Origin of the sequence: Shewanella holmiensis (genome assembly GCF_025370255.1) — a bacterium.
GTDB lineage: Bacteria > Pseudomonadota > Gammaproteobacteria > Enterobacterales > Shewanellaceae > Shewanella > Shewanella holmiensis.
This window is the reverse complement of record NZ_JAMTCD010000014.1, coordinates 1-108,290: the sequence shown is the minus strand read 5'-3', so window position 1 is coordinate 108,290 and position 108,290 is coordinate 1. Positions and strand designations below refer to the sequence as shown.

Annotated in this window: 106 protein-coding genes and 1 tRNA gene; 57 read left to right on the top strand and 50 right to left on the bottom strand. The window is 41.1% G+C overall.

Annotated elements, in window-relative coordinates; all coding sequences use genetic code 11:
- The 6 genes from NE535_RS11990 to metJ all read right to left on the bottom strand — a co-directional run.
- The coding region (locus NE535_RS11990) for a hypothetical protein (RefSeq protein WP_261298876.1) at positions 1-677 on the bottom strand (677 nt) is incomplete at its 3' end.
- Between the two features lie 11 nt (positions 678-688).
- Entirely contained in the window at positions 689-2,014 is a 1,326-nt protein-coding gene (locus NE535_RS11985) for an HlyD family type I secretion periplasmic adaptor subunit (RefSeq protein WP_261298875.1), read from the bottom strand.
- The gene (locus NE535_RS11980) at positions 2,014-4,086 is read right to left on the bottom strand and encodes a peptidase domain-containing ABC transporter (protein ID WP_261298874.1); all 2,073 of its coding nucleotides are present in this window, start codon (positions 4,084-4,086) and stop codon (positions 2,014-2,016) included. Before NE535_RS11980 ends, NE535_RS11985 begins: the two co-directional genes overlap by 1 nt.
- The gene (locus NE535_RS11975; protein WP_261298873.1) at positions 4,086-5,738 is read right to left on the bottom strand and encodes an ABC transporter transmembrane domain-containing protein; all 1,653 of its coding nucleotides are present in this window, start codon (positions 5,736-5,738) and stop codon (positions 4,086-4,088) included. Before NE535_RS11975 ends, NE535_RS11980 begins: the two co-directional genes overlap by 1 nt.
- Before the next feature lie 353 nt (positions 5,739-6,091).
- Positions 6,092-6,823 carry a sulfite exporter TauE/SafE family protein gene (locus NE535_RS11970; RefSeq protein ID WP_261298872.1) on the bottom strand — a complete coding sequence of 244 codons (732 nt, stop codon included), beginning with the start codon at positions 6,821-6,823 and terminating at the stop codon, positions 6,092-6,094.
- A 172-nt stretch (positions 6,824-6,995) separates the two neighbouring features.
- A complete protein-coding gene (gene metJ, locus NE535_RS11965) occupies positions 6,996-7,310 on the bottom strand; it encodes a met regulon transcriptional regulator MetJ (protein WP_188840950.1) in 315 nt (104 codons plus the stop codon).
- Positions 7,311-7,517: 207 nt separating this feature from the next.
- On the opposite strand from metJ, the gene metB reads away from it, so the two are divergent.
- The 9 genes from metB (at position 7,518) to NE535_RS11920 (ending at position 17,103) form a co-directional block, all read left to right on the top strand.
- The gene (gene metB, locus NE535_RS11960; RefSeq protein WP_261298871.1) at positions 7,518-8,690 is read left to right on the top strand and encodes a cystathionine gamma-synthase; all 1,173 of its coding nucleotides are present in this window, start codon (positions 7,518-7,520) and stop codon (positions 8,688-8,690) included.
- A 21-nt stretch (positions 8,691-8,711) separates the two neighbouring features.
- On the top strand, positions 8,712-11,105 hold the full coding sequence (locus NE535_RS11955; protein ID WP_261298870.1) for a bifunctional aspartate kinase/homoserine dehydrogenase II: 2,394 nt from the start codon (positions 8,712-8,714) through the stop codon (positions 11,103-11,105).
- Positions 11,106-11,352: 247 nt separating this feature from the next.
- Complete coding sequence (gene metF, locus NE535_RS11950) at positions 11,353-12,237, top strand: methylenetetrahydrofolate reductase (RefSeq protein ID WP_261298869.1); 885 nt, start codon at positions 11,353-11,355, stop codon at positions 12,235-12,237.
- A gap of 164 nt (positions 12,238-12,401) precedes the next feature.
- Positions 12,402-13,043, top strand: coding sequence for a c-type cytochrome (locus tag NE535_RS11945; RefSeq protein WP_425347459.1), 642 nt, complete (start codon positions 12,402-12,404; stop codon positions 13,041-13,043).
- Positions 13,044-13,052: 9 nt separating this feature from the next.
- Entirely contained in the window at positions 13,053-14,108 is a 1,056-nt protein-coding gene (locus NE535_RS11940; protein ID WP_425347458.1) for a c-type cytochrome, read from the top strand.
- A 97-nt stretch (positions 14,109-14,205) separates the two neighbouring features.
- Positions 14,206-14,454, top strand: coding sequence for a cysteine-rich CWC family protein (locus NE535_RS11935; protein ID WP_261298867.1), 249 nt, complete (start codon positions 14,206-14,208; stop codon positions 14,452-14,454).
- Between the two features lie 91 nt (positions 14,455-14,545).
- Positions 14,546-15,085 carry an SRPBCC family protein gene (locus NE535_RS11930; RefSeq protein ID WP_261298866.1) on the top strand — a complete coding sequence of 180 codons (540 nt, stop codon included), beginning with the start codon at positions 14,546-14,548 and terminating at the stop codon, positions 15,083-15,085.
- Positions 15,086-15,282: 197 nt separating this feature from the next.
- Entirely contained in the window at positions 15,283-16,647 is a 1,365-nt protein-coding gene (locus tag NE535_RS11925; protein WP_261298865.1) for an alanine/glycine:cation symporter family protein, read from the top strand.
- Between the two features lie 66 nt (positions 16,648-16,713).
- Positions 16,714-17,103, top strand: coding sequence for a hypothetical protein (locus NE535_RS11920; RefSeq protein ID WP_261298864.1), 390 nt, complete (start codon positions 16,714-16,716; stop codon positions 17,101-17,103).
- Between the two features lie 183 nt (positions 17,104-17,286).
- Here the strand turns inward: NE535_RS11920 and NE535_RS11915 are convergent, their stop codons facing one another.
- Complete coding sequence (locus NE535_RS11915; protein WP_261298863.1) at positions 17,287-18,642, bottom strand: flavohemoglobin expression-modulating QEGLA motif protein; 1,356 nt, start codon at positions 18,640-18,642, stop codon at positions 17,287-17,289.
- Between the two features lie 226 nt (positions 18,643-18,868).
- On the opposite strand from NE535_RS11915, the gene NE535_RS11910 reads away from it, so the two are divergent.
- Positions 18,869-19,834 (top strand): PDC sensor domain-containing protein, encoded by a 966-nt coding sequence (locus tag NE535_RS11910; protein ID WP_261298862.1) that lies wholly within the window; start codon positions 18,869-18,871, stop codon positions 19,832-19,834.
- A gap of 97 nt (positions 19,835-19,931) precedes the next feature.
- Here NE535_RS11910 and NE535_RS11905 read toward each other — a convergent pair whose 3' ends face one another.
- The 5 genes from NE535_RS11905 to NE535_RS11885 all read right to left on the bottom strand — a co-directional run bounded on the left by NE535_RS11905 (position 19,932) and on the right by NE535_RS11885 (position 23,194).
- Positions 19,932-20,108 carry a PA3496 family putative envelope integrity protein gene (locus tag NE535_RS11905; protein WP_261298861.1) on the bottom strand — a complete coding sequence of 59 codons (177 nt, stop codon included), beginning with the start codon at positions 20,106-20,108 and terminating at the stop codon, positions 19,932-19,934.
- 411 nt (positions 20,109-20,519) lie between these two features.
- Complete coding sequence (locus tag NE535_RS11900; RefSeq protein WP_261298860.1) at positions 20,520-21,206, bottom strand: TorF family putative porin; 687 nt, start codon at positions 21,204-21,206, stop codon at positions 20,520-20,522.
- Positions 21,207-21,514: 308 nt separating this feature from the next.
- Positions 21,515-21,787 (bottom strand): HU family DNA-binding protein, encoded by a 273-nt coding sequence (locus tag NE535_RS11895; protein WP_188840938.1) that lies wholly within the window; start codon positions 21,785-21,787, stop codon positions 21,515-21,517.
- Between the two features lie 124 nt (positions 21,788-21,911).
- Entirely contained in the window at positions 21,912-22,709 is a 798-nt protein-coding gene (locus NE535_RS11890) for a response regulator (RefSeq protein WP_261298859.1), read from the bottom strand.
- 77 nt (positions 22,710-22,786) lie between these two features.
- Complete coding sequence (locus NE535_RS11885; protein ID WP_261298858.1) at positions 22,787-23,194, bottom strand: hypothetical protein; 408 nt, start codon at positions 23,192-23,194, stop codon at positions 22,787-22,789.
- 65 nt (positions 23,195-23,259) lie between these two features.
- Between NE535_RS11885 and NE535_RS11880 the strand changes: the two genes are divergently transcribed.
- Entirely contained in the window at positions 23,260-23,769 is a 510-nt protein-coding gene (locus tag NE535_RS11880; protein ID WP_261298857.1) for a DUF4240 domain-containing protein, read from the top strand.
- A 45-nt stretch (positions 23,770-23,814) separates the two neighbouring features.
- Here NE535_RS11880 and NE535_RS11875 read toward each other — a convergent pair whose 3' ends face one another.
- A complete protein-coding gene (locus NE535_RS11875; RefSeq protein WP_261298856.1) occupies positions 23,815-24,111 on the bottom strand; it encodes a hypothetical protein in 297 nt (98 codons plus the stop codon).
- A gap of 294 nt (positions 24,112-24,405) precedes the next feature.
- Between NE535_RS11875 and NE535_RS11870 the strand changes: the two genes are divergently transcribed.
- Positions 24,406-24,948 carry a DUF3016 domain-containing protein gene (locus NE535_RS11870; protein ID WP_261298855.1) on the top strand — a complete coding sequence of 181 codons (543 nt, stop codon included), beginning with the start codon at positions 24,406-24,408 and terminating at the stop codon, positions 24,946-24,948.
- On the opposite strand, the gene NE535_RS11865 is transcribed toward NE535_RS11870, so the two are convergent.
- A complete protein-coding gene (locus NE535_RS11865) occupies positions 24,945-26,693 on the bottom strand; it encodes a GGDEF domain-containing protein (RefSeq protein WP_261298854.1) in 1,749 nt (582 codons plus the stop codon). The genes NE535_RS11870 and NE535_RS11865 overlap by 4 nt on opposite strands.
- 424 nt (positions 26,694-27,117) lie before the next feature.
- Here NE535_RS11865 and NE535_RS11860 point away from each other — a divergent pair, with 424 nt between their 5' ends.
- Positions 27,118-28,296, top strand: coding sequence for an outer membrane protein assembly factor (locus NE535_RS11860; protein WP_261298853.1), 1,179 nt, complete (start codon positions 27,118-27,120; stop codon positions 28,294-28,296).
- A 225-nt stretch (positions 28,297-28,521) separates the two neighbouring features.
- On the opposite strand, the gene NE535_RS11855 is transcribed toward NE535_RS11860, so the two are convergent.
- Positions 28,522-28,833: a prephenate dehydrogenase gene (locus NE535_RS11855; protein ID WP_261298852.1), complete on the bottom strand. Its 312-nt coding sequence runs from the start codon at positions 28,831-28,833 to the stop codon at positions 28,522-28,524.
- A gap of 86 nt (positions 28,834-28,919) precedes the next feature.
- Between NE535_RS11855 and NE535_RS11850 the strand changes: the two genes are divergently transcribed.
- Entirely contained in the window at positions 28,920-29,831 is a 912-nt protein-coding gene (locus NE535_RS11850; protein WP_261298851.1) for a TraB/GumN family protein, read from the top strand.
- 30 nt (positions 29,832-29,861) lie between these two features.
- Positions 29,862-30,485, top strand: coding sequence for a chemoreceptor glutamine deamidase CheD (locus tag NE535_RS11845; RefSeq protein ID WP_261298850.1), 624 nt, complete (start codon positions 29,862-29,864; stop codon positions 30,483-30,485).
- A gap of 10 nt (positions 30,486-30,495) precedes the next feature.
- Here NE535_RS11845 and NE535_RS11840 read toward each other — a convergent pair whose 3' ends face one another.
- Positions 30,496-31,263 carry a methyltransferase domain-containing protein gene (locus NE535_RS11840; protein ID WP_261298849.1) on the bottom strand — a complete coding sequence of 256 codons (768 nt, stop codon included), beginning with the start codon at positions 31,261-31,263 and terminating at the stop codon, positions 30,496-30,498.
- 250 nt (positions 31,264-31,513) lie between these two features.
- Between NE535_RS11840 and NE535_RS11835 the strand changes: the two genes are divergently transcribed.
- Complete coding sequence (locus NE535_RS11835) at positions 31,514-32,350, top strand: MaoC family dehydratase (protein WP_261298848.1); 837 nt, start codon at positions 31,514-31,516, stop codon at positions 32,348-32,350.
- 67 nt (positions 32,351-32,417) lie between these two features.
- Here NE535_RS11835 and NE535_RS11830 read toward each other — a convergent pair whose 3' ends face one another.
- Together NE535_RS11830 and NE535_RS11825 are read right to left on the bottom strand one after the other, a co-directional pair.
- Positions 32,418-33,308 (bottom strand): aldo/keto reductase, encoded by an 891-nt coding sequence (locus NE535_RS11830; RefSeq protein ID WP_261298847.1) that lies wholly within the window; start codon positions 33,306-33,308, stop codon positions 32,418-32,420.
- 124 nt (positions 33,309-33,432) lie between these two features.
- Positions 33,433-35,088 carry a mechanosensitive ion channel family protein gene (locus NE535_RS11825; protein WP_261298846.1) on the bottom strand — a complete coding sequence of 552 codons (1,656 nt, stop codon included), beginning with the start codon at positions 35,086-35,088 and terminating at the stop codon, positions 33,433-33,435.
- A gap of 227 nt (positions 35,089-35,315) precedes the next feature.
- Between NE535_RS11825 and NE535_RS11820 the strand changes: the two genes are divergently transcribed.
- The gene (locus NE535_RS11820; RefSeq protein ID WP_261298845.1) at positions 35,316-35,636 is read left to right on the top strand and encodes a hypothetical protein; all 321 of its coding nucleotides are present in this window, start codon (positions 35,316-35,318) and stop codon (positions 35,634-35,636) included.
- Positions 35,637-35,641: 5 nt separating this feature from the next.
- Here NE535_RS11820 and NE535_RS11815 read toward each other — a convergent pair whose 3' ends face one another.
- Entirely contained in the window at positions 35,642-35,767 is a 126-nt protein-coding gene (locus NE535_RS11815) for a hypothetical protein (RefSeq protein WP_261298844.1), read from the bottom strand.
- Between the two features lie 219 nt (positions 35,768-35,986).
- Between NE535_RS11815 and NE535_RS11810 the strand changes: the two genes are divergently transcribed.
- From NE535_RS11810 to rraB, 6 genes are all read left to right on the top strand, one after another.
- The gene (locus NE535_RS11810) at positions 35,987-36,274 is read left to right on the top strand and encodes an ABC-type zinc uptake system zinc chaperone (protein WP_280925432.1); all 288 of its coding nucleotides are present in this window, start codon (positions 35,987-35,989) and stop codon (positions 36,272-36,274) included.
- Positions 36,275-36,393: 119 nt separating this feature from the next.
- A complete protein-coding gene (locus NE535_RS11805) occupies positions 36,394-37,641 on the top strand; it encodes a hypothetical protein (protein ID WP_261298842.1) in 1,248 nt (415 codons plus the stop codon).
- Complete coding sequence (locus NE535_RS11800; RefSeq protein WP_261298841.1) at positions 37,625-38,533, top strand: metal ABC transporter solute-binding protein, Zn/Mn family; 909 nt, start codon at positions 37,625-37,627, stop codon at positions 38,531-38,533. The genes NE535_RS11805 and NE535_RS11800 overlap by 17 nt, the downstream gene beginning before the upstream one ends.
- Positions 38,534-38,536: 3 nt before the next feature.
- A complete protein-coding gene (locus tag NE535_RS11795; protein ID WP_261298840.1) occupies positions 38,537-39,319 on the top strand; it encodes a metal ABC transporter permease in 783 nt (260 codons plus the stop codon).
- Between the two features lie 142 nt (positions 39,320-39,461).
- On the top strand, positions 39,462-40,196 hold the full coding sequence (locus tag NE535_RS11790; protein ID WP_261298839.1) for a 1-acylglycerol-3-phosphate O-acyltransferase: 735 nt from the start codon (positions 39,462-39,464) through the stop codon (positions 40,194-40,196).
- Positions 40,197-40,251: 55 nt separating this feature from the next.
- Positions 40,252-40,680: a ribonuclease E inhibitor RraB gene (rraB, locus tag NE535_RS11785; protein ID WP_261298838.1), complete on the top strand. Its 429-nt coding sequence runs from the start codon at positions 40,252-40,254 to the stop codon at positions 40,678-40,680.
- 83 nt (positions 40,681-40,763) lie between these two features.
- Here rraB and NE535_RS11780 read toward each other — a convergent pair whose 3' ends face one another.
- Positions 40,764-41,729 (bottom strand): sensor domain-containing diguanylate cyclase, encoded by a 966-nt coding sequence (locus NE535_RS11780; RefSeq protein WP_261298837.1) that lies wholly within the window; start codon positions 41,727-41,729, stop codon positions 40,764-40,766.
- Positions 41,730-41,747: 18 nt separating this feature from the next.
- On the bottom strand, positions 41,748-42,743 hold the full coding sequence (locus tag NE535_RS11775) for a response regulator (RefSeq protein ID WP_261298836.1): 996 nt from the start codon (positions 42,741-42,743) through the stop codon (positions 41,748-41,750).
- Between the two features lie 381 nt (positions 42,744-43,124).
- On the opposite strand from NE535_RS11775, the gene NE535_RS11770 reads away from it, so the two are divergent.
- On the top strand, positions 43,125-43,931 hold the full coding sequence (locus tag NE535_RS11770) for a crotonase/enoyl-CoA hydratase family protein (protein WP_261298835.1): 807 nt from the start codon (positions 43,125-43,127) through the stop codon (positions 43,929-43,931).
- 78 nt (positions 43,932-44,009) lie between these two features.
- Here NE535_RS11770 and NE535_RS11765 read toward each other — a convergent pair whose 3' ends face one another.
- Both NE535_RS11765 and rapA read right to left on the bottom strand, forming a co-directional pair.
- Positions 44,010-44,876 carry an alpha/beta hydrolase family protein gene (locus NE535_RS11765; RefSeq protein ID WP_261298834.1) on the bottom strand — a complete coding sequence of 289 codons (867 nt, stop codon included), beginning with the start codon at positions 44,874-44,876 and terminating at the stop codon, positions 44,010-44,012.
- 158 nt (positions 44,877-45,034) lie between these two features.
- The gene (gene rapA, locus NE535_RS11760; protein ID WP_261298833.1) at positions 45,035-47,938 is read right to left on the bottom strand and encodes an RNA polymerase-associated protein RapA; all 2,904 of its coding nucleotides are present in this window, start codon (positions 47,936-47,938) and stop codon (positions 45,035-45,037) included.
- A gap of 302 nt (positions 47,939-48,240) precedes the next feature.
- Here rapA and NE535_RS11755 point away from each other — a divergent pair, with 302 nt between their 5' ends.
- The 3 genes from NE535_RS11755 (at position 48,241) to NE535_RS11745 (ending at position 56,091) form a co-directional block, all read left to right on the top strand.
- Positions 48,241-49,635 (top strand): PhoH family protein, encoded by a 1,395-nt coding sequence (locus NE535_RS11755; protein WP_261298832.1) that lies wholly within the window; start codon positions 48,241-48,243, stop codon positions 49,633-49,635.
- Positions 49,636-49,912: 277 nt separating this feature from the next.
- Positions 49,913-53,620 carry a response regulator gene (locus tag NE535_RS11750; RefSeq protein WP_261298831.1) on the top strand — a complete coding sequence of 1,236 codons (3,708 nt, stop codon included), beginning with the start codon at positions 49,913-49,915 and terminating at the stop codon, positions 53,618-53,620.
- Between the two features lie 68 nt (positions 53,621-53,688).
- Positions 53,689-56,091: a zinc-dependent metalloprotease gene (locus NE535_RS11745; RefSeq protein ID WP_261298830.1), complete on the top strand. Its 2,403-nt coding sequence runs from the start codon at positions 53,689-53,691 to the stop codon at positions 56,089-56,091.
- Positions 56,092-56,162: 71 nt separating this feature from the next.
- Here NE535_RS11745 and NE535_RS11740 read toward each other — a convergent pair whose 3' ends face one another.
- Positions 56,163-57,971 carry a protein kinase domain-containing protein gene (locus NE535_RS11740; RefSeq protein ID WP_261298829.1) on the bottom strand — a complete coding sequence of 603 codons (1,809 nt, stop codon included), beginning with the start codon at positions 57,969-57,971 and terminating at the stop codon, positions 56,163-56,165.
- Positions 57,972-58,143: 172 nt separating this feature from the next.
- Between NE535_RS11740 and NE535_RS11735 the strand changes: the two genes are divergently transcribed.
- Positions 58,144-58,488 carry a hypothetical protein gene (locus tag NE535_RS11735; protein WP_261298828.1) on the top strand — a complete coding sequence of 115 codons (345 nt, stop codon included), beginning with the start codon at positions 58,144-58,146 and terminating at the stop codon, positions 58,486-58,488.
- A gap of 87 nt (positions 58,489-58,575) precedes the next feature.
- Positions 58,576-59,235, top strand: coding sequence for a thiopurine S-methyltransferase (locus tag NE535_RS11730; protein WP_261298827.1), 660 nt, complete (start codon positions 58,576-58,578; stop codon positions 59,233-59,235).
- A gap of 104 nt (positions 59,236-59,339) precedes the next feature.
- Here NE535_RS11730 and NE535_RS11725 read toward each other — a convergent pair whose 3' ends face one another.
- Both NE535_RS11725 and NE535_RS11720 read right to left on the bottom strand, forming a co-directional pair.
- Positions 59,340-60,371, bottom strand: a complete 1,032-nt coding sequence (locus NE535_RS11725; protein ID WP_261298826.1) for a porin — start codon at positions 60,369-60,371, stop codon at positions 59,340-59,342.
- A 416-nt stretch (positions 60,372-60,787) separates the two neighbouring features.
- Positions 60,788-61,840, bottom strand: a complete 1,053-nt coding sequence (locus NE535_RS11720) for a porin (RefSeq protein ID WP_261298825.1) — start codon at positions 61,838-61,840, stop codon at positions 60,788-60,790.
- A gap of 397 nt (positions 61,841-62,237) precedes the next feature.
- Here NE535_RS11720 and tcdA point away from each other — a divergent pair, with 397 nt between their 5' ends.
- On the top strand, positions 62,238-63,038 hold the full coding sequence (gene tcdA, locus NE535_RS11715; RefSeq protein ID WP_261298824.1) for a tRNA cyclic N6-threonylcarbamoyladenosine(37) synthase TcdA: 801 nt from the start codon (positions 62,238-62,240) through the stop codon (positions 63,036-63,038).
- A gap of 275 nt (positions 63,039-63,313) precedes the next feature.
- On the opposite strand, the gene NE535_RS11710 is transcribed toward tcdA, so the two are convergent.
- Positions 63,314-64,948 (bottom strand): sensor histidine kinase, encoded by a 1,635-nt coding sequence (locus NE535_RS11710; RefSeq protein WP_261298823.1) that lies wholly within the window; start codon positions 64,946-64,948, stop codon positions 63,314-63,316.
- Positions 64,949-65,124: 176 nt separating this feature from the next.
- Between NE535_RS11710 and NE535_RS11705 the strand changes: the two genes are divergently transcribed.
- Positions 65,125-65,736, top strand: coding sequence for a superinfection exclusion B family protein (locus NE535_RS11705; protein WP_261298822.1), 612 nt, complete (start codon positions 65,125-65,127; stop codon positions 65,734-65,736).
- Positions 65,737-65,877: 141 nt separating this feature from the next.
- Here NE535_RS11705 and NE535_RS11700 read toward each other — a convergent pair whose 3' ends face one another.
- A complete protein-coding gene (locus NE535_RS11700; RefSeq protein WP_188840902.1) occupies positions 65,878-66,015 on the bottom strand; it encodes a DUF3149 domain-containing protein in 138 nt (45 codons plus the stop codon).
- 316 nt (positions 66,016-66,331) lie between these two features.
- Here NE535_RS11700 and NE535_RS11695 point away from each other — a divergent pair.
- Positions 66,332-66,418, top strand: a tRNA-Leu gene (locus NE535_RS11695).
- Between the two features lie 121 nt (positions 66,419-66,539).
- On the opposite strand, the gene NE535_RS11690 is transcribed toward NE535_RS11695, so the two are convergent.
- The 8 genes from NE535_RS11690 to NE535_RS11660 form a co-directional block, all read right to left on the bottom strand.
- Positions 66,540-67,919 carry an FUSC family protein gene (locus NE535_RS11690; protein ID WP_261298821.1) on the bottom strand — a complete coding sequence of 460 codons (1,380 nt, stop codon included), beginning with the start codon at positions 67,917-67,919 and terminating at the stop codon, positions 66,540-66,542.
- 16 nt (positions 67,920-67,935) lie between these two features.
- On the bottom strand, positions 67,936-68,805 hold the full coding sequence (locus tag NE535_RS11685; RefSeq protein ID WP_261298820.1) for an efflux RND transporter periplasmic adaptor subunit: 870 nt from the start codon (positions 68,803-68,805) through the stop codon (positions 67,936-67,938).
- Between the two features lie 72 nt (positions 68,806-68,877).
- Positions 68,878-69,081: a DUF1656 domain-containing protein gene (locus NE535_RS18755; RefSeq protein WP_371931181.1), complete on the bottom strand. Its 204-nt coding sequence runs from the start codon at positions 69,079-69,081 to the stop codon at positions 68,878-68,880.
- Positions 69,082-69,623: 542 nt separating this feature from the next.
- The gene (locus NE535_RS11680) at positions 69,624-73,250 is read right to left on the bottom strand and encodes a S8 family serine peptidase (protein ID WP_261298819.1); all 3,627 of its coding nucleotides are present in this window, start codon (positions 73,248-73,250) and stop codon (positions 69,624-69,626) included.
- A gap of 236 nt (positions 73,251-73,486) precedes the next feature.
- The gene (gene asnC, locus NE535_RS11675) at positions 73,487-73,948 is read right to left on the bottom strand and encodes a transcriptional regulator AsnC (protein WP_188840899.1); all 462 of its coding nucleotides are present in this window, start codon (positions 73,946-73,948) and stop codon (positions 73,487-73,489) included.
- 69 nt (positions 73,949-74,017) lie between these two features.
- On the bottom strand, positions 74,018-74,695 hold the full coding sequence (rluA, locus tag NE535_RS11670; protein ID WP_261298818.1) for a bifunctional tRNA pseudouridine(32) synthase/23S rRNA pseudouridine(746) synthase RluA: 678 nt from the start codon (positions 74,693-74,695) through the stop codon (positions 74,018-74,020).
- A 76-nt stretch (positions 74,696-74,771) separates the two neighbouring features.
- Positions 74,772-75,062, bottom strand: coding sequence for a hypothetical protein (locus NE535_RS11665; protein ID WP_261298817.1), 291 nt, complete (start codon positions 75,060-75,062; stop codon positions 74,772-74,774).
- A gap of 23 nt (positions 75,063-75,085) precedes the next feature.
- Positions 75,086-75,511: a hypothetical protein gene (locus NE535_RS11660; RefSeq protein ID WP_261298816.1), complete on the bottom strand. Its 426-nt coding sequence runs from the start codon at positions 75,509-75,511 to the stop codon at positions 75,086-75,088.
- Positions 75,512-75,752: 241 nt separating this feature from the next.
- On the opposite strand from NE535_RS11660, the gene NE535_RS11655 reads away from it, so the two are divergent.
- From NE535_RS11655 to NE535_RS11645, 3 genes are all read left to right on the top strand, one after another.
- A complete protein-coding gene (locus NE535_RS11655; protein WP_261298815.1) occupies positions 75,753-77,534 on the top strand; it encodes a flavocytochrome c in 1,782 nt (593 codons plus the stop codon).
- Positions 77,535-77,779: 245 nt separating this feature from the next.
- A complete protein-coding gene (locus NE535_RS11650; RefSeq protein ID WP_261298814.1) occupies positions 77,780-78,769 on the top strand; it encodes a 2-hydroxyacid dehydrogenase in 990 nt (329 codons plus the stop codon).
- Between the two features lie 59 nt (positions 78,770-78,828).
- Complete coding sequence (locus tag NE535_RS11645; protein WP_261298813.1) at positions 78,829-79,566, top strand: dienelactone hydrolase family protein; 738 nt, start codon at positions 78,829-78,831, stop codon at positions 79,564-79,566.
- Positions 79,567-79,759: 193 nt separating this feature from the next.
- On the opposite strand, the gene NE535_RS11640 is transcribed toward NE535_RS11645, so the two are convergent.
- The gene (locus tag NE535_RS11640; RefSeq protein ID WP_261298812.1) at positions 79,760-80,302 is read right to left on the bottom strand and encodes a mechanosensitive ion channel domain-containing protein; all 543 of its coding nucleotides are present in this window, start codon (positions 80,300-80,302) and stop codon (positions 79,760-79,762) included.
- A gap of 365 nt (positions 80,303-80,667) precedes the next feature.
- Between NE535_RS11640 and NE535_RS11635 the strand changes: the two genes are divergently transcribed.
- The 5 genes from NE535_RS11635 (at position 80,668) to NE535_RS11615 (ending at position 87,076) form a co-directional block, all read left to right on the top strand.
- Complete coding sequence (locus NE535_RS11635; protein WP_261298811.1) at positions 80,668-81,411, top strand: spermidine synthase; 744 nt, start codon at positions 80,668-80,670, stop codon at positions 81,409-81,411.
- 239 nt (positions 81,412-81,650) lie between these two features.
- The gene (gene ahpC / locus NE535_RS11630) at positions 81,651-82,220 is read left to right on the top strand and encodes an alkyl hydroperoxide reductase subunit C (protein WP_261298810.1); all 570 of its coding nucleotides are present in this window, start codon (positions 81,651-81,653) and stop codon (positions 82,218-82,220) included.
- Between the two features lie 133 nt (positions 82,221-82,353).
- Complete coding sequence (gene ahpF / locus NE535_RS11625; RefSeq protein WP_261298809.1) at positions 82,354-83,919, top strand: alkyl hydroperoxide reductase subunit F; 1,566 nt, start codon at positions 82,354-82,356, stop codon at positions 83,917-83,919.
- 153 nt (positions 83,920-84,072) lie between these two features.
- Positions 84,073-85,164, top strand: a complete 1,092-nt coding sequence (locus NE535_RS11620; RefSeq protein WP_261298808.1) for a GGDEF domain-containing protein — start codon at positions 84,073-84,075, stop codon at positions 85,162-85,164.
- 292 nt (positions 85,165-85,456) lie between these two features.
- Positions 85,457-87,076: a methyl-accepting chemotaxis protein gene (locus NE535_RS11615; protein ID WP_261298807.1), complete on the top strand. Its 1,620-nt coding sequence runs from the start codon at positions 85,457-85,459 to the stop codon at positions 87,074-87,076.
- A gap of 96 nt (positions 87,077-87,172) precedes the next feature.
- On the opposite strand, the gene NE535_RS11610 is transcribed toward NE535_RS11615, so the two are convergent.
- A complete protein-coding gene (locus NE535_RS11610) occupies positions 87,173-89,374 on the bottom strand; it encodes a S46 family peptidase (RefSeq protein WP_261298806.1) in 2,202 nt (733 codons plus the stop codon).
- A 127-nt stretch (positions 89,375-89,501) separates the two neighbouring features.
- Between NE535_RS11610 and dnaB the strand changes: the two genes are divergently transcribed.
- The 3 genes from dnaB (at position 89,502) to NE535_RS11595 (ending at position 93,373) form a co-directional block, all read left to right on the top strand.
- Positions 89,502-90,911 carry a replicative DNA helicase gene (gene dnaB, locus NE535_RS11605; protein WP_261298805.1) on the top strand — a complete coding sequence of 470 codons (1,410 nt, stop codon included), beginning with the start codon at positions 89,502-89,504 and terminating at the stop codon, positions 90,909-90,911.
- A gap of 85 nt (positions 90,912-90,996) precedes the next feature.
- Positions 90,997-92,088, top strand: coding sequence for an alanine racemase (gene alr / locus NE535_RS11600; RefSeq protein WP_261298804.1), 1,092 nt, complete (start codon positions 90,997-90,999; stop codon positions 92,086-92,088).
- 19 nt (positions 92,089-92,107) lie between these two features.
- Positions 92,108-93,373: a BamA/TamA family outer membrane protein gene (locus NE535_RS11595; RefSeq protein ID WP_261298803.1), complete on the top strand. Its 1,266-nt coding sequence runs from the start codon at positions 92,108-92,110 to the stop codon at positions 93,371-93,373.
- Between the two features lie 26 nt (positions 93,374-93,399).
- On the opposite strand, the gene NE535_RS11590 is transcribed toward NE535_RS11595, so the two are convergent.
- Positions 93,400-93,867 carry a chemotaxis protein CheX gene (locus NE535_RS11590; RefSeq protein ID WP_261298802.1) on the bottom strand — a complete coding sequence of 156 codons (468 nt, stop codon included), beginning with the start codon at positions 93,865-93,867 and terminating at the stop codon, positions 93,400-93,402.
- A 549-nt stretch (positions 93,868-94,416) separates the two neighbouring features.
- On the opposite strand from NE535_RS11590, the gene NE535_RS11585 reads away from it, so the two are divergent.
- From NE535_RS11585 to NE535_RS11560, 6 genes are all read left to right on the top strand, one after another.
- Positions 94,417-95,211: a hypothetical protein gene (locus tag NE535_RS11585; protein WP_261298801.1), complete on the top strand. Its 795-nt coding sequence runs from the start codon at positions 94,417-94,419 to the stop codon at positions 95,209-95,211.
- Between the two features lies 1 nt (position 95,212).
- Positions 95,213-95,602, top strand: coding sequence for a HEPN domain-containing protein (locus NE535_RS11580; protein WP_261298800.1), 390 nt, complete (start codon positions 95,213-95,215; stop codon positions 95,600-95,602).
- Positions 95,603-95,834: 232 nt separating this feature from the next.
- The gene (locus NE535_RS11575) at positions 95,835-96,848 is read left to right on the top strand and encodes a hypothetical protein (protein ID WP_261298799.1); all 1,014 of its coding nucleotides are present in this window, start codon (positions 95,835-95,837) and stop codon (positions 96,846-96,848) included.
- A gap of 429 nt (positions 96,849-97,277) precedes the next feature.
- On the top strand, positions 97,278-97,754 hold the full coding sequence (locus NE535_RS11570) for a hypothetical protein (RefSeq protein ID WP_261298798.1): 477 nt from the start codon (positions 97,278-97,280) through the stop codon (positions 97,752-97,754).
- 219 nt (positions 97,755-97,973) lie between these two features.
- Complete coding sequence (locus NE535_RS11565) at positions 97,974-98,381, top strand: hypothetical protein (protein ID WP_261298797.1); 408 nt, start codon at positions 97,974-97,976, stop codon at positions 98,379-98,381.
- 557 nt (positions 98,382-98,938) lie between these two features.
- Positions 98,939-99,232, top strand: a complete 294-nt coding sequence (locus NE535_RS11560; protein ID WP_261298796.1) for a hypothetical protein — start codon at positions 98,939-98,941, stop codon at positions 99,230-99,232.
- 19 nt (positions 99,233-99,251) lie between these two features.
- Here the strand turns inward: NE535_RS11560 and NE535_RS11555 are convergent, their stop codons facing one another.
- From NE535_RS11555 to NE535_RS11505, 11 genes are all read right to left on the bottom strand, one after another.
- Entirely contained in the window at positions 99,252-99,557 is a 306-nt protein-coding gene (locus NE535_RS11555) for a hypothetical protein (RefSeq protein ID WP_261298795.1), read from the bottom strand.
- A complete protein-coding gene (locus tag NE535_RS11550) occupies positions 99,557-99,682 on the bottom strand; it encodes a hypothetical protein (protein ID WP_261298794.1) in 126 nt (41 codons plus the stop codon). Before NE535_RS11550 ends, NE535_RS11555 begins: the two co-directional genes overlap by 1 nt.
- On the bottom strand, positions 99,679-99,921 hold the full coding sequence (locus NE535_RS11545; protein ID WP_261298793.1) for a hypothetical protein: 243 nt from the start codon (positions 99,919-99,921) through the stop codon (positions 99,679-99,681). The genes NE535_RS11550 and NE535_RS11545 overlap by 4 nt, the downstream gene beginning before the upstream one ends.
- A complete protein-coding gene (locus NE535_RS11540; protein ID WP_261298792.1) occupies positions 99,918-100,220 on the bottom strand; it encodes a hypothetical protein in 303 nt (100 codons plus the stop codon). The genes NE535_RS11545 and NE535_RS11540 overlap by 4 nt, the downstream gene beginning before the upstream one ends.
- Positions 100,221-100,484 (bottom strand): PapB/FocB family fimbrial expression transcriptional regulator, encoded by a 264-nt coding sequence (locus NE535_RS11535; RefSeq protein WP_261298791.1) that lies wholly within the window; start codon positions 100,482-100,484, stop codon positions 100,221-100,223. It lies immediately after the preceding gene.
- Positions 100,485-100,495: 11 nt separating this feature from the next.
- Positions 100,496-100,831: a hypothetical protein gene (locus NE535_RS11530; RefSeq protein ID WP_261298790.1), complete on the bottom strand. Its 336-nt coding sequence runs from the start codon at positions 100,829-100,831 to the stop codon at positions 100,496-100,498.
- A gap of 27 nt (positions 100,832-100,858) precedes the next feature.
- Positions 100,859-101,119: a pyocin activator PrtN family protein gene (locus NE535_RS11525; RefSeq protein WP_261298789.1), complete on the bottom strand. Its 261-nt coding sequence runs from the start codon at positions 101,117-101,119 to the stop codon at positions 100,859-100,861.
- Complete coding sequence (locus NE535_RS11520) at positions 101,116-101,283, bottom strand: hypothetical protein (RefSeq protein ID WP_261298788.1); 168 nt, start codon at positions 101,281-101,283, stop codon at positions 101,116-101,118. Before NE535_RS11520 ends, NE535_RS11525 begins: the two co-directional genes overlap by 4 nt.
- The gene (locus tag NE535_RS11515; RefSeq protein WP_261298787.1) at positions 101,280-101,603 is read right to left on the bottom strand and encodes a hypothetical protein; all 324 of its coding nucleotides are present in this window, start codon (positions 101,601-101,603) and stop codon (positions 101,280-101,282) included. Before NE535_RS11515 ends, NE535_RS11520 begins: the two co-directional genes overlap by 4 nt.
- Positions 101,604-102,047: 444 nt before the next feature.
- Positions 102,048-102,671 (bottom strand): hypothetical protein, encoded by a 624-nt coding sequence (locus tag NE535_RS11510; RefSeq protein WP_261298786.1) that lies wholly within the window; start codon positions 102,669-102,671, stop codon positions 102,048-102,050.
- 272 nt (positions 102,672-102,943) lie between these two features.
- Positions 102,944-103,636 (bottom strand): XRE family transcriptional regulator, encoded by a 693-nt coding sequence (locus NE535_RS11505; RefSeq protein WP_261298785.1) that lies wholly within the window; start codon positions 103,634-103,636, stop codon positions 102,944-102,946.
- Positions 103,637-103,753: 117 nt separating this feature from the next.
- Here NE535_RS11505 and NE535_RS11500 point away from each other — a divergent pair, with 117 nt between their 5' ends.
- The 8 genes from NE535_RS11500 (at position 103,754) to NE535_RS11465 (ending at position 108,231) form a co-directional block, all read left to right on the top strand.
- Entirely contained in the window at positions 103,754-103,951 is a 198-nt protein-coding gene (locus NE535_RS11500) for a Cro/CI family transcriptional regulator (protein WP_261298784.1), read from the top strand.
- A gap of 30 nt (positions 103,952-103,981) precedes the next feature.
- Positions 103,982-104,575 (top strand): hypothetical protein, encoded by a 594-nt coding sequence (locus tag NE535_RS11495; RefSeq protein WP_261298783.1) that lies wholly within the window; start codon positions 103,982-103,984, stop codon positions 104,573-104,575.
- A gap of 2 nt (positions 104,576-104,577) precedes the next feature.
- On the top strand, positions 104,578-104,781 hold the full coding sequence (locus NE535_RS11490) for a hypothetical protein (protein WP_261298782.1): 204 nt from the start codon (positions 104,578-104,580) through the stop codon (positions 104,779-104,781).
- Position 104,782: 1 nt separating this feature from the next.
- Entirely contained in the window at positions 104,783-105,001 is a 219-nt protein-coding gene (locus NE535_RS11485) for a hypothetical protein (RefSeq protein ID WP_261298781.1), read from the top strand.
- Between the two features lie 315 nt (positions 105,002-105,316).
- The gene (locus tag NE535_RS11480) at positions 105,317-106,096 is read left to right on the top strand and encodes a helix-turn-helix domain-containing protein (RefSeq protein WP_261298780.1); all 780 of its coding nucleotides are present in this window, start codon (positions 105,317-105,319) and stop codon (positions 106,094-106,096) included.
- Positions 106,093-106,755: a replication protein P gene (locus tag NE535_RS11475; protein ID WP_261298779.1), complete on the top strand. Its 663-nt coding sequence runs from the start codon at positions 106,093-106,095 to the stop codon at positions 106,753-106,755. The genes NE535_RS11480 and NE535_RS11475 overlap by 4 nt, the downstream gene beginning before the upstream one ends.
- Positions 106,748-106,981: a hypothetical protein gene (locus tag NE535_RS11470; protein WP_261298778.1), complete on the top strand. Its 234-nt coding sequence runs from the start codon at positions 106,748-106,750 to the stop codon at positions 106,979-106,981. The genes NE535_RS11475 and NE535_RS11470 overlap by 8 nt, the downstream gene beginning before the upstream one ends.
- Entirely contained in the window at positions 106,981-108,231 is a 1,251-nt protein-coding gene (locus NE535_RS11465) for a tyrosine-type recombinase/integrase (RefSeq protein ID WP_261298777.1), read from the top strand. Before NE535_RS11470 ends, NE535_RS11465 begins: the two co-directional genes overlap by 1 nt.
- The last annotated feature ends 59 nt before the right edge of the window (positions 108,232-108,290 follow it).

Here is a 108,290-nt window from a genome sequence, read left to right as displayed (position 1 = left end):
AGTGTTGGTGATGGCTGGTTAGTGCCAGTGCCAGTGCCAGTCAGTGTTGGTGATGGCTGGTTAGTGCCAGTGCCAGTTTGTAATGTGTTAGGTTGTGGCGCTCCAACATAAGGCTCTGGGGGCGTTATTAACTGGTGCGATATGACAAAAGCTGGAGGTTGAATAATGTTGCTGGTAATGTTTAAGGCTTGAGCTAGTGTGGGCAGTGTTGGTGATGGCTGGTTAGTGGCAGTATGCAGATAGTTATGTTCAATGCCCGTTGTTTCGGTGGAGCCTGTTTCCACAACCATTTTTGATTGTTGTGGTGCTTCTATAGGCTGGATTGCGATATCTCCTGCAGAAGGAGCGGGTGTCTTTAGCTGTACTTGTGTGTCGTTAGATGAATTTACCAGAAAATCAGCCGTTTCCGTTTTGACATTATTACTTCTTTCCGCTGTGCTTTCCCTTTCATCTTGAGAAAGAACATCTGAAGCGGCGATATTTTGTCCCCATGATTTATCCGCTACTAAATCTTGATTGGTTCCTTGTATTATCGCCGCATCCCTTCGTTCTTTCGCTTTTAATCTCTCAACATCCTTGTCGATTTTCTTAGCCGTGGTTATTGATTGTTGTTTTAGTTTTTGTTCTAACTCGCTCGCTGAGGTCGTTGGTGGCGTAGATGGTTTTTTTTTAGTCATGACTTCACTCCTTAACGCTCACCAAATGCATCTGTAATATTAGTAAATACGGGTTTCCACATATATTGGAATACCGTTTTATCACCAGTAACAATATTGGCTTCGCCTGTCATACCGGGTAGTAAATCAAGTTTTCCAGGAGTATTACCAAAGTAGGGTTTTTCAATGGCAATTTGTACTTTGTAGAACACGCCACCTTTCTCATCAGCATCTGTACTGGGTGAGATGCGTTTTACAATGCCATCAATTGCACCATATCGGCTGTAGTCAAAGGCGTCGATTTTAATTCGGGCTTTTTGTCCAACAGTAACAAACCCTATATCCCGAGGAGACAGTTTTGCTTCAAGTAATGCAGTCGGCGTGGTGGGAACAATCACTGCAACAGTGCCACCAGGCTGGATCACGCTACCAGATGAGGTATTAGGTATTGATTGAATGATGCCATCGACAGGCGAGGTGACGGTTGTTTGCTGCACTTGCGAGTCCGTTGATTTAAGGCGAGCTATGACGCCGAGTAATTCAGCTTGTGTATCAGTACGTTTTTCACCGACTTCTTTTAGTAAGGTTGCTTGTTTTTGATTTAACTGACTTTGTAAATTTTCCACATTTCGAGCCAGAACTTGTTCTTTACCTTCCATGCTTTTCAGCTCGCGCAAATACGAATCAAGCTTTTGTTGTGACTCTAGCATGGTGAGTTTTGACACCGCTTGCTCCTCTTTTACTGAACGCATCATATTGAGGGTTTTTTCTGCGGATAGAATTTGATCTTTTAATGGCGGCATTTCTTGCTTTAGCCCCTCTAATTCAGCTTCTGATTTAGCAATTTCAGACAAGGATAATGAGATAATAGCCTGTTTTTCATCATTCATTCTTTGTAATGTTTTAACGTGTTGTTGAGCTAATTCGGGATGAGTTTGGCTATATTGATCAAAGTTAGGCTCTCTTTCATCCATAAATGCATTATAACGCTCAATTCTGAGCTCAAGGTTTGCCTGTTTACTGACAAGCTCTTCGGCAGCGGCTTGGCTATCAATTGCGATAAAGTTGGCTATCACATCGCCTTTTTTTACCACATCACCCTCAGCCACTATAATACTGGCTAACGTGCCGCCGCTTTGACTTTGTATAACCTGCCTATGCCCTAGCGGGACAACTTGTCCTTTGGCTTTGGCAATTTCTTCAATATTGGTAAAAATTGACCAAATTAACATGACAAAAATGGCACCCGTGATAAAAAAGGTGATCCGCTTAATGATGCGTTTTTCAGCAGGGGCTTCAACGGCTTCAGTAAACTCGTGTTCAGGCCAAGAACGATGAGTAAGTTGGCGATCATTCATTATTGTGTCTCCAATGTTGAAGCTGAATCTTTACTGATTTCTGGGTTATTACTTGGAATGGGACCAGCATAAACCACACTTCCTTTATCTAAAATGACCACTTTATCTGCATATTGGATCAATTCCTGATCATGGGTTGTGAACAAAATGGTGGTGCTCCCTTTCAATTTGGTCAGCGTGTTGATGAAGGCTGTTTTAGCGTGAGGGTTACGGTTGGCGATAGGTTCGTCCATTACTAATAGCGGCGACTGTTTAAGTAGTGCACGCGCAAGACTGATATAACCCCCCTCTACCGCCGAGAACATACTGGTGCCGCGGCTAAATAAATTGGCATTTAGATCATTATCTAACGCTGATAATAAGGCTTCTCCACCCGCATCAATTAATGCCTGTTTAAGTTGTTCATCGCTAGCATCAGGTTTGGCTAGGCGTAAATTGTACGCCAATGAACCGGGTAAAAACTCACTGTTTGTGGGACTAAATGCTGCCCATTGACGGAATATTTCAGGGTCAAATTGCTTGAGGTTTTTATTATTAATAGTCACGTAGCCCGCTTGAGCATCAATAACGCCAATAGCGGATAATAATAAGGTGGTTTTTCCACATCCGTTGGGGCCAATAATGGCAACCGTTTCGCCCGCTTCTATATCAAATGTAATCCCTGAAAGTGCCGGCTCAGTCTCTGCACTATAGCGTAAGGTGAGATGTTTGAGTGACAATGACGGTGCTTTTTCTAAATTTGGCGAATCTAATCTGAGTTCATTAAATTCGGTGGTGACCTCCATAAAACGGTCAAATTGTTGTACCGTGCTTTTTATCATGTCCAGTTTTTGTTTGGATGCAAAAGCTAATTGCGCAGGACCCGTAATACGCCAAATTAACATGGTGCAGGCTATAAGCGCACCGGAAGAAATACTTTGATTAAGCACTAAGAAGATACCGGTGAACACGGTAATCAAAGCAGTGAAAAGCCCCATCGCATGGGCTACTGCTGCATTTAGTCCATTGCGTTTGGCATACAAAAAGTTTTGTCGACAGTTTTCTTTTGCCCTTCGTAAAAACTGGGTATGCCAGCCATCGGTTTCGCCTGAAGCTTTAAGTTGTAACAAGTTTTTGGCAAGTTCATTTAGACTATTCTGGTATTCATTGCTGATGGTCGGTGTCGCTGCCTGAGTAAATTTATTCATCGCTTTCATGATTAAATAAAACAAAATCAGCATTCCAATAGGGACTAGCACTAACCAGCCCGCCAAGAGAAGAATCGCAACAAAAGCAATTATTGTAAAAGGAAGATCAATTAATCCAGCACCGCCTGGTCCTGCAATTACACTGCGGACCTTCTCTGCGTTACGTATTCTGGCTATATGACTGGATAGTCCAACTCGAGAAAGCACCATTAACGGCATACTCAATAATCGATTAAACGTCATGCCTGACAAGTCACGAGCAAATCGGTTACTGCTAGTCGCGACAATATTGGCCCTTATAAGCCGGCTAGATACTAGAATAATCAAAGCCATCAAGGCTCCTAGGGCTATAGTGGGTAAAATCTCGGGGGTCTGCCCACCAATAACTCTGTCATAAACGGCCATCGTAAATAGTGGAACTGCCAAACCTGTTAAGCTAGAGAGTAAGCTTAACCAAAAGACAGGCTGATACCATTTGGTCTGTTTTTTAAAGTGTGCTGCAAAAGCACTGACTTTTTTACTCATAGATGGCAAGCTTTCAATGATAAAAACACGGCCATCATGAGGCAAAGCAGGCAGCATTTGCCATTGATTCTGAACATCTAAATATTGAAATTGATGATTGCTACGCCTAGCAATCAACGGCTCACCTTGCTCAGGAAGCAGTAAAAATGGATGGATTGTATTAATCAGCTGATGTTTATCTATGGCTTGTACCATTAAACCTACATGGTGCTTTTTAAGTAATATATAAGTTTCTAAATAGGTAATCTGATTTTTTATATCACTTTTTTCGATGTTTTTTGCTTGTCCATTCAATCCTAATTGATTAAATAGTCTGATTAACAGTGATTTGGGACACAAGGTTTGTTCTGGTGTTGTCATTAGTTTGCCCCCGGTTTGTTCACTAGGGTTGCGTGCCCATGTTGAGATATATCAATACAAAAATCACTCAACTGTGCAATTTCATCAAAATAAGAAGCGATAATAATTGTCATTTCACCTCGGTATTCTTGTAAAAGTGCTAGCAAACGCTGCTGGGAGTCAGTATCCAGTGACACCATAGGTTGATCAAGCAATAAAATAGAAGGTGATTGGGAAAACGCTCTGACTAAGGAGATCAGTTTGATGGCTCCTTTGTTGAGCATTTGGCTGTTATTGTTGGCAACTAATGTTTGGTACCCGGCCGGTAGCTGGGCGATGGTTGCTGACAAACCTAACTTATCGGCTAATTCCATCGCATAGGCTTCTCGTTCATGGCGAAATAGGGTCATGTTTTCCAAAATAGAACCCGATAATAATGTTGCCCAGGGGGGAACATAACTAATGGATTGTCGAAACTCAAAACCAACATGATCGTTTAGCGCAATACCAGCTATGGTAATTTGGCCCTGATTAACTTGATGAAACGCGCCAATACTACTGAGCATTAAGCTGGCATGAGTCAGTGGGTTTGAGGTCACGTTAACTATACTGCCGGAAGGGATTTCAATATTGATATCGCTGAGTTTTGCTCCAGTCTGTTTTGCGCTGACATGCTCAAAGCGAATTGGGCCTATAGGCAGTTTTTGCTGGTACATCTGGCTTGCATTAAATGACTCTTGAGGTGCGTCAATCAATGCATTGACCTCTAACATTGCATGTTGAGCATTAATTATTTTAGCCCTTAAACTCCCAATCGCGCTAAGTGGTGCAACGGCGCGACCTGCTAAAATTGAGCAAGCGGCAAGTCCACCTGTGGTGAGATTACCATTAAGCACTTCTAAACATCCTATAAGGACTAGCGCCAAAGTGGTGAGCTGCGCAGCTCCTTGAATCACCTCTTGAAGTTTAGAAGATAGCCAATCAATCTCGTTTTGTTGAGCTAAACGTTGATGGTTAACTTTTTTATAGGCATAAGTTACACGTGACTCTAGCGCCATCGATTTTGCGGTTGTTAAGCCAGACAGCACCAACATAAGTAACTGAGTACGCTCATTCTCACTGATATTTAATTTACTAGTTGTATTTGAGAGCTTTTGGCCAATTTGCCACACTCTTACCCCAGCAATTAACCATACTAAAATGGGGATAAAAACCAAAGGGCCGCCAATGTAAGCCACTAAACCTAAAAATATCATCACAAATGGCAAGTCCATCATAGCAACAGCCGCTTGACCCGAATACACCTCGCGCATTTCTCCGACGCCTTTTAATCCTTGCGCTATTGCGCCAGAGCCCAAAGATTCCATATGGTGATAATCGGCTTTCATTAGGCTGTCGACCAGCTTAGAAATCGTGGTTAATTCGTAATTGGCGGCAGAGCTTGCCAATAACCAACTACGAGCATAACGCAGCAGCAGTTCAAGTAAAATTGCTATACCAACACCGACCACTAAAACTACCGCAGTACCATAGGCTTCATTGGGCAATATGCGGTCATAAATTTGCAACATGGTAAAGGGAAGTGCTAGAGAAAGGATATTGATAAATACCGAAGATAAAAGCAGCTCAGATGATAATTTGTTTTGTGTCAATAAACTGAAGTTTTGAAACATTGTTTAACCACCTTCACATCCGATTTTAGATGAAATTCTAGATTTATTTTTATAGTTAAGAATCAAACTATCATTGTTAACATTAAAAATACAATGCAATTTATATTGCTAATTTATCTTCATAAAATGTTAAATGTTGATAAATTTTAGCAATGAATAATCAAACTTGCACATTTTGACTATGTTTATTGGTGGGTAAAGTCGTCATCAGCTCTATGGTCACATACGCCCAAATGACGATTTAAGTGCAATTTAATTTTCAATGCCAGCACATTATTTTAAGGGGGAGTATATAAAGCAGGATTTTTGGCTGCTGACACCCGATGGGATCAGCTAAGTCAGTATGGTGGGGGTTATATTTGATTCAAAGACTTTACCGTTAATAGTAGCGCACTCAGGGTGCACAATATTAGGGTGGCTTTACGGGTTTTGTCCTTATCTACTTTACCGACAATGCGTCCGGCAATCATATATCCTGCTAATACTGATGGTAGTAGCATTAAAGAAAGCCAAATGTGCTTCACTTCAACCAAACCGACGATGGCTAAAATTGCTAAAGCAATCATAGAGCTAAAGATAAAAAAGGCTGATAGTGCAGCCCTAAATTGGCTAGCGTCTTTTCCAGCTAATAAAATGGCCATTGGCGGCCCACCTATAGCGGCGATATTGCCAAAAATACCTGAAACAATACCCGCAATAAATAAGGTTATCCGATTCACTGGTGCGGATAATTTAAAAATACTCAGTAACACTGCGGTAAATACAATGCCAGCAATAGCAAGACCTAATATGGGTTGAGGGGCAAGCAATAATAAGCTTGCGCCTAAAAAACCGCCCGGAACTCTGCCAAGTAACGCATATTGCAGCCCATTAAATTCTAGGTGGCTACGTTCTCTGAATAAGGTCATCAGTGAAATCGCAAACCCCATTACAATCACTGGCACTGGCACTAGTTGTGGGTCGACAATATACAGTAAAGGACTGGCGACTACGGCTAAACCAAAACCGATTAAGCTTTGGGTTAACGCGCCGCAAAAGATAATCAGTGAGGCAAGTATTAAGGTGGTGGGGTCGATAAATGGCATTGCTATGGCTCTTATTTTACGCGCATTTTTAACACAAACATTTTCTGTTGATGGTTATCAAGAATTTGATAGTGTCTAAAACAAAATTCCACCAAGATAACTACCCTGACAAAGCAGGATATTCATCTTGATGGAATGAATAGCGGGTGTGAAATGACTTAAAAGTGATTAATTACTCTAAGTCTTCCCATTCAATACCCATTTGGTCCATCAATGCTTTCGCTTCACGTGGGATACTGTCTGGCTCATCTTTTGATAAGTCATGATCATCAGGCAAAGGTTGGCCCGTATAAGCATGTAAAAAAGCTTCACACAGTAATTCACTATTTGTCGCGTGACGTAAATTATTTACCTGACGGCGAGTACGCTCATCTGTCAGTACTTTCAAAACTTTTAACGGAATTGAAACTGTGATTTTTTTTACTTGTTCATTCTTCTTGCCGTGCTCGGCATATGGGCTAATATAGTCGCCATTCCACTCAGTCATTAACTCACCCTTTACTTTAAATTCGGTGCAGATTTTAAACCCTTAAAGTTTCTAGTCAAATTATTGCTGTGTTTTAGTGCACATTGCAAATAGATTTCTTTATGTTTAGACGTCTAAACGTCTATTTCTGTTGACCTGAGCGCTTCAGTTAGGTAAATTTAGCCATCTAGACATCTCTTTGTGTGTTCGTAATGTTAGGAATCAATCATGACCAAGTCTTGTAAACAACATAGCAATGCCACTGTTGCAGTTCGTCAGGGTATTGAAAGTGACACACAATATGGCGCAGTTGTCCCTCCAATTTATTTATCGACCAATTATTCTTTTGATGGCCATAAAAATCCGCGTGAGTTTGATTACAGTCGTTCAGGCAATCCAACACGTTGCATTCTAGGTGAAGCCTTAGCCAAGTTAGAGCAAGGGGCTACCGGCGTGATAACTTGTACCGGCATGGCTGCAATTACCCTAGTGACCAATTTACTCGGGCCAGATGATTTATTGGTTGTGCCACATGATTGCTACGGTGGTAGTTACCGATTATTTACTAATTTGGCCAAGAAAGGGCAGTTTAAATTGGCTGTTGTTGATCAAACTAACGCTGCAGCGTTAGCAGAAGCCATTGCCAAAAAACCTAAAATGGTCTGGTTAGAAACCCCATCTAATCCATTATTGCGTGTGGTCGATATTGCAGCCATTGCCACAGCAGCAAAAGAAGTTGGCGCCTTGGTTACCGTGGATAACACCTTTTTATCCCCGATTTTACAGCAGCCTTTAAATTTAGGGGCTGATATCGTTATCCATTCTACGACCAAATATATTAATGGTCACAGTGATGTGGTGGGCGGTGCCGTTGTTGCTAAAGACCCAGAAATTGGCGAGTTACTGCATTGGTGGTCAAATACCTTGGGGTTAACAGGGTCGGCATTTGACAGTTACTTAACGTTACGCGGCATTCGTACTTTAGCGGTGCGTATTCGTGAGCATCAAGCCAATGCCAAGCGCATTGTTGATGTGCTAACGCAAAGCAATGTGGTTGATAAAGTGTATTATCCGGGATTAAAAGATCATCCAGGTCACGACATTGCAGCCAAGCAACAGCAAGGTTTTGGTGCCATGTTAAGTTTTGAGCTTAAAGGTGGAGAAGCCGCAGTAGTGGCATTTCTCGATGCCCTAACGCTATTCAGTGTTGCTGAAAGTTTAGGCGGAGTGGAAAGTTTAGTCGCCGTTCCTGCCACAATGACCCATAGAGCAATGGATGCACAGGCTCGCTTTGAGGCTGGCGTTAAAGATACATTATTGAGACTATCTGTTGGTATTGAAGATGGTGAAGATTTAGCGGCTGACATTGAAGCCGCATTAGCTGCAGTAGCAGCGCTGTAGTTGGCGTTTAAGGAGTAATACATGGCGCGTGGTCATTTACATAAATTTGGTGGTTCAAGTCTTGCAGATGCAGATTGTTATCGTCGAGTAGCCCACATTTTACTTACCCATGGTCATAGCGATGATTTAATTGTTGTTTCAGCCGCAGGCAAAAGTACCAACTTTTTGTATAAGCTGTTGAATTTGCGAGATACCGGCCAGTTATGGCAAGAAGAATTGCAAGTGCTTATTAGCTACCAGCAAACCTTGATTGAGCAGTTACTGTCGAATGAACAGGCTCGCGATTTACGTGAGCGTTTGTCGACAGATAAATCACAATTAATTAGCTTATTATCATTAGAAGAGCGCAACGAATATCAAATCAGTCATGTGGTGAGTTTTGGTGAGCGTTGGTCAGCACGATTAATGGCGGCATTATTGCGTGAATCTGGAGTGGCATCATCGCATGTTGATGCCTGCTCTATTCTTGTCGCCGATGAAGGCGCAGTGCCGATTATTCGAGTTGATGAATCTCGCGCCAAAGTACAGGCTTTGCTTGCGGCGCATCCCAATGAACGGCTAGTGATCACCGGATTTATTTGCGCAAATAGCCAAGGTGAAACGTTATTATTAGGGCGTAATGGTTCAGATTTCAGCGCGAGCTTGATAGCCAGCTTGGCAGATATTGGCCGGGTCACTATTTGGACTGACGTTGAAGGGGTTTTTAACGCAGATCCGAACAAAATTAACGATGCCAAGTTATTAAAAAGCATGTCATTGGCAGAAGCAGATCGGCTTGCTAAGTTAGGTTCGCCAGTATTGCACTCGCGGACATTACAGCCTTTATTTAATACCGAAGTGAGTTTAGCGGTACGCTCTAGTTATGCCTCGCACACTGATTTTACTTTAATTGCGCCGCAAAGTTCTTCGGCCAGCGCGCCTGTGGTGACCAGTTTGAATGAGGTGGTGCTATTTAGCTTTAAAGCGACAGCAGATGTGGAACCCTTGTTGGCGTTGTTAGGACAAGCTGGCTTATCGCCGTTAGCTTATTGGTCTCTGGCGCAGCATAAATATGAATTGGCGTTTACCCTTGAAAGTCAAAAGCAAGTTCAGGCGTTGTTATCAAGACAAACCTTAGAATTAGGTATTGAAGAGTTACAAGTGCAAACTGATTTGGGTTTAGTTGCTTTAGTCAGTGCCGATGCCGAGCTGTACCGCAAAAGTTTTGCCCGTTTATTAAGTCGTGATGCAAAGCCTGTTTATCAAGATGGCCTAAGTTTAGTGACTCTGGTACCTCAAGGTCAGGTAAGTTTACTGACACAAAAGGTACATCGCCGTTGTGCCGGCCCAAGAATGCGCATTGGCGTATTATTGCTAGGTGTCGGCAATATTGGTGAAGCCTGGATAGATTTATTCAAACGTGCCCGTCTTGGTTTGAATCAAGATTTAGAAGCTACAGTGGAGTTGGTCGGCTTAGTCAGTTCGCAAAAAGCATTCATTGCTGATCAGAGTGTCGATTTAGATAACTGGAAACAACAGTATGAACAGCATGCTAGTGAGTGGACATATGATTCACTATTTGCCGAGTTAGAGCAGCTGTCTTGTGATGAAGTGGTGGCTTTAGATATCAGCGCCAGTGCCAGTTTAACCTTGCAATATCCTGAGTTATTCGCCCGTGGTATTCATGTGGTTAGCGCTAACAAATTAGCGGGCTCTGGGCCATTACCTTTTTATCGCGAGCTAAAGCAGCAGCTGTGTAATCGACGTTTATTTTGGCGTTACAATGCCAGTTGTGGCGCAGGCTTACCTATCCAACATGCGTTGAACGACCTACGAAATAGTGGGGATACCATTGAAGCGGTTGGTGGTATTTTCTCTGGAACCTTATGTTGGTTGTTTGAAAATTATGACGGTAAAAAGTCATTTTCTGAATTGGTGTTGGAAGCAAAAGGCTTAGGGATTACTGAACCCGATCCTCGCGATGATTTATCCGGACGAGATATGCAACGAAAACTGCTTATTTTGGCTCGTGAAATAGGACTTGCCATCGAGTTAGAGGATATTGCCTTGAACTCATTAGTGCCTGATGCCTTAGCTGAGCTGACTTTAGCAGACTTTTTAGCACGAATTGATGAGCTGGATGCAGAGCTATTACAGCAATATGTGGCAGCAGCAGAGCAGAACAAAGTGCTGCGTTATGTTGCATCGTTAGATAAAGTTGGCGGCAAGCTCAAAGCCGAGGTGGGTATACAATGGGTGGATAGAAACCACCCTTATGCCAACTTAACCCCAGGGGATAACGTGTTTGTTATTCGCAGTGCATTTTATCAGGGCAATCCATTAATTATTCGTGGTCCAGGCGCTGGGCGTGAAGTGACTGCTGCAGCGGTTCAATCTGATTTAGTGCATATTTGCCGTGATTTATTGCAGGAGTAATTGCGCTGTTATCTAGGTAATCGCTGTCACGAAAGACAGATAAAGCAAGGCTTTTACGAGTCTTGCTTTTTTTCATCTTCACATTGATCAATTTTCATCATACAACAAGTCAATCTCTGCACATTTATTCTTGACATCATGGTCAGTTAAATTACTATGTGGACATATAGACGTCTAAACGTCCATTAAATTCATTAAGCATTAAATCCATCGATATTGGTATCGAAGCAGTTGAAGGAAATAAAAAATGGCTTTTCATCACGCCCAGCATTCACAGTCGTTAAATCAGAGCTTATCTGAGCTAAGTGATATCAATGTGTCATTTGAGTTTTTTCCACCTTCAACGCCTGAAATGGAAAAGATTTTATGGAACTCTATTCGTCGCTTAGAGCCATTAAACCCTAAGTTTGTTTCAGTCACTTATGGTGCTAACTCAGGTGTTCGTGATCGCACCCATGGTGTGATTGAACGTATTCAAAAAGAAACAGACTTAGTTGCTGCGCCGCACCTAACGTTAGTGGATGCCAGTGATGAAGAGTTAGTCGAGCTAGCAAAGCATTATTGGAACTCAGGCATTAAAGATATTGTGGCTTTACGCGGTGATTTGCCTGATGGCAGCCCAAAACCAACCCGCTTTGCTAATGATTTAGTGCGTTTATTACGCTCAGTTGCCGACTTTGATATTTCAGTCGCGGCCTATCCAGAAGTGCATCCCGATGCGCGTAATGCTCAGGCTGATTTAATTCATTTAAAGAAAAAAATTGATGCGGGTGCTAATCGTGCCATTACCCAGTTTTTTTATGATGTTGAATCTTACTTACGTTTCCGCGATCGTTGTGTCACTGCCGGTATCGATGTTGAAATCGTACCGGGTATTTTACCCGTCACCAATTTCAAGCAAACTAAGCGTTTTGCAGGCATGACCAACGTGGCCATTCCCGCATGGTTACATCGTCAATTTGAAGGATTAGATGATGATCCTGGTACCCGCCAATTGGTGGGGGCTAACGTGGCAATTGACATGGTGAAGGTATTGGCACGTGAAGGCGTGAAAGATTTCCACTTTTATACCTTAAACCGTGCAGAATTAACCTATGCAATTTGCCATACATTAGGCGTTCGCCCTAAATAAGTGAGCAAGCAAAATAGCTTCGCTCTTTAAGCCTCTGTCGATTGACGACAGGGGCTTTTCTTTTTGTGTTAAACCTTAAAACAGCATTAAAATACTGTGTATTCATAGTCTAAATAATCATCTATAGTGGGTACAATCAATTTGGATATGGACTTCTTAGAGGCATGACAATGAATAAAACCATAATCGCTGCAACCTTTGTTAGCAGTGTGCTTAGCATCCAAGTGAGTGCATCTGTTCCCGATGTATCGCCAAAAGAGCTGCAACAAACCGTACCTGCTGCTGCGCAGATATGCGTGAGTTGTCATGGTGCTCAAGGGCAGGGGCTAGAGGGCGCAGGGCCAAAACTAGCGGGGTTATCTTCCGCTTATATGGCAGCACAAGTTAAGTTGTTCCAGTCAGGAAACCGCCAAAACCCTTTGATGCAGCCGATGGCGATGATGCTTCAAGGTGACAATATAAAAATAGCAGCTGACTATTTTGCTTCTCAACCTGTTGTAGAGGTTGGCTTGCATTATCGTGGCGATAAAGTTGTGATAGAAAACCCTGCTGAGAAACTCGCTTACCAAGGAGATTGGTCGCGCGATCTGCCTGCGTGTTTTTCATGTCATGGACCATCAGCCGTTGGTGCCGAACTATTTCCTCGTTTAGCGGGACAGCAAGCGAGTTACCTTAAAATCCAGCTTGAAGCGTGGCAGAAAGGAACGCGTAAAGGTGATGCCGATAATATGATGGCTAATGTTGCCAACAAATTAACCGCAGTAGAAATAGATCAACTTGCGCAGTATTTCGCCTCACTTAAGTAAGGATACACTATGAATTTTCAAGTAAAAAATATCTTAGGTGCAATGGTACTAATCGGTTTAAATACCAATGCTTTAGCAGATGAGTTGCCAGACCGTCAACAAGCTTTACCTTCAGTGCAAAAGCAAGCCGAGCACCTATATTTACAGTCTGCGGCCTTAGCTGATATTCCCGCTGGTGAATTTGGCGATAAGGTACGTTTGGGTTATCAATTATTCGTTAACACTCAACAGTTGCGCGATAAACATGTGGGTAATGAGCTAAATTGTGTTAATTGCCACTTAAATGCTGGTAACAAGGCTAATGCATCACCTTTGTGGGGGGCATATTTTGCTTATCCAGCCTATCGCAAAAAAAATGACAAAGTGAATAGCTTTGAAGAGCGCTTACAAGGCTGTTTTACTTATTCTATGAATGGCAAAGCACCAGAATCGGGCAGTAAAGAGTTAGTGGCATTGTCTGCTTATTCATATTGGCTGGGAATGTCTGGTTTAATGCTGCAACACAATGTGGCAGGTCCTGTACCTGAGTTAAGCGACAGTGAATTAGTTAAAGGGGCAAAGCGTGATGACTTTATTTTACCTGAGGCCATCTCAAGTAAAATGGATCAAAATGCTTTAGCGCAATTACCCGGTCGTGGTTACCCAGCAGTGCCTAAAGCTGAACAAGCTTATTCACCAGAGCGCGGCGCAAAGGTTTATCAGGCGCATTGCCAATCTTGTCATGGTGACGATGGCCAAGGGCAAATGATTGCTGGCATTGCCGCTTTACCACCGTTATGGGGACCGCAAAGTTACAACTGGGGGGCGGGTATGCATCGCGTAGGTACCGCCGCAGATTTTATCTATGAAAATATGCCGTTAGGTAAAAGTGTACAGCTTACTCCTCAACAAGCCTGGGATGTTTCGTCATATATTAACTCGCAAGAGCGCCCACAAGATCCGCGCTTTAAAGGTCAGGTTACTGATACTCAAAAGCAATATCATCAGCACGATGGCTATTATGGTAAAACGATATCTGGTCAGGTTTTAGGTAGCGACTCATCAGCTAACTTCCCTAAAAAATAACGAACGGGAACTAAATCAGATCTTCAACACGCTCTAGAATGATGAGTTTTATTTCTAGGGCGTTTACGTTTTTGCTCGCCGTTATGGAGTGTTTGTATTGTCTGAAAATTGTTGTCCCATCTGCCAGCAAAATAATCAATGCTCCATGGCTAATGGTCAAAGTATTGCAACCTGTTGGTGCATGAATACGGGGTTTTCTGCCGTCGATTTAATTAAACAATATTTGCATCAACACCCTCAAGTATCACTTAACAAACAACAATGCGTGTGTCGTGACTGTTTAGAAAAAATGGCCGCGTCCCAGTTAACAGCTCAAACGAGTGTGCAAATTTATATTCCTGAGTAATTCCCTCACATACATAATAGTTATTTGTTGTTAGCGATATGTTGCTGAGTATACTCATACCGTGATTTGCCATATCAAAGCGAGCATGAGCATGTTGAAAAAATTTATCTTTGTATTGGCCATTATTGTGGCTATTCCGTTTGTTACCGCGTTATTTATCAAAAAAGATTATCAAGTCGAAAGAGTGGTCGTTATAAATCAGCCAGTTACTGAGGTTTTCGATTATGTAAAATACCTTAAAAATCAAGATAACTTTAGTAAGTGGGCGTCGATGGATCCCGATATGCAAAAAACCTATCGAGGTACTGACGCAACGGTCGGCTTTGTGAGTGCTTGGGCGAGTGATAATCCAGATGTGGGTGTTGGCGAGCAGGAGATTAAGGCGATTACAGCGGGGCAACGTATTGATTTTGAATTGCGTTTTTTATCACCATTTCAAGCAACCGAACCTGCCTATATGACCACGATTGCCGTGGGTGATAATCAGACAGAAGTTCGATGGGGTTTTAGTGGTCACATGGATTACCCGATGAATTTGATGTTCTTATTTATGGATTTTGAAGCCATGATAGGTGCTGATTTACAGCAAGGCTTAGACACATTAAAAGTGATATTAGAAAAGTTACCCTGACCTTAATAAGTTAATAAATTAGCGGTAAACGGTTTAGTTAATGCAATTTTGAATGGCGGATTGTTGCAAAAAATACGTTAATCAGGGTACTCTAAAAAATTGCTGCAAATACGGCCTTAGATTCGATTTGTTAACAGCATAGATAAAGCATAAATAACTATAAAGATAATAACTTAGCTAATCATGAGGTTTTTTGAATGGAAGCGGTCACCAGTTTTGTAAGTACAATTAATGGCATTGTGTGGGGAATCCCCATGCTGGTAATGATTTTAGGGGTAGGCTTGTTCCTGTCGATTGGTTTGAAGCTCATGCCAATTTTGAAATTGGGGACAGGATTTAAATTGTTGTGGTCGGGCCGAACTGTCACTGATGAGAGCGAAAAAGGTGATGTGAGTCCTTTTAACGCCCTAATGACCTCGCTTTCAGCGACCATAGGAACAGGTAATATTGCTGGCGTGGCAACCGCAATTGTTATCGGTGGACCGGGCGCATTATTTTGGATGTGGTGTACTGCATTAGTTGGTATGGCGACTAAATTTGCCGAAGCCGTATTGGCTGTGAAATTCCGTGAAACAGATTCCAACGGTGATCATGTCGGCGGACCAATGTACTACATCAAAAATGGTTTAGGACAAAAGTGGGCCTGGCTAGGAACGGCTTTTGCTTTTTTTGGTATGTTTGCTGGATTTGGTATTGGTAATACCGTGCAATCTAACTCTGTTGCCGATGCATTAAGCAGTAATTTTAATGTGCCTAGTTGGGTTACAGGCTTAGTTCTTATGGTTCTCGTGGGTGCCGTATTAATGGGCGGGATTAAACGAATTGCGGAAGTTGCGGGTAAATTAGTGCCGCTAATGACTGTATTTTATATTACTGCGGGTTTAGCGGTTTTAGTGGTGTATATTGATCAGATCCCTGCGGCATTTGAATTAATTATTCACAGTGCATTTAATCCAGTGGCCGCTCAAGGTGGTTTTGCTGGAGCCGCTGTTTGGGCGGCAATTCGCTTTGGTGTGGCCCGCGGTGTGTTTTCAAATGAAGCGGGTTTAGGTAGTGCGCCTATTGCCCACGCTGCAGCGAAAACCAACAACCCGGTAAAGCAAGGGCTAGTGGCTATGTTAGGTACGTTTATTGATACCATCATAGTGTGTTCGATTACCGGTTTAGCCATTATTGTCTCTGGCGCTTGGACATCCGGTGAAAATGGTGCGGCGTTAACTTCTTATGCTTTTTCCCATGCTTTACCTTTGGGTAATTATATTGTGGCAATAGCCTTAGCTATTTTTGCCTTTACCACGATTTTAGGCTGGAGTTTTTACAGCGAAAAATGTGTTCAATATCTATTCGGCGATAAAGCCGTAAAACCATTTCGTTTAATCTTCACCTTAGTGGTGCCTATTGGTGCGATTAGCTCATTAGAGTTTATTTGGTTATTAGCTGATACCTTAAATGCCATGATGGCGTTACCAAACCTTGTCGCGCTTATGCTATTAAGCCCTGTGGTCTTTGGCTTAACCCGCGAGTATTTTGTTAAACAAAAAGCGTTAAAAAAAGCTGTATAAAGGAATGATGCATATTTAATTGGGTTCAGTTAAATATGCAACGATAGTTATAAGGATATAGGAATAATGCTCAGATTAAATAGTGTATTGATACTACTAATGTTATCGGTTGTTGTTTTGGGCTGCTCTTCGCTTCGATTTAATACCAACGTTTTAGAAATTGGCGAACGAAAGGTGAGAGCAAGTAAAGTGGAGGTGTATAGTCAGCAGTTTGTATTTAATCGTGAATATACAAATGTTGGTAATGTATCAGCCACTTATTGTCATGATGCGCCTTTAAGCCAGCAAGATATCAAACCGATCCCGAGTGATGACGTGCTGATAAAGTCTTTGAAAGCTCAGGTACAAAGTCGAGGGGGGAATGCATTGGTGTTTCATCAATGTAGGCGTTCAAATAGCGGCCAATGTTCAGTATTTATCGATTGCACTGGTACTGGTTATTCAATCGATGTTTAAGTGTTAATAGAACTGAAAATGGGAATAACAGTTGTTATTCCCATTTTTTATGGCGTAATGAACTTGCAGGGTAGGTTAATGCTCTGCCTAGATGTTAATTCATCATGTTCATAAATGATGAATTCTCTTCCTAGTTAACTTGTTATGAGTCTGATTTTTTAGCTATTTTATATAGATTTAATCTTAATCAGAGTTATTGTCAAACTCCGCATCTTCAAACAACTCAGCTTCTTGAGTATTAATGGACACTTTACTGAATGAGCGAGCAAAGTGGCGCTGCACCCCTTTCAAATCAATATTGCCAATACCCGATGCAAACCCAAACCAAGCATATAATCCACTAATATCGGCAAACATTGGCGGCAGATATTTAGGTCCGGCTATAATACCTTCTTGATATGCTTGATATAAAACGGGGATATCTTCGATAGCTAACTTACCTAAAAATAGCATAGGGATCAGTTCTGGTAAGCCTGTGCTGATGGCGCTGCGGATAAAGTTAATGTTTTCAACATAACCGCGTACATATGAGATATCTTTGGTAAAAAAGCTGCCGCCTTGCACCATTCCCCCGCGAAAAACCCGCTGAGTAACGCGGTAGCTGTCTTTTGAGCTTAAGTGCAGATTTCTGAAATAGCGATAAACCTCGATAAAATCGGCACCCTGTTCAGCCATGTCTACCGCAGATACGCGGTCACTAATGCGTCTTGCTCGTCCAGGATTGGAACTTAGGGTAAGCATTTCCATTAACACCGCTAAACCCTCCTGTGAGGCCGTAACGCGAGGAGAACCTACACTTAGCCATGTTGCATGGGGTTGTGCCCGTCCATTGAGTGTGGTGCCCACATGCACCCAGCCTTCGTGTACCTCATAAACATTCATGTCAGATTCACTGAACATTGCACGGGTGTTTATTTTTACCGTATCACCACCAACAGCGGCATCAGACACAATACCGTCGCTGAGTTTTACGTGGATTTCATCATCATGGAAGTAATTCACTAAACGTTGGCTGAGATGATCAACTGCCTGTGGGGCTGTAATAATTTTTGGGTGTTGTTTACTCATGTGCCTCGCGGCGGGCAATGAAAAAATGTGACTTAATCTATCGCCTAATTGGCGAAGGGTATTGCGATCGCCATGTAACTTATGACTAGCGCTGCCGTATAGCTCTTGGCTCAATTGACCAAAGGTTGGTTTACCACGATTGTTAAGCATATCAATAACAATGCGATATTGATCGACGTTCGCAATCAAAATTTTACCCAATTGATCTTTTTTTCCCAAACGCTTCTCAATCGCGGAGCGAAGATCTTTTAGCTCTTGTTGGGTTTTGTCGGTATTAAATGACAACGGAATTGAATCGTAAAAATTGGCACTGATCTCGGGGAGTACTTTGGTTTGTTTTGCCAAAAATTTATCTTCAATTTCACGGGGCCATTTAATCGTATCGAGGATTTTAATCGGCGTTTGTACACGAATTAATTCATCTGAAAAACGACGAATATCTTGTTGATAGCGAGATGCAGCATCAGACATGGCATTACCTATGGAGTGATAAATCGTAGCGAATTTAATGAATATTCGCATTTATTGCGTGGATTAACCAATTGAAAATTTCTACATAGATGGCGTTATTTCGGTGCAAGTGCACTAGTTTCGCCTGCGTCAATGGAGTGCGCTAAATTTAACTTATTGATTTATTTTATTTAATTACTTGGCACATTCACTGCTTTAGCTATTCATCATGTTAAAGGAGTAATGTATGGCTGCAATGAGTTTTTTAAGTGTTATTGAGCGTTATCATGAACATGAGAGTGTTATTCACGAATTACTTGACTCTATTTTACTGGGATTAAGTGATGCAACACTGTTTCAAAATGGCTTATCAGATAAGGTTTTTAGCGAATTAGCTAAGAGCTACCCTTTTGTGCAACTACTGTATTTGCTAGACCAAGATGGCGTGCAAATTAGTGATAATATTCTGGTGTTAAACCAAAAAGTTAACCGAGAAAAATACGGTCTTAATACTGATCGTAGTCATCGTCCCTATTTTACTGGCTTAATTCATCAACAGGATAAACGTTACATCACCAGCCCGTACCTGTCTAATACCGGTGCAGGTTTATGTATTAGTGCCTCGAGGCGGCTAATCAACTCCGTGGGAGATACGGAGATTGTCGTCATTGATATTAACTTAACCCAACTCATTGAGTTCATGATGGGAGACAGTGCTAGACGCAAAATGATGCCTATTTTTAAGGGGGTTTATAGCGTGATAGTGTTGGGGTTATTCGTGTTAGTCAGTGTATTGATGTGGACTGTGATAAAAGATATTTATGTCCTATTTTCTCAACCTGCTAAAAACGACCCCTTGCTGCCTTTTGGGATCATTATCTTTCTTACGCTTGCATTGGCTATTTTCGATTTAGGAAAAACCATTTTGGAGGAAGAAGTGCTAATGCATAAAGATATTTTTCGACACAGTTCCACTAGGCGCACCATTACACGGTTTATTTCGACCATTTTGATCGCAATTTCCATTGAGGCATTGTTAACCATGTTCAAAGCATCTTTGGGAGAAAAGCAATATTTACAGCCAGCGATAATGATGATGCTTGCCGTAGTTGGATTATTAGTTGGATTAGGGATTTATGTGTATTTAGGAGCAAAGGCTGAACAGTTATTAACGCAAAATCAGCAGCATAGATATAACAAAACGTCAGGTTAAGCTTGTTATCTATTTAAACATCATCACACTACTCAGGGGATTGAGTAGTGTGAACTATTCAAACTAAAGCGTGATGTTTGCTGTAAAGCACTTTAGGTTAGAAAAAGTCGTCATCACCAATCGCTTTTCGCAATTGTGCTTGTTCAAGATAATCTTCTAGTCTGCGTTTCACTTGACGTTTGTGTTGTAAATTCTCACCGCTTTTACTGTTTCTAGGTGAAGTCATAGCTTCAATTTCAGTATCGTCAGGAACTCTTTCAGTAATATTAGCCATAATAAAACCCTCAAAACCAATGGTAAACCACAGAATTAAACCAATGAGCACTTTCTAACTAAAAAACAACGATTAGAAAAGCAAAATATATTGTCCGCAATGGGCAAATGTTTTGACCTTACCTGTTTGAGCTTAGCAGTTATTTTTAAGGGTGCTAAAAAATACGCCTCAAAGCGAAATGGCTTAGATGATGTTTAAACCCATTTATGTATATCAACATGGATGCATAACGATGACATAAAAGAGTTGAGTGAAGAGGATTCGTTCGTCAAAACCACAAAGCCTCATTTTTTAAATCATAATTGAAGCGGTTAAGTCTCAGTATTTGACTGTAAATAACAAACGCCACCCGAAGGTGGCGTTTAAGGTCAGATTGTCAGTGTGACCAGAGAATGCGAATATTGTTTCAGGTTAAAGATCGAAGCTGTATGAGTAACCTAATACCACTTTTACATCATCTTCATCTAAATCAGTATCAGAAGCCATAAAGGACACCGTACCTAGGTCGGTATCGGCACTTAATGACACATTATAATCAGAGTAGCTGTCGCCAAATAAGTCTTCTATAACATCGCCTTGTGAATAACCATAATGGATACCCAGACTTAACTTTTCAGTTAATGGAAAGCTGGCATTGGCCTGTAGATAGCCCCAATCCGTTTCGCTATCGGCACCCGATACGTCAGAATCTGCGTTGACAACATGTGAGTAACCCAGTTCTAACCACTTCCAACCGAGTAATAAAGTGACTTCACCAAAGTTGTAGTCACTATCTGAATCGGGGTAAGCATAATAAAGATAGCTGATATCGTAAGTGAAATCTTGAGCGAACTCACCACCATAACCTGCATAGAAATCCGCTTCGTAAGTTGCGGCATCACCAAAATCAACATTTGATGCCCATGTGCCTGCATAAAAACCAGACTCGTGTGCGTAATCAAGACCACCTTGAACCGCTACCGCATCGTCTGTTTGAGTGACACCGCGCCATAAGTAATTTGATGTGGCACCAATATTTGCTGAAACTTCAGCAAACGCTGTACTCGTTAATAATAACGTACTTGATAATGCGACGGCTTGAATTAGTGATTTGTTCATCTTTATCCCTCAAGGTTTTATTGTGCATTTTATGTCTTGTATGTCAGGGCAATACATAAAATGTTTGTTTGTCTGAGGTATGCAAAGCGAAGCTTGTGCCAGTTTTAAAAGTTAATATATATCAGACGCTTAATGTATAATCGGTTGGGTGACAATAGGTTTGTTGCTTTGTAATAGTGCGTCATTGCACTTTATGTGTGCAATTATTGATGGTGGTGTTCACTCAGGTCATGGGCTGATATGAACAATATCAAGGCATAAAAAAACCTCCATCAGGAGGCTTTTGAAAAAATGCGTTTTACAGAATATTAGTTAACGCTATCTTTTAATGTTTTGCCAGCTTTGAACTTAGGTACAGTTGCAGCAGCAATTTGAATTTCTTTACCCGTTTGTGGGTTACGGCCTGTACGTGCAGCGCGTTGTGAGGTTTCAAATGAGCCAAAACCAACGATAGAAATTTTTTCGCCATTTTTCATTGCTTCAGTTACCGCGGCTTCAAATGATTTTAATGCACGGCCAGCTTCAGCTTTAGTTAAATCTGCGTTTTCAGCAATTTTTGCAATCAGTTCACTTTTGTTCATATTGGTATTCTCTGCTTTCCATAGAAATGTTTATTAAAAACGTGGTTAACATGCCATAAGCGGTGGCGGTTTAAAAGTATTTTGTCCGATATAAACCAAAAAAGAATACTAAATGCGCGCTAAACTACTCTTCCAACAGCTTATATAATATTTGTTTAACTAAATTGGGCTCAAATGGCTTGTCACAAAGGGCGTTGACCCCAGCGCTGGATACATTACTTAAATGGGTATCATTTGCTTCGGATGAGACCATTAAAATAGGAATATGCGACTGCTGGCTTTCGTTACGGATATATTGCGTTAAGGCTAATCCATCAACACTTGGCATGTTGTAATCGGTGATCACTAGGTCGTACATATTGTGTTGCATCAATGCAATTGCCTGAGCACCATCTTCGGCTTCAGTGATAATTTGAATACCTAAGTTGCCAATAGTGCGTTTAATCACGTTACGAGCCATACGGCTATCATCAACCACTAGCACACGTAGGTTGTGCACATCAAAATGACTCAGATCAAGTTCATCATGGCTAATAAGATCGATGGTTGAGTTTAACGCGCGGGCTAAATGATCAGCATTAAAAGGCTTAGGTAAAATCGCCACTACCCCAGATTGTCTAAAAATCTCAAGTTGTTCACGACGACATTCGCTGGATACCAACATAAATTGGATATCTTGAAATTCAGGCTTTTGTTTAATATACATCAATAAATCAGTCGCTTCGCCATCAGTAAAGTGCAATGCACTGGCGATTAAGTCTGGTTTGTGGCGAGTAATAATTGCCTTTGCTTCAGCCAAAGTGGTGGCCGTTTGAATGCTAATGACGCCTTCTTGTTGTAAACGAGACATAATAATTTTTCTTTGTGTCTCAGAAGGTTCTAGCAATAATATGGATAATTCACTTGGTGATAAATTGTGCATTTTGTACTCTTATTATTTTTTTAGCTTAAATAAACTATAGCATACGTATGTTAGCTTCTTGCCATGAAAAGGTGTCATCACGCTGTTGTCGAAATACCTTGAGTATTAAGGTATGCGCGGGTTTTAAGATGCAATGCTGCCCACCATTGTATGGCCAGCAAACCTATCGCACAGCCGACGGCAAGTGCTATGGGAATATTGTGCCCGGCAAATTCCAGTTTCACATCTTCAGGGGTAATTTGGTGCGCAATAACGGCTGTTGTACTTAGTGCTACAAACACTAAGGTTTGTAAGCCTAAATGAAAAAACAACACTACTTTTGCCCATCTTGCTTGTATCAAAAGACCCACTAATACCGGAAGTACACCCATAGTTAAAATATCAAATGAGGCGTATTGGGTGGCTCGCCAAAGTGCAATGAGGGTAAAGAGGCTGTATAGCACTATCAACAATAAAATACTAAATGGTCGCTTGTTTTGTGTCATTTTGTTCACTTGATGAGACTGATTTACGGTAGAATATCGCAATTTTGTAGGCAGGGGGAAGTGCGATGACTGAAACACAATTTTGGCAGCTGGTTACGCGCAGTCATGCAGACCAATCGTCAGAGCAATTGGCATTGCAATTACAGCATTCATTAGCTGAATTAGATAACGAATCTTTAAAAGCGTTTGATAAAATTTTCGGTCAACAATTACGCCGCAGTTACACCTGGTCAATTTGGGGGGCCGCTTACATTATCACTGGTTGTGATTCCGATTATGCTTTTGCTGAGTTTCGCTGCTTTATTCTGTCGTTGGGTCAGCAATGGTATGACAAGATTGTCAATGAACCTGATTGTTTAGGTGATTTAGCCGAGTGGCCTTTGAAGGATAATTATGCTTATCCTTTTGTTGAAGACTACGATTTGATCGCGGGTAAGCTTTATGAGGATCGCACTGATGAGGAGTTACCTTTTGTTCCGTCAGGCAGTAAAACGCCAGCGGGAAAAAAGTTCTCGACTAAACCAAAAATACTTAAGCAAACGTACCCTAAGTTAAGTGCACGATTTCCATTTTAGCAAAAAGCCCTTAAATATCAGGGCTTTTTGTTATAATACTTTGGATTAACGACGACAAGTTGATGTTTCGTTATCGTAGGGTAAATCATACTGTTGACAAATTTGTGCCACATATTGGCTTTCAGCTTTGGCTACTTGTTGCGTCAACTGCTTTTCTAATTTCAATTCATATTGCTGTTCGTTTTGCATGACTTGTTCATTTAGCTGTGCGGTATGTTGTGCCAGAGTGTCATTTTCGATTTCACTTGCTTTGCTTGGACTGGCGATGGCCATACCGACAACAGCAGTGGCAAATATGGCGGCTAAAGAAACACGTTTTACAGCATTATTCATTGTTTTCATAGTATCTTATTCCGTAGGATGAGTAGCAATTCGTTACGATGTTAGATCCTTGAACAGTCGTTAACAGTGAAGGTGTTTAATTGTCGATACCGCATACTAGCCTAAGTTTATTGAACGAAAGCTGAACAATTGTGGCATTTATATCAGACTGACTATTTTAGCCATTGCAGCATAACTATGCCTTGGTCAAAAACGGTTATTGATTTAGCTTATGTTAAGCAACGATACAGGTTGTGTTTGTTAGAGTGATGATATTGCCTAAATCGGCCGATTTATGAATCTTGGAGACATTTTATGAATATGAACTATTTACTCATTGCTGGTGTACTTATCAGTAATCTTGCAATCGCTGATGAAGCTGAAGTAACTAGCCCAGTAACCGAGAATGGTATTGTTAAGGTTGAGTGGCAAGACCCTGCAAGTTATCGCGATATTAAATCCTCTAATGAATTGCAATCGCGTTTTGAAAATCGCTTTTTTGAAACCATGACCAAAAATATCAACAAAAAAGCGGAGAAAACATTAAAGCCAAATCAGAAGCTTGTGATGCAGGTCTCGGATGTCGATTTGGCTGGAGACATGCGCCCAACCTTTGGTGCTACTCCGGGTGATTTGCGTGTTGTTAAAGAACTCTACCCACCAAGAATGACTTTCACTTATCAAATTTTAGAAGGTGAGCAGGTCATTATGGCAGGTGATGAAAAATTAACCGACATGGGATTCATGCAACGACTTAATCGTGTCAATGAACGCCCATTTCGTGCAGAAACAACGATGATTGAAAACTGGCTAACACGCACAGTTGCCCCACAGCTTAATCAGGAGATGAGCAATTAGGCGACATTCATACTAAGTGTTGGCTGTGAAAACAGGTAAAGTCCGCTATCAGCGAGTTTTGCCTGTTTTTTTGCTTGTGCACTTAATGTCGATAATTCATGTTCAGTCGCATTGGATGTCACACAAGGGGGCAAAATACCGATACATAAAGAAATTAATGGATGATGTAAGAGCTCTCCTTTTCTATCCTCAGCAAGCATGCTTTGACTCTGCCAATGTTCATCTTGATAAAATGCCTGTTTATGTTGTTCGAACTGGGCAATGATTTGCTGACTATGGTTAAAAGTGCTATCGCAGGTGCATATCATTACAAAATCATCACCGCCAATATGGCCGACAAAACATCGTTCATTTTGATGTGGCATTAAGAGTTTAGCAACAAGTTGAATCACCTCATCACCACGACAAAAACCATAAATATCGTTATATGGCTTAAAGTGGCATAAATCTAAATAAGCCAAGTAAAACGGCTTTTGCTGTGTGCGCAACAATTTCAATTCTTCTTGGATAGGAACATTGCCTGGTAAATTAGTTAATGGATTAGCATGGCGGGCCATTTTAATTCTGTGTTCAGTTATCCGTTGTAAAAGATCTTTAGTGTGGCCAATACCAATCAACTTTTGATTGCGGGTAATAATAAATTGCTGCGCGACAGTGTGCGCCTCTTCAGATGTTAATAATTGACTGACATACGATAAAGGCTCGTTAGCATCAATTTGTAATACCTGTTTATCCATGACCGCGCTTGCAGGGTGGGTTTCATGCAATGCTCGTCCGTAGGGTGTGCTAAATAATTCCAGTAATGTGGCACGATTAATAATGCCTTTGGGGGTATCATCCTCAACAATTACAATTGCTTGTAGTGCAGGCTGCTCAATAAACTGCTGACTTAACTGTTTTAGTTGTGTTTTTGGGGTGGCGACAATGGCATTGTGGCAGATGCTGTCTGCCGTTTCACAATATCGGGTGTGAGGTAATGAAGCCATCACTAACGGCGCTTTAATGTATTCTCTATTCGGCTCTAATTCTGGTCGTCCTAATAAGTATCCTTGACAATAACTCACACCTAACTGAGACAGCATAGTTAACTCAGCTTCAGTTTCTATTCCTTCAGCAATGACCTTGCAGGTTAAGCTTTGACACAAATCAACAATTGATCGAACAAACTCCTGTTTTACCGGAGTAATATCAATTTGATGAATAAAATGACGATCGATTTTGACATAATCGGGGGCTAATTCTGACCATAATCGCAGTCCTGAATATCCAGCTCCTAGATCATCAATTGCGGTTAGAAAACCCTGATTTCTGTAATGATTCAAGCAAGATTTTAATAGATCTATATCGTCAGCGGGATATTGTTCTGACAATTCAATTACGACATCGCTAGGGGATAAGCCTAATTGTTTAATAAGCTTTAAGGTACTGCCTTTAGGATGATTGGGATCAAGTAAGGCCTTTGGCGAAATATTAATGAACAACTTTCCTGGCAACTGACGTTTTTTAAACGCAGTTAATGAAATACTTCTGCAGAGGGTTTCAAGTTCACTGAGTTTACCAAGGTGTTCTGCAGTTTTGAATAAAGGCACAGGTAAATGCAACGGACTATGATCAGGGCCTCGGCTTAGTGCTTCAAAGCCGTGGAGTTTGTTGTTTTTTATATTGAAAATTGGCTGAAAGACGGCATTAATCGTTTGTTTATCAAGAATACTGTCTAAGGCTTGGGATAAATCAACTGAAGGCATAATCTGATCTAATGATGACTGTTAACTCATCATAATCATCATTTATGACAGAATAATGTCGTACTTTAGGGGGATACTTGAATAAATTTAATGATGAATTACTGTGGTTGGCAGAAGTATCCTGCAACAGGGCAACCGCATGAGTGTTCATTAATTGTTCGCCATGCTGAACCCTGCATTTAATACTCCTCTAAGTACACCGTTTTCATCCATGCTCTCTTGTCGATTGTTTGTCGCCGCGTTGATAGGAGCCTCTCAAGGTTTTGCCATCAATCGCAATCAGTTGGCCTTGAGTAATATGATTAAATTTGTACTATATTCAAATGGATATTAAAAATTAAATTTGCAACAAGAAAAGCTTAACATGATAGTGTTATGCTCAAATTATGCGCTAAATGATGGTGAATTGTTTAAAGGAATATATATGAAAGCTATCAAATTGAATCCTATCGTTTTAGGGATATTGGGAGTGATGCTGGCACCTGCAGCCGTTTTTGCCGCCAATGATGATATTGTCAATGAAAGTCAGAGCGAAAAGAGTCAAGCACAAGAAACGACTGCCAGTGATCCAAGTTCAATAGTGCCTAATTTAAAAGAAAACAAAGCACCTCTAACGGTTAATAAGGGCAATTTTGTTGCCGCCCCTATTCCATTTTCAAACCCTACCATAGATTACGGTTTAGCAGGCCTTGTTGGCTATTTTTATCCACAAACTGACGAGCAAAAGTCGGTTCAACCTCCTTCGGTTACCGGTATTGCTGGCTTTTACTCTAGTAACGAAAGTTGGGGGGCCGCCGTTGGTCATGCCAGTTATTGGGATAATAATAACTGGCATTTAAAAGGGGGGGTTGCCTATACCGATTTAAAACTGCCATTAGTTTCAACTGAATTGATTGGCATACCACTTGCGGTTGATTGGGACATTACCGGGTACGGGGCCTTGCTTGAATTAGAGCGCCGTATTAGTGGAAACTGGTTTGTCGGGCTAAATGGCGTTTTTATTGATTTTGAACAGGATTTTAGTGTTGATTTTAGTTCTATTCATTTTGACTTACGCAATGAAATTATTTCAGCAGGGTTGGGAGCAGGGATCATTTATGACTCTCGGGATATGCCCACAAACCCATACGACGGCTACTATTTTAAATTAAATGGCACTGTTTTTAATGATGCCATTGGTAGTGACACTAACTTTGAATCGTATTCATTAGAATTTGATGGTTACTTCCCTGTGCATGAATCCGTCACCGTAGCATATAAATTAAAGGGCTGTATGAAAGAGGGCGAAGTTCCATTATGGGCGGCGTGTCGCTTAGGCTTGCGTGGTTTCTCTGCAACACAATACATGGCGTTAGGCGCAATAGAAACTGAAGCGGAAGCGCGTTGGCGTTTTCATAAACGTTGGGGATTGGTTGGTTTTGTGGGGGCAGGCAAGTTGGATGATGTCAATCATGTTGATAAATCCGACGATATTATTCCGTCATACGGGATTGGTGTGCGTTTTATGTTGCAACCCGCTGAACGAATTAATTTACGCTTAGATTATGCTCGCTCATCAAATAATAATAGTGCGGTTTACTTCTCCGTCGGCGAGGCGTTTTAGCTAAACGGATTTAGGTGTGTAATTGACAGGGCTACCGCATGAGTGATTGGATTTTATACAAAGCGTGAAAATTTATTAAACGAAACGCCGTAAAATCATCCATTATGGCTTAAAAACTGCGTCCATGCAGTTGATTATTCGATTAATAAACTTCCACTAATTGAACGGAAAGTATTCGCGATCTCACCCTGTATCCTGCAATGTTTATACATTGCAGGAATAAAACTATTTACTTTGTAGTTTAAAGGCTTGTAATGTTTGTAACAGCATTGCCAACTTTTTTACAAACGCTTCTAATGTTTCTGGTGCGGTATGGACACTTTCTTGCATAGTTTCAAACTCCGTAGCAAGTTCTTGTACATAGGGTAAGAAACGATTACTTTTTTGAGTAAACCCTTGTTCTTCATTAAAAATAGCGACAAACTTACCATGTCCAGCCTTGCGAAGTTCATCTAAACGATTATCACAGTCAATCGCTTGTCTGTAAGCGACCTGGAGGTTTTCTTTTAACTGTTGCATGACTTTGGTATACGGCATATACATCTCTAAATCTAACGGCACATTTTAGTAAATTATAAGGTTCAGCAATGGATGCAACAAGGAAAATACGCAATTGTTTAAATATGAAGATCACTTTAAAGCATTGCATTGGCCGTGATGTCCTAAATTTTATGATGCAAGGCAAGCTAGTTTTATGGCTGATATTCGCCATACTTAGCGTGCCATTTTCTGCCAGTGCTGCACCTGAAGACAAACCGCCATTTTATAAAATCAGCTGGCATGGGCAATACGCCTTCTTACTTGGATCTATTCATGTCGGTAAAGCTGATTTTTATCCTATGGCTTCGCCAATCGAGAAAGCTTTCGCCAATAGTACCGCTTTGGTGATTGAGGCTGATATAGAAAAAGCCGATACGGTAAGTCTGTTGGCACAATACGGCACAGCATCACCAGAGATGCAGCAAAAAGCACAGCAAAACACTGCTCATTACTGTCAAAAAATGCAGCCTTTGTGTAACGCTATTCAACCCTTTGCTCCGTGGCTACAAGCGGCACAGATTAGCATGGTACGTTTTGCTGGTTTAGGTTATACCGCTGAGCAGGGGGTTGATGCTACATTTTCTGCTAACCGCCAATCAAAAGCATTACTCGAATTGGAAAGTGTGGCCTTCCAATTTGAACTTATTTCCTCTTTTAAAGAAAAAACACAGTTACAAATGCTCGATGAAGCGGTTAATGCTACCGATCATGAAATGATCGAATTAATTCAAGCCTGGCGAACAGGAGATGAGGTCGGGTTAGCCGCTATTATGGAACAGCAAGCGGGTGATGAAGATGAACTGTTAAGTAAGTTATTGTGGCAACGAAATCATAGTATGAGCGATAAAATGTTACTGATGATGCAGCAACAATCAGATGAGCAACTATTCTTTATTATTGGAGCTGGTCATTTAGTAGGGCAACAAAATATACCTGATTTATTGCGTCAACAAGGGGCGACAGTACAGGCCTGTTGGCAACAGCGTTGCATTTAGTCTGTTAAGCCTAGTTGTTAAGGAAATTACATGCCTCAAGAACTAAACCATCAACTGAGAGTATCGTCAAAGAGTCAGGTGGGTTTGAGTGGTCATCAACCTATTATTCGAGTTGATCCAGGCGAGTTTTATATCTCTCAAGCAGATGAACTTATTTATACTCGATTAGGCTCGTGCGTTGCCGCCTGTATTTGGGATCCTGTTGCTGGCGTGGGCGGGTTGAATCATTTTTTAGTCCCAGAAAAGCGCTCGCAAAATGAGTGGAAAGAGTTAACCAGTTTTTCTTGCCGTTATGGTAATTGGGCTATGGAGCAATTAATTAACGCCATCATGTCTAAGGGGGGCAGTCGAAAACGCTTACAGGCCAAAGTGTTTGGCGGCGCGCAAATGACGCCGCATATTAGTATACAAATAGGCCAGGCCAATATTGATTTTGTACGGCATTACCTTGGCTTAGAAAATATCCCTATTGTCAGTGAAGATATGGGCGGGATTTTGCCTCGTAAAGTGTTATTTCACCCTTTATCAGGTAAAGCTCTGATGAAGTCGCTGCCAATGAGTATTGTGTCTAAAGTGAATCATCAGGAGCAAGATTACCTGCAAGCATTAGATAAAAATGATCAAAGCACACAAAATGATATCGAGTTGTTTTAAGTTAAATCGCTTAGGGATTTTTAGCTAAAAAGTGCACATAGCGACCCAGCGATAAGTAGGGCTCTCGCTGTGAATAAAGCAACTCCATCTCTATTAACTGCTGAGTATCAAAATTTGGGGGTAAATGATGCTTTAAATAATCATTGATCACTCTGACACCCGACTGGCATATCATTGTAAGCTGCCATTGATTAAACCACTGACGCACATCCTCAATATACAATGGGTGTGTTGGGGTTAATCCCACCTTCTTTTTGACTTTCATATCACGCATAACATAGTCGAAATTGCCTGACACAAGGCTGTGAAAACGCATGGCTTCTTTGTTATAAAACATCAATGAAAATAGGCCTTGCGGTTTTAATAAGGTCAATAACCCCTGTAACGTGGTTTTGGCATCTATTAGCCATTCAGCCACAGCATGACATAAGATGATATCGAATTGACCGTGCTGTGCAGAACTAAGAGCCTGAATGGGGCTATGGACTAAGGTAATATTGAGTTGCACCTCAGACGCCTCGATTTGTTGTTTTGCTTGGGCAAGCATTTGCTCTGAAATATCGCACAACACGACTTCGTGCCCCATTGCCGCCAGTTTTTGGCTGAGAAAACCAAACCCACCGCCAGCATCAAGAATACGCAGTGGTTTATCACTTAAGGCTGCTATCTGCGGTGCAAGATCGCGCCACAATACAGCGGCTCTGATTTCACCTTTTGGTGTGCCGTAAATATTTTTAGCAAATTTCTGACTCAGTTTATCGAAGTTTTTATCTTGCACTGCAGCATTTCATTAGTAAAAAGAAGCGCTATTTTGCTACGACATTATTAGTCGGTAAAGCAAAATATAATCGGTAAAGTGAAATATGACCGCAAAGTTAACTTTGATTAATATAATTGCGCTTGTATTGTGCTAACAATTTCAATTTTGATGAAATTCTGCGTTATAATGCATCATTGTGGCGCAAACAGCGCCGTTTTGAAAAAGGGTATACACGTTGAGTTTCGATTACAAAATGGATTTAAAAGCGATGCCTTCGCTTTTTACACTTTATCGTAAAATATTTTTTAGTCGTAAGCCTGGTTGGGATCAAAAACCACTGCCAAGTATTGCGATACAAGCTGATAATGTAATGTTATCTGACGATAAGATCCGTCAATACGCCAACGTGTGTGGTTTTGATTTTAATGGCAAAGTCGTACCACCGACATACCTTTATGTGCAGGCTTTTAGATTGCATGCAGTGATATTTACCCATAAAGCGATTACCTTTCCTTTGTTAGGTATGATCCACCTTAAAAACAGTATTAGTGTATTTAGACCTGTTAATTGTAATGAAGTTTTTTCGGTTCAATGCCAGCTACTGAACAGCACCGAAACCGATGCTGGCTTAGAGTTTGTGCTGGAGTCGAATATCTATGTAGGTGATGAACTGGTGTGGCAGGCGCATTCAACTTATTTATATCGCATTGAATCGGCAAAACGTCGTCCTCGTCCGCCCCGCGCATCGGATATGGTCTGGAATGATGTGCAGCAATGGCGTTTAACCGAAGACCTTGGGCGTAACTATGCAAAAGCCTCTGGGGATTATAATTTAATTCACTTGCACCCATTATTGTCAAAACGTTTTGGGTTTGAAAGAGTGCTTGCCCATGGCATGTGGTCTAAAGCAAGATGTATGGCGCATTTGATGCAGTTTGTTGGCGAGCGACCTTTTAAGGTTGAAGTGGAATTTAAACTACCGGTATTTATGCCCTCTGAAGTCACCTTTGCATATGAGTCTCTAGAAAACGGTAAGCGTTTTGAGATGCGAGATGTCAAAGCTAAACGCCCACATTTATATGGACAAATGACCTATTTAGATTAGATTTGATTAGATTATTTGTTTTAAAAAGCACTCTACCGACATGGTCGATAGGGTGTTTTTTTATTGGCTAGGGCACACTGTGTCCCGTAGAGGCTTGCCATATACTAAACCACTGTTGCTTATCCAAAGTGAGGTTATCTGAAGCGACAGCGGTGCGAATACGTTCAATATTACCACTACCAATAATAGGTACAGGTTGACTCGGCAACATTTTTATCCAAGCATAAATAACTTGGCTAATATCTTTAGCGCCGACTTGTTCAGCAATTAAGGTTAAACAGTTTCTTAATCTCACGGCTTGTTCTGTTTGAGCACTGAATAACTCCCCACCACCTAAACATGACCAGGCCATAGGTCGAATACCTAATTGCTGACATTGATCTAGCACGCCATCGTGGATATGCGTCAAGCATTGAACTGAAACTTCAACTTGGTTGGTGATAAGCGGGAAACTTAATTTAGACTGCAATAAATTAAATTGCTGTGGCAAAAAGTTAGATACACCGAAATGCTTTACTTTGCCCTGGTTTTTTAATTGAAGAAAAGCTTCAGCAACTTCATCCGCTTGCATTAATGGATCGGGTCGATGGATAAGTAATGCGTCTAAATAATCGGTGTTAAGTGAGGTTAACGAGCGCTCAACACTCGTAATGATATGTTGTTTACTGGTGTCGTAGTGGTTTACATAACGATTATCAAAGCCACCAAACATGGGCTTAATGCCGCATTTGCTGATAATTTGCATTTTATCTCGCAGATGTGGCGCGATAGCTAGTGCTTCACCAAATAATGACTCACATTCATATACGCCGTAAATATCGGCGTGATCCATACTCGTTACATCTAATTCTAGATACTGCTCTATCAATGTCAGGCGTTGTTGAACATTCATGTTCCAAGCATTCATCCGCCAAAATCCAGCGACAAAACCTGAGAATTCAAAATGAGAAGCTATCATGTCATCCCCTAACTTGAGTGGCTTAATAATGAACACACCCATTAAAAAATGGGTGCGGAATATCTATCTATGTCTTGTATTACCTCAATAGAAGAATATCAATGCCTATTGAGGTTCAGTAACCCTATTTTTGATAAATATGTACATCGCGTTGTGGGAATGGAATGCTAATGCCTTCAGCATCAAAGCGCATTTTCACCGCGCGTGTGATATCCCAATATACATCCCAGTAATCATCTGGCGAAACCCAGGGTCTAACAATAAAGTCGACAGAGGATTCACCTAGCGTATGCAGCTTAACAATAGGTTCAGGAGTGGCTTGTACTTTAGGGTGTTGCTCAACAATGTCCTTTAAAATGGTTTCAGCATGTTCAATGTTATCGCTATAACTGATACCAAAAACCAAATCTACACGGCGCTGATGTTCGGCGGTGATGTTATTGATAGTATCGCCCCAAATCTTGTTGTTAGGCACAATCAGACGTTGGTTATCCAATGTTTTAATTGTGGTAGATACTAAGCTCATGTGACTCACTCGGCCTGTTACACCAGCTGCATTGATTAAATCACCCACATCGAATGGACGATAAATAAGGATCATCATGCCCGATGCAAAGTTAGATAACGTATCTTGTAATGCAAAACCAATAATCACACCCGCAATACCAAAACCGGCTAATAATGGTCCCAATTCAAACCCAAGTTGAGATAATGCGACTAATAAACCAATGGCAAATATGGCTTTACTGGATAATGAAATAAAGAAATCTTGTAATAGCTTACTAAATCTAAGTTTTGACGAGCTAACCGCTTTAGTGGCGATACGTGTTACGACCTTAGCAACCAGACTGCTTAAGAAAATGATTAAGGTAAAGACCACAATTTTGAATGTCACACTTGGGCCATTGTCTAGCGCTTGATCTTTAGCAACATTCATCCAATCTTCAATTAGGCTTGAAGCTACATTAAAGTTCAATACATCTTGAGTAATATCGCCCGACACGCTGAACAGGGTTTGCTTTATATGTGCGGTGTCGATTTGAAACTGGTCTAGCAGTTCAGCAGCAATAGATAAACTGGTACTGTTTTGCTTGAGGCGTTCTTTTAAACTAGTCACTCGCATTTTTTGTTCTGCACTAATGTCTTTACCAGCAGCGGTCGCTTCGGCTACAGCATTTTGCAATTCATTTTGAGTGTAGGTCACTAGGCTTTGTAGTTTATCCGCACGAACGATCAATCTTTGACGTAATGCTTGTTTAATATTACTGACATCAATATTGACCTTTTCAGCCCAATTGATGGTTTGTAACTCAGCTTTAAGGTAATGATCGCGTTCAAACTCACGTGCAGATACTTGCAATAATATCGCTTCGTCATCACTTGAATTTGTCACTGAGCTTTTTAGACGGATAATATCGTTATTGAGGTAATCACCGACTTTGTCTAAAAACGCGAGCTGTGATTGCACTAATGGGGTCACAAAGGCGTAATCAATATTTTCAGCTTTGACCAACTCATCTATTATGCTGCGTAACTCTATGGTTTTATTTTCAATTCTGTATTCAGCAATAGATTTAATTTCACCTTTCGATTGAGGTAATAAATTAACATCTTCTTGGATCATTGCTGTCAACGATGCAATTTTTTGCTGAGTATCAGCACTGACTTGAGATACCTGCTCAGTCGCTTGTGCTGGTATGGCAGGGGGTTCAGCGTTGACGTTAGTTGCCCCGAAAAGGCAGGCTAGGGTTAATCCTAGAGTCAGAACCATGTTACGCATATTGATTTTTCCTGTGAATCGTCTGGAATTTAAGCCGATTTTATAAATAAGAAACTGATAGGAATAATCATAAAGTGTTTGTATTGCATTACCAATAAGCTTTTGGCATTAACGCGAAGTTTACCGCATAATACACCGCAGGATCAGGCGTCACCATTGAAAAAGCATGCATGTATCTCTTTGTTGGACGTTATTATCATTATTAGATTTAATCAAAAGGATTCAATATGTTATTGCAGTGTGCTTTTTGTCATAAAAGCTTTTCGGTGGCAAAGGTAACTCAAACCCGTGGCAAGGGAATTGGTGCGCAAATTCAATGCCCTAAATGTCAAGCTTGGTTGGGACGACATAAAAGTCTTACTGTAGGAAAAATAGCGGGCTTTTATATTGCAGCCTTTGCTGGAGTAGCTGGATATTTTATGGATAACGTGATGCACATTGTTACCCCAACAATTATCTTAGGAGTGATATTGGTTGGGGTTATGCATATAATGGATCATTTAATTTTGATAGAGGCGCCAGAAGATGCCTCGTCACAAGATGTATAAGAGAATCAGGAAATGACCTGCTCTTGGCTAGCCAAGGATGCTTCAACCCAATAAATTCCGCCTAGCACAACAACACCAATTACGATCATAGTGATGATAATGCCGATGTTTTCACGTAGAAAGTTAGCCATGGTCAGTCCTCGTCTTACAAATTACCAGAATATGCTGCAATTTTACGGATATGAGCTTAAGTTTATCTTAAATCACGGCGGCCGCTGGTGTAATTGTCTGTGACTGCACAAAAACAGCCAAAAAGTGATTTGTAACAATCTAGTGGTTGCTTTTTTTTGCGGGTCTTCTAGAATTGTGGCCTTTATTCCACCACATCTGATTCAGGTATATCTGTGAGATTGAGCATTCAGTTGAAGCAACATATTACTATTTGGCTTTGTGCCATATTGGTGGTATTGGCTTTTGCTGCGTCAAATCACAGTGCCCAGCATCATCAAGATGGTGTAAATTCTCATCACTGTACCTTGTGTTTCCACCAGCACCAGCTGAACAAAACACTGACTTCCTTTTCGTTTTCTATTCCGATTCAAAAACAACAATATCAAGTTGATGAAGTTATTTTTTCTGATTTTGAATCTGTCAGCCAGTTTTATTATCACAGTCGCGCCCCTCCTTCCGTCTCGTAAACCCACTAAAAATTATTATTGATTATTTTATTGAATCGTCAGCAGTGTTTGCTTTGACGATCGTGAGTTTATGGTTTTAGCGCCGTTTTAATCGGTTGCGCTAAAACGTAGGAGAATGTATGTCTGTTTTAAAAACACCTTTATCATTAGTTGCTATCGCCTGTGCTTTTGCCCCAATCATTGTAATGGCTGAAGATTCAAGTTTAACTAACCCTAATATCAGTGCTGTTCTTGATGGTTATTATCAAACGGGTGATAGAGGCCTAGATGGTCGTGGTGAAGGGTTTGGGCTTGGAGAAACTGAATTAGCAATCAGTGCCAATATTGATGATTTGTTTTATGGCAAAATGACTGCCATTCTTGCTGTTCATGATGATGAAACAGAAGTCGAATTAGAAGAAGCCTTTATTCAAACAATGGGTTTGGGTGCCGGTTTTGATATTCGTGCAGGTCGCTTTTTATCAGATGTAGGTTACTTGAACAACCAACACCCACACTCGGATGCCTTTGTTGATCGTCCAGGTGCTTACCGAGCCTTTATGGGCGGTCATTACTTTGATGACGGTGTTCGCTTAACCTATGTTGCGCCAACAGAGTTATTTTGGACCATGGGCGTAGAGGTTTTTAAAGGTAATAAAATGCGCGCTGCTGAAGAGCATGAAGAGCATGAAGAGCATGACGACCATAGCATGGAAGAAGAACATGCTGAGCGTGATTACAAAACCATTGGTGTTTACTCGGCTTTTACTAAGCTAGGTGGTGATATTGGTGTCTCTAGTTCTTGGCAATTAGGGTTAAGTTACTTGCGTAACGAAAATGGTATGGGCTTCATTGAAGAAGAAGGTGGTCATGAGCCGCATATTGAAGCAGAGGATGATCATAGTGGTCATAACCATAATGCTGCTTTCACGGGTGAAAACACCTATATTGCTGATTTTGTCTTTAAGTGGGCACCAGATGGTAACTATAAATATCAGCATTTAACATTAAGCGGTGAATATTTTCGCGTCACTGATATTTTCTCATTTGAAGAGCATGAACACGACCACGATATTTTAAGCACTGAGAAGAGTGATGATTATCATCAAGGCTGGTATGTCAGCAGTGTGTATCAATTTAGCCCAAATTGGTCGGCAGGTTTACGTTATGGTGAAGTGGATACTCATGAAGCACATGGTGATCATTTAGATTCTCAAAAGTTAAAAGAAACGGAATTGAGCCTTGCGTGGCATCACAGTCATTTCTCTACCGTTCGCTTACAGTATACCAACCAGAAAGGGACAAACTTTGATGGGTTCGAAGATGATAACATCATCACTCTTCAATACGTTATGACATTAGGAGCTCACGGTGCGCATCAATTCTAAACTGATAAAAGCTGCTGCGGGATTTGCTGCATTAGTCTGCTCATCTGCGGCTCATGCCCAGCTAAATGTATTTGCCTGTGAGCCTGAGTATGCTTCGTTAGCCAAATCTTTAGCCCCTGATGCTGATGTGTATTCAGCAACAACAGCGATGCAAGACCCGCATCAAGTGCAGGCTAGACCTAGTTTGATAGCTAAAATGCGCCAAGCAGACTTAGTCGTCTGTGCTGGCGCGGATTTAGAGATAGGCTGGCTGCCAATGCTGCAAATGAAAGCATCAAATCGCAAGGTTCGTTCAACTGACGAAGGGTTATTTTATGCCGCAGAGCATACTCAAACCTTAGATCAATTGGATAACGTTGATAGGTCAATGGGGGATGTGCATGCCAAAGGTAATCCTCATTTACATTTTGACCCAAACAAAATGCTTGAAGTGGCTGAAGGTTTATCGGCGAAATTAATACAATTAGACCCGCAAAACAAAACCCAGTATGAAACGGCTTTCACACGTTTCAGTGAGCAGTGGCAAGCTAAAATTCCACAATGGCAAGCTCAAGCTGAGACATTGAAAGGCAAAAAAGTGATCGCTTATCATTCTAGCTTTCGCTATTTATTTCAATGGACTGGAATTGAGCAAGTGGCAGATCTTGAGCCTAAGCCTGGCTTAGCACCCACAAGTAGCCATTTAGCCACCTTACTTGCTCGTGCTGAAAAGGGCGATATTATGGCGATTATCGTCGCCTCATATCAGGATGAGCGAGGGGCAAATTGGTTAGGTGAACGTGCCAATTTACCTGTACTAACCTTGCCAATGTCAGTAGGTGGCAACGAACAAAGTACCGATTTAATTAGTCTTTACGATAACGTGTTGGTGCTATTGAACGGGGTGCAATAGCCTATGTTTGATATTGAGCTAGTCTCTATCCTGTTACCTGCCTTTGTGGCAGGTTTGTTGGTGCTTTCAACCCATGTGGTTTTAGGGCAGCAGGTGTTAAAGCGTGGCATTATCTTTATTGATTTAGCCATAGCACAAGTTGCGGCATTGGGCGCCATTGTGTCGCACATTGACCATGATATTGAACAGTTGCCTTTTTCACACGTGTGGATGCCAGCGTTATTTGCTTTAGCAGGTGCGGGAGTTATTGCTTGGATGGCAACTAAGTTTAAAGGCGAGCTTGAAGCATTTATTGGCTGCTTTTATGTTTTGAGTGCGGTGGGGGCCATGTTGTTGTTGGCTAATGATCCCCATGGTGCTGAATTATTAAAGCAGTTAATGTCAGGGCAAATTCTATGGGTGAGTTGGTCGCAATTATTGTTACCAGCTATTGTTTCTGCGTTGATATTAGCGGCAATAGCCATTAAACCTGATTTGCTAGATGGGATTAGCTTTTACTTTTTATTTGCTATGGTCATTACCTTATCTGTTGAGTTAGTGGGGGTATATCTTGTATTTAGTACGTTAATTTTACCTGCATTAGCTTTAAACAAATATTTAGGAAAAGCCAAGTTAGCGTTAGCTTACGGTGTTGGGGTAATAGGGTATATCTTTGGCTTGGCATTATCTGCCAGTTATGATCTCCCTAGTGGTGCAGCGATTGTGGCCACTCTTGCGATAAGTGCCCTTTTGTTTAGGATGACCATATCTCGCATTAATCAGTCCAACGCAGAGGTAACCCGTTAGGCAGCAATTCAGTAACGTTCTTAGGCGAAATCGACATGTTTATTCGGTTTCGCCTTTTTCAGCTTACACATGTATGCAAAATTGATTGAGTCAATTTGCAGCCCTCGTTATACTGTCGCCAATTAATCTGCAGGAGTCTGTTGTGCTGCTAATCGCTCGTTCGTTAATACTAGGCATACTATTGTTTTTAGCTTTTGTTTTTGCAATGGTTTTATGTATCGTCCGCCCAATGCATCGTGACAATGTTCACGTGATAGCAAGAATATTTGCTTCCGTATCCCCCGTGCTTGGTATCAAGGTTATTACCCGCCATGTACAACCTGATGTGGTTAATCAGCAAAACATTTACCTAGGTAATCACCAAAACAATTTCGATTTATTTACCCAAACCTCAGCGGTACCTAAAGCCACGGTGAGTTTAGGCAAAAAAAGTTTGGCGTGGATGCCGTTGTTCGGCCAAATTTACTGGCTGACAGGCAATATCCTAATCGATCGCAAAAACCGTTCTAGTGCATTTGATACCATGGCTAAAACCGTGAAAAAAATGCAACAGAAATTGCTTTCTGTATGGATTTTTCCTGAAGGAACCCGTTCTCGAGGACGTGGATTATTACCGCTTAAGGTTGGTGCATTTCATACCGCTATCGCGGCTCAAGTGCCTGTTGTACCTGTATTAGCATCTTGCCAAAAGCACATTAAAATGAATCGCTGGAACAATGGTGTGGTGATTGTTGAAATGATGGCACCCATCGCGACGCAAGGATTAGATAAAAACGACGCTAAAACTTTTGCGACTCAAGTGCACGGGATTATGGCAAAGCGTTATGAAGAGCTAAATCAAGAAGCCGCAGCATTAATGGCTAAACCTAACGCTTAAGTTAAAGTATAATAGTCAGATTATTTTTTTATAGTTACGTTATTCGGAGTATTTCATGTCTATCGAGCGTCAGTTAAAAGAGCAGTTAGCCGAAAATCGCGAAATTGTTGAAGCCCTTATGGCTGATGGTTCAGAACCTGATGCTGAATACACCATCGAACATCATTTTTCATCAAGCAACTTTGACCGTTTAGAAAAAGCGGCTGTTGATGCTTTCAAACTCGGTTTTGAAGTCAATGATGCTGAAGAAATGGAATTGGATGACGGTGAGATTATCTTCTGTTTTGATGCCATAGCGTATCATAAGCTAGAAGTGCCTTTACTGGATAAAGCTTGTGAGCAATTGCTTGCGCTTGCTGCAAAGCAAAAAGTGGATTACGACGGCTGGGGCACATACTTTGTCGGTGATGTTGAAGATGACGACGAAGATGAAGATGAAGATGAAGATGACGAATATGATGAAGATAGTGCGCAAATGCATTAATACTATCTCAACTGATAGCAGAAGATAGTCGATACAAAAAAACCACTCAATGAGTGGTTTTTTAGTAGTTATATCAAGGTGATTTAGTTTTGAGTAGTAAATACAACACTTTGATTACGACCATTTTGTTTGGCTTGATATAAGGCTTTATCGGCACCCGATAACCACACAGAACTATTGTCACTATTAGGCTTTATTTCATTAATACCTAAGCTTACTGTGACTTTAATAATGCGGTTATCACAAATAATTTCCGACGCTTCTATTTTCTTTCGTAGTCGCTCGGTGAAATACAGGGCATCAGTATCACCTGTTTTAGCTAACACAATAGCAAACTCTTCACCGCCATAGCGGCCAGCACAATCCGTTTCACGTAACGACTGCTTTAACAGATGGGCAATATGTTGGATGACTTTGTCACCGGCAGGATGACCATATTTGTCGTTTATCTGTTTGAAGTTGTCGATATCGATCATGATTAAAGAAGCTTGATCCTGATAACGAGCAAAGCGTTCAAACTCCCGCTCCATGCACTCTTGCCAATGTCGACGGTTATGCAGTTGAGTTAAACCATCGGTTTGGCTTAACTCTTCAAGCTGTTGATTCATAGCTTTAAGTTGTAACTTGTTCACCGCAATGTCACTGACATCATAAACAATAATACTGATGTGAGTGATGCTGCCAGTTAGCGATGCTAAAGGGAGCAAGGTAATATTTTGGTACATAAAATCTGCTCGCCCGGTAATTGGGCGATAGTTTTTAAATTTAAACACGTACGGACGTTGTTCCCAGCTGATAAAGGTACGGTTTTTGAGTAAAAAAACCGATTCCATTTTTTGTTTTAACCAGTCCGCAGGGATGTCGGGTAACTCTGTGAAAAGGTTTTTTCCTTTGATGGAATTAGGCGAAATACCGCTATGGTTTTCCATAAAACCATTCCACAATTGGATGTTGTAATTACGATCAAGCACTATCAAACCTACTTCAATGGTTTGCACCATATCGATAAGCCAGTGAAGTTCATTCATCGCATCGAGATCATTTGACATATTAGCAATATCCAATCTTTAATCGAGAAGGTAGCCAAGCTTAAAGTTAAGCGTGGGTATCGAATCTTCGGTAAATAGAAGTAGTAAGTCGCATTGGATATTGTAATCTTCAATACGGTAATTAATTTCCATGGCAAGGGTGCGTTGCCATTTTTCAGAGCTGGCATGAATAAGATCGTTAACGGTACAGTGTTGCCCCAAAACTACAGGGTGACTTTGGCTGAATTTCATATCCAGCTGCTCTGATATACCACTTAAAAATGCGCCGATAAGCACGTTACCAGTGTCAATTAGCACTTCTACTTCGGTATGGGTTTCTTCTTCGCGATTAATTTTCATAAGCTTCGCCATATCGGCAAAACTTGAATCATGGAAGAGTAATAAGGCTTCACCAGCAACACCTGCGCCAATAAATCCCTGACACAGAGCTGAGATAGTCGATGATTCTTCCGTTGCTTTTAACGCCATAGTCAGCTCACTGACTTCAAGTACATTAACATTCGGAATAGGCAACACTACAAACACATCAAGTAACTTAGCAAGAAGATCTGCAGCACGTCCCATAGCCACGTTGGCTATCTCCTGGCAGGCATCTCTAAGGTCAACTTTGACCATAGGTTGAGTATCGGCTTCGATACCTTGAGTTAGGGTTAATATGCCATATTCTTGCAAAATATTGCTGATGGCATCTGCGCTAACAGGTTTTTGAATGAAATCTAACGCCCCTAAGGCTTTTACGCGTTCATGGGCTTTAATTTGAATGTCACCCGACACCACGATAATTAGTGCGGGTAAATCTTGTTGTTGAACGGTTGCCAATACTTCATAACCGTCCATGACTGGCATGTTTAAATCGAGAAATACGATTTCGCCTTTACCCGCTCGAATAGCGTCAAGGCCTTCAGCACCATTAGTGGCAAACGTCACTTCTACATCCCAATCTTTTGGGAGTGTTCGCGCCATTTGTTTTCTGGCTAATGCAGAGTCATCACATATTAATACGGGAATGGTCATCTTGACTTGTTGTCCTTATTTCGCCCTAGATAAAGAATGTACTGCTGAATAAAATCAATCGCTAACACTTTTAGGGCGTTCATTTATTATTATAAGACGTTTTATCTTATCTTTTATTCTAGGATACTCATCAATAACATGCGAAATTAATCTGATTTTCATGTTAAATATGATTGATATAGGCATCCAAGCATGGGGTTATGTAACCTTTTGCTCTCATAAATCTCATTTTGCAGAGGTCGGCAAATTGAGGGTTTAATGGTAACAACATGGAGTGCCATTTAATTGACTATGGTCAATTAGTCGACATGTTATAACTATTAGCAAAATACAACAAACATGATAGTCTAAAATCTGGACTGACCAGTAAGGAAATATTTCATGACAACGGAATTAGTGACGCTCGATATTCGAGATGGTATTGCTTATGTTTGTTTAAATCGACCAGAAAAAATGAATGCGCTTAACTATGCTATGTTTGTCGCTATAGATAAGACTATCAAACATATTGCCAAAAATCGCAATATCAAAGCCGTTATTGTTTCGGGAGCGGAAGGCAATTTTAGCTCTGGGTTAGATGTCAAAAGTTTAGCTAATGACCCTATTAAAGGCATTCCTTTATTGTTCAAATGGTTACCTGGTAATGCCAATTTAGCACAACGAGTTTCAGTTGGATGGCAACGTTTACCTGTACCTGTTATTGCGGTACTGCAAGGCTGTTGTTATGGCGGCGGAATGCAAATTGCACTCGGTGCCGACGTTAGAATTGCCGAGCCAACCACGCGTTTATCCATTATGGAAGCCAAATGGGGCTTATTACCTGATATGGGCGGACTCGCGAGTTTAAGGCAATTAATGTCGAAAGATAAAGCACTGCATTTAACCTATACCGCGCAAGTGCTAGAAAGTGAGCAAGCATTAAATTTGGGACTGGTTTCAGAGGTGGTAAATGATGCCATGACTCGCGCGCAGACACTTGCTGAGCAATATATGCAGACATCGCCCGATGCCCTCGCAGCGATTAAACACAGTATTAATCGCAGTTGGAGTGGTTCGATTAGACAGTTATTAAGTCGTGAATCATTAAGCCAGATAAAAGTGTTAGTAGGTAAAAATCGTGTTATCGCGGCGATACGTCAAACTAAAGACCCTAAAAAGCCTTACCGTCCAAGGCAAGGCTGGTGGTGATCGCGTCACTCATCAACACACCCTAAGTGTTCAACCTAGGTCACCATACTTTACCAACAAGTATGCTGCGAGGAAGTGTTATCGATTGATAACACTTCTTGAAAAGCCTTCAATCCGCGTTAACGCCTCTTCCCAGCCCCCTGAATTGTCTAAGTCTAAGCTCAAATAATACTGGCGATAGTACTTAGTCGGTTTGACGCTATTATATTGCTTGCGGATAGGCGCATTTTCTAATGCCAATGGATTAGCATCATTGGAGATTAAATCCAGTATTGGCACTGACATCATCACCAATTGTTCAGCAATCGGTTTACGTTGAGCAGATTTCTCTATCAGTTGTTCATATTCTCGATAGGGATTAACCAGAATAACTAAATCAGGTGTCGGGATTTTTTTCTCGTATAACAAATTGGTGATCATGCCTGCGCTATCGTCAAAGGCAATAATCATTCTTGCTCCTGGATAGGGTTGTCCTAACGTGGTTAGTTGGTTAAGCGCTTCAGTTAAATTAGCTTGCTGAAAATTTCTTAGTTCCAGTAATTGTTCAGAATTGTATTTAGGCACAGCCTGGTTTGCCTTTAAGGTTAGCTGAGCCTCACCAGCTTTTTTGATTTCTTCACTTTCAGTCATAAAGTTAGGGCGATATAAACCTTTAGGTGGGGTTAAGCTCAGCGTCGCCCAACCTTTAGCATTTAATTGATGGCGTAAAAAACCACTGAGTCCCAAACTTTGAGCTTGTGTATCCGATGCGCCAACTATAATGGCTAAGCCAAGTTGTTGTTTGCCGCTCCAGGATCTCAACAAAACCTCAGCGGGTTTACCGTCTAAGGTGATGGTCTGAATTTCAGCGGCTGGGATTGGGGTAAAATCGACTTGCGCCAACAGTAAACTTGGCACTAATAACAGGCTCGATAAAAAAAGCGATAAAGTACGTAGTGGGCGCAAATTAACCTCTTTGCTGAAGCGTCGTTAGGGTTTTGATAATCTTGGTTATCAATTGTTTGTGTCATCAATCATAGCTTAGTCTACTAAAAAAATAAGCACATGCCGGTTAATCGGTCATGTGCTTATTGTTATTAGGCGCTTACCTCAGTTGAAAGGTGTTACACGTGACTTACTAATACCATTCGGATCGCATCAAGTTGTAGCTGACTATCGTCAATGTAATCATTCAGCTCATTGATTTGATTGCGAATATAATCTAATTCAGCATCACGTATGTTGGGGTTAACCGCTTTAAGTGCTTCAAGACGGTTTAATTCAGCGCCTAATTGATGGCTCATTTTATCTTTTGCTGCTGCAACTAATGTCGATAACGCCGTTTGAGCATGGGTTTCACCATGGGCAAATAGCGGATGCAATATCGGTTGAGAGGCATTGACTAATTTACTGGCAATATGACGATTAACCGCACTGAGCTGCTTATCAAAACTCTGATAATCGACTTTGTCTGACATGTTATTGCCGCTTTTATCCAACAATATACGAATAGGCGTTGGCGGCATATAACGGTATAGCTGGGTTGATTTAGGCGCTGAAGCATCTGCCATGTAGATAAGTTCTAAGAATAAAGTACCAGCAGGTAAGGCTTTATTTTTCAATATCGCGACACTTGTGGTACCCGTTTCTGAACCTGTGATCAAATCTAGGCCGGTTTGCACAATAGGATGCTCTTGCGAGATAAACGCAATATCATCACGCGATAATGCGGTGTCGCGATCAAACGTTACCGTTACGCCATCTTCAGGTAAACCTGGATAAGTAGGGTAAAGCATGTGCTCACTTGGGCGTAATACTATGGTATTTTCACCACTGTCTTCTTGATCAACACCTATGATGTCCCACAAGCGAATCACACTACCGATAAGATCCGTACTACTGTCATTATCAGCCAGACGTTTGATCAGTGCATTGGCACGTTCACCGCCATGTGAGTTGATTTCTAATAGCTTATCGCGACCTTGTTCCATCGCATGCTTGAGCTGTTTATATTGTTGTTGAGTATGATTCAGTAACAAAGTGAGCGCATCTTGATCATCATTGGCCAGAACTTGGGTCAGCTCTTCTGCAAATTGATTAAACAATACGTGTCCGCTAGGGCAAGTGAGTTCAAACGAATTTAAACCATCATGATACCAACGCATTAAGCGCTCTTGTGCGGTACCGGCTAAGTAAGGTAAATGAATTTGAATATCATTTTTTTGGCCAATACGGTCTAAACGACCAATACGCTGTTCAAGTAGATCTGGATTGAGTGGTAAATCAAATAGCACTAAGTGGCTGGCAAACTGGAAGTTGCGACCTTCAGAGCCAATCTCAGAACAGATCAGTGCCTGTGCGCCGCCTTCTTCCTGCGCAAAGTAAGCACCCGCTTTATCACGTTCGATAATTGACATTCCTTCATGGAACACCGTAGCTTGAATGCCTTCACGGGTACGTAACGCTTCTTCAAGGCTTAATGCCGTTTCCGCTAAACTAGCGATGATCAGCACTTTTTTACTGCGGTGACTTTTAAGGAAACCAATTAACCAGTCTACGCGAGGATCGAACTTCCACCATGAGCTGTCATTCTCAAAAGCCTGATATAGCTTTTCAGGGCTTAACGCTTGCAAGGCTTTGGCTTCAGGTGTTTTGGCTCCACCCATCATGTCGTTGACGCGCTGAGCGGTAACATATTGTTCCGGCATCGTTTGTGGGTAAGCATTAAAATGACGCTGCGGGAAGCCTTTTACAGATGCGCGACTGTTACGGTAAAGCACTCGGCCAGTACCATGACGGTCTAACAACTCTTGCAATAATTCATCGCGGGCTTCCTGTTGTTGACTGGCATCAACATCGCTGGCCTGAATCAGACGAATATTAGGCTCAATATCTTTTTCTGATAATAGCTCAGTTAAGCTATTGATAGCTTCCTGGCTTAACTTACCTTGAGATGCTAACGCGTGGGCGGCATCGGCCACATCTTTATAGCTATCTTCTTCTGTTAAGAATGCGTCGTAATCATAAAAGCGATCGGGGTCAAGTAAACGCAAGCGGGCAAAGTGACTTTGATGGCCTAACTGATCTGGCGTTGCGGTTAACAGCAGTACCCCAGGCACTACTTCGCTGAGGGCTTCAACGATTTTATAAGCTCGGCTAGGGGCATCTTCAGACCATTCTAAATGATGCGCTTCATCGACCACTAATAAATCCCAGTCGGCATCTAATGCTTGATCAAGGCGTTTCTTTTTACGTAGTAGTTCAAGTGAACAAATGACTAATTGTTCAGTGTAAAAAGGATTGTCGTTATCAGCATAGGCTTCAACACAACGGTCTTCATCAAAAACCGAAAAACGTAAATTAAAGCGGCGAAGCATTTCAACTAACCACTGATGACGCAAGGTATCAGGCACAATCACTAATATACGTTCAGCACGGCCGGTAAGCAGTTGTTGATGGATAATTAATCCTGCTTCAATGGTTTTACCTAAACCGACTTCATCAGCCAGTAACACGCGAGGTGCGTAACGACGGCCAACTTCATGGGCAATCCATTGTTGGTGAGCGATTAAGCCAACACGCGGACCTTGCAGCCCCAGTAAATCGGAGGTGGCGAGTTTATGACGCAGTAATTGACATTGATAACGCACACCAAAACGTTCTAAACGATCGATTTGCCCTGCAAACAGGCGATCTTGCGGCTTATTGAAACGAATATTATGACTTAATAATGTTTCCCTCAAACTCACCTTTTCTTGGGTTTCACTGTGGATCCCGTGATAAACGATAATTTGATTTTTTTCTTCAACTTCTTCAACAGTAAGTTGCCAACCATCACCACTTTCAATGTTATCGCCAGGATTAAATATTACCCTAGTGAGTGGCGCATCAGTACGGGAGAACATGCGGTTCTCGCCTGTTGCAGGAAATAATAATGTGACCATACGGCCTTCAACTTGCACAACAGTGCCTAATCCAAGTTCTGACTCGGTATCACTGATCCAGCGTTGACCTAAAGCAAACGGCATTTTTAATTCTCATGTTTGAAGCGGGGAAACAAAAAGGGGGCGTATATTATCGTAAACCCACCCAGATTTAAAATTTTAGCACTTAATTTAACGGATATTTTCAAAATATCGGCCCAAGTGTCATAGGGGTGTCATCAAGCCTCCATATAAATGTCATGTAGCAGGTAACAAATAGTTGAGCTTTTGCTAAGCCACTGCCATATTTAAAGGGTGATGTTTACAAACTGCTCATTCAAAAATAAGGTCTTAAGTAAGGCCATTGTTAGCAGATGAATTTGATAAATCAGCACAGCGGAGGCGCCATGGAACTAAACGACAGAAAGTTGTTTGTATTGGATACCAACGTGTTACTACATGAACCATTAGCGATTTATTCGTTTAAGGAACATGACGTAATTGTCCCTATGACAGTATTAGAAGAACTGGATAGCATAAAAGATAGAAAGCGCGATGTGAGCAGAGATGCTCAGGTTGCGATTAGGGCCTTAGAAGACATCTTAGGCGGTTCAACCACCCCAGAACAAATTATTCAAGGTGTACCTTTACCCAGTAGAGAGGGCCACTTAGACGCATCAGGCAGTTTATCCATTTTCCCCGACCACCAAATTGACTTCACCATGGGCGCTTTACCTGGTGACAATAATGATAACCGTATTATCAATACCGCGCTTTACCTTCAAAAGCAGCATCATCCCCGTACAGTTGTGTTAGTCACTAAAGACATCAACATGCGCCTAAAGGCCAAAGGTGCGGGTATTGAGCGAGTTGAAGATTACCGTACCGATCAGCTTATCGATGATATTCGCTTTCTTGCCAAAGGCTTTTATCAGTTCGATGGCGACTTTTGGAGCCAAGTCGATAAAGTCTCGACAGACAGAGTCGGACGTCACACTGTGCACCAAGTCCCCCTTGAGCATTTAGGAAAAGAGCCGTTTTATATAAACCAGTATTTGATAGATGAAGCATCTGATTTTTGTGGCAGAGTAGCTGCTAAAAATGATACCCAACTGGATATCATCGACCGCGGACGTGAGCGGTTAATGCACCATGAAGCATGGGGAATTAAGCCCAAAAATATTTATCAAGGTATGGCCCTAGATGCACTGCTAGACCCTGATATTGAATTGATTATTTTAACCGGCCCAGCGGGATGTGGCAAAACCCTACTCGCGATGGCCTCGGCACTTGAATTAGTGATAGAGAAAAAACGCTACGACAAAATTATTGTGACCAGAAACACCCCTGACATTGCTGAATCAATCGGATTTTTACCCGGCTCCGAAGAGGAAAAAATGGCGCCCTGGTTAGCGGCCATCACAGATACATTAGAAGTGCTGCATAAAAACGATGTTAACCCAACCGGTAGCGTGAATTACATTATGGAAAAAGCCAATATTCAGTTCAAATCGATTAACTTTATGCGAGGGCGCTCTATTCAAAACTCTGTGGTCATTTTGGATGAATGCCAAAACTTAACCGCATCGCAGATAAAAACCATGATCACTCGAATGGGAGAAGGCACAAAGTTAATCTGTAGTGGTAATTTAGCGCAAATCGATACCACTTATTTAACGGCAGTCACATCAGGTTTAACCTACATAGTTGAGCGTTTTAAGGATTTTGAAGGCAGTGCGAATGTGTATTTAAATGGCGTAGTACGTTCACGCTTGGCTGAATTTGCTGAAGAGCATCTTTAAGCAACTTAGTATGATGGCTTAACAACAACCAAAGTAGAAAATTAAGGCTACAATAATCCTTGTAGCCTTAGTTTTATCACTGCATTTTGTCGTTTGTTCTTGATTAGCTTGATCTAGCTCCACCTAATCGAAATAGATTTAGATTAAAGCGTGTGATTGCGACTATGTTCCTGATAATATGAACCTTGTCTTAATTTATTGCGTGCGTGATAGCCTACTCTGATATTACGCCGACACCTGCTCCTGAATAAAAAGGCGCTGTCGCAAAGGGTATGGAATGAAACCAACAGAGCCAGATTTACAGCTAAAATCACCGATCCAACGTAACTATAACCGCGCGGTTTTTTACACCTATATAGGTGTAATCGTTATGTCATTAATTTCTGCGGCCATTTTTTATGAACGCCAGAAAGAAGTGCAAATAGAACAGCGTGAAGATCAGGTTGCCCGTCACGTTTTACAAATCGATTTATTACTTGAGTCCAGTATTCGTGCCGTAAAAAGTTTACGAGATGTCGCCATTGATCATCTGCGCTTAGGTGAGCAAGTGCGTAAAGATCGCCTGCCTCAATATGAAAAGTTTAATGCTGACGGCCAATATTTCAGTCTCGAACCCAACTATGTCAAAAGTGGTGAGCCCTTTACCAACATGGGGCGCATCACGGGTATGGGCTCACTCGACGGCCGCAGCGAGCAATTTTATCAAGAGCTAGAAATGCTCTTTGAGTTATCGCTTTCCTTCCCTGTCGCAAAAGAGGCCGCGCCAAAAGCCTCGTCAATTTATTATGTATCCAAGCGAAAAATGATGTCTTACTTCCCCTGGAATAATAGCGATCAGCGCTTTAGGGAAGAACAATTAAACAAACAGCAATTTCAATTAGCGACCCCAAAACTTAATCCCCAGCGCAATGCGTTTTGGAGCCCAGCTTACGTGGATGGTGGACAGCAGGGGTTATTAACCACTTTGGGCTTACCGGTTTATCTTGAAGATGATTTCATCGGGACCATTAATCTGGACATGACCTTAGCGTCACTTGCTAAGCAAATTCGTACATATTTCAAAATGCCGGGCACAGTTATCCTGTTGGATCAACAGAATAATATTTTATCCCACAGTGATTTTGACTCTAATGAAATGAACCGGGTCTACCACATTAGCCAACGTATTCCGGCGGAATTGCATTCATTATCTGAGTCTGAATTGTTTGATGCCCATGAAGGCATTTTACGAAATGGCCATTATATTCACTCGGTGGCATTGCATAATGCTCCTTGGCGCTTGTTGTATATTCAAGAAGAAGGCGCACTATTTAAAGACTCGTGGGAAAAGCTACAGCTGACGTTTATTATGGTGGTATTGGCGCTGTCGGTGTTGGTTACCATAGTGCATTGGCAAACTCGCCGCGCCTTCGTCAGCCCAGCTTCTAGACTATTGACCCATTTGGAAGCGTGTTCACAATCTCCTTTAGCACCACCAGAAAAAATGAGCCCAGGTTGGGAGCCGTGGTTTTTACTGGTAAGTCGTATTTTTGAAGAGAACCAGCAATATACACGTCACTTGGCCGAGCAAAACAAACGTCTTGATAACTTAGTGGCTAGCCGTACCCAAAGGCTACGTGACACCACTGAACGCCGAGAACGAGAATTTGCGTTATTAAGGTCGTTAATTGACTCATTACCAGAAGCGATTGTCTTTAAAGACAAAGAGGGAAAATACCTTGGGTGTAACAAGTCAGCTGAGCGCATGTTAGGCGTGAATGAAAGCGATATTATTGGCTTAACCACAGGTGACTTTACCAGCCCAGAACAAGGTAAACGTATTCTGGCTGAAGACAAAAAAATCTTAGATGATAAAAACTCTTTACAGTACAAAGAGCGCATTGAGATTGCCGGCAAGCCTGTATTACTTGATGCATTTAAATTACCGTTTTATAACCGCCGTAATGAGTTACTTGGGTTAATTTCTATTTGGCGAGACATCACCCGCGAGTACGAGTCGGCTGAGCAACTGCGTTTATCAGAAGAGCGTTACCATATGGCGATGGATGCGGTAGAAGATGGTTTGTGGGATTGGTATATAGATTCAGAACAAATTATTTGTAACCCTGCTTTTTACTCAATGCTGGGTTATAAACCCAATGAGTTTCCGGCGTTATTGTCCTCTATTGATGGCTTAACACACCCAGATGACAGGGATCGGGTGCAAGAGTACCGAAGCCAGTATTTACTTGATCCAACTGATGCCTATGAAATTGAATTCAGAATGAAAGGCAAACTCGGTGAATACCATTGGTTATTGTCACGTGGACGTGCGGTAGAGTTTTCTGACTCAGGCCAGACAAAGCGGATGTTAGGTACACATAAAGACATTACACGCCAAAAGAGTAACGAGGTGGCCTTGCTTGAAGCTAAGCAAGACGCGGAATTAGCGAACATGTATAAGAGTGAGTTTTTGGCCAATATGAGCCATGAAATTCGCACTCCTATGAATGCGATTATTGGCATGTTGCAGTTAGCCCAGCGCACGAGTTTGACTCCACAACAAGAGGATTACCTCACTAAAGCCGGATTCTCAGCGCAGTCATTACTGCGGATCATTAATGACATTCTCGATTTCTCTAAAATTGAAGCCGGTAAATTAGAGCTAGAGCGGGTCGCTTTCCCGTTAGACAAAGTACTTGATCATGTATTAGATATGAATGCCATCAAAGCCCAAGAGCGTGGTGTCGAATTATTACTGTATGCACCTGTTACAGCTGGGCTAATTTTAAATGGCGATCCACTGCGTCTGGGTCAGGTGTTGGTTAACTTACTCTCTAACGCGGTTAAATTTACCCAAAATGGTGAGATTGAACTGGGTTGTGAAGATGTCGGTGAGCGTGATCATCGTATTACCTTGAAATTCTGGGTCAGAGACACAGGCATTGGTATTAGCAAAGAGCAGCAATCTAAATTGTTTGATGCGTTTTCTCAGGCAGACGGCTCAACTACCCGAAAATACGGTGGTACAGGGTTAGGTTTATCAATCAGTAAACATCTTGTGTCTATGATGGGCGGCACCATGCAAGTGGAGTCTGAAATCAATCAGGGCAGTACTTTTAGCTTTACCATTAGTTTTGAAATTGCTGAAGAAAACATCGTTGAGCCATTGGTGGTGCCAGAGCAGTTGAATAATTTAACCACATTAGTGGTGGATGATAACCCGAGTGCGTTGCAAATTTACTCTGCGCTAATGAAAGATTTCAGTTTTGGGGTGCGCACCGCGGCCAGTGGTCAGCAAGCGTTAGATTGTCTCGCAAAACAGCCAGTTGATTTAATTTTGTTAGATTGGATGATGCCTGAAATGGGCGGTTTAGAAATGCTCACTAAGGTTGATGAAATGGTCGCCGACGGTCGTTTAACAAAGCGGCCGATTATTATTCTGATGACTGCATACAGTGCAGAGCCTTTAGCCGACGATGTAGCCGATAGAAACATCCACGCTATTTTGCAGAAGCCTTTTAAAGCGTCAGCTTTGTTTGATGAAATCATCAGCGCTTTTGCTAAAGAACCGAAACTGAATGTGCAGTCAGTGCCTAAAGAAGATGTGCAAGAGCAGCAATCTGGATTGGTTTTATTGGTTGAAGATAACTTTATAAACCAACAAGTGGCATCTGAGTTATTAAAAAGTGCTGGTTATGAAGTGGTTATGGCTGATAACGGCCAAATTGCATTAGATCTGATAGATACTCGACCATTCGATGCCGTATTAATGGATATACAAATGCCTGTTATGGACGGGTTAACTGCATCGAAAGAATTGCGTAAACGCTACAGTGCTGAACAAATGCCGATTATTGCCATGACAGCCCATGCGATGTCGGGCGACCGAGAAAAAAGTTTAGCCGCGGGCATGAATGCGCACATTACTAAACCGATAGTGTTAAATGAGTTATTTGACACCTTATCTTATTGGATTGAATATAAAAACAACAATAAAGCCTAATGATCTTTTGTGTTATGCGTAACGGATGGCATTGTGACTTAGGCTAGAATTAACACAAGGATTAGAATATGAAACCACGTCAGCTCTCTTTGGCAATACTGTTGGCTATTAGCCCCGTGTTGTCGTTATCAACATTATCGACTCAAGCTATCGCAGCTGAAACCGCCGAGAAAGTGATAAAAAACAGTCAAGCTGCCGAAGGTTTTATTAATCTTTATTTTGACAATGTTGAAGGCCAGCTCTATTTACAGGCTAATAAGTTGAATCAGCCTTTTTTATTGTTAACCAGTTTACCCCATGGTGTGGGCTCAAATGATATTGGATTAGACAGAGGGCAGTTGGGGCGCACACGAATGGTGCAGTTTGAACAGCATGGTCCTTACATCGTCTTGAAACAGCTTAATACGTATTTCAGAGCCAGCAGTGATAATCAAGCCGAACAGCAATCCGTAAAGCAGGCTTTTGCGGAATCTATTTTGTGGCGAGGAAAATTGCTTCAAGGTAAAGCCACATTAGTGCCGATTAATGATCTGGTGATTAATGATTTACATGGTGTTTCCGATGTTTTAGCTGCAACAAAACAAGGGGCTTATTCACTTGATGCGCAGCGTTCAGTTATCATGCCTGAGCAAGTCAAATCATTTGCCCAAAATGCGGATGTTGATGTCAATCTTACTTTTACTGCTCAGCAACCAGGGCCACAAGTTGCCCAAGTCACTCCCGATGGCAAGTTTATGTCAGTGAGGATGCGTTATTCGTTTGTCGCTTTACCCGAGGCGGGTTATCAACCGCGCGCTTATCATCCAATGAGTGGTTATCTTTCTGAAGAGTATTTAGATTATTCAACCCAAGTCGATGAGCCTATCGTGCAGCGCTATTTATTGCGACATCGCCTTGAAAAAGTCACCCCTGGCGACGCCCCAAGTGAAGTCATAAAACCGATTATTTATTATCTTGACTCAGGAGTGCCAGAACCGATCAGAACGGCACTTTTGGATGGCGCACGTTGGTGGGAAGACGCTTTTAATGAAGCAGGATTTATTAATGGTTTTAAGGTGAAAATCCTCCCCGAAGATGCTGACCCACAGGATATTCGTTACAACATGATCCAATGGGTACATCGTGCCACACGTGGTTGGTCATACGGGTCGGCAATTACCGACCCTCGAACAGGCGAAATCATTAAAGGTCATGTCACCTTAGGCAGTTTACGCGTAAGACAAGATCACCTTATTGCTCGTGGATTAACCGCAGATTGGCCGGATAGAGACGCTGCGGTTGATGCCGCAATGGCATTATCATTAGCGCGTATTCGCCAATTATCGGCCCATGAAATTGGTCATACGCTGGGCTTTGACCATAATTTTGCAGCATCAACAAATCAGAATGCATCGGTTATGGATTACCCACATCCTTACGTGCGTTTAGAAAACAATGCCATCGCCATTGATTCACCCTATACCGAAGGCATTGGTGAGTGGGACAAATACACGGTGGCGTTTGGTTATGGCCCGCAGGCTAATCAGGACACCTTATTGAGCCTAGCCATGAATAAAGGCTATCGTTATATTGGCGAAACTGACTCACGAGACATCAGTGCTAGTCATGTTTACGCAAGCCTATGGGATAATGGCAGTGATGCGGTAGCAGAGTTATTGCGTTTAGAAACCGTACGCCGACATGCGATTGAGCAATTTAATGCTCAGGCCTTATTAAAAGATGAGCCGATGGGCGAGCTTGCCGATGTATTTGTGCCTATGTATTTGCTTACTCGCTATCAGGTTGAGGCTGCTGCCAAATGGCTGGGTGGAACTGATTACAATTACCAGCAATTAGGTGCGGGATTAAGTTGGCATTATGCCGCCCCCACAAAACAGTTTGCGGCATTAGATGCATTAGTTGCCAGTTTATCGGCACAAAGTTTAGCTGTTCCTGAAAATGTATTAACCGCCTTGGTACCTAAAGCGGGCAATTACCGTAAGACTCGGGAGAGTTTTAGTGGCAATACTGGCGTGGTCGCAGATGAATTAGGGATGGCTGAAGTGCTGAGCCGCCATATCGTCAGTCAAATGTTAGCGCCGCAGCGTTTAAATCGAATTAACCAAGGTTTTATGCAAGATGCTGAGCAGCTTTCAGTGGCAAGTTTGTTGGACAAACTGATTGGCGCGACTGTTTATCAAGACTTGAATAGAGGGGCGACATTAGGCATTAAGATGCGCGTGAATGCTGTGGTGATTGAAGGGATATTAAAGGCTTATCACGATAGCCATACCACCGCTGAAGTGAAGGCGCAATTGCTGGCTAAACTTGAATTTACCTTAAAACAGCTTAAACGTCGGAGTACTCGTGCCAGCGAATATCAGGCTGCACATTATGATTGGTTATATGCAGGCATAGAAAAAGGTCTGCAAGCCCCTGAGTTTAAATTAATCGCTGAGCCTCTGGCTATGCCGCCAGGTTCGCCTATTTAACGTTATCGTCTAACACTTTCGTTGACTATAAATTAGGAATAACAAAACCGAGTAACCTTAGGAGCTCGGTTTTATTTTGCTTGTTGTTTGGGGTTTTTAGGGTAAAACAGATCTGGTTTTCTTTCTAAATGAGAAAACTGGCGGGTGTTTTTATAGGGTAATTTCATAAATCCACTGATCCCATGGCCTTGGATTTTGCTTGCGTTGGCAATGATTCTGTCAAGGCTAGCTCTAAACGCAGCTTGTTTGCGCGGGTTAAGTAAGCGTAAATAACTGTGAATTTTTAAGTGTGTTGGTAAGGCTTCAAAGATAATACAACCTGTATGATGTATTTGATTTAACCAGCCTAATTCGGTCATGATTTCTGCCGGAAGTTCGAGGTTTTCTTCTGGATCTTTACCATCTTCAAAATAAGAATGTAATCGTGATTTATCCTCTAAAGAGGGAACATCGCCAACTTCAAATGGTAGCTGCATTTCACCGCCGACTTCAAACGGCATATCAGGACTACTACGCTCGATATGTAATGTGTCTTTGGCATTAAAAAAGCACGCCTTAAATACCCCAATGCGTTTTATTCCCCTGGCCATAGTAACCATGTTATTGACCGCTACGATAAGCGCCGCTTTTTGAGAGGGGTCATAAGTGGCTAAATTTGAATCAATATAAACACCTGTCGATTGCCAATGTATCGCCAACCCTCCGACAATAGGATATTGCGCAAGCCGGCCTACGGCGGCAATAAAGCCTTTTTCTGTGTCTGCCATGCCCACCATAAAGTTTCGGTAATACTTATCAACTTGCACATCGTCGATGTCAGCGATGGGGTCGTGATCATTGTGTTCTTTTAGAAACGATTTACGAGAGCTATAGCTGACGGTTTCAATGGCTCTGGTCCGAGGTTGAACCCAAACAGGAATGTCAGATTTAGTCGGAAGATAGCTGATGGCAGGTAAGTGCATTCGATGACTATGGCGCATACTTTTTAAAAAGTAATCACCGGCACGACAGCGTAAATCGGGATCGTCGCTTAACATTCCATCTAAGGTTTTTGCCAATTCAATGGGTAAGCCTATGCTGGTGGCGGGAATGATTTTAGTTCCAAAACGGCTGCTTTGCCCTGAAGCTAAAGCATATAATGTTCCCGCAACGCCTTGCTCATCAAATCGAGCCGATGACAATGCACCATTAAGCTGCGCATCTCCAATAAAGTAAACATCGCCCATACGAGCATTGGTTTGATGCTGATCGCTAGACATTAGTGACATGACATTGTCATCCACGGGTCGATCGTATTCGTCACGCTGGGCAAAAACCGCCGAGCCCCAATCGATTAATGATAGTCGGTCGGTTTCGATATCATAAACCAAATTAGATGGCTTAATATCACCATGAACCAAAGGCTTGCCTTTACGTAAGTAGTACAAAATATTAGCCAATTGCCGAGCAATACTGACAATCATCGATGCTGGCAAAGCACCCATTCGCTGGCATATTTTATCTAAATCTTCTCCCTTGGCGCGCTCCATTACCAAAATGCCTTGCTTGCCTACGCGCTCAAACTTAATGGCTGCAGGTACATTGGGATGTTTAACTAAACTGAGCATGTAGGCTTCTTCTTCCAGCCTGTCTTGAATATTTTGCGGTAAGGTTAAGCGTGAAAACTTAAACACATGGGATTCACCGACACTGTTTATTCCAGCAAACACAAAGCCGTAAGCACCTTTACCAATAAATTCGATTTCACAATAACCTAGTTTACTAAGCTGTTGCTTACATAAGCGTACCCACGCTTTATGCTTGCGAGCATCATTGGCTTTGAGCAAATAAATCGACTGTTCTTCGTTAATATAAAACTGCTGTAATTGCGGCGTTTGCAAATGATATCCCCTTAATGTGCTTCAGTTATTTAATCCTTATCTGGCTTTGACTTCAAGGGCTTCCTAACTAATTTTATTGGTTAAGTAAACCTTGATGTGTATCAATTTAGTTAACACATGTAATCGGTAAGATTAAGGTAGATTCAATCAAAGCTTTTACAGGGAGACACTTATGTCAAATATCAAAAAAGCAGATTTAATTCAACTATTTGACTTTCCTCGAACACGTATTTTGAAGTCGATGGAAGTGACTCATTGTCCCCATGCCGTATTTTTTAACTCTTCAGATGAGCAATGCGTTACCTGCCATCAGGGAGAAGAGTGTGTGTGGATTAATCATAATGATGAAATGGTCGCCATGGAGGAGAAGTCTATAGAAGATTTGAAGCAGCAAATTCTAGTTGCGGTTGATTTTGTTGATTCGAGTTTGTCGCCGCACCATTTATCACGTCGAAATTGCCAGTGTGAAAATTGTGTCTGGTTACGTAAAGTCCAGCTAACCCTGAAAGGGGAGTAGTTAAACGAATAGCAAGATGATTAAGTTGCTTCTGTTGATTCAAGCTTATAAAGTGAGCCAGCAAATTTATTCGCTGGAGAAACAAAGATGGACCCTCAGTTTTGGCATGAAAAATGGCAGATGCAACAGATTGGCTTTCACCAGCCGCAAGTGAATCCTTTTTTAATTCGATTTTGGCCTGAATTAGGCATGGCTGCAAACAGTAAAATTTTCGTTCCGCTATGTGGCAAATCGTTAGACATGTGTTATTTGGCTGAGCAAGGGCATCAGGTGCAAGGTTGTGAACTCAGCCAAACCGCCATTGAGCAGTTTTTTGAAGAAAACCAGCTACCTTTTCAAGTAGAGTCTAAACATCAACACCAATTTTTTAGCGCTGATCAAATTGAGCTTATTCAAGGGGATATCTTTACCATTGACCTTAGTGAGACTGCCGATATTAGGGGCTTTTACGATCGAGCTGCATTAATTGCCTGGCCTGAAACTATGCGTCAGCAATATGCCACCACCTTAGCAAAGCTGATTCCTGCCAATGTGTCTGGACTGCTGATTACCTTAGATTATCCGCAAGATACCTTAAAAGGGCCACCATTTGCGGTCAGCCAAGAGTGGATTGAACAATATTTAGCACCGTATTTTGAGGTCACATTGCTGTGTTGTGAAGATGTGTTGGCTGAAAATCCGCGTTTTGTAAATAAGCAAGTACCTTGGTTAAACGAAGCGGCTTATCGATTGACTCGTAAAGTATAGCGATTGCAAAGATATAGTTACCCTTATAGGTTTAACTCACCCCCAAAATGTACCAATAAAAAGGCGACCAATAGGTCGCCTAAATGCTTTAATCTTTAATAAGATTAGAAGTCGTAACGTACGCCCACAGAGAATACGTTGTCATCTTTTAAATCAGTTTTAACGTTGGCATCTGTAAAGTCACCTTCGTACATTGCATAGTGAGCAAATACTAAGGTTGATTTAGCGATACGATAGTCAGCACCAAGAGTGATATTTTGTACGTTGATATCATCAGCACCTGCTTGACCTAATGATTTGTAGTACTTACCAAAGCCAGCTTCATCTTGACCATACTCTACTTTTAAGTTTACACCATTTATGTTGTAAACAGCATTAACAAAGTAAGTGTTCCCGTCGATGTCACTATTAGTTACGCTTTCTGAGTTTTGGAATAAACCACCAATTTTAAAGTCGCCTAACTTAACTTGACCTACAGCGCGGTATGCATCAACACCACCGATAGCTTTATTGTAAGCTCCCGCTAAATAGTAGCTATGCTTAGCTAGTGCTTTGTCACCTAATGTAACGCTTAATGCATATTGAGAATCATCAGAATCTTGATTATCTTCCATTAAGTATGTTGCATTTAAGGTAAGTAAGTCAGCAATAACTGGTGAGTAGTACCAAACACCATCTGCACTACGAGTTTGACCACTAACCAAACGGTCTACGTCAGCGTTAGTGTTACCAAATACGTCTACACCACCTTCAGCTTGCTTGAATACTGTGTCATTACGACCCACTAAAAGTGAACCTGCAGCAGTTTTTAAGCCTAAGAAAGTATTACGAGCTTTAAAAGTATCACCAGAACCAGAGGTGTTTTCTACTTGGAATTCCATTTGGTATAAAACTTCAACACCATCAGCAATCTTTTCGGCACCTTTCACACCCACGTTTGAAAAGTTGTTTTCAAAATAAGTACCACTTTCGCCTACAGTAACACCATTGGTGCCGCTCTGTAAGGTTGCGCCTGTATCGGTAGTAGTTACAGCAAGCTCTAAGCGACCATAAAAGTCAGGGCCGTCAGCAAGTGCACCAAATGAGGTGATTGCTAGTATTGATGCCACTGATGCAGATAGTAAGGTTTTTTTCATCTTTCATACTCCCAGAACAAGATGTTCTATGATTCCATTTTAAGAATGGTTTTAATATTGACTTATGCCGTAAACGACTATGTAACAATCTAGTATGGGATTTTACAGTTTTGAAGATGACAAATTGTGGTATAGATCAAATTTTTTAATCTTGAGTTAAGAATTAACGCCTAAATGTGACCGGTTAGATCATTTGTTGCCATTATTAACACCTTGATAGCATTTTCTACTATTCAGGCTGTGATTGTTAAAATAACATTCTGTATCGTCGAGGTAGCATTCAAAATGGGGTAGATTGTGATAAATGTACGCTAGCTAAATAGCAGTTTGTGTGCCAGGTCAGTACGGCTCTCCAGTTAGATACAGATATAAAAAAAGCGGCCAACTTGGCCGCTTTAATCAAGAAGGTTTAGTCTTTAGAAATCAAGACGAAGACCAACAGTAACGATATCATCGTTAAGATCTGCGCTGAATGTATCAACTAGCATATCGCCATCATATTTAGTGTAATGACCGTACACTAACGTATTTTTGCTTAAACGGTAGTCTGCGCCTACGCTGAATTGTTTTAAATCAACATCGTTAACATTGGCTAGATTGTCATTGTTTTGACCAACAAAACGGCTGACATATTTGCCTAAACCTGAATCATCATGACCGAAAGATGCTTTAAATTTCCAATCACCCATTAGGTACGCACCGTTGATAATATAGCTATTACCTTTTAGGTGTTCTAAATCGGCATCGTTGCTTTCGCTGTGTTGGTATAGACCACCCACAATGAAGTTACCAAATTTACCCTGAACAACACCACGGTATGCTTCGATGTTGCTGATACCATCTTGATAGGCTGCTGCAGCATAGAAATTATGTGATTTTAAGGCCTTATCACCTAATGTTGCACTAAGGGCATACATAGAATCAGCAGAAATCTTGTTACCTTTTGCATCAACATGGTTATCATCCATCAGGTAAGTTGCGTTTAAAGTGACTAAATCAGCAAGTTTTGGTGAGTAATAACTGATGCCATCCGCTTCACGGTTTTGGCCAGCAACTAGTAAGTCAATATCTGAGTTGGTATTGCCGAATAAATCAAAACCACCTTCTGCAGATTTGAATACCGTGTCGTTACGACCAACTAATGCAGTACCCGCAACGGTTTTTACACCAATAAAGCTATTACGCGCGGCAAAAGTGTTACCTGAATTATCAAAGTTAGATACGCCGAATTCCATTTGGTAAAGAATTTCAACGTCATCGTTAATTTTTTCAGAACCCTTTACGCCCAACCATGAAAAATTATTTTCAATGATGGTTCCGTCTTTTTGGTTCTGGGTTGCAACACCTAAGTCTGAATTGGTGAATGCTAAATCAGCGCGGCCATAAAATTGAGGACCTGAAGCGAGTGCACTAAAAGAGGTTAACGCGGCACATGAAAGGATTGCACTCGTGATTAGGTTTTTTTTCATTTTCATCTTCCTTTATAAAGGTAGTGATTATTAGATGGTCTGAAGACCTATAATTACCAGGGCTATATCAGCACTAGCGGATATTTTTAAGCGACATCAGTCTGACATAAAAGTTTTAGCAAAAGTGCGCTTTATTTAAAAAATATATATTTTTCAATAAATTAGGTGGTATATATTAACTGGCGCGCAACGGTCGTTTTACTAAAGTATTGCAATGCAACTCAGTTTTTTTGCTAATTGATAACCTTTGGGTAATCTTATTTACTAAGGTTTCTTTGACTAGCGAGGTTTTTAGCGGACGGTTATCGCCGATTTATAAACCTTGAGCATTTAGCTTTACTGATGAGTCAGTTAAAATAGGCGACTGGAAAAAATGAGCTATTTTTAGGGTATCAAGATGTTGTCAGAAGCATATGTAAATCGATTTGCGGGTATTGGGCGTTTGTATGGACAAGCGGCATTGAATACCTTTGCTGAAGCACATGTTGTTATTGTGGGGATCGGTGGTGTAGGAACATGGGCCGCTGAATCGCTAGCTAGAAGCGGCATTGGGCAAATGACTCTTATCGATTTAGATGATATTTGTGTCACTAATACCAATCGTCAAATTCATGCTACTGCAGACACAATTGGACGGTCAAAAGTTGAAGTAATGGCGCAACGTATTTTGGCTATTAATCCTGAATGTAAAGTTAATGAGATTGAAGACTTTGTTACTTTAGATAACCTCAATGATTATTTCCCCCGCCAAGATCCTCAACATAAAACCATTAGTTACGTGGTTGATTGTATTGATGCGGTTAAACAAAAAGCAGCGTTAATTGCCCACTGTAAACGGAATAAATTACCGCTGGTGACGATTGGTGGTGCTGGTGGCCAAACAGATCCTAGTCAAATTCAAGTAACCGATTTAGCAAAAACAGTACAAGATCCATTGTTGGCAAAAGTACGGAGTATTTTGCGCAAAGAATATGGATTTAGTAAAAATGTTCAACGACGCTTTGCTGTAGATGCCGTGTTTTCTACTCAGCATTTAGTTTATCCGCAAGCCGATGGTAGTGTATGTGCGACAAAAGCGACAGCAGAGGGAAGTATGAGAATGGATTGTGCTTCGGGTTTTGGCGCTGTCACTATGGTCACTGGCACCTTTGGCTTTATGGCAGCAAGTAGAGTGTTAGCAAAGTTAGCAGCCAAATAGTCACTAACTTTAATTCGCTAACGAATGCAAATCAAACAGCCTGTTGCACCACTCGCAGCCTTTGATTCACTCGCAATAGACTCATTACTGGCAAGTAAACTTGCTTTGTTATCAGTGTAAACCTTGGCTGTCAGTCATATGATTGAATCTTGTGTCAATCTTGTTTCTTACCTGGCTTAAGGTTTTAAAAGTGAGTCGCGTTGCTTGGTTAATCAATGGCTTGGTTAATCAATGGCTTGGTTAATCAATTGCTTGGTTAATCAATGGCTCGGTGATTAATCGACATTACCGTCATCAATAAAAACGCTGTCATCATTTAATAGTGGGTGCAAAGTATAGGGGAAACTGACAATAAACATAGGCCCACCTAAAGGAGAAAGTGGCTCAAAACGAATACTTCCCTGGATCAGTGTCGCTGCATTAAAGGCGGCCGCCAATCCTAACCCAATCCCACCTTTGTTACGGGTAGTAGTAAAAAAAGGTTCGAACATATGATCGGCCACTTCTTTGGGAATGCTTAAACCATTGTTTTGAATTTCAATGTTTATCATATCATTATCAATACAGGCATTTATGAATATCCGACTATCTTCTATTCCTCTAAAAGCATGGGTGTAAGCATTTGAAATAATGTTACCGATAATTTGATTGAGCAAATTAAGGTTACTATTTACCTCTAACTCAGCATCAACATTCATCTTGATATCAACGTGCTGTGGTGAAAACATAATCTGTGTGGAGTCAACAATGTCTTCGAGTTGCTGTTTGAGATTAAATTGAGTATTTTTTTCATGTCGTTGTTCAGCAGCGACGGTTTTGAATTTTTGAATTAAGGTGCTGGCACGGGTTATGTTGTTAACAATCAGTTGACAACTTTGTTGGTATTCTTCCAGTATTCGATTTATTTCTTCTAATGTAGCGTGTTCACTGTGAATAAGCTTAATGAGATCTTCAACATGCGACAACTGGGAGCTTGCCGCTGTGAGGCAAATGCCGATAGGGGTGTTAATTTCATGGGCTAAACCTGATACTAAACCACCAAGAGCGGCCATTTTTTCTTGCTCAACTAACACTTGCTGCGCGCGCTTTAGGATCAGTAAAGATTGCTCTAACTCTTTAGTTTGCTCTTTAACCTGTCTTGCTAACTCGTCTTTGTAACTACGTTCTAGCTTTAGTAAGCGTTCGCGATCTTCTAATGCATTTTGTAGGGCATTTTTAGATTCTTGCACATCAGCAAATGATGCTCGAACTTGTTGCTGCATGGTGTTGATCGCATTAGCAACTAAAGCAAATTCATCTTTGTCTTTATGAGCAAATTGCAATGGTTCGAATGGCTTTTCTAGGCTAATCCGGTCGCAATATTGACTGAGCTTTAATAGGTGTTGGGTAATATTCAGCCATACCAAGAAAAGAATGAAACCTGCCACTAAAAAAGTTTTTATCGCATTGGACAGTAAAATTAAAATGGCTTTGTCATAGAGTCGGTCGTAAATAATGTTTAAGTCAGCTTGAACATACAAAGTACCCACTTTTATATCGCTAGAATTGGTATAAATAAGATCGAATTGCTTTTCAATCGTGGAGGTTTGTTGGTATTTACCGGCTTGCCATTCTTGGCCGCTATCGTCTTTGATGGAAATATAGGTAATGTCAGGTAATTGACTTAAACCGTCTATCTGAGTGTTGATTAATCGCTCATCGATAACCCAAATACTGGCAGCGAGTACTTCTAAGTTTACTTTTTCAATGCTTGAGAATGCTCGGTCAATTCGGCTGACATCGCCATTGTAGTCATTGAATAGCTGATAAACAGTGGTAAGCAGAGTGATGAGAGAACTAAAAAGCACAATCGAAAGCATTAGCTTGCGACCAATAGGGCTAGTTAATAGTTGTCCTGAAAATCTTAGCATGGCATTTATTTAATTATTCTAAGTGCTTATATAAATAAGTTAGTGCATAAAAACGTTTTAAGCCACCTTTAATCTCGAAGTTTAATGCTCAATTTTAATTGTTTTTATATATCAATGTGGCATTACTTTTGCTTTAACACCGTAGGCGTTCAAAATTCTGACACTGTGGGTGGTATATGAAAGAAGTGATGATAAAAGCGATTAGCTTAAGCAATGCAAAGCGCACTTTTATGAGTGTGATGTTGTGGTTGGTCATTGCATGTTTGGCATTGTTATTTTCCCCGAAAGCCTTATTAGAAAAATTGGCTTTAGCTGAGGTCGTAACCCAATATAGTTTTATTATCGGGTTTGGGTTAATCGTTGGTGCAGCATACTTTTTAAGCCAACTCGTTAGCTTTGTTGCTGATGAATCAATTCAATATTTACGCCAAAAACGCACCGTTGAAACCATTGAAGCGAAAGTAAAGTTACTTGATCCTGCAGAACGCGCACTATTAAGAGAGTTTTTCCTTCAAGGTGCAACAATATTAGCATTACCGCAAAATGAGTTAGCGGTAAAAAGTTTATTGCATACTAATATTCTGGAAAAATTGGGTAACGAGCGTCATTACGCCATTCAAGGACCTACCGCTGAGTATAAGATTTCGATGGCGGCGAGAATTTACTTAAACCGTGATGTGCTGCGCTTACCAGCAGGGGAGCCAACTCAAGAAGAACTGTCACACTTACTTAAGGCCAGACCCCATTTTATCAGTGGATTAGTTCAACCGCGTAAACATGCCGCTTAATGAGGATTTTAGACTGATCAACGTTGAATTTTATATCAAATGAGCAAGAAAAAAGGGGCTAAATTAGCCCCTGAAATGGTTCAGTTTTACTTGAAAAACAGCAATTAAAAAACTAAGAACAAAGACTACGCAGCAAGCAAATTACTCATTATTGCCCGGTGCTGACTTCACAACGAACATCCACATTAAGTAAGAAATAATTCCCAAAGTACTGAAAATGACAATCATTGAGAGTAAACCAATTGGGTTACCGAACATTAAATCTAACCAAAATGCCATGATAAAATTCCTTGTAATTGTGAAGTCCTAGTTATCATAATGCTGAATTAAATGAACAAAACTGATCTCGATCAATGTTCCTGCCTATAAATGGGTATAGATGTGGTTTAAATGTGATCACTGTTACATTTGTATGGAAGTGATACTTGTCTGAAAGCAGAATTGTGATAATTGGCGCCTTTGAGGGGAAAGATACGATTGGAATTTAAGCGCTTGATATTTTTTGTTGGTAAAGTCTGGTTAAAGGGCTTGCCATTGTCATAAGCATGGGTATAATTCCCGTCACTTGATTGATACTGTTCAATTATGTGATTGTGCCAGTGTGGTGAAATTGGTATACACAGGGGATTCAAAATCCCCCGCCTTTAAAAGCGTGTCGGTTCGAGTCCGACCACTGGTACCACTTCTCTATTCAAAGAGAACACGAAACCGACATTTAGTCGGTTTTTTTGTGCCTGCAAAATATCAAATTGATATTCTTCCATTCATTATCACAGTTTATAACTTAGCCCCCGATTTAAACACTAATGCAAAGGGCTAGATAACTTTTCGAAGAAGTGAATAATACCCAGTATTAAAAACATCTGAATTAACAAATTCAATGACGTATCAATGGTATAAGTTGGCGTTAGACGCAATGCACTCATGGTTAATATGACTAAAAAATTTCCACCTAATAGTTTATAAAGTGCATATTGGGGCGCTGCAAATATCCTCCAGATCGCAAAGATATTGATGAAATAAAATAAGCCTAGTTGCCATAGTTCGGTAAAAAACGGCATGATAAACACAAATTCAGCCAGAATAATTGCACTTAGGGTTATGGTACCAAATACGATTGATTTCATTAGTCCTTTTGGCATCGTCATTATTGTCACAGAGAAAATAGCTGCCAATAATGGGAACAGATATCCACCCAATAATGGAATATAAATCCATAGGCAAAAGAAAGTGGCTATCATCACCATAACAACCGCCGCATCTATCAAACGTGACTTTTTAGATACTTTGGGTGTTAGTTTGTCTAAATCCTTCCAGCTATTTTTTGTCAATATTCCTGTTAGATTTTGATCATTTCTATTCGCATCTTTAAGATGCGAAATCTGTTGTTTGATCACAGTTAATTCATTTTGCGAGTCCGTATTTTGGCAATTTACTTCAGATCTAGCCGTTATGATTTGTTTCAGCGATATAGCGATGTCATAACTGGCTATGGTTGCAGTTTTCCATTTGTTTTGCTGATACTTGAGTTGATAACTCCCGTTCATTGGTAAGTCAATTATCGACTTCATTTTGGCGACCTGCTGAATGGTATTTTCAAGGTCTGATGTGATTCTTGTTAACTCTTCCTGAGTCATAGTTGCGGTTAATTTTGCGCATGTTTGTTCTAAGTTGGCTAACACTTTATTGAATAAATCAAAGAAGTATTGTTCAGTGCTATTTGGCCAGATAAAACGAAATACCAATGAATATACTATGACTCCTAAGACGTTTTCTTCCAGTCTTAGCGTGATCATATCGAACGTTGTTATATCATTAAAACTGCCAATAGCACTAATTAGCGAGCAGACCACAAAAGCCATTCTGAATATATAGCCATACTTCAGATTAAAAGCCATGTAGGTGGCAATCCCAGCGATAACAATATAAACGCTGATAAACAAAAAGCGCTCTTGGGATAAAAAGCTAATCATTAGCAATGCCAAGATAGCGCCGAACAAGGTGCCCAGTAGACGATCTCTTGCTAACTTTATCGAGTGGCTATAGGTCTCGTTGGCAGCCATTGCAATAATGGTAACGGCCGCCCAGTAAGGTTTTTCCCAACCAAAATACAATGACAGAGCAATGGTTAAGGTAAAACTTAGGGCAACCTTTATGGCATTTTTGGTTGAATAAGAAAGCATGCTTCTGATCTGCTAATTAAAGGGTAGTGGTTTTGATTATTTTGATTGATGCAGTAGTACCTTCTCTTAATTGAACATCATCAGAAATGTTTTCTAAGGTTAATTTTACCGGAAGTCGCTGTGCTAATCGTATCCATTGAAAATTAGGATTCACGTTAGGAAGTAAAGTATTACCAGTGCTGCCATCACTTTTTGCAATGCCGTAGCCGATACTGTCTACCTTGGCATTGATTGGCTCGTCAGAGTTCATCATTAATGTGACGATTGCTTTATCGCCCGCAATAACGCCTTGTAAATCTGTTTCCTTGAAAAATCCTTCAATCCAAAAGCTATTTTCATCAATAAGCGCCACCACAGGTGAATTTGCTACAACTTGAGCCCCTTCACGTAAATTTAGGTTAGTGATGAAACCGTCTGTTGGCGCAAACACTTTTGTGAAATTAACGTTTAACTGTGCTTCTTCAACTAAAGCTTCTGCTGAAGCAAGATTGGCTTTTGCGGTTTGCACGGCATTTTCAAAATTATTTAAATCCAATACAGATACCGAGCCTAGTTTGCGTTTTTCAAGAGCAGTTGCACGATTGTTTTCATTGATGGCTTTAGCTAATAATGCTTGGGCTTGACGCTGTTTTGCTAGGGCATTGTTAAGTGCAGCTTTATAAAGGCTAGGTTCAATTTCAAACAACAAATCGCCTTTTTTAACACGGCTGTTGTCGTCAATATTAACGTTTACAACAGGCCCGGTTACTCGAGGGGTAATTTGAATGATGTGTGCACGTACTTGGCCGTCACGCGTCCATGGGTTTTCTGAGTAAAGTTGATATTGAGTATAAATACCCACAATAGCAACAGAGGCAATGATAGTGGTGATTAAGTATCGAAACATGACGCCATGTCCTTTATCTGTTTTTATCTAATTGATTTAAATTGATTTATTTTGTTTTACGTGAGTCGTCAGCTATACAATTGTAATAAATTGGCCAATGGCTACCGTAAAGATGGCGACTAAACTCAATTCAAAAACAGCAGGTAAAGCTATCCATTTATAGCAGCCCATTTTAGTCAATATTTTGCTCGCAATTAGCATAAGTAAATAAGCGAGAGGGATGACCACAAGCAGTGGTGGCCCATATATTTCTCCAAATGTTATTTCATGAGGCATAGCGTTACCGTTTATAAATTAATATTTGATGGATGATGTTTAAAACTGGAACTTGCAGCTTAGTTACAGTCGCCTAAGTATCCGATAAGCTTACTTTAACGGGTAAGCTTGCAATTCATGAATCGCATATGATGTATCAAACCCTACATAACGATTGCTCTAGTCATAAATACTTGAGTTCAGTTAATTAAATCTCGTTGTTGCTGTTTTTAGTCAGAGAGGCCGAATCGTCTAAATGGAGGTAGTCGAGGGGATGGGTAAAGGTTTCAATGCTTTAGTTGATTATTTTGTGTGGAGTAAATGCGATAAGTTGATGTGCTGCCAAGTTGTTAGTGTTTTTCGGATGAACCTTTTACGTTATTGCTGTGCTGCTGTGCTGCTGTGCTGCTGTGCTGCTGTGCTGCTGTGCTGCTGTGCTGCTGTGCTGCTGTGCTGCTGTGCTGCTGTGCTGCTGTGCTGGTGTTTCAGAGTTATTATAAGCTTTAAATAAAAAACCAGTTGCCTAAGCAACTGGTTTTATTTTTACGAATTAACGTTTGGGTTTAGTGCTTACGACGACGTAATGCAGCTAAAGGTAGTAATAGTGCTGTTAACCAGCCCATTGAACCACCACCAGAGCTTTGCTCTACTTTAGCATTCACTGTAACAGTAGCAACACCTGGGGCACTTTCAGCACGACCATCTGACGCAACTACAGAGAATTTCAACACATGATCACCAGCAGGCGCTGTGAAGTTAATGCTTGGGCCACCATTTGCGAATGTAACAGCTGTACCTGAAGTTTGAGTCCAAGTATAAGTTAACTTGTCACCATCAGCATCTTTACCATTTGCTTTTGCTGTAACAACAAAGTTCTCTGTGCTTGTCATCCCTGTAGGTGCAACTGTAGGAACAGTATTGTTAACCATTACTGAAACCGTAACAGGTTCAGAGCGGTTGCCCATGGTATCCATTACGACAACAGAAGCAGTCATTGTTTCTGTTTGTTGGTCAATTACAGCTGATTCGCTTAGTGAGACAACACCTTTACTGTCGATAGCTATCATGTTTGAATCAGAGCTAGTAACAATAAACTCTGATATTGGGCTGGTTAGCATATCTGCGTCAGTTGCAACAACTTGGCCTAATACTAGACCTGCCTCAGCACCTTTATCAACGTAGACAACTAAATCTTCAGCTACTGGTGCAGAGTTGCCTTCATCTGTAGTGTTGGCAACAACTGACATTGAGCCATCTTCAGATAACAGCATATAACCCATTGAGTTATCACCAACTGAGCTGATTAGCATTGCGCTTTCGCCCGGCTTAAGTTCAGTAACATCATTGCCTTCAGCATCAACTAAACCTGCTGAAGCATCTGGAGCAACTAAACTTAAAGAGGTTACTACTTCATCACCTGTACCTGTAGATACCGGTGCCCAATCACTTTCTTCTACACGGAAACGAACGCTAATTGATTCGCCTAGATTGGTTTGATCAAGCCCTAAATCTTCAAAACACGCTTTAGTGGTTAAGAAATCATTACCTGTAACATGGTATGCAGGTTGTAAAGAACCGCTTGAAGTACCATAAGTTGTTACAAAACCATATAAAGAGCGCGGGTAGTCATCATTAAACCATTGTAGATTTACGGTTTTAGATGTGTAATCCCATACACCATCATTGTTAACATCATAATCTACGTTGTAGCTTGCAACTAACGCATGAGCAATTGGGTCACGCATTTGGAAAGTATTGTAAATAGCAATACCCGCACCACAAGATCCGCTACCAGCAAGTTCAGCAGAAGCATTTAATAGGTCGTGACGCAATGACATATCTTTTTTACTTGTTGCGATTAAAGGTGCACTAAATGGAGCTGTAATCGCAGTTGCACCAGTATTGGTGAATGTTCTTACAATGCCATCTTCAGTCACTTCAGTCACAACTGATGCTGCCGCTGCCGCTTTTGGTAGGATATGATAAACCACATGCAATGCATCGGTTTCACCATCCATAAACTTAATAGCGCCATCATATTCTGATAAGGTTAACGCATCAGAAGCTTCAGCCGCTGTACCATCTAATTCATATGAAGACGTGAGTGTCCATTCTGGTAATTTTGAAGGGTCAATAGTGACAGTTACGTCAAATGACTTAACTTGACCAGCTGGGATGCTTACAGAATCAGGTAAGGTAAATGAAACCGCGCCAGAATCTTTATCATTCATAAAGCGTTGTTCAGCCATTAATGAATAGGTTTTGTTGTCGCTTGAGAAGTTTTTAACCGTGATGGTTTTAGTCATCGTAGTCACTTCGGTTAACGAAACTAAACCAAATGCTAAGGCTGCCTGCATGGTATCTTTGTTCCAAGCTGCAACAGGTAAGTTAATTGCTTTTTGAACATCAACAAGACCCGCACCGATATAACTAATAGGTGCAAGTTCAGCATCTGGATTTAAACCACGAGGTTCTGCAGTAACATCTAAGTTAGCTGAGTTCATCATAGTGGCTTTAATTTCAAAGCCATTGCGCTCAGGAAGGGCTTCCTTAACGATACTCATTGCGCCTGCTGTAATTGGGCTTGAGAAAGATGTTCCGCTAATTGGAGTTAAACCATCACCTAAACCTGGGTGTGCAGTCATAATTGCAGTACCTGGAGCGGTAATTTCAGGCTTCAATGTACCAGCAATTGAAGGGCCGCGTGATGTAAATGTTGCAATAGCACCTGCAGTTAATACTTCAGTTGACGTAATAGAGTATTCAACTACACCATTTGCAAGCTCAGCTTTGATTGCATCGCCTTCTTCTTTTGAAATCATCACCGAAGGAATGGTAACGGCAGCATCGCTACCACCCATATTAAATGCCCCATCATCAGGTTTATTGTTTGCAACAATAACAAATGATGCACCTTGCTTTTGAGCGTTTAATACTTTTGAGGTAAATCCACAAGCGCCACGGTCAATGATTACCGCTTTACCGGTAAAATCTTCAGTAAAGGCAGCGCAACCATTGAAGTTTGAGGTTGGTAATACTAAAGGTGCATTGGTGTGGTTAAATTCAAATACATTGCTTTTGTTAAAACCAGCACTAAAAGCTGCTAATTCAACACCTGCAGCAGTTGCGTCTAACTTGCCTACTTTAGTTGTAGGGTGAGTCATAGCGCCTACAGATAGTGCATTGTTTGAAGTACTTGGACCGCCGACAACAAATGGTGTAGCGCCATCGTTACCTGCAGAAATAACTAAGTTAACACCAAGCTCAACCATTTCATCGATTAGCTCTTGAACTGCGCCACCTTTGGTATCACCAAAGTCACCGCCTAAAGACATGTTTACCGTGTCAACACGGTCTGAAATATCACCATCATCATTTGGATCCATTGCGGCTTCTAGTGCGTTTAATTGCGCTAATCCAGGGCAGCCTGAGTTACATACAGAATAAACAAACAATTCCACGTCTGGTGCAATACCAACGACTGAATGGCTTACATGGGTACCATGGTTAGTATTGACATCAATTGGGTTAGGATCATTATTCATGAAATCGTAACCGCCAATTACTTTACCTTGTGGCCAGTTAGGCATTTCTGCTTGAGCAGCTACAGCTGCGTTATAATCAGCAACATCACCGCTACCACCTAAAGCTTTGTGCGTGTAGTCAACGCCAGTATCTAAAACCGCAACACGTTGGCCTTTACCTGTTGCAATGCCCGCTTCAATTACTGGGGTCGCTGTCACGTAATCGGCACTATCAGCAACATCAAGTTGGTAATCATAAATGGGTAAAATGTCTGCAACATCAGGATTTGATAATAAACTTGTAAGCGTGTTTTTGTCTGCTTTAACAAGAATAGCATTGACCAATTTTGATGTTTTGCCCACAACTTGGACATTGGCATCTAACTGGCTAATAGCACTCAATACTTTTGCTTGAGATTGTTGAACATTGTTTAACGCGGCAGAAAAATCAGTATTTGAGAGTCTATTTTGCTGAGAAACTGATTGAGATGTTAGCTTTATCATCCAAGCAGAAGGAGTATTCTGACTTTTTTCCAATTTGGTCGCTTGAATACCAGCATACTCATTATTGGTTTGATTAGTTGTATTGTACTTATCTGCAGCGCCTGCGAAACATGCGCCTGATATTAGTGCCGCTGAAATAGCGAGTGATAGTTTTGTCTTCACAACGTCTTCCTTGTTTTTCAAGACACCCTCAAAATGATTACTGCAATCATCGAAAAACTGCAGATAGGTCGCGGGGTGCAATTGTAATGTTTTTATAATGCTTTTGTTGCACGCGTGGTGTGCAATGAACATTTTTATCACAACAAGGCAACAAATGTAATAACGCAGATGAAAAAACTATGCTTTTATTTTTTACAGAACTTCATGCTGCTCTTTCTAACTTATAATGATTTGCTCTAAGGTTTAACTGCCCTTACGATAGGGTTTTGCAGACTAATCAGCGTTTCGGTGGATTGTATTTCGTCAATCGATTGGATGCGGTTTATTAGCACATGTTGCAACCCATCAATAGACTGGCACATAACCTTTACAAAAATAGAGTAATTACCCGTCGTATAATAAGCTTCTACGACTTCATCTAAGGCGTTTAGTTTTGCAATAGCCGCAGGATAGTCACCTGCACTTTTTAAATTAATTCCGATAAAACAGCAAACGTCATAACCCAATGCTTTGGGATTGACACTGATTTGTGCACCGGTAATTATGCCTGCCTGTTTCATTTTTTCTACACGCACATGAATGGTGCCTGCACTAACAGAAAAACGCTTAGCGAGTTCAGCAAATGGGGTACGGGCATCTTCCATCAGCGCCGATAAAATTTGGTTATCAAGCTGGTCTCGTTGAAATGAGCTATCCACAGTAAAGTACCTAATATCTATTCAATTGGTTACTAATTTACGTCTTTTATTAAACTATTACTATTAAAATTACTGTTCGTTTGTGGGCTCGATAAATGATGGTAAGGTATCGAACGTCATTGGCGTGGCAGAATAAGGGTGCTTAATAGACAATTCTGCGGCATGCAGCAGTAATCTTGGTGCTAAGCTTTTTGCCAGAGGGTCGGCATAAAAGCCATCGCCTAAAATGGGATGACCAAGCGCCATCATATGCACTCTAAGCTGATGCGATCGACCCGTTATGGGAGTTAATTTTACTAAGGTTGAACGTTTGGCGTAGCTTATGACTTCAACTAGTGTGGTTGAGGCTTTACCAATAACATGATCCACTTTCTGTTTAGGCCGATTCGGCCAGTCACAAATTAGCGGTAGATCAACTCGGACCATAGACTGTTTCATATAACCTGCAATGCGCGCAAAATAGACTTTATGGGTTTCTCTATCTCGAAATTGACGCTTTAACTCCCGTTCAGCATTTTTCCGTAAGGCAAGTACAATAATACCGGACGTTGCCATATCAAGTCGGTGAACGATTTGTGCATTGGGGTGATCGCGCAATACACGCGTAAATACGCTGTCATGGTATTGGGCTTCTCTTCCTGGAACCGATAACAAACCAGAAGGTTTGTTTATCACAATAATATCTTTATCTTGATGGATGATATCTAACCAAGGATCGGTAGCTGGATGATAGATAAAATTGGCCATAACAGGTCTCTATTGCAGGTGGACGGCAAAGATACTGATTCACTTATGTAGATGCAAGCTTATATAAAGTAGCGAGTTAAGAAAAAGCATTGCCATTGACATGCATAATGGTAAAGGTCCAGACCACAAATGCTAATGGAATATGAACCAGCGCGTAAAAACATTGATCGAGTCGACTCATACCCTGTGCCAACCAAATCAAATAGCCGTGAAATACAATCACAAATGGAAACAACATCATTAATGGATAAAGTGCAAATGGACTAGCATCAGCAAAAATGCTGTGGCTTAGTATTGCCCAAAAAACCATAAATGCTGTGGTAATTGGTGGCGTAGCTGTACGGTATTGCTCTGGATAAGGGAACATCCTGTGTCCTTGATTGTAAAAGACTAACCTTTAATCTCTTTTTTACCATGGATAACCTTTCTATGCACCACGGAATAATGACGTAATCCAGCGGGTCCATGAGAAACTATAACCGATAACAACACCAGCGCGGTTATTATCTCAACTTGCCAATTCGAAAATGGCACCAGTAAAAACAATAACCCTACTTTGGCTAAAGTGAGCACGCCTTTTAATTGGATAAGCCAACGCCAATCCCGAATAATTTCCCATGCCATAAGCAATATGCCCGTTAACATGGCCATGATCCAATAAGTCAGCCAGGCATTTTTATCCACATGTAATAAAATTCCTCCACCTGCACCAACAACGCCGATGATATGTAGGGCCCTTAGCCCTGTCTTGGTTAAACGCTCAAACCAAAATCGTGTCTCTGATAGCGGTGACTGCTCAGTGTTGTTTTTGCTCATTTAGTTATTAACTGCTTATATAAACCATGACCTTATGTTAGCAACAGCGATAGAAATAAACACTAAGCAAGTTACATTTTTAGAGGTGTATCAATATGCATCTTTGCTAATGAGTGCGTTAGAACACAATTATAACCACTTTATAAGTAAGGTTATGTTTGTGTGATCTTGTTACCAATCTACCTCTTTAGAGGGTGTTATGTTACTACTAAGATTAATACCGTTAGGTAGGGGAAAACATATGTTAACAAACTCAACAAAATCGTTGCTGGCGCTGCTGATATCAGGTGCCCTTAGCACAGCCGCTTATGCCACACCCGAAAATTTAGCCGACTTTCATGGTGAAATGGGCAGTTGTGATACTTGTCATGTCAATAAAAAGGGACCAACTGACGATAATTTAACTTACGAAAATGCGCAATGTACCAGCTGTCATGGCACATTGAAGGAAGTGGCTGAAACCGAAAGAGAAGGGATTGTGTCGCCGCATCAATCGCACCTCATTGGTGATATCAGTTGTACTAGCTGTCACTCTGGACATGAAAAGTCAGTCACTTATTGTGATTCTTGCCATAGCTTTGACTATCAAATGCCTTTTGCTGGTAAATGGGAACGTGAGTTTGTGCCTGTAAATGCAGACAAAGATGCCCAAGATCAAGCCATTGCCAAAGGCGCTAAAGAAACTACCGATGTAGTGGTCATTGGTTCTGGTGGTGCCGGTTTAGCCGCGGCAGTAGCTGCGCGTAATAGTGGCGCTAAGGTTATTCTATTAGAAAAAGAGCCTGTCCCAGGCGGTAATACTAAGTTAGCCGCAGGCGGCATGAACGCCGCAGAAACTAAAGCACAGGCTAAATTAAAGATTGAAGATAAAAAACAAATCATGATAGATGACACCATGAAAGGTGGTCGTAACATTAATGATCCAGAATTAGTCAAAGTGCTTGCTAATAATTCATCAGACTCAGTGGATTGGTTAACGGCATTAGGTGCAGATTTAACCGACGTTGGCCGTATGGGCGGCGCAAGTGTTAACCGTAGTCACCGTCCTACGGGCGGAGCAGGTGTTGGTGCTCATGTTGCGCAAGTGCTTTGGGATGCAGCGGTCAGTAAAGATACCGATATCAGATTGAATAGCCGAGTGGTTCGTATTATCGAAGATGCATCTGGCAAGGTGACTGGTGTATTAGTAAAAGGGACCTACACAGGTTATTACCTGATAAATACCGATGCAGTTGTCATTGCCACAGGTGGTTTTGCTAAGAACAACGACCGAGTTGCCAAGTACGATCCAAGCTTAAAAGGCTTTAAAGCGACTAACCACCCAGGCGCTACAGGTGACGGTTTAGATGTGGCAGAACTTGCCGGGGCCGCAACCAAAGATCTTGAATATGTTCAAGCGCATCCAACTTACTCTCCTGTTGGCGGGGTAATGGTAACGGAAGCGGTACGTGGTAACGGCGCGATATTAGTCAACCGTGAAGGTAAACGTTTCGTCAATGAAATCACCACTCGTGACAAAGCTTCTGCAGCCATTTTGGCACAAAAAGGCGAAAGTGCTTACTTGTTGTTCGATGATTCAGTGCGTAAGAGCTTAAGTAAGATTGAAGGCTACATTCATTTACATATTGTTAATGAAGGTAAAACCTTAGACGAACTGGCTAAAAAGTTAAGCATGCCTGCACCTGAATTAACAAAGACATTAGCGTCTTATAATGAATTTGTGAAAAACGGTAAGGATGCACAGTTCGAACGCCCTGATTTACCAAGACAGTTAACAACAGCTCCGTATTATGCGATTGAAGTTGCACCAGCGGTACATCACACCATGGGCGGCGTAGCAATTGACACTAAAGCGGAAGTCAAAGGTAAAAATGGTAAAAATATTCCAGGTATGTTCGCTGCGGGCGAAATTACCGGTGGTGTTCACGGTGCTAACCGTCTAGGTGGTAACGCGATTTCAGACATTGTTACCTTCGGACGCATTGCTGGTGAGCAAGCCGCTAAGTATGCCAAAGAAAATTAACCCAAGGGCGTTACAGTCACTTTGATTTTAAACCAATATCCGCAAGCGAGCCCAGACATGGGCTCGCTTTTTTATAGGAGGATTAAGGTAAAGGAAGCAATGCTGGATCACATTTACATTTGTTAAATGACGACTGTTAACGACAAAAAAGACCTATTCGCATACACTAGAGGCAGAATTAATTTTGCTGGCAACTCAGGGGAAAGCGCCCTAAGTTGTTAAGCCTTTTGAATGTAGGACATGCTATGAGAATTGGATTTTTTAGCGCAAAACCGTATGACATTCGTCATTTCGATCGCACCAACGAAGCCTTTAATGCCCAAATAGAATATTTTGACTATCGCTTGTGCATGCAAAACGTCAAGCTTGCTGAAGGCTTTGAAGTGGTCTGTGCCTTTGTAAACGACTCATTATGTGAAGAAGTGTTAGTTGAACTTGCCAAAGGTGGTACTAAAGTGATTGCCATGCGTTGTGCGGGTTTTAACAACGTTGATTTAGTGGCAGCGAAAAAATTAGGTATCCAAGTTGTGAATGTGCCAGCTTATTCACCAGAGTCAGTGGCTGAGCATAGCGTGGCATTGATGTTGACGCTTAATCGTAAAATTCATAAAGCTTACCAACGTACTCGTGATGCTAACTTTGCTTTAGCAGGTTTAGTCGGCTTTAACATGTTTGGTAAAACCGTGGGTATTATTGGTACCGGTAAAATCGGTTTAGCAACCATTAAGATACTTCAAGGTTTTGGCTGTAAAGTATTAGCCTATGATCCTTATCCAAACCCATTAGTGCTTGAGCTTGGCGTTGAATATGTCAGCTTAGATGAAATTTACCCTGTTTGTGACATCATCAGTTTACATTGCCCTTTAACCGCAGAGAACCATCACTTATTAAACCAGCAAAGTTTTAATAAAATGAAAGCAGGTGTGATGGTCATTAACACGAGTCGGGGTGGTTTACTTAATGCTATCGATGCCATGGAAGCGCTCAAAGAAGGCCAATTAGGTTCGTTAGGATTAGATGTCTACGAAAATGAAAAAGGGCTATTTTTTGAAGATAAATCAAGTGAGATCATTCAAGATGATGTCTTCCGTCGATTATCGGCTTGTCACAATGTGATTTTCACTGGGCACCAGGCATTTTTAACCGAAGAAGCGTTAAATGCGATAGCCTTAACGACCTTGAATAATGTTCAAGCACTGGCGTTAGGTGAAAAATCGGGTAATGAGCTGTGTTAACTTGCATTGAATATTGATAAATTGGAGCCTACGGGCTCCATTTTTTTGCAAGAGACACTATGATTATTTCAACTCAAGTACATGATATTGCCACGCCAACAGGCACTATGCGCACTACGGTCTTTCGTCCAGAACAAGCCGGTCAATTTGCCAGTGTCATTTTTTACTCTGAAATTTTTCAATTAACCGCGCCCATTGCCCGAGCAGCTGCAATTTTGGCGGGGCATGGTTTTGTGGTACTCGTGCCTGAAGTATTTCATGAGCTTAATCCAATAGGCACGGTACTGGCTTATGATGAAGCAGGCAAAGATAAAGGTAATCAGGACAAGTTTGCTAAGCCATTAGAACAGCATGATAGTGACACCCAGGCCTTGATTGATTTTGCTCGTTCACAATCTTACTGCACCGATAAAGTCGGCGCTATGGGGGTGTGTATTGGTGGTCATCTTGCATTTAGAGCCGCTTTAAACCCAGATATTAAAGGGGCATTTTGTTTATATGCCACCGATATCCATTCAAACACTTTACCTTGTAAACCGCAAAATGATTCATTGAGCCGTGCAGGGGACATTAAAGGTGAATTAGTGATGGTATTTGGCAAACAAGATCCCCATGTGTCAGCTGCAGGTCGTAAGCAGATATACCAACAGTTGGAACATGTGAATGCTAATTTCAGTTGGTTAGAAGTGAATGCTCAACATGCATTTATGCGCGATGAAGGCGATCGTTACGATCCTGCGTTAGCATTACAAATGTATCTGCAATCAGTGGCCTTTTTCCAACGTATATTGAATTAGCACCCACCTCGGATGCTAGTACAGGTAAGCATTACATTCGCGGTTGAGAGTTCACCTACGTTTATTTACCTCTGCTTATTATGGCTGGGGCATTAAGATAAACGCATGATTGGAGCCAGCCAATCCTGACGACATCTGCTTAACAGAAAAGGCGCGTAATGCGCCTTTTCTGTTAGGTGTAAATCATTCATGGTTACTTTAAGCGTTTTGGAATAATCCGTTTGCTGGTGGGCTTTTTCTTCGCAACATTGTCATTTGACAGTTTAATCACCCCTTTTTGCAGCATTAAGCTATTTGGATAGGTCATCACGTCGCCTGAGTCGCGTTTAATTAAGATATGAAACAGCGATATTTCAACAATGATGCCAGACATATCTTCATCTTTATCGACAATTTTTATGCGATCGCCAATGCGGTAAGGGAATACAAAAAAGATCAATACCCCTGCCGTAATGTTACTTAAAATCGACCATTGGGCAAATAAGGCCACCCCTAAAACGGCAAAAGCAGAAGAGACGAACAGTGATACTTCTTGATAACCCAATCCTAATGAAATCGCGATAACCGATAGGGTGACAAAAAACATAAAGTATGAAATGAGTCGGGTGACTAATCGACTTCGCACTTCGTTAACCTGCTTTTTAATAGCTTGGGTTTTTATCCACTTTTTCAGTTGATGTTGAGCGATAATAAATACGCCTAAATACAACAACACCATCACAATTTGATTCAACATAACCAGCCCTAAAGTAATACTGTCTCACTACCTCTATATGATCCGGTATAATACAATCTTTGCATTATTTTGGCTTGCTGAATTTAGATCTTGTTGAACTTGCGATGTTTTTTGTTAGGCGTTGAACGACGTTTATAACAAGTAGTTCCTTGCTGCTGTGCTATTTACTTTTAGAGGATGTGCAGTAGAAAAGCTCAACTAATTTGCTCTGAGGTGGGTAACAAGACGTTATTTATAGCTAAGTGAATTTGACTTAGATTTGCCAAGCAGCATTTCGCGTGATTCGATTACCCTGCTTTTTAGCACACCTCTGAACAGTAAGACTTAACCGCTCGGTTAATAATTGAACAACAATGTGGAGTTATATGTCTGATTATAAAGTGTTACATACCAGTACGGATGAGTTTGGTGACCTGTTTGTACTTGATGATGGCCACTTTCGAGTTTTATCATTTGGTGATAATGACGAGCAAAGTAAAATGGATAAAACTGAGCCGCATGTGCCTCAACATACATATGTTCAAGCTATGTTGACGGTGCTAATGGCTAAACAGCCTAAAAGTGTCATGATTTTAGGGTTAGGCGGCGGCGCATTAGTACATGCGCTGCGCCACTATGATGCGGCGATTAAAATCACTGCAGTGGAAATTCGTGAGCAAGTTATTCACGCGGCTAAACGATTTTTTCAACTGCCAACAGGTAAAAAGTTAACCTTAGTTCACCAGGATGCTAATCACTTTATTAAGGCGGGTGACTTTAAGAAGACCGACATTCTATTTGTTGATATCTACAGTGAGAAGGGGGTAGACCCTCAATTATTGTCTGCCGAATTTATCCTGTACTGCCATCAAGCACTTAAATCTGAAGGGATATTAGTACTGAATTGCTGGAAAGAGCATCGTAATAACTCGGCATTATTGAGCCATCTTCAACAACATTTTAGTCATGTCGAAGCTTGTTTAACCGGCGGGGGTAATTGGGTGGTATTTGCCACCAATCAAAGCCAGGGGTTAGCGGCTATGGGCAGTAAAGCCAATCAACAAGCTTTAAGTCAGGCCATAGGTGTGAATGTCGCAAGGGTGTTAACTCGTTTTGAACCTTGGAAGTAATAGCGGGGTGAATCTATCTATTACAAATCAGGCAATTACTTAGCAGCATGAATAAATCGATAACCCAACTCAGTTAAATCAAAAAACCGATTAAGATAATAGTTTTTATCCGTTATACATAATTAAGCTACCAGCGTATTCTAACTCCATCGAATGACGGCACAATGTTTAAGTGAATACAAACTCTCACTTTAACGCCGCATTACAACATCACTTAGTTAATTACAATGGAGTTAATCATGTCACAATCAATTATCAATAGCACTATCAAGCCATTCAAAGCGACTGCATTTCACAACGGCGCATTTGTTGACGTTACTGAGCAAGATTTATTAGGTAAATGGTCTGTAGTATTTTTCTACCCAGCTGACTTTACCTTTGTATGTCCAACTGAATTAGGCGACATGGCTGACCATTACGAAAAGCTTCAAGCAATGGGCGTAGAAGTTTACTCAGTATCAACTGATACCCACTTCACTCACAAAGCTTGGCATGCAAGTTCAGACACTATTAACAAAATCACTTACCCAATGATCGGTGACCCAACAGGCACTATCACACGTAACTTCGGTGTGATGATCGAAGAAGATGGTTTAGCACTGCGTGGTACGTTTGTGATTAACCCTGAAGGCCAAGTAAAAGTTGCTGAAATTCACGACTTAGGTATCGGTCGTAGTGCATCAGAATTAGTTCGCAAAATCCAAGCTGCGCAATATGTTGCTAGCCATGATGGTGAAGTTTGCCCAGCTAAATGGCAACCAGGTGAAGAAACATTAGCACCTTCTATCGACCTAGTGGGTAAGATTTAATTCTGACCTCCTCTTGTTAGAAAGCGTTATGTCGCCAGTTAATGCCCCCCTGCATTAACTGGCAACCTTCACCTTTATTCGGTTATACAAACTTAGTTTATTTCCTTCATCTTGTTCATCTTTAGGAGTTGTTATGTTAGATGCCAACGTAAAAAATCAACTGAAAACTTATCTGCAGAATCTTAAACACCCAGTTGAACTTGTGGTATCTGCAGATGACTCAAAAAAATCTGCAGAGTTAACCAGCCTGGCTCAAGATATTGTCGATAGTTCAGCACTGGTCAGTAGTATTGCAGTACAAGGTCAGCGCACGCCAAGCATGACTGTGATTAATCCACAGCAAAACACCAGTATTACCTTTGCTGGTTTGCCAATGGGTCATGAATTTACCTCTTTAGTATTGGCGTTATTACACAGCGGTGGGCACCCTATTAAGTTAGAGGCCGACGTTATCGAACAAATTCGCAATTTACCGGGTGAGTTTCATTTTGAAACTTATGTCTCGCTCAGTTGTCAAACTTGCCCTGAAGTCATTCAAGCATTGAATATGATGGCAGCAATCAATCCTAATATCACAAACGTGATGATTGATGGTGCATTATTCCAATCTGAAGTTGAACAGCGCAACATATTATCTGTGCCATCAGTGTATTTAAACGGCGAAGCATTTTCAGTTGGTGCTATCAGCGTCGCTGAAATTTTAAATAAACTGGATAAAAACGCTGCAGGCCGAAAAGCTGAGCAGTTAAATAAAAAATCTGCCTTTGATGTATTAGTGATTGGTGGTGGTCCAGCGGGTGCATCAGCGGCTATTTATGCTGCGCGTAAAGGTTTAGCGACTGGAATTGTGGCCGACAAATTTGGCGGTCAAGTTGCTGAAACTGTTGGCATTGAAAACTTTATTTCGGTGGCAAAAACCGAAGGTCCTAAATTAGTCGCCAATCTTGAAAACCACGTTAAAGATTATGATGTAGACGTGATGGAAAACCAAAAGGCAATTAAATTAGCTGCGAATGGTTTATTTGATGTTGAGCTTGAAAATGGCGCAACATTACAAAGCAAAACCGTATTACTGGCAACAGGTGCCAGATGGCGTGAAATGAATGTGCCTGGCGAAAAAGAATATCGCGGTAAAGGAGTGGCATATTGCCCACACTGTGATGGTCCATTATTCAAAGGTAAGCGTGTTGCTGTTATCGGTGGCGGAAACTCAGGTATCGAAGCGGCAATCGACCTCGCTAATATTGTAGAACATGTGACGGTACTGGAGTTTGATAGCAAATTACGAGCAGACGAAGTATTGCAACGTAAAGCAAAATCAATGGGCAATATAACCATAATTACTCAAGCGCAAACCACACAAGTCAATGGTGATGGTACTCGGGTTAATAGCTTGACCTATACCGATCGTAAAACAGGTGAAAGCCATAATGTCGTTTTAGCCGGTATATTTGTGCAAATTGGTCTGCTCCCTAATACCGAATGGTTAAAAGGCGTAGTCGATTTAACGCCTCGTGGAGAGATCATCGTTGATGCGCGCGGTCAAACGTCTATTCCGGGGGTATTTGCTGCAGGTGATGTCACCAACACACCTTATAAGCAAATCATTATTGCCATGGGGAGTGGTGCAACAGCTTCATTGGGCGCTTTTGATTACTTAATTCGTCATTCAGAGGCTACCGAAGAACAGGCCGCCTAATTTAGGTTACAATACAGCTAAACCGCGTATGAGTTTTACGTGAACCTTTAAGCCAGCATCATTGCTGGCTTTTGTTATTTTTAGGGATAATTTTGTTAATTAACTCGGTAGTACATACACTTGTAATATTAGACAAATAGGTGAAATATCATCATGACTTTTGACGAACAGCTAAAATTAGAAACTCAAATTTATTTGAAGAAAAGTTTTCATGGATTGACAGCGTTATCATTAGGCTTATTACTTTTACTGTTGCTCAGTCGACCCGTGTTTTTATATCGGGAAATACCACTCTCGACTATGTTGCTAGCCATGCTCCCTTTATTGTCCATTATCGTTTTCTTTAGCCCTGTTAATAAATTGCTGTTTAGGCGTGATGATTCAATTGAATTATTGTTTGTGGCATTATTTTTCAGCTGGTTGATATTTATTTCATCATTGTTATTTTATTCAGTTAACTTTATTCATGCCGCCACTTCAATTATTGATATTTTAGTTTTAGCATTTGGCATCTCACTACTGCCTAGTCGCAATATGTTTTTTAGTAGTGTTGTAGTGCTATGTGCTTTTCATTTAGGCATTAATTTTATCTATATCTCAGGTGTGGATATTGATGTATGGGCTGATAGCTTGCGCTTAGCATGTTTTGTGTTGATTCTTTTGGCTGGGCATAAGGTGAGCGAAAAGTGGTTTAAACGAGCAATAACAAAAGAAGTAGATAACCAACGTTTGATCAAAGAATTAGAAGAATTATCAACGCAGGACGGTTTGACTAAAATTGCCAATAGACGTCATTTTGATAATGTTATTAACCAAGAAATTGCTCATAGCGAAAGAACCAAGCAGCCGCTAGCGATTATTTTAATTGATATCGATTTTTTTAAAAAACTTAACGACAGTTTGGGGCACCAAGAAGGAGATAAGTGTTTAATTAATTTCGCCAATATGCTCAAAAATATTGCTAATCGCCCACGTGATATTTGTGCTAGATATGGTGGTGAAGAGTTTATATTATTACTTGCTGAAACCGATCTTGAGGGGGCGATTGTTGTCGCAGAAAAAGTGAAGCAGCAACTTGAACGATTAGCCATTGCGCATCCAGATTCAAGTGTCAGTGATAAAGTCACCGTTTCACAGGGCATTGCTGTGTTTAAATCGGGGATGTCTGAAGATCAATTATGTCATTTAGCAGATGAAAAACTTTATCAAGTGAAACGCACGTCTAGAAATTATTTTGCTTATTAAGTCGGCTCATTTAAGATAATCAGAAGTTTCAATTATTTAGTTTAGTTTATGTCATAATTGCCGATAAAAAAGAGTCATGGTAAAAAATTGAAGTTAAAGAACGATTATTTATCGTTTTTCTCATCAACACTGTGTCTGTTGACTATGATATACAGATATCGACGTTTTTTATGTGTGCCACAACTATAAAATCAAAGTAACAGCCTCTCATGGAACGAGATAAGTTCAATTTTTGACACGGTTAGAATCTTTATTAGGTTCACCACTTGTTAGCATCGCTTGGGGGCGAAGTATGAATTGGTTTAATAACATGTCCATTTTCAAGAAAGTGGGATTAATTTTTGTATTATCTGTGGTCATTTTTACCGTCAACTTAGCCATCAGCATAGTCGCGATAAACAAAAACCGTGACACGATGAACTTTATGCAAAGTAAAGTGAGTGAACGTGTAGAGCTTGCCAATCAGAACGTAATTTTTGTTCAACGGCTTGACGAGCTATATACCCAGTCAGTGTCATTTGCTGATGAAGATTTACTGACTAATGCCAGTAAAGTGTTTAAGTCTTTAGATAGCAATCTGAATAAATTAAGCGTCATTGATAATAATCAATCCCAAGCATTATCAACCTTGAACCGCGCCTTAAAAGAATACAATGATATGACCTCCGATCTTGCCAGAGGTATGTTAGATGGCAGTATCGATATGAGTCAGGTTGGCCAAATTAGTCAAAAAAAATCAGCCGTATTTGATACATTAACCAACGGTATTAACCAATATAAAGTTGATAAAGTTGATGAGTTTTCATCAACACTTGCCGAGGCAAGTAATCGCTCTGAACAAAGCTTATACCTCACGTTAGGCATTGGTATTGCGTTACTTATCATTATGGCTATTGCGACTATTTCGATTGCGCGTTCAATTAGTGGCTCAGCCAAAGATGTTGCTAATTCATTAGGTGAGCTTGCTGATGGTAAAGGTAATTTACGTCATCAATTGAACGTGAATGGCACAGATGAACTTGGTCAAGTATCAAGTAACTTCAACCGTTTTTTGCGTTTATTAGCCGATTCGATTCAAGGCGTTGTTAGTGTAACTAATCCGTTGTTAGAAAGTGCTAAATCGCTGAAAGATAAAATGTCGTTAGCGACTAAGGCGACGCAACAACAAAGCCAAGATGCTCGCACTGTGCATGTGTCAATGGAAGAGATGCGTCACTCTGTTAATAATATTTCACTCAGTGCTCAGCAAGCTGCTGAAGCGGCACAAGAAGCAGAGCGTGAAGCTACCGCAGGCTTAGCGGTTGTGCAGCGCACCATTAATATCTCCCAAGATTTAAATAAGGGTATTGAACTTGCGTCAAATTCTATTAACGAATTAGCACGAGATACCGAAAGTGTGGGTTCTATTTTAAATGTGATTACGTCAATTGCAGAACAGACCAACTTGCTCGCGTTAAATGCTGCCATTGAGGCGGCTCGTGCTGGTGAGCAAGGTAGAGGCTTTGCAGTAGTGGCTGATGAAGTGCGTGCACTCGCATCTAAAACTGCCGATGCGACCAAAGAAATTCGTGGTGTATTGGAAAGGCTCAAAGGTGCGGCAGAGTCATCAGTGACCACTATGGGGGCGGCGATCACCAAATCATCAGATAACGAGCGATATGCGAAAGATACTGGTGATGCGTTGAAGTCGATTCAAGCGAAAATTGTTAGCATTAACAGCATGAATACCCATATTGCGTCAGCAACGGATCAACAGTCTGTGGTGGCGGAGCAAGTAGGGGGCAATGTGATTGAGATGAATGAATCTTTTGAGCATTCATTAAGTATTTTAGCGGAAGTGCATAATATCTCTCAGGGTTTAGATGACTTCGCTATTCAACTAAAAAATGCCACATCTCAGTTTAAACTCTAGATTAAAGGTACCCATGCAGGTTTAGCTTAAACGGGTATGCGGAACTAATAAAAATGGCGCTCATATGAGCGCCATTTTTTTAGATATCATCTAGGATTAAGGGTTACGCACTAAATCTAATTCTTTTATTAAATTATCAGCATGATCAACTTGATCCATCATCCACAAAATGTAGCGAATATCAACATGCACTGCACGGGTAATGATAGGGTTGAAGAACCAATCTTTTGTAATTGCTTCGTAAGTTGAATCAAAATTTAATCCAACTAATTCGCCTCTGCCGTTAAAGACGGGAGAACCTGAATTACCGCCTGTGGTGTCAACACTAGATAAGAAGTTAACCGGAACAGAGTTAAAATCATTTTTAGTCTCAACACACGACACTAGCTTACACATCCAAGAGCGCGGATCGTTATACACTGACTGAATAGTATGCTTACCGTAATCATTGGTTGCGATAGCGGCTAACAATTTAGCTGGCGCATTATAAGGCTCTTCACCTGTATGTTTTGCCGCTATGCCTTCAAGACGGGTAAAAGGCTGTTTGTATAACGCATCTTTAGATTGGTAACCATCCACCATGCCGTAAGTAATACGTAATGTACGGTTTGCATCAGGATATACTGGCCAGTTGTTTGCTTTGTAATAAGCAATCACGGCTTCCATATACTTTGGACGCGCTTTGGATAGCTTACCATCTAATAGCTTACTGGCTTTTTCAAGGTCCATGTTAGTTGCATGAACATCAACCGCTAAACGAATAAACGGATCGCTACTGGTTTCAAACGCTTCAACAGACTTATCCATCCAAGCCAAACGCGTTGCCTGATCAGTGAGTTCTGTTAATGCATACATGCCATCAACTTTAGCAATAAACTCTTTATGGTTGTTGGCATGTTCTAACGCATTATCAAACACTTTTACTTTTAATGGCTGACCAATATAAGCATTTAAGTCCTGTAACCATAAGGTTTTATCTACTTCAACAGCAAAGCTAGAGTCGATACGTTCGAGTTCTGCGCGGAACATCTTCATGTCACGCTCTTGGTAGCCAGACTCACGTTCGGCATCCGGTTTTTGCTTTTCTTGTGCTAAACGATAAAGCTTTTTAGCGGTAGATAGAAGGGTGCTTGATTGCGCGTTTTCAAAGTAGTAATTGGTTTGAGTTTGCTTTTGTTGCTCAGCCAATAAGGTTTCAAGCTCAGCAATTAACTTTGGGTTAGCCGCTTTATCTTGTTTCAGCCAAGCAAGAAAGTCATCTTCGCGGCTTTGCTTAATCCCAACAATATCGGTAGCTTTAAAACCGTCTAATAGGCCGTTGAGCTTTTTCATACGATTTGACATTGAAGCGATAGTGCCTGCGTACTTAATGGCAATATCTCTATCTGTTTCGCCCATTTGGGTAATGGTGTCAATTTGTAATTGATAGCGAGCGGCATACGTTGGGTACAACCATTCACTGGCAAACTTTAGTTCACTGGTTAAGTTATAACGACTTGTTGAACCTGGGTAACCTGCGGCAAATACGCCATCACCTGCTTTAACGCCATCAGCATTGATTTTTAAATAACTTTTTGGGGTAAAAGGCACATTATCTTCAGAATACACTGCAGGCTTACCATCTTTACCTACATATGCGCGTAAAAAGGTAAAGTCACCTGAATGACGCGGATACTCATAGTTATCAATATCACCACCATAGCCACCGACACTTTCAGGTGGTGCATATACCAAGCGCACATCACGAATGATCAGCTGCTTAATTAGATAATACTCTAAGCCATTGTGGTAACTGTTTACCGAGCATCGGTAGTTATCGTCCGCTTCACACTCTTTAATTAACGCTTTGCTGTTGGTTTGGATCTGTTCATAACGGGTCAGCGGCTCATCACTTAAATTAGCAGTAACCTGTTCAGTGACATTTTTGACATTTTCAGTGATGTATAAACGTTCGTTTGGACCCGCTGACGGTTCATCGGCCATTTTTTTGGCAAGAAAACCATCGGCCAGGTAATTATGTTCTTTTTTGCTGTTATATTGAATGCCACGATAGGCGCAATGATGATTTGTGACAACTAGACCTTGGGGAGATACGAAACTGGCGGTACAATAGCCCAGACTAACCACGGCATTCATGGGGTATTGGCCTAAATCTGCTAGTTGTTTAGCGGGAATTTCAATACCGCGCTCAGTCAGTTTATCGGCAATCGAAGGCATCTGATAGGGTTGCCACTGGCCTTCATCGGCGTAAGCAAAACCCGATGACAACACTAGGGCTGCTATCAATGTAATACGCATGTTTTATCCTTATGTATTTTATTTTTTCCGTATTTTTAGCATCGCCGCTAGGGTAATATTACCTTAGCTAAATTCGACCACGGTGTTATACCATATTTTTTAAAGTCGTTGGAAACTTGGAGTGTCAATGTCGCAACAATCAACCGTATTTAAGGCTAGAAATAGGCAGAAAGATGCCGAAGTCAATGCATTAAAGTTACCCCCTCATTCGATAGAGGCTGAACAGTCTGTATTGGGGGGGCTTATGCTCGATGCGGAAGCCTGGGATCGCGTTGCTGAAGCGGTTGTCGCAGAAGACTTTTATTCACGTTCTCATCGTATGATTTTTCAGGCTATGCAACGCTTAATGGAGCGTGGCCAGCCTATTGATTTAATTACGGTATCTGAACAGTTAGAAATTGAAGATCAACTTGATGATGCAGGTGGTTTTTCTTATCTCGGTGAAATTGCTAAAAATACTCCCAGTGCCGGTAACATTCTGTCGTACGCTCAAATTGTGCGTGAACGCGCCGTTGTAAGAGACATGATTGGTGTTGCCCACGAAATTGCTGATGCAGGTTATAACCCAGAAGGGCGAGACTCTAGCCAACTGCTAGATCTAGCTGAAAGCAAAGTATTTAAAATTGCTGAATCACGAGCCAATTCAAGTGAAGGTCCTGAAGGGATTAAATCGATTCTTGAAAAAACTGTTGATAGAATTGAGCAGCTATACAATAACCCACATAATGGGGTGACAGGGGTTTCCAGTGGTTTTGCTGATCTTGATAAAATGACCTCTGGATTTCAATCCGGAGATTTAGTGATTGTTGCTGCGCGTCCGTCTATGGGTAAAACTACCTTTGCGATGAACCTGTGTGAACAAGCGGCAATGAATGAAGATAAGCCAGTATTAATCTTCAGTTTAGAGATGCCGTCTGAACAAATTATGATGCGTATGCTGGCCTCGTTAGGCCGGGTTGATCAAACCAAAATTCGTACCGGGCAATTGGATGATGAAGATTGGGCCCGTGTGTCTTCAACCATGGGGATTATGCTTGAACAAGGCAAAATGTACATCGATGATAGCTCTGGTTTGACGCCTACAGAAGTGCGCAGCCGAGCCAGACGTATTGCGCGTGAATACGGCGGTTTATCCATGATCATGATCGATTACTTGCAGCTAATGCAGGTGCCAGCGTTAAAAGACAATCGTACCTTAGAAATTTCAGAAATTTCTCGTTCATTAAAAGCCTTAGCCAAAGAGTTGGAAATCCCCGTTGTGGCATTATCTCAGCTTAACCGTTCTTTGGAGCAACGAGCAGATAAGCGTCCAATTAACTCAGACTTACGTGAGTCGGGCGCGATTGAGCAGGATGCTGACCTCATCATGTTTATTTATCGTGATGAGGTTTATCATGATGATTCTGAAGACAAAGGTACGGCTGAGATCATTATTGGTAAACAGCGTAACGGTCCCATCGGACGAGTTAAATTGGCGTTCCAGGGGCACTTCTCGCGATTTGATAACTATGCTGGGCCGCAATTCGAAGAAGATTAACCCAGTAGTATTGAATTGATAACACAAACAGAATTAACAATGGCTTAGCTTTGCGGCCATTCTTTGCTTTTATAAGGCTATATTTTTGAAACCTTTTCCTCGCGCAGAAATCAGTCGTCATGCCTTACAGCACAATCTTGCCAGATTGCGTGAAATCGCACCTCATAGTCAAATTATGGCGGTAGTCAAAGCTAACGGCTATGGCCATGGTCTATTGAATGTTGCCCAATGTGTTGGCAATTATTCTGGCGGGGCTGATGGTTTTGGGTTAGCACGTTTTGAAGAAGCATTAGAACTGCGAGATGGTGGCGTGAAAGGCCGTTTATTATTGCTTGAAGGTTTTTTCCGCGCCTCTGATTTACCGCTTATTGTGGCGCACGATATTGAAACGGTCGTGCATCACGAATCACAAATTGAAATGTTAGAAAAGTCCAGCTTATCAAAGCCTGTGAAAGTTTGGCTTAAAGTGGATTCAGGCATGCACCGTTTAGGGTTCAGTTTGACACAGTTTGCGGATGTTTATCAGCGACTAATGTCTTGCCCATCTGTGGCTAAACCCATTAATTTAATGACCCATTTTGCCTGTGCTGATGAACCGCAAAATCCATTAACTCAAAAGCAAATACAAGCATTCGAAGATCTTATTAAAGGATTAGATGGCGAACGCACCCTAGCCAATTCAGCCGCAACCTTGTTCTGGCCCCATAGCCAAGCCGACTGGATACGACCAGGCATTGCACTTTATGGCGTATCTCCCGTTGTAGGCGATAAAGGGGTCAATCACCAACTTATTCCAGCAATGGAACTGGTATCTAATCTTATTGCAGTTCGCGAGCATAAAGCAGGAGGCACCGTGGGTTATGGTGCTTACTGGCAAGCCAAAGAAGATACCTTACTTGGCGTTGTTGCCATAGGGTATGGCGATGGTTATCCGCGTAATGCTCCTGAAGGCACACCAGTATTAATCAACGGGCGAAGAGTGCCAATCGTTGGGCGTGTTTCTATGGACATGTTGACTGTGGATTTAGGCAAAGATGCGACCGATAACGTCGGTGACAGTGTTCAACTTTGGGGGAAAGATCTGGCTGTAGAAGAAGTTGCTGAACATATTGGCACTATAGCTTATGAGTTAGTGACCAAGTTAACTCCAAGAGTTGTGGTTGAACTTTTATCGTAAAGTTTGCGGAGATGAGATAATGAAACACTGCTTGTATAGTGTCGCGCTATTTTGTTTAGTGGTTGTTGATGCCAATGCTAATTCTGTTGTTGAACCGCTAATTGCTTCACAAGCGCAAAGTACTCAGCACACAGATGCCCTAAGCAAAAATAAAGATCCTGACGCCGAATTTATTGCGCTACCGTTTATTTTCTCTACCGAAACCTTAAGCACTGCAATGGGCGGCGCGGCAGTTATAAAGCATGCTGGCCAGCCTCAAGCCGCAGCGCTTGGGATAGGTTTATACAGTAGTAATGACAGTTGGATAGGTTTTTTAGGGCTATATAATTATCAAATTCCCACCATTGAGCAGTGGCTTTTTTCATTTGAAAGCTATCAAGGCCATTACGAACAGGGCATTTATTTCTTAGATGCTAATGAAACCTCTAATAATCAAACGGAGAAAATCATTTCTGAAGGGGATGAAGGATTTAGCCGTTTACACTTTAAATATATTTTGCCTATTGCAACGGGGGCAAATGGGGCAAAACAGTCTCTGTTAGATCGTCGCGATGATATTAGCTGGAATCCGTTAGCATCCGGTGTCAGTAGCATTAAAATCACGCCTTACACCCAACACCGAAAGTTAGCAGTCAATGATCAGCTTGCTGATAAGGCTCGAGGGGTTGAACTGAAGTTTGAGTGGGATAATCGTGATGCGCAAAATGATAGTAAAGATGGTGGAAAAACCAGCGTTAAAATAAAGCATGGTTTAGCCATCGATGACGACCCTCACTGGACATTGTGGGAGTTTGAGCAAAGTCTTTTTTATGATATTGGCGGCAATGGTTGGTTTGATGAACAAGTGCTTGCTGCAAATGTGTTTGTTGCTGACACTCCCACCTGGAACGACTATGAAAATTCTACCCAAGATTACCGTCGTCCTCCCAGTTTTGCAGGAGTGTATTTAGGTGGATATGACCGTTCAAGAGGTTATTCGTCTAAATCATTTACAGGTAGAAGCGCTGTAAACTATGCGCTTGAATACCGCATAAAACCCCAATGGCAACCACTACAAAATTGGCCAATTTTTAATTTGTACCATATTCCTTGGTGGCAGTGGGTCATGTTTGCCGAGGTCGGTAAGGTGGCGAATGAATTTGACGCCCAGGCATTACATACAGATATGCATCATACCTTTGGTGTGGGTGTGCGATTTGAGGTTGAAAACATTGTAGTAAGAACAGAGTTAGCTTTTGGCTCAGAAGACAGTGAGTTTTGGGTGATGGTGAATCAGCCATTTTAACCATGGCTGATCCACGTCAATGAACGTCAAATGTCTTCAAAACAGATTTCGATAAAAGCCATCCCATGTTCGTGGCTAAAGGGCATTAGAATTTTTTTCCCTTTGGATTTGTGCGAAATCGTATGGTTTTTACCTGACACGACAACGGGTGTAGCCATATCAAAATCGTAGCCTTTATCACTGAGCAGATTTTTTGCACCACCCGTCACCATATTAGTAATCTCACCAACCAAATCGGTAATTTCTTCATTAATGCTGCTAGGTTTTTCACCCAGCATTTTATGCATAATTTCTAAAATGAGAGGTGCTTCAAAGGTAATTGATAATGAGCCTTTGGTTTTTGGACCGACCATACCAATTAAACCTGACACATCACCCTTTGCTATATCGTGATTTTTTAGCTGCGGCTTACCCGGTTTTAAATCCATCGTGGCCATGGTTGATATTACGTTAACTAAAGAAACAAGAAAGGGGTTAATAAATTCAACGTTCATAAAAAACTACTTCCTTATGGGAAAATGCAATGGTGCAATAAAGAGGCATAAGAATAATCACTGTATCACTAAGTTATAGTCTAGAACACCCTAAGGGATTTGGGTATCTGAACCCAAGACTTACATGATATAATTTGGGCCAAGCATCAAAAGATTTTTTACATGTGTCATTTTTAATGGCGATTGAGTTATATCATTCGTGGTTAAATCGGATTTTCGCTTCAGCAATAATGTTTGGTTTTTATGACTTCTACTGCAAAACTTGATCGCACTTTTTCCGTAGCACCTATGCTTGATAGGTAAGATTTTATTTTAAGTATATGATTTGTAATTGCAAATTAAATTAGCGGATTCCTATTGGGTACCTGATTCCTATTCATTCTCTTTTGGATACCTCAATTTTTTAGATTGAATGTGTCTAAAGACAATGCATTTCCTGTATTGTTTTTAGGCTTTTTCTTGCCTGTAAATGATATATAGATGATAATTTCGAGAGTTTACTCGCAAATCAATTCTTTCTATTTTTTAAATATTTTTAGGGACGACTCTTTGGCTATATTAGCATCAAAAGCGCAGGGGCTTTTTGACTCAATTACAGACAAGATTCTTTCTGGCTCAAAGTTTAGTGAGTTTGAGTTTGCTCGACTGTGTGCCGAAGCCAAGAAGTTAGATTCCTATGCCAAAAAGCATGAAGTCCTTGGGTGGGGGCATTCTATCCAAGGAAATAGTGAGCAAGCATTAAAGTGCTATCAAAAAGCACTAAAAAGTAGTCATGCAGATTTTTATACTAAAGCTAATTTTTATAGTTTGTTGAAGCACGAATGTTGCTATCTAAAAGCAATAGAAGTTGGTAATGAACTCATTTTGCAATCTAATCTTCCATCTTTTTTGAATGACGTTTTTCTTGAGCAAATAATTCATTTGAATTTTGACTCAGCTAAAGAAATCTATAATAGGCTAGAAAAAATGAATGCCTTTGATGAGAGTGACGTTGCCAAAGACGCAAAGGCTGAAATGGATTTAGTTCATTCAATGATTGAAGCTAACTTGGCAATAGATAAAGAGAGTTTGAAGCTAGTTGGAAAAATTGCTTTAGAAGTTGCAAGTGAATTGAATTGCCGTGTAGTGGGCAATAGAATTTCTCAATTAAAAGAGTTAGAGCATTTGTCGGTTCAGTATGCGATAAGCGAAAAGCTCTACAGTTCTGAGTTTGTCTATGATTTAAATATCAGATTTATAGAGCGTCTAGTTGAGGATGGTCTCGATGATCTTTCCTTAGTTGTTCAATTTATAAGGGTTTATTCAGAAAGAGATATTTGCATCAATCGATTAAGGACTAACTGATATGGCTATAGCTGGAGAGGACTTTCTTGAATCTGCTAATCGTTCCTTGGATGAGGGTGATGAAGTAGGGTTTAGAAATGCTATAAGTCGATCATACTATGCTATGTATCATAAAGTACTGAGCATTATAACTTCTGATATCCCTAGATACTCAGGTGGTGGAGTGCATTCGAGTTTACTGAGCTACCTGGAACATTCGGCTATAGGTGAACCCTATGACTCAAGAGAAATGAAAAAGTTTTCATATATGCTTAAAGCCTCAAGAGACTTGCGTTGCTTGGCTGATTATGAGATAGGAAGGGATGATATTTCTCGTGTTATGGCGGAAGATGCCTTATTAAGAGCAAAAAAGTTAATTGAACGATGTACAGAGTTAAAAGACGCTGCGTAATATCTAGTTCTATCTGAGCCATTAATTACCTACACTTAGAACTATTCATTTATTGTCCTATTACCATGGTTCCCTGCGTGCTTTTTGCTAGCTAATTTAGGTTCTCCATTAATGCTTGCCTGGTATTATATTTAAGAAATTATTGTAAAATTGAAATATTATATTTTCTTATTATATCAATCATGTAATAGTCTCTACGTCGGTTTTAGCTTAGAAATTAATTGAGTAAAGTATGGGAAGTTTAGTTTGTTTGCTATTTACGTGTGTAGTTTTTCTTATGCTTGGTTTCTCAATAGATGCCGCAGCGATTGCAAGTGTTGGTACTAGTGACTTAAAAAATAGTTCCCCAATCTTTAACGTGTGGCCATTGTTTTTAACTGTTGCGATAGCAGGGTCTTTCGGCGGATTTGTACATGCACTTGAAAGTGATAAAACTCATGTAATAAAAGTTCCTTTTCACGGTGATATTGCTGACTCAGGGATTTGGGGACATATTTTTATTGGTATTTGTGGTGCATTTGTTGCCATAGCTGTAGTTCTTGCTATTTTTGGTTTGGATGTAGAACCTCTTGTTGATAAAACGAAATTTGGTGTGCTTTCGATAAAATTAATGTTCTATATAGCAGGAATTAGTATTGTCGGCGGGTATTCTGGGCTTCCAATAATATCTCTGATCAGTAGTGCTGCATTGAAAAAAGTTCAGAAGCAAGTGGAAGCCCTTGAGAACTCCGATATTGAAAAAAGTATAGAATTAAAAAAGTTCTCTACTGATTTTGCTGCAATACAAGCAGAGTTAGATGCAAAAGTAATTGAGTTGAAAGAAGTAACTGCTAAAAGTGTACTTCTAACAGCAGAAAGCCATGCAAAAAATGGTTTTTTTCTCGAAGCCATTGAAATTATTATAAATGAATATTTACCTGAGCATTCTAATGATCCTAAGGCTTATCATTGGTTAGCATTATGTGAAAAAAGACGAGGAAACTTAAAGGAAGCTCTAAGTTATGTGAGTAAATCTATTGAATTAAAGAAGTCAAGATTAGCTTACTTTAACTTCGCTTGTTACAAAAATTTACTGGACTTCCCTAAAGTCCAAGTTTATGATGCACTTCGTTCAGCTTGGAAGTATGCAGATACTGAAATGGATAGAAACAGATTTTTATCTGGCTTGAAAGAAGACGAAGATTTAGCTAGTCTTAGAGAGAGCGAACAGTTCAAAGCTCTAATCGCTGAATGCGAAGCAAGCTGAAGCAAGCTGAAGCAAGCTAAAGTATAGCTTAATCATTTAAAGTTCGAACAATAGATTTTGGAGATATTATTATGAATAATTTTACAGTAGTTAATACAGTTTTTTCTGACGACTGGCCAAATGTGTAACTTTTTTTGTTTAAGATAAGGCACTTTATAGTGCCTTTTTTGTTTTTAAAGACACTTAATTTTAATATTTAAAACCTTCTTCACTATCTTTCTATTGATTTCATAAACGGTTCCATAAACTGACTTCAATACTGGGTGTAGTCTACACCATTGTCTTAATACTACTTTTATAGTTAAGCACATGGTTTTGAAGCCTTGGCTTTACTAAGCCTACCTATAGTTGTGATGACACGCTATTGCCAGCAAATGTGACTTGTTTTTTCTTTAGATAATTTAGATAAGTTGGATAATGAGGTATTCTATGGATGGAAAATCAGTTTTAATTATGCTGTTATTGGTTTCTTTTGCATCTACTGCAGAGGTTTATAAATGTGCTGATGGCAAATATCAGGCTGAACCTTGTGATAGTGAAAGTATACCTCTAGATCTTAGTAATGTTGGTAGCGTTATTGCTTCACCAACCACGTCAAGTCATGCCCTTTCTTCCAGTTCTCCCATTTCGGATAAAAAATCAGAAGTCAGTTCTTATATTCGCAAGCAACAAATTAAACGTGAAATTTCTACTCTTGAGCAAGAAAGAAGACAAGTGTTTAAAGAACGTGATGCAAAAATTAAGGAGCTTCGTGAACGTGGCCGTTATGCAAATAATAATTTAGCAGGTGCAACCTGGCAGCAAAGCTTGGCCCAAGAAATGACTGCGGTGATGCAACAAGCTGACACTGTAGTGGGCACACTTGACCGCCAAATTAGTTTGCTACGTTCTGAGTTGACTCTGTAATGGTTTTTCGTCCTGTGAGGGTAACCGTTGGAGTAATAGTATTGTTTTCTCTAGTTGCTGTTCTTAACATTTTTGTTTTAGAACCAGCGATTATCTGTGAATATGATTTGACGGACCTTGATTTTGAACAGTTCGCTGTAGGCGCCACTGAGCCTGTCAATATTGATACTTGGTTCGATAAAGAAAAAAACCAGTGGTGTATGTACGAGTAAAATATAGATGAAATTAATTTTGCAGATTGCTGCCGGTGTTTTATTGGCGTTGGGTGTTTTAGTTTTAGGTGCTGCAATTATTGAGCAATATGAAGTTTATAAACTTGAACAGAAGCTAGTAGCGATTAAAGAAGAGCAATTGGCTAAAGAAGCGTTAAGAAAGCGTCAAGCTGAATTGGCTCTTCAACAAAAAATTGAAGCGCGTAAAGTCAAAATTTTAGCCGCTGAAGAAAAGCGTAAAAAAATAGCTATTCAAAATGAACGAAATAAAGCTAAGCATGACGCTTGGATAAAGTTTTTTGAACCGCGTGAAGATTGCCATCAATATCAAAATGATGAACACATGGTTGATTGTGTTGAATATCGTAATAAAAAAAAGAGCGAGTTTGAAAGTCAATACCGCGCAGGTTTATAAAAGTTTTCACTGAAAACAAAATTCAACACCTATTTAGGGTGTTTTTTGTGCATTTAAATATTTTTTCAATCTTTTTTAATTTTTATTAAAAAAATATTAAATGTACAACTTCAACAATAAAGTCTTTCCATTTTTCCAGCTCAACAATAAAACCACTTGACTGTGTAAGTATTACATTTAACGTCAAAAATTACGTAAATATTCCTTTCGTTGTCACAACTCAACTTTAAATTCTTCATAAATTGATTTCAGTGTCATGCTGCAACAATAAGCTATGTTCATTGTCATAACTATACTTTTAATGTACATGATAAGTAATTTTTTACTAATTACATCAAATGCTTGCGTTTGACTTGTTCTGGGTTTTCATTTAGATTTTAAATCAATTCGAATAGAGTAACATTTCATTTTTAGTGTGGGTTTTAGTGCGGTTTGCTATTAGCAAGTATTGGATTGCGAGGAAAATATTTGGATGTATTCTATAAAGATTAGCCCCAAGTGTTCGAGCACGAGGGGCTATGAAAAATCACCACTTTTTGGACATAGGGAAATTCTTCATGAATAGTGTAGAACAATTTATTAGTGATGAGCAACTAGCACAGCTGTTGCCATTTATTCAGTTTAATGATGATAGTGTGAGTTATTGGTGTGTGCCTGATGCTGATTGTTATGAATCGGCCATTGTTCAAGGTTTTTTGATGGGACAGAAGTACTGCAGCTTGCGACAACAACATAAGCGGTTGTCAGTGTCTACTGTCGATATTGTTGAACAAATGACTGAACATGCTCATAAATTTGGGTTTATGTATGCAATAGATTTGTTTTTGTCTAAAAATGATAAAGACATTTAAATATATTTCACCACGCCAGCTACTGCTGGCTTGTTTGATAGTGACTTTTCATTATAGATAGCGCGATTTTATATGGACGCGATTCGCGGTTTTCTTCTATGTCGTAATGACTGAGGGCGGTGTTTGCCGCCTTTTGCTTCATTGTTCTAGCCGCTTTTGATGTTGCCTGTTTACGTGTGCGTGACAGACCTTTTTGTGATAAATATTTTTTTACCTGATATTGGCTTAAACCGAGTTTTGCAGCAACCTGATCACCACTCATGTGTTCATTTATGTAGTAGTGTTCTATTAGGTCGCTGAGTATTAATGCCATAGCTGCACTCATTACTTGCCTTCCTTAGTTAGATTTTCAGCTAGCGTTTTCATGAACTGTTGGCATGAACCGGCCTGATCACGAGGAAGGGCGTACCATTGTTTTAATGCTTCTTTGATAACGTCTGACTTTTTCATGCTGCTTGCCCCTGTATGCGTAGTTTTGAATCGGCGGTGCTGGCAAATAGCTCGGCATCGGCTTGGCTGAAGTTATTAACCTCGATGGCGTTAAAGGTTTTACACATTCCCCAGCCGTTGTAGTTGTTAGGCTTGTAGGTCACTTCAATCTGTTGATGGTCATGCATAAGCGTAAAGAACGGCTCTGATATAGTGACAACACCTTGCCTGGTGCTGAATGTGTTGGTTATTTTGCTCATGCTGCACCGCCCGATAACACTGCTAAGTCCATCTTTGGGTTACCGTTAATTTGATAGCCCGTGATAGGGTGACCAGGTAATCTCACTTGATGGTACTTGTAAGAATGAATAATCGTTCTGCCAATCCCTTTAGCTAGGTTAGTTAATCCATTCCCAAGTGCTTGCCAATAAAGGCAGTCCAGCGCACCGAGTTTTATGGCGATTCCAATTTTGTCACCACTATGCATTTTTATTGGCAATCCCACTTTTTGGGCGCGGTAGTGGCCTAAAATATGGTTAAACGCTGCTTTAGATTTCATTTATGCCACCTTATCCATATGTAGCTTTTGCCAATCCAGTTCTTTGATTTGCTCAACGGTGTTGGCCACTTCTTCTATTCGTTTCATGGCGCGAGATAGGTTTGATTTTTTAACCTCGTTACGAATGGCGGCAACGTTATCTTGATGGCCAGTAACAAAGTGATCATGCAATGCAGCTTTGATGTTGTCTGAGTCAATATTGGTGAGTTGTAACAGCAGCTGCAGGCGTTCGGCGCTTTCACCACCTTGGATAAGGTATTTCATGTTAAGTCCTCTCAACTTATGTAAGTTGTCCATTCCAAAACTTCTTTCTTGGTTTTTGGATTAATGACACCTGTTGGTTTTCGGTATCTAATTTCAATGTCGCGGCACTGTTCTTGTGCTTTGGTTAACTCTGCATATTGCTTAGCTAAACTAGGGGTAGATAAGCCGTGACTCAGTTTTTGAGCTTTCATTTTGGCAAACAGTTCGTCACGGGTTTTAGCTAGTTTTTGCTGGTATTCATCAAGAGTTAGCTCTCGTCTGTTTGGATAAGCACCTGTGAACTTGCTGCATTTTTTGTCTGCTGCCTTCTTAACTAATGTTTCACTCACTCCAAATACAAAGAACATAGAAACCCCCAAAACATTTAAATATGGTTAAGCCGCTTTTGGGCTGTGGATATGGTCTTTTTTGGCTTGGTCGCGTAACTGGTCGAGGTATTCTGCTAAGTCGGTTACGTTGACCATCCAAGTTGATTTATTGCTTTTACCTGCACGAAAAGCGGGTATGGGCAATTTGCCTGCGGCGGCGTAGTTCTTGGCGGTTGCCTCTGAAAGCCCAAAATATTCATCACAAATATCCTTGATTGGGATGACCGCTTTGTTGAACTGGGCCATGAGTAAAAATGCTGTGTTCATTGGCTTACCTTTACATCTTCATCTATGCGGTTTTGTACACTCTGCTTAGTGCGTTGCCAGCCTTTAATTAAGCGCTTCAGGCATGGTGCTTCGTGGGGCCAAGTGCGGATCATGTCTTTGCACTTGGCTATTTCACGGTCGCAATATTCGATTGCGGCGCTCATACACTTGCCCTTAACTGAAATACCGTGCCTGTTTGGTGTAGTGGGGTATTGCGCCAGATGGTGATGCGGCCAGTGTGGTGGTTGTAACGCATGGCGAGGTTGTCACCGAGTTCACCGGCTTGGTTTTCAAACTGGCTGCTGAACAGTTGGCTTGGGTTGCTGTGCATTAATTGGCGTTCAAGTTTTGCTACACGCAATGCAACACGTTCACAGTCCATTGGGTCTTGTTTGGTGGCGAGCAGGCAGGCAAAACGGATACTGACCAGATGGAAGTGTTCCGCACGTTGCTTGTCTGTTGTAGGGGTGTTTGTCAGTATCATTTTGCCGTCCTCAGTTAATTGGGTACGGCCTAAATATAACTTTGGTTAATTAACTCGTCAATAACTTTGGTTAACTATTTTTTCTTTAATTGATTTTTTATAACTTGTATTAAGGTTGGTGTTATAAATAAACTATTGAACTAAGGAAGGTTTATGAGTGTGATTGAAACGTTAAGATCTTCAATTAGAACGGGTGAGATAGTGTCTATTGTTTACCACGGTGGCAGTGTAGTGGCGAATAAAAACTGGCCACTACATTAGGCCTACCAAACTCGTTATTGGACAGAAGTCAGTTAGTGCTCAAGCTCTAAAACTTACGATTCACATTATCATTAGTAATGACTATCTTAAAAAAACAGTATTATATTCACTGAGATATGGATCGGAGTTCATCAGTTTAAGCACAAATGTCCTGCAAACTAACTGCAGGCCTAGAGATAAATATTAATACAGCAAAGTAGATAAAGTTACAAAGCCAGCAACTTCACGATGAAAATTATGTCCTTTACTCTCACAAAGTTTAATAAATTCTCTAGAGTCCCCTTCGTTTGTAAAAAGTAAGATGGTTTTACTCAAATTAAGTTTGTATGCATCAGGGACTCGCCACTCTCGCTCATGTGTCCAATCGACAATATTTGAAGTATCATCCAAGTCAAGGTTTACTATTCTCCAATGTTGGTCTTGCTTCAAATACCTCATGGCTTCTGCGGTTTTGTCATAAATTACAGGCCTTCCTCCATGAGAATATACATCTTCTTTATCAACCAGTAAGCCAATTGGTTCATACCTAATTTTGGCATTTATATTTTTTTCTTCTCTGTATTTTTGTTCGTACCAACAGTTTTGGCAGATAGCATCAAGTGGTGCATCTTGAAAACATGCCGCTTTCCTGCTGCCAATTACATACCCTTCGCTATCGCTCCCTTTTATTTCCCCGCTCTCTAATATTTGAAATAAGACTTCCATTTCACTAAACGTACTAGTCGGTTTTGTTAAATGTACCAACCTAGTAGAGAGGTCAGAGCGTTCTGCAAACCTTGTTACCCATGACTCTAAATTGTAGCCCATATAAACATCCTGTTTGATTTCAATTGTTAAGGCTAAATGTTACTCAACCCTGATAAATCAGTAACATAACGAGATTTGGAGACAATATCAACGGTTGAGATAGCAAAGATAGGACAAGCATGACTTATGGACTATGCAAAAAAACTTTCACATTAGTTTTTCTATAGCCAAAGTTTACTTGTGCTATTTACCATTTAGATTTGTAAAAATGATTTTGGGGCAGAAACGTTTTAGGCATGCCCCTCTTTTTGACAAAATAATGTTGGTTTATATTAAAGCAATACCGAATACCAAAACACTTTACCGATGATCTTAATCTGTTTAAGGTCATCGCCTTCGTAGCGTTCATCTGGCCACTCGTCGATGTTAAAGCTGCGAAGGCGCAAACCGCCACCTGGTAACTTGTATAAAGTTTTTACCCGCAACATACCATCGTGATTAATGGCATACATTTTACCGTCGATTACGTCTGTTTGGGATGTATCAACGCCAACGGTTGAACCATTTGGTAATACCGGCTCCATGCTGTTACCGCTAACACGCACACATGCTGCCTTGGTGGAGTCAACACTAGATTTTCGCAATGTAGATTTTGCAAAGCGAAGTTTTGGACCATGATATTCGCTAGTCTCCGTAATGCCGTGTCCTGCGGCTAATTCTACTTCCATATAAAACGGTATCTCTACTTCATCATCATTTAGTGGGGTGTTGCTGTCCCATGTTTCCATTGGGCCTGCCCATTCCGCATTGCTCGATGGTGCAGGGTTCTTCGTTCCATACATTAACTCTTCTGCAGTGCAACCTAATACACCTGCTATAGCAACTAACTTCGAAGATTCTTTTGCTTTACCAGAAATGAGTTTGTGCACCATCACCTGTGAGATGTTGGCGCGTTCTGCTAGTTCCTTTTGGGTTAAACCAGAAGCCTTTAGCTTGTTTTGGATGTTTTGGGCGAGTGTTTTCATAAGTTAATTATATTACTTAGGTTATAACCTTGCACACTAACCAAAGTTAATTTTATTGTTGAGTTTAATTAACTTTGGTTATATTATGATTTTGGTTAATTATTATTTGGAGTTTATATGAAGACAGCTGCCGCAATTTCTCATTTTGGTAGCCAAGGTGCGTTAGCTAAAGCACTGAATGTTTCTCAGCCTGCAATTTCTAAGTGGGGCGAAGAGGTACCTATTCTTCGAGCTTATCAAATAGAGGTTTTAACGCAGGGGAAACTAAAGGTTACGTCACCATTACTTGGATCGTCCATCAGCTCTGCTGCTTAGTTTTACTTTATAGGATTGTGAGGATTTAGCATGAAACAAGTATCACGTTTAGATTTATTGATGAAAGCCATTAATGCCTGGCTTGAGTTACCCAAAGTGAGCCGTTCGGCGTTGGCTACTGCGGTTGTGCAGGCGGTTGATGAACTAAAGCTGGCGACGGTATTGGCAAAAGAGGGGATTACGTTTACCCATTCTGATGATATTTACAATGATGCCCGGGTTAATGCGCAAAAGATTTTCCGTTGGCTTGGGCAGTATGCAGACCAAAATGCAGTGCCAGAGCGGTTATTTTTTGTTGAACAAGCGCTGTTGGCGGCTATGCCGGTTGATTTACGCATTGGCTATTTAAACGATGTTTACAACATGGTGGGCGTAACTGTGGTGGTTGATCACGTTAGTGACGGCTTGGCACTTAGCAGTAACGACATTGCGGCAACGTTAACTAAAGAGAATTGCGAAGCGCAAATAGCGGTGATTCGTTTGGGTGTTGCACCTACTCGACATGAGATTGAGCAAGCTTATCGTGAATTACGTGAGTCGCGCGGCACCACGCAAGCGGCTATGGATGTGTTTGAGCGTAGTTATCCGTATTTGTCGAATACTTCTATTAAGTCGGTTGGTTAGTTATGGCTGATAACGTTGATGATGCTAGCGACATGATTGAACTGCATTTAGCGGCCGAGCTGGCAAAAGCGAAACCCAATTTACCGCCATTAACGGGCAGTTGTTATTACTGTGATGCGTTAACTGATGAACGCTTTTGTGATGCTGATTGCCGCGATGATTACGAGCGCTTACAGCGCAGTGTGCAGATGCGAAAGCGAGGTTGATATGACTCAGTTAAGTGATAACAGTTTGGTTGAAAAGAAAGAGAAGTGGGTTATTGAAAAAACGGGCGAAAAATATCATTTCACCCGATGGTTGGGTGATCAGGTGCACGAGAGCTATGCACCAGTCTCACAAGACGTTGCGGGTATTTATGCGGCGGCTATTGTCCAAGGTTTTCAACCACCACGTTGTTTGAGCTATCTCGATAAACTTGTTGGTTAAATTCTACTTGGAGTAGCGTTGGTGAGCGCTGTTTTAATCGGTTGAAATCGAGCATTGAGAAGTCAAGCTGCATGTTATCTGGATAGTGGCTGAGCATTTCTCTGAACTCGCCAACTGTTATTGATGGTTTGTATCGTTCCATGATTCATCCTTGATGGTGCTGTTATGAATTTAAAAATAAGAAAGCCCGCTGAAGTTTGGCGACTGAGTGCGGGCTTAATACCTACAGAGAGAGTGAGGCAAAGACATGTTACTCAAGCATTTGTGTTTCGTCAATTTAGCGTTTGCTGAGTTGGTTTTGTGGGGATTGCGCCCATGAGTATGGAATTAATGGTTAAGGCCATGAAAGCGAAGGTGGGCAATCCGCTGCGCAAGTTGGTTTTACTTAAACTGGCTGATAATGCGAATGACCAAGGCGAGTGTTGGCCTAGTTATAATTACATTGCTGAGCAGTGCGAAATGAGCCGTCGTAGCGTGATGGACCATGTTAAAAAACTTGAAACGTCAGGTTTTTTACGTCGTGAATATCGCAAGGGTATTAAGGGTAATTCATCTAATGTTTTTCATCTTAATTTTGATGAAAATACAGGTTTAGGTGGTGAATCTGCTGCACTACCTAGTGAATCTGTCGCACTACCCCCTAGTGAATCTGTCGCACTACCCCCTAGTGAATCTCCTGCACTACCTAGTGAATCTGCTGCACTACCCCTAGTGAATCTCCTGCACCCAGAACCAGTCACTTTAGAACCAGTCAATGAATCTTTAAAAGATTTAGTCACCACATCAAAAAATTCAGCTTTGGATTTTTCAAAATGGCCTGCGTTGCCAAGCGAGCAAGTTTTTAAAGACTGGTTAGCCGTTCGTAAGCAGAAAAGGGCCAAGTTAACCCAAACGGCGGTTGATCGCCTGGCACCTGATTTGATTAGCGCGGCTGGTGTGGGCTTAAGCGTTGATGATGTGTTGGGGCTGTGTGTTGAGCGTTGCTGGATTGCGTTTAAGTTTGATTGGCTGGTTAACGCTGGCTTGGTTGCTAAGCAGGCGGTTAGGGCTGATTGGTCTTATGCCGTTTTTGACCCAGAGGACCCGTTGATATGAAGTCGATTCAATCAGTGATTAATTCAACGCAGGTGGGAATACCCAGCGCTGGCCGCGCTAAAAAGCAGCCATCGGCTATGGATATGGCGATTGTTGACAGTGTGTTTGCCAAGTTGCGGGTGTTGTTTCCGGTTGGTGCGCCAAAGGTTGAGGATGAGGCCGCACATAAATCCGAGTGGCTTAAGACTTTGGCATTGCAAGATGTTCGCACCAAAGAACAAGTGCAAATGGGGTTGAACAGGGCAAGGCGTGAGCAGGGTGATAGACAGTTTTGGCCAACGCCACGCCAGTTTGCGTTGTGGTGCCAACCTACGGCTTGTGATTATGGTTTACCTGATTTGCAATCCGCTTACCGTGAGGCCAAGAAGCATTATCACAATCCGATGCATCACAAGTGGAGCCATGATGTTGTTCGTTTGGCTGTGCGTGAGTGTGGCTCGTGGTTGTTTGCGACGGGGTTTGAAAAAGATGTGTTAACCATGTTTACCCGCCAGTATGAGATTTTATGCCGCAAGTTTGCTAAGGGTGAGTTGGTTGATGTTCAGTTGCCAAAAGCGTTGCCGACTCGTGCCACCCGTCGCATAGAACCTGCAGAGGGTAAGGCATTTGTGGCGAAGTTTAGACGTCAACTGGGTTTGAGGAGTGCTAACGATGAATAAGCCTGTTTTGAATAAACCGTTAACTCAAAAAGAGCGTTTGTGTCGTGTGTTGAGTCAAGGCCGTTTTTTAACGCTGTATGAAATTCAGCAGCAATGTTTTGAACGCTTTGGTGTGCATGATAGCGAAACCGCGTTAAGTGCCAGATGGCGTGAGTTGCCAAACTCAGTTAAGCAAAAGCGCCGTCGTGATAAGTGTGCCGCTTGGGAATACAGGATGGTTGCTTGATGTCTTCTGGTGTTGAACTGGGCAAGTTTAGTGATGCTGCTTTGCGACGTTGGTTACGTGGTGGTGTGATGCGTGATTTTCGTGATCCTCAGTTTCCTGAAATTCGTTTACGTGCTGCAGCTGGGCGTGAACGGGCTAGCGTGTTTTTGGTTGTAAATGAAAACGGTAAAACGGTTTGGGAAAAGTTAGGCACTTGGCCAAGCATGTGCATTAAGACTTTGTGTGCTGATTTACCGGTGATGTTGGCTAAACGCAATGTGGGCGGCATGGTGATGGGCCAGTTTGATTCTGTTGGCAGTTTGCTTGAGTGGTACCAGGAACACATTGCCAATAACACGACTTACAGCAAAAGTTGGCGCAGCAATGTTAAGTCGATGATTAAGTGTCATTTGTTGCCTAGATTGGCTGATGTTCGTTTAGCGAATGTGAGTTTTATTTCGATTGACGTGAGTTTGGTTAAGCCGATGTTGGTTGAGGGGTTTTCGCCTAAGTACATTCGTGAGGCGGTGAATAAGCTAAAAGCGGTGTTTGCTGCAGCGTCTAAGCTGCGTTTGATTAATGCTAATCCGTTAGCGGGTTATCGGGTAACGTATTCCATCAAGGTGGGTGATGTGGTTGATACTCGGTTGTTTGAGTCTGATTTAGCGACATTGTTTACTCGTTTAGGCGCCGTGGTGATGCCGGTGCAGATGTTGTTTGTGTTGATGATGATGTTTGGTACTCGCATTAACGAGACTCGATTAGCGCGATGGGAACACTTTGCGGGTGATTATTGGGTGATACCAGCCAGTAATGCCAAGAATAACCAAGAGCATCGAGTGCCTATGACCGAGTCAGCTAAGGCACTTATTGAGCATTATAAACGTTGGCAGCTTAAGCATGTGGGTAAACGGGCGTATTTGTTCCCTGGCAATATTGGCGCTATTTCAATTCGTTCTGCTCATGATTGGCATACTCAGATTAGGTTTAAGCATTTCACTAGCCATGACTTACGCCGTCTATTTAGAACCATCGTTGCTGACCTAGGTGTCGATACCATGATTGGTGAACGATTGCTTAATCATGCCTTGCCTGTGTTGCTGCGTAAGTATGTTAAATCAACCCTAGATAAGGGCATGAGCCAAGCGTTAGACCAATATCATCAATATTTAATTTATCGTGGGTTTTCTTCTGTTGCGCCCGAGATATTGCCTAGATCGTCAGTGGAAGTTGGGAGTGGTCAAACCCTGACTGCCAGTGGGTGGCTGTGATGATCACTGCATCATTATTAGTAGAATATGCAATTAGAGGTTTTTGGGGGCGAAATGGC

Excerpts from the sequence above, each read along its gene's own strand:
- NE535_RS11895 (WP_188840938.1), bottom strand. The coding sequence starts at position 21,787 with ATGAACAAAAGTGAACTGATTGCAAAAATTGCTGAAAACGCAGATTTA.
- NE535_RS11690 (WP_261298821.1), bottom strand. The coding sequence starts at position 67,919 with ATGCTTTCTTATTCAACCAAAAATGCCATAAAGGTTGCCCTAAGTTTT.
- NE535_RS11665 (WP_261298817.1), bottom strand. The coding sequence starts at position 75,062 with ATGTTCCCTTATCCAGAGCAATACCGTACAGCTACGCCACCAATTACC.
- NE535_RS11700 (WP_188840902.1), bottom strand. The coding sequence starts at position 66,015 with ATGGCATTTTGGTTAGATTTAATGTTCGGTAACCCAATTGGTTTACTC.
- metJ (WP_188840950.1), bottom strand. The coding sequence starts at position 7,310 with ATGACTGAGTGGAATGGCGACTATATTAGCCCATATGCCGAGCACGGC.
- NE535_RS11735 (WP_261298828.1), top strand. The coding sequence starts at position 58,144 with ATGTCAAATATCAAAAAAGCAGATTTAATTCAACTATTTGACTTTCCT.
- NE535_RS11595 (WP_261298803.1), top strand. The coding sequence starts at position 92,108 with ATGAAACACTGCTTGTATAGTGTCGCGCTATTTTGTTTAGTGGTTGTT.
- NE535_RS11590 (WP_261298802.1), bottom strand. The coding sequence starts at position 93,867 with ATGAACGTTGAATTTATTAACCCCTTTCTTGTTTCTTTAGTTAACGTA.
- NE535_RS11510 (WP_261298786.1), bottom strand. The coding sequence starts at position 102,671 with ATGGGCTACAATTTAGAGTCATGGGTAACAAGGTTTGCAGAACGCTCT.
- NE535_RS11485 (WP_261298781.1), top strand. The coding sequence starts at position 104,783 with ATGACTCAGTTAAGTGATAACAGTTTGGTTGAAAAGAAAGAGAAGTGG.
- NE535_RS11500 (WP_261298784.1), top strand. The coding sequence starts at position 103,754 with ATGAAGACAGCTGCCGCAATTTCTCATTTTGGTAGCCAAGGTGCGTTA.
- NE535_RS11610 (WP_261298806.1), bottom strand. The coding sequence starts at position 89,374 with ATGCGTATTACATTGATAGCAGCCCTAGTGTTGTCATCGGGTTTTGCT.
- NE535_RS11780 (WP_261298837.1), bottom strand. The coding sequence starts at position 41,729 with ATGTCAAATGATCTCGATGCGATGAATGAACTTCACTGGCTTATCGAT.
- NE535_RS11900 (WP_261298860.1), bottom strand. The coding sequence starts at position 21,206 with ATGAACAAATCACTAATTCAAGCCGTCGCATTATCAAGTACGTTATTA.
- NE535_RS11820 (WP_261298845.1), top strand. The coding sequence starts at position 35,316 with ATGTTATTGCAGTGTGCTTTTTGTCATAAAAGCTTTTCGGTGGCAAAG.
- NE535_RS11940 (WP_425347458.1), top strand. The coding sequence starts at position 13,053 with ATGAATTTTCAAGTAAAAAATATCTTAGGTGCAATGGTACTAATCGGT.
- NE535_RS11975 (WP_261298873.1), bottom strand. The coding sequence starts at position 5,738 with ATGTTTCAAAACTTCAGTTTATTGACACAAAACAAATTATCATCTGAG.
- NE535_RS11465 (WP_261298777.1), top strand. The coding sequence starts at position 106,981 with ATGTCTTCTGGTGTTGAACTGGGCAAGTTTAGTGATGCTGCTTTGCGA.
- NE535_RS11640 (WP_261298812.1), bottom strand. The coding sequence starts at position 80,302 with ATGTTGAATCAAATTGTGATGGTGTTGTTGTATTTAGGCGTATTTATT.
- NE535_RS11970 (WP_261298872.1), bottom strand. The coding sequence starts at position 6,823 with ATGCCATTTATCGACCCCACCACCTTAATACTTGCCTCACTGATTATC.
- metF (WP_261298869.1), top strand. The coding sequence starts at position 11,353 with ATGGCTTTTCATCACGCCCAGCATTCACAGTCGTTAAATCAGAGCTTA.
- NE535_RS11925 (WP_261298865.1), top strand. The coding sequence starts at position 15,283 with ATGGAAGCGGTCACCAGTTTTGTAAGTACAATTAATGGCATTGTGTGG.
- NE535_RS11580 (WP_261298800.1), top strand. The coding sequence starts at position 95,213 with ATGGCTATAGCTGGAGAGGACTTTCTTGAATCTGCTAATCGTTCCTTG.
- rluA (WP_261298818.1), bottom strand. The coding sequence starts at position 74,695 with ATGGCCAATTTTATCTATCATCCAGCTACCGATCCTTGGTTAGATATC.
- ahpC (WP_261298810.1), top strand. The coding sequence starts at position 81,651 with ATGTCACAATCAATTATCAATAGCACTATCAAGCCATTCAAAGCGACT.
- NE535_RS11910 (WP_261298862.1), top strand. The coding sequence starts at position 18,869 with ATGGCTGCAATGAGTTTTTTAAGTGTTATTGAGCGTTATCATGAACAT.
- NE535_RS11920 (WP_261298864.1), top strand. The coding sequence starts at position 16,714 with ATGCTCAGATTAAATAGTGTATTGATACTACTAATGTTATCGGTTGTT.
- NE535_RS11885 (WP_261298858.1), bottom strand. The coding sequence starts at position 23,194 with ATGACACAAAACAAGCGACCATTTAGTATTTTATTGTTGATAGTGCTA.
- rraB (WP_261298838.1), top strand. The coding sequence starts at position 40,252 with ATGTCTATCGAGCGTCAGTTAAAAGAGCAGTTAGCCGAAAATCGCGAA.
- NE535_RS11555 (WP_261298795.1), bottom strand. The coding sequence starts at position 99,557 with ATGAGTGCAGCTATGGCATTAATACTCAGCGACCTAATAGAACACTAC.
- tcdA (WP_261298824.1), top strand. The coding sequence starts at position 62,238 with ATGTTGTCAGAAGCATATGTAAATCGATTTGCGGGTATTGGGCGTTTG.
- NE535_RS11560 (WP_261298796.1), top strand. The coding sequence starts at position 98,939 with ATGAATAGTGTAGAACAATTTATTAGTGATGAGCAACTAGCACAGCTG.
- NE535_RS11795 (WP_261298840.1), top strand. The coding sequence starts at position 38,537 with ATGTTTGATATTGAGCTAGTCTCTATCCTGTTACCTGCCTTTGTGGCA.
- NE535_RS11685 (WP_261298820.1), bottom strand. The coding sequence starts at position 68,805 with ATGTTTCGATACTTAATCACCACTATCATTGCCTCTGTTGCTATTGTG.
- NE535_RS18755 (WP_371931181.1), bottom strand. The coding sequence starts at position 69,081 with ATGCCTCATGAAATAACATTTGGAGAAATATATGGGCCACCACTGCTT.
- ahpF (WP_261298809.1), top strand. The coding sequence starts at position 82,354 with ATGTTAGATGCCAACGTAAAAAATCAACTGAAAACTTATCTGCAGAAT.
- NE535_RS11490 (WP_261298782.1), top strand. The coding sequence starts at position 104,578 with ATGGCTGATAACGTTGATGATGCTAGCGACATGATTGAACTGCATTTA.
- NE535_RS11915 (WP_261298863.1), bottom strand. The coding sequence starts at position 18,642 with ATGTCTGATGCTGCATCTCGCTATCAACAAGATATTCGTCGTTTTTCA.
- NE535_RS11945 (WP_425347459.1), top strand. The coding sequence starts at position 12,402 with ATGACAATGAATAAAACCATAATCGCTGCAACCTTTGTTAGCAGTGTG.
- NE535_RS11615 (WP_261298807.1), top strand. The coding sequence starts at position 85,457 with ATGAATTGGTTTAATAACATGTCCATTTTCAAGAAAGTGGGATTAATT.
- NE535_RS11825 (WP_261298846.1), bottom strand. The coding sequence starts at position 35,088 with ATGCGTAACATGGTTCTGACTCTAGGATTAACCCTAGCCTGCCTTTTC.
- NE535_RS11770 (WP_261298835.1), top strand. The coding sequence starts at position 43,125 with ATGACAACGGAATTAGTGACGCTCGATATTCGAGATGGTATTGCTTAT.
- NE535_RS11575 (WP_261298799.1), top strand. The coding sequence starts at position 95,835 with ATGGGAAGTTTAGTTTGTTTGCTATTTACGTGTGTAGTTTTTCTTATG.
- NE535_RS11815 (WP_261298844.1), bottom strand. The coding sequence starts at position 35,767 with ATGGCTAACTTTCTACGTGAAAACATCGGCATTATCATCACTATGATC.
- NE535_RS11850 (WP_261298851.1), top strand. The coding sequence starts at position 28,920 with ATGAAGATCACTTTAAAGCATTGCATTGGCCGTGATGTCCTAAATTTT.
- NE535_RS11705 (WP_261298822.1), top strand. The coding sequence starts at position 65,125 with ATGAAAGAAGTGATGATAAAAGCGATTAGCTTAAGCAATGCAAAGCGC.
- NE535_RS11660 (WP_261298816.1), bottom strand. The coding sequence starts at position 75,511 with ATGAGCAAAAACAACACTGAGCAGTCACCGCTATCAGAGACACGATTT.
- NE535_RS11710 (WP_261298823.1), bottom strand. The coding sequence starts at position 64,948 with ATGCTAAGATTTTCAGGACAACTATTAACTAGCCCTATTGGTCGCAAG.
- NE535_RS11645 (WP_261298813.1), top strand. The coding sequence starts at position 78,829 with ATGATTATTTCAACTCAAGTACATGATATTGCCACGCCAACAGGCACT.
- NE535_RS11875 (WP_261298856.1), bottom strand. The coding sequence starts at position 24,111 with ATGAAAACAATGAATAATGCTGTAAAACGTGTTTCTTTAGCCGCCATA.
- NE535_RS11550 (WP_261298794.1), bottom strand. The coding sequence starts at position 99,682 with ATGAAAAAGTCAGACGTTATCAAAGAAGCATTAAAACAATGGTACGCC.
- NE535_RS11985 (WP_261298875.1), bottom strand. The coding sequence starts at position 2,014 with ATGAATGATCGCCAACTTACTCATCGTTCTTGGCCTGAACACGAGTTT.
- NE535_RS11530 (WP_261298790.1), bottom strand. The coding sequence starts at position 100,831 with ATGTTCTTTGTATTTGGAGTGAGTGAAACATTAGTTAAGAAGGCAGCA.
- NE535_RS11880 (WP_261298857.1), top strand. The coding sequence starts at position 23,260 with ATGACTGAAACACAATTTTGGCAGCTGGTTACGCGCAGTCATGCAGAC.
- NE535_RS11720 (WP_261298825.1), bottom strand. The coding sequence starts at position 61,840 with ATGAAAAAAAACCTAATCACGAGTGCAATCCTTTCATGTGCCGCGTTA.
- NE535_RS11650 (WP_261298814.1), top strand. The coding sequence starts at position 77,780 with ATGAGAATTGGATTTTTTAGCGCAAAACCGTATGACATTCGTCATTTC.
- NE535_RS11475 (WP_261298779.1), top strand. The coding sequence starts at position 106,093 with ATGAAGTCGATTCAATCAGTGATTAATTCAACGCAGGTGGGAATACCC.
- NE535_RS11845 (WP_261298850.1), top strand. The coding sequence starts at position 29,862 with ATGCCTCAAGAACTAAACCATCAACTGAGAGTATCGTCAAAGAGTCAG.
- NE535_RS11855 (WP_261298852.1), bottom strand. The coding sequence starts at position 28,833 with ATGCCGTATACCAAAGTCATGCAACAGTTAAAAGAAAACCTCCAGGTC.
- NE535_RS11540 (WP_261298792.1), bottom strand. The coding sequence starts at position 100,220 with ATGAAATCTAAAGCAGCGTTTAACCATATTTTAGGCCACTACCGCGCC.
- NE535_RS11520 (WP_261298788.1), bottom strand. The coding sequence starts at position 101,283 with ATGAGCGCCGCAATCGAATATTGCGACCGTGAAATAGCCAAGTGCAAA.
- NE535_RS11980 (WP_261298874.1), bottom strand. The coding sequence starts at position 4,086 with ATGACAACACCAGAACAAACCTTGTGTCCCAAATCACTGTTAATCAGA.
- NE535_RS11655 (WP_261298815.1), top strand. The coding sequence starts at position 75,753 with ATGTTAACAAACTCAACAAAATCGTTGCTGGCGCTGCTGATATCAGGT.
- NE535_RS11565 (WP_261298797.1), top strand. The coding sequence starts at position 97,974 with ATGAAATTAATTTTGCAGATTGCTGCCGGTGTTTTATTGGCGTTGGGT.
- NE535_RS11495 (WP_261298783.1), top strand. The coding sequence starts at position 103,982 with ATGAAACAAGTATCACGTTTAGATTTATTGATGAAAGCCATTAATGCC.
- NE535_RS11775 (WP_261298836.1), bottom strand. The coding sequence starts at position 42,743 with ATGACCATTCCCGTATTAATATGTGATGACTCTGCATTAGCCAGAAAA.
- NE535_RS11870 (WP_261298855.1), top strand. The coding sequence starts at position 24,406 with ATGAATATGAACTATTTACTCATTGCTGGTGTACTTATCAGTAATCTT.
- metB (WP_261298871.1), top strand. The coding sequence starts at position 7,518 with ATGACCAAGTCTTGTAAACAACATAGCAATGCCACTGTTGCAGTTCGT.
- NE535_RS11725 (WP_261298826.1), bottom strand. The coding sequence starts at position 60,371 with ATGAAAAAAACCTTACTATCTGCATCAGTGGCATCAATACTAGCAATC.
- NE535_RS11905 (WP_261298861.1), bottom strand. The coding sequence starts at position 20,108 with ATGGCTAATATTACTGAAAGAGTTCCTGACGATACTGAAATTGAAGCT.
- NE535_RS11955 (WP_261298870.1), top strand. The coding sequence starts at position 8,712 with ATGGCGCGTGGTCATTTACATAAATTTGGTGGTTCAAGTCTTGCAGAT.
- NE535_RS11805 (WP_261298842.1), top strand. The coding sequence starts at position 36,394 with ATGTCTGTTTTAAAAACACCTTTATCATTAGTTGCTATCGCCTGTGCT.
- NE535_RS11730 (WP_261298827.1), top strand. The coding sequence starts at position 58,576 with ATGGACCCTCAGTTTTGGCATGAAAAATGGCAGATGCAACAGATTGGC.
- dnaB (WP_261298805.1), top strand. The coding sequence starts at position 89,502 with ATGTCGCAACAATCAACCGTATTTAAGGCTAGAAATAGGCAGAAAGAT.
- NE535_RS11750 (WP_261298831.1), top strand. The coding sequence starts at position 49,913 with ATGAAACCAACAGAGCCAGATTTACAGCTAAAATCACCGATCCAACGT.
- NE535_RS11930 (WP_261298866.1), top strand. The coding sequence starts at position 14,546 with ATGTTGAAAAAATTTATCTTTGTATTGGCCATTATTGTGGCTATTCCG.
- NE535_RS11860 (WP_261298853.1), top strand. The coding sequence starts at position 27,118 with ATGAAAGCTATCAAATTGAATCCTATCGTTTTAGGGATATTGGGAGTG.
- NE535_RS11480 (WP_261298780.1), top strand. The coding sequence starts at position 105,317 with ATGAGTATGGAATTAATGGTTAAGGCCATGAAAGCGAAGGTGGGCAAT.
- NE535_RS11515 (WP_261298787.1), bottom strand. The coding sequence starts at position 101,603 with ATGATACTGACAAACACCCCTACAACAGACAAGCAACGTGCGGAACAC.
- NE535_RS11635 (WP_261298811.1), top strand. The coding sequence starts at position 80,668 with ATGTCTGATTATAAAGTGTTACATACCAGTACGGATGAGTTTGGTGAC.
- rapA (WP_261298833.1), bottom strand. The coding sequence starts at position 47,938 with ATGCCGTTTGCTTTAGGTCAACGCTGGATCAGTGATACCGAGTCAGAA.
- NE535_RS11745 (WP_261298830.1), top strand. The coding sequence starts at position 53,689 with ATGAAACCACGTCAGCTCTCTTTGGCAATACTGTTGGCTATTAGCCCC.
- NE535_RS11545 (WP_261298793.1), bottom strand. The coding sequence starts at position 99,921 with ATGAGCAAAATAACCAACACATTCAGCACCAGGCAAGGTGTTGTCACT.
- NE535_RS11505 (WP_261298785.1), bottom strand. The coding sequence starts at position 103,636 with ATGAAAACACTCGCCCAAAACATCCAAAACAAGCTAAAGGCTTCTGGT.
- NE535_RS11535 (WP_261298791.1), bottom strand. The coding sequence starts at position 100,484 with ATGAAATACCTTATCCAAGGTGGTGAAAGCGCCGAACGCCTGCAGCTG.
- NE535_RS11570 (WP_261298798.1), top strand. The coding sequence starts at position 97,278 with ATGGATGGAAAATCAGTTTTAATTATGCTGTTATTGGTTTCTTTTGCA.
- NE535_RS11865 (WP_261298854.1), bottom strand. The coding sequence starts at position 26,693 with ATGCCTTCAGTTGATTTATCCCAAGCCTTAGACAGTATTCTTGATAAA.
- NE535_RS11830 (WP_261298847.1), bottom strand. The coding sequence starts at position 33,308 with ATGATAGCTTCTCATTTTGAATTCTCAGGTTTTGTCGCTGGATTTTGG.
- NE535_RS11890 (WP_261298859.1), bottom strand. The coding sequence starts at position 22,709 with ATGCACAATTTATCACCAAGTGAATTATCCATATTATTGCTAGAACCT.
- NE535_RS11835 (WP_261298848.1), top strand. The coding sequence starts at position 31,514 with ATGCCTTCGCTTTTTACACTTTATCGTAAAATATTTTTTAGTCGTAAG.
- NE535_RS11525 (WP_261298789.1), bottom strand. The coding sequence starts at position 101,119 with ATGAACACAGCATTTTTACTCATGGCCCAGTTCAACAAAGCGGTCATC.
- NE535_RS11620 (WP_261298808.1), top strand. The coding sequence starts at position 84,073 with ATGACTTTTGACGAACAGCTAAAATTAGAAACTCAAATTTATTTGAAG.
- NE535_RS11470 (WP_261298778.1), top strand. The coding sequence starts at position 106,748 with ATGAATAAGCCTGTTTTGAATAAACCGTTAACTCAAAAAGAGCGTTTG.
- NE535_RS11755 (WP_261298832.1), top strand. The coding sequence starts at position 48,241 with ATGGAACTAAACGACAGAAAGTTGTTTGTATTGGATACCAACGTGTTA.